Genomic DNA, 115,343 nt, shown 5'->3' with positions numbered 1-115,343 from the left:
TTGGGGTACCACAAGAACGTTCGGGAAATTAATCACGATGAATCGGCGAACGGCGTGAACCAACCTGAAAGCAAGGAGGCCGCCTCTGTTCAGAGACGGCCTCCCGACGCGCGTCAGTCAGCGCAGCATTAGAATCTCAGCAGATCAGGCACCCCTTACGGCAGGCCCTTCCACATGAGTTCCCAACCCTTGCTCACGACACCAGCCTCATACGTCTTCTCGTAGTAGTACTGCGTGTCGTCGCCGTTCCAGAACGTCGCATCCCCGTGGCAATCGATACACACAGAGTCGAGGTTCTCGACGAGTGCGCCGTCCTCGATCGGAGTCGAAGCGCCAAGATACGCGGGAGCGCCGCTGTACGGACGCGGAGCGTTAGCGTTTTGCCACGTGTTACCCGTACCGCTGCTAAGAACGCTGTACGTTCCCTCGCGATAGTCCGTGGCGTACGGGCTCTGCCAGTTCCAAGCGTCCACGACTCCGTAGTTGTACGCCTCAAACCAGCCTGGCACGCTCCGGGTCTCACCCACCGAGACCGGCGTGCCATCGTAGTCGACGCCGTAGAGCTCGTCTTTGAGCAGGTTCGCGCCGAGCGTACGGTGCGGGAAGCTGAAACCACCGTCGATGCACTGGCCGTTGACGTTCGCAACAGCGCTGGTGTGCACGTACTGCTGCGGCTGGTACGGGTTTCCGGCGCCCTGCACGTTGCCGTGAATGGTGTACGGATTGCTCGACAAGTTGGTGCGGTCGCTGTAGTACCACGCAAGCGAGCCGTCAGCTTTCGTGCCATGGCACTGGTTGCAGCTGTTGGCGCCGGTGTGGCAGTTGCGGCAGTGCGGACCCTCGTTGTCAGCGGCGCCGTCCGGTGTTCCTTCTGAACCACCCGGGTTCAGGGGCATCGAACGCGCTCAATGACGAGTGTTCGCGTCGTGGCTGTACGCCTCTACGTAGCCGCCAGCGTCAGACAGATACACGAGCGCCTTTTGGGTCGACGAGCCCGCCGAGCCGGCGTGACAAGCCTGACAGAAGTCGGAAGCCGAGCCGAAGCCACGGCCGCCGCCGTCTCCCATGTCCGACCACATGTACGCCTGGTTGCGGTCGATGTCTTGATCCGGACCAAGGTTGACGTCAGCCGGGCCGATGGGATTGTCCTTGTCGGCGGAGTGCTTGTTCACGCCATCGGCGTGGATGTCTATCCACGCGCCGTCGGCAGCACCGGAGTTGATCTGCGCCTGGGTCCAGTGACCTTCGAGATAGATCTTGTCCGGATCCCGATACCACGACGCAGAACCTGTGCGATCCGCGCGCGCATCGGCGTAGACGGTTCCGTCCGACTTCCGGAACAGGAACTGGATGACCGTCTTGGGGATCTCATCGCCAACGGAAAGCTGGAGCACGGCACCGCGATACGGCTGGATCGATGTCGCTACGTCGCGAGTACGCTCCCAGCTAAAGACCGTGATGGCGCGATCGGCGCGCTTCACGTTTGGATTGTTGAGCAGCAGCCAGCGATTATCCACGAAGATCGGGCGGGCGAACGCCGCGCCGCTCGTGCCGCGGGACACGATGTTGCTCGCCCACGGAGATGGTCCCCAAATAGACGTCGGCGGTGAAGCCGAGCTCTTGTTGAGGTCGTAGAAACCGGCAAGCGGACCCGTGTCTATGAGCAGCGTGCTTTTGTAGGTCGCGTGGGCCGCGTTCACGGTTCCATCGATGTTCGTCCCGAAGACTCTCTGAGCCCCTGCGGAGCCCGTGTAGACCTCGGTCACAACGCCGTTGTAGAGCGGACCAGCGACCCCCGCGATGGGGGTGCCGCCACGGTCGATCCACACATCCATGGCAGCGCCCGGATTGGCGAGCACCTCGATTGTGCGAGCCGAGTTGCCGTGGGGAGAGTGACAGCTGAAACACGCCAGGCCAGCGGCGTCTTCAAACGCGGGCTGGATGTCGACTGGAGCCTTTCCGCTGTAACCAAGCGTGTGGCCAACGTTAGCGTAATTCGTCTCTGAGGCTACGACGCCATCCGCGTCGTAGTCGTTGTCCATCTGGATGTTGATGGACGATCCGCCGCCGCCCGCGTGACAGAACGTACAAGCGTTCTCGCGGTCGTTGGCGCGAAGCAGCATGTAGCTACCGAGCGCGTAGTGGGTCGAGTGGCAGTCCTGACACTTGTTCGTTGTCGTCGTATAACCCCCATGAGGACCTTTGGAATACGGTGTCTGGATCTGATCCGTGCCGGCGACGGGATTGCGCACGTAAACGCCGGAATCGCGACCATACGTCGCGGTACCCTCCTGCGACGTGTAGTTCCAACCGCCATCGTTGTAGCCCTCGGCGAGCGCCGGAGAAGCCGCGATGGCAAGCACAGCGGCCGTGAGCACGGCTAACATGAGTGCTCTCTTCACAGTACGTACCTCCCTTACCTCCCTGAAATAGATCGTGCAAATGTTCGTCATATCGTTCACACCTCCTCTCCTGACGAGAATCCACCGCTCAGGACATGTGTCGTCCCACTATCGCGGTGCATGGAACGCGTACAGCATACGCTCATCTATGACCGTACTCAACGCGATTTCGATATTCGTTTCACTAATCGGTCAACGGACGTTGCCTGAAATCAAGCTGATCGCTTTTCCTTATGCCAGACGGCGCGGCGCGGCAGACGACGCGCGTGTACGGCAGGCGGTAAGAAGGCCCCGGGACGACGGTCCCGGGGCCTTCCGTACTGTAGCTATTCAGCTCAGCGCGCATCGCGCGGCAGCCTACGTCTTGGCCGCCGGCTCCTCGCCCGCGACCACGTACTCGCCTTTGACCTCGTCGTAGTCGAGGACCTTCGCGCCCGCCTCGGTGAAGCGCTCGAGCTGTTTGGCCTCACCGCAGAAGATGCGCACGCGTGGGAAGAGCGCGCGCCTCATGCCGCGCGTGCGCGACACCTCGAGGAGCTCGCGCTCCTCAGGCGCGAGCGGATCCGGGACGTCCGCGCCTCCGCTGGGAGTATCGTCCCGCTTCGGCGGCTCAACTACCACGAGGTAGTCACCCAAACGCACCTCTCCTTCGGTGACGTCCGCGTACTCCTCGGCGACCAGGGGAAGCACGTGAATCTTGCGGAACACCCCCGCGATGAGCCGGATATCGCCCTCCTCGACCGCCCTGGCAAGCGCCTCGCGCGTCGCGAAGACCCGCTTGCGGCCCAGCAGACCAAGAAGCGGCAGAAGCAAGAGGAGCGGGAGCCACTTCAGCCACGGGTAGATACTGAACGGCCCGCGGTCATCGGGGGCAAGAAGGCGGATGATCTGCACGCGGTCGTTGTATGTGTCGGTGACAGCGTAGTAGTCGTCGTACATGTGCGTGATACCGGTGGGCAGGTTAAACATCCCCTCGCCACCGCCGCGGCGCTCCCCGCCAAAGTCAGTGAGCGTCTCGCCAGTCGCGGGATTGAGCATCTCGATCCGATGGCCAAACCCGTCGATCACCACTACCTGCCGGTCGCCCGCTGAAAGCGCAATGCCGGAAGGCGCTACGTAGGTGACCTGAGGATCGTCCTGGAAGCGCGGCGGTTCACCGCGCACCCAATCCACCGCCGCGGTGAACTGTCCTTCCATCCGCACGCGCTGTATGCGGGTGTTGTTGGTGTCGGCCACAAATACCGAACCGTCCTCGGCCACCGCCACGTTGCGCGGGTAGTCGAACTGGCCAGGCAGTTTGCCCCGTGTGCCGACCGAACCATCAACGTATAGTTGACCTTCACTGTCAAAGCGGAGAATCTCCCCCTCGGCGGTCACATAGACGTCCCCGTTCGCGGCGACGGTCACCGAGATCGGGCGCAAGATAGGAACCTCCCAGAGGTACTCCCCGGACTCGTTGAAGCAAATCAGCCGGAGACGGCCCCGGTCCACCACGTAGACGTGGCCCGCCAGGCGGTCTACGGCCACACCCAGAGGCACGAGGAACTGACCCGCCTGCGTGCCGCGCTCTCCCCAGTGACGAACGTAGTCACCGCTCCGGTCGAACTCGACCACAGCGGCCGAGTCGCGCAGGGTGACGAAGAACCCCCCGTTGTCATCGGCCCCTACGCCCACGGGGAGACGGATGTTGCGCTCACCAAACGCGTAGATCGAACGGATGGGGATGAGTCCGTCCTCAGCTGTGTGCTCTTGCTCGCCTTGCTCGGTCGCTCCGCCTTGCAGGTACAGATAGAAGACAGCGAGGCCCAGAATGAGGAGCAAGATAACCCCGAGTACTATCGCCAGACGCTTGTTCGAGCTCATGTGACGGGTGCTCCTTTCAAGCGCGCGTGCGCTACGGCTGCTGATTCTCGAAAAGTCCGTCGATCAACTCGTCGACAGGCACCGTCATTTCTTCGCTCGGACCGACCGGCGCGTGCGGGTTCGACCCGTCAGAGGGTGCGACCGTGACGCCGAGCGATTCAAGGGCCTTCACGATGCGCGGGTCGTCCGGCAGGTATCGCAGCGCCTCATTGTACTGATCGATCGCCTCGTCTTTCCGATCAGCCTCGACCAGCATGTCGCCGTAGAGGATCTTCATGTCAGCCGCGTAGTAGTCGATACGTATGGCGATCTCAACCTGCGCAATCGCCTCGTCGAGCCGTCCTTGCGCGCGCAGGACCTGCGCGAGGATGAAGTAAGGGTGACCCGATCTGGTCCCAGCGATTTCGATCTCCTTGTTCGCCGCTGCCTCCGCCTCCTCGAAGCGTTCCTCTAGCATGAGAAGTTGCGCGTAGCGGACGTTGATTCCCGGCGTGGCGCTCGCCACCTCAGACGCGCGCGCGGCCCGGTCCATCGCATCCCGCTTGCGGCCCATCTCGTACTCGACCTCGGCAAGCGTCATGAGTACCCCGGGATTGTCCGGGTTGTCTCTTAGCGCCTCCACCAGCATCCGGTGGTCGCGCTCGAGATCGTTCTGCGGTGTTTGATTGAACAGGTCACCGCCGAGAAGCAAGACGCCCACCACGACGATTAGCACGGCCACGACGCCGAGAAGACCGTACGTCACTTTGCTCGGACCGCCTGATACGCGACGGACCTTTGGCGCTGCAGGTGCCAACGTTCCCACCTCTTCCACGTGCTCAGACGGCCAGTGCATGACGGAGTGCTGATCATCGCGCCGGATGTGATACCCCGCCGCGTATCCTACCAATCCCAGGTACCGCCTACAACAGCAACGGCAAACCTTCGTGAAATCTCCAACAATTCAGAACCTAAAACGGGTACACGTCGTGGCACCTCCCGCAAGACCGCCCGTCATCGTGGCACATGCACGCGCCAGGGCCGTTCTGACGTGCGATGGGACCATGACTCGGAAACCACTCGCTGTACGTGCCGTGGATGTTGACATCCTGGTCGTGACACGCGCACGCCTGATCTTGAGCCGACTCGGCAAGTTCATGGCAACGCGTGCACAGCGACGGCTGCCGGTATGACATCCCCGCGTGTACTCTCAGGAACTCCGGTCGCGGATGCGGCATCTCGAGCCCGTGACACTCAACGCACGCGGCCTGGGTCACGTCCGAGTGGCACCCGCTGCACGTGACCGCCATCGGCGTCTCCATCGTTCCCGCTGGCGCCGAGGCGATGTCGAAGGGCCTGCCCTCATGGCACGTGTCGCACTCCGAGGTGACCTTCACATCGTCGTGACACGTTAGGCACAGCGACATCCGGTTGCGTTGTAGTCGCGGCTCGGAGGTCTCATCAGCGGAGTAGTGACCGACATTGCCATGACACTCGATGCACGACATCCGCGCCTCAATCACGTCGGCGTGGCGCATCCGGACGGACGCGCCAACGACGCTGTCAACTATCGAACGATGACACGCCAGGCACGAGCCCTCGTAGACTCGGCCCTCGCGTTGGGCGGAGCTCAAGATCCGGACGGCCCCTCCCGCCGAGGCGGCCATGGCGCCGAGCGGACCGCGCGCGGCGTGGCACCCGTAACACGACGTGCGATTGTGAGCGCTCGCGTTCCAGCTGTCCACGGCGCCCCGAACGGCATGACACACACCGCACGCGCTGCCGGCCTGTGGCGCCATCGGCGCGAGCGATACCACGAAGAGGCCGAAAACGAGAGCGACGAACGCGGTCGCCGGCACGCGCCACCGCCGCACCTTGCGCACGCGAACGCCAAGCCGTCGGCGCTCCCGCTGATCGAGGTACGCTTCCCACATGGCGTAGAGCACAAGGATGATGAATACGCCGACGAGTACCACGAGAACCGCCAGCAGCATCGCTTCTCTCGGATAAGCCCGAGGATCCTCGATTATCCGGGGAATCTGCTGCTGAAAGACGAGCAAGCCGCTGCGTACGCGGAGAATGATGTCGGCGATGAGTTGGTCAATCACTGGGGATCACCCGCCCCGAAGTGATAGTCGACACCGGGCGTCTGGTTGTGCTCGGCGCTGTAGTGACACTGCGCGCACGATGCTTCGACGTGACATCGGTAGCACACGTCCTCGAGCCCCTCGGCAAGACCCCCGTGCGCTGGGAGGAAACCGTCGCCGTGCGGCATCTCGACCCCGTGACAATCGGTGCACCACTGGGGATCGTGACACGCCGAGCACCGCTCGCGAACCGGCTCGGTCAGGCCGTCGCCGTGGACGCGCTGCCACCCCTGCTGGTGCGGGAGAGGGATCCCGTGGCATTTCGCGCAGTCGGCGGGGACATGGCACGTAGTGCACCCGGACATGTCGCCCATGCCGTGCGCGCGCTGCCAACCGGCGCCGTGGGACGCCGTGAACACCGTCGCTCTCTCGTCTTCCGGGCGCTGCCGGGTGAGGCCGGGAGGATGGCACACGTAGCACGCGTCAACGTTGGTCCCGGAGACTCGATGACACCCGGTGCAATCTTCCATGAGCGGTCCGGCGTACCAACGGCGCTCGGCGTCGACTCGGTGACCTGTCCCCGCGTGGCATCTCGCGCACCGCTCCTCGGCGAAGTCCGCGTGGCGCACACGTACGTACGTCGTCACTGTCGACGTCAGAGCGAACGAGTGACACTCGCGGCACGCTCTCTCAGGCGCAAAGCCAGGCCTCGCCTCGCGAAACGGCGAGACGGAAAGCCACCTGATCGAACGCAAACCGTCCGCCACTATACCAGCCGCGCCCGGAGACGCGTGGCACTCGGCGCACCTGAGTCCTTGGTGAGCGGAATCCCGGTTGGCGGCGACATGCCCCCTGTGGCAAAGTCCGCACCCGACGTCCCGCCGGACCGCGGAGCCTCCCGCTACCACCACTACACTCAAGACGAGGCAGCCAACAACAAGAATGGGAAGCGCAGTGCGCCACGCGTCACGCCGGACTCGTGAGCGTGCTCTCCGGCTGACCCGGGGCGGTATGAGTGCCATCGGCCTTCCCTAGCGACGGACCGTCGAGCGTCGACGCCCCGAATGGTGCGCCGTCTCGCGGCTCGATGCGAAGTTCGTGAACAGTGTAACGAGTTCGCTCCAACCGAATACCTCACCCGGATGGAGTTTCCACGGAGATTGCGTCATCGATGTGGAGTTTGTGAAAACGATATCAACCTCACAAATGCCTGTGGTAGTATTTCGCCGTCCAGTCGCGGCCGGCTTGACTCATCGGGGCAACCAGGGTCGTCCTCATACCTGTGCCGGTATACAATGGTATCACCCGCGCGAACCTGAATGGAGACACCATGCAAAACCCCCATGTCGCTCTTGGTACCGCGACCCGCCTGTTTCTCGCCCTGACCCTTCTTGTGGCCGTGCCTCTCGGCGGCGTGACCGGATGCGCGAAGGAACCAGCTCTGCGCAGCTACGGGGAGCCGACCGGGCTGTTCCACATCAAGGTACGGGAAGACTGGCAGGTCAACGTCCAACCGAGCTTCATGAGCGTCTACGCGGGCAGCGAGTTTCCTACTGAAGACGTCTTCGACGCACTCTCCGTGCTTATCTTCGTCGTCGTCCCGACCGAGGGAGAGCCGGCGGACGCGCTCACCACGCTGATCAGCAACCGGGCGAAAGAGCGCGAGTGGCAGGAATACGAGACCGGTGACGTGCAGGACACGCGGCTCGGCAACCGCATCGCTCACAAGCGCCATGTGACCGGCATCGACGCCCGAGGCAACCATTTCGCGGCGGACTACGTGATCGCACGCACCAACGATCGCGAGGTGCTCGTCGTCGCCGTCGCCCCGGCGGAGACGTGGGAAAGCGACCGGGTGGCCGCCGCCACGTTGCTTGAGGAGGAGTGGTACTGGCACATCCCTGACCCTGCGGCCACGATAGACGCATCCGCCGAGGAGACCACAACACCTCCCAGCGATACCAACGGCGGGCCTGAGGGCGGCTCAGAAGGCTCTGGGGATTCGGGAGGGTAGACTTCTTTCGCGGCGAATCCTTCTCGGCGAACAGGAACGCGTGCTCCATCGGCTACACTGACGCGATGGATGCGAAGACGCGCACGAGCCGACCCCGCCAGCGCACCGGGTTCCCGTACCGCGTGAAGGAGATCGAGAACGTCTGGATCCCGCTCTCCGATGGGACGCGTCTTGCGGCGCGCGTCTGGCGCCCGGTTGACGGCACGGCTGGCCCCGTCCCTGCCGTGCTCGAGTACCTGCCGTACCGCAAAGACGACTGCACCGCTCTCGACGACGCCATGCGCCACCCGTACTTCGCCGCACACGGGTACGCCTCGGTCCGGGTCGACCTCCGCGGAACGGGATCCTCTGATGGACTGCTCGCCGGCGAGTATCTCGCCCAGGAACACGATGACGCGCTCGAAGTGATCGAATGGCTCGCCGAGCAACCCTGGTGCGACGGCTCAGTAGGCATGATCGGCTACTCGTGGGGCGGATTCAACGCACTCCAGGTCGCCGCCCGCCGCCCACCGCGGCTCAGAGCTATCATCACGCACGCCTCAACCGACGACCGCTACCGCGACGACTGCCACTACATGGGTGGCTGCCTGCTCGCTTCCGACATGCTCAAGTGGGCCGCCTCGATGCTCACCTACCCGATCCAGCCGCCCGACCCGCGTTTCGCGGGACCCCGGTGGCGCGAGATGTGGATGCACCGGCTCGTAAACGCCCCCCATCTCGCCCGCGACTGGATCTCGCACCAGCGGCGTGACGCGTTTTGGAAGCACGGCTCCGTCGCCGAGGAGTACGGCGCGATCGAGTGCCCGGTCATGGTCGTAGGCGGGTGGGCCGACGCGTACACCAACGCCGTGCCGCGCCTGCTCGAACACCTCGACGTCCCGCGGCTCGGGCTCATCGGCCCGTGGGGTCACATGTTTCCCTACGAGGGCGTCCCTGGCCCGGCGATCGGATTCTTGCACGAAGCGGTGCGGTGGTGGGATCACTGGCTCAAAGGCATCGATAACGACGTGATGGACGAGCCGCTTCTGCGCGCTTGGATAGAAGAGTGGGTGGCGCCCGCGACGTTTCACGCCACCCGTCCCGGACGTTGGGTAGCCGAGGAACGCTGGCCTCCGGCGCTGGTAAGCACCTCCGCCTACCGTCTCACCTCCCGCGGGACGCTATCCGCCGGCGAGAGCGCGCACAAAACTCCCGGCGAGCCCGCCTGGCCTGAGCTCTTGCTTCCCAGCAATCAGGAGTGCGGACAAGCCGCGGGCGTGTGGTGCGCGAACGGCGGTCCGGACGAAATCGCCGGTGACCAGCGTCCAGACGACGAGCGTTCGCTCACCTTCACTACACAGCCGCTCGACGCGCCGCTCGATGTGCTCGGACACCCGGTCGTACGCGTGCGCGTGCGTGTGGACCAGCCGCTGGCGCTCATCGCGGTGCGGCTCGAAGATGTGGCGCCCGATGGGTCGTCACTCCTCGTGAGCTGGGGCATGCTGAATCTCACGCACCGCGAAGGTCACGAGTCACCGGTCGCGTGCGTGCCAAACGCCCAGATGGACGTACGCATCGAGTCGCGAGTGTGCGGCTACCGCTTTTCCGCAGGCCACCGCATCCGGCTCGCTCTGTCCCCCACGTACTGGCCGCACGCGTGGCCGTCGCCGGAACCACTCGAGATGCGGGTGGCCGTAGACGGACCGAGCTCTCTGGAGCTTCCCGTACGCGACAGCAAAGCGGACGCCGGACGCGCCGAACCAGCCTTCGAGCCGCCAGAAGTCGCCGCAGCGCAAAGCCCGCACGCAAACACGGGTACCGAGCCGCCGGTCCCGGGACGCACGCGGACCGTCACTGTCGAAGATGGCACGCACACGATCACCGACAGGGAGCGGCGCGCGCGGACCATCCCCGCAACGGGCGCTCGCTATACCGAGTCAAGCAGTGACGTCTACGTAATCACCGAGGGCAAACCTCTCTCGGCGACCGTGCGCTGCGCCCGCGAGACGCGCAGCGAGTCAACGGATCTGACCTGGAGCGTGCGAGTGATAAGCGAGATGACGTGCGACGCCAGGTACTTCCACGTGACCGAGACGTACGCGGCGAACGAGAACGAACGTCTCGTGTACGAGCGCCGACGCGCATACCGCATACCGCGCGACTTCGTGTGAGAAACGGCGGCGCCGCCCCTACAGAGTCTGATCGACGAGCAACGCAAGAAGGATCGGCGGCACCGCTCCGTACGCGATCACGGCGTCGTTGAAGCTCCCGATCCCAGATAGGATCGGCACGCCGAGACCTCCCGCACCAACCACCGCTCCTAAGGTGGCGGCGCTCACCATGATGACAAGCATCGATTTGATCCCGGTCATGATGACGGGAAGCGCGATCGGCGCCTCGATGAGCCGGAGCCGCTCAGCGCGCGTCATCCCCATTCCGCGCCCCGCTTCGACAGCGGATGCTGGCACTCCCTCAATCCCCGCGACGACGTTCACCATCACCGGCAAAACGCTGTAGATGACAAGCGCGAGCAGAACCGTCCGGGACCCGTAACCGATCGACGGTACAGCTATCGCCATGATCGCGACCGACGGGATCGACTGGCCGAATGTCGCGATTCGCATCACTATGTCCCGGAAAGGACGGCCGAGCGGGCTGAGCACGAACAACCCAGCCGCCACCCCAATCCCTATGGCGATCGTCCCGCCCGCCGCGACGATGGTGAGGTGATCAAGGAGAAAATGCCACATCGGCGAGCGATCGTAGGTCACCGTGACAGCTTGAGGAAAGAAGAAACGCAACACCGCTTCGACCCCCGGTGTTGAAAACGTCCAGAACATGAGCGCGGCGAGCAGCGCCGCTGGAATCCACGGATTGCGCCTGATTCCCGGCTCGTACGCGGTCATCGCGCTCGTCTCACTCCTCTCACGACTTCAGAGAACGTGAGCGAGCCGAGCATCCGTTGCCCGTCGACGACAACAACCTTGTCGCAAGCCCCGGTCACCATGACCGCGAGCGCGTCGCGCAGGCTTGTCTCCGGCGCGACCCGTGGCAGCGGAAGGGTCCCGGCGCCGTGGTCCTCCTCGGCCAGTGAACCGTACGTGAGATCACCGACTCTGTGGCGCGCGAGTATCCGTAACCCAAACTCCTCGCCAAAGAAGTCGCGAACGAACTCGCTGGCTGGCGCACGCCACAGCTCCTCTGGTGACCCTGACTGTACGATACGGCCGTCACGCATGAGTGCGATCGTGTCGCCCAGCAAGACCGCCTCCTCGATGTCGTGGGTGACAAACACGACGGTCTTGCCGAGGGTGCGGTGGAGCTCGGCGAACTCGCGCTGGAGGCGCTCGCGGTTGATCGGGTCGAGTGCGCCAAACGGCTCGTCCATGAGAAGCACCGGGGGGTCGGCCGCAAGGGCGCGCGCCACCCCCACCCGCTGCGCTTCGCCGCCGGAAAGCTCGTGGGGCCACTTCCCCGAAAAGACCGCGGGATCGAGCCCGACGAGAGCGAGCAGCTCGACTACGCGGGCGGAGATGCGCCCCGCGTCCCAGCCAAGCAGCCGCGGGACGGTCGCGATGTTGCGCGCAACGGTCATGTGCGGGAAGAGGCCTACGCTCTGGATGGCGTACCCGATGCCGCGCCGCAACTCCTCAGGCGAACTCGCGGTGATCGGAGCACCGTCGATGAGGACCTCGCCACCATCGGGCTCAACCATGCGGTTGATGGTGCGCAAAAGCGTGGTCTTGCCGCAGCCCGACGGACCGAGCAAGACCGTGAGCTCGCCTTCAGGGACCACGAACGAGACACTGTCGACCGCGGTGTTGGCACCGTAGCGTTTGGTGACGTCGCAAAGCTCGATCACTGCGATGTCACCGGAGTCCCAGGCCTGCTCGCGACCTTTTCGAGGGTGCGCAACCCCGTGTCGAAAGCGAGCGCGAGCGCGACGATCGGCACTACTCCAACGAGCACGAGATCCATGCTTGTCTGCTCAAGCCCAAAGAACATGATCGCGCCAAGACCCCCTCCGCCAACAAACGCCGCGACGATCGCGCCCGCTGTGCTCTGCACGAGCGCGACGCGCACTCCGGCGAGCACCACCGGGAACGCCAGCGGGAGCTCCACCTCCGCAAGCAAGCGCCACCGTCCCATGCCCATCCCTCTCGCCGAGTCGAGGACCGATGAGTCAAGTCGGCGTATCGCCACCGTCGTGTTGCGCGTCACCGGATACAAAGCGTACACGAGCAGCACCACAAGCACGGGCGCCCATCCTATGCCCGACACACCCAGTGCGCCGAGAAATGAGATCCTGTCGCCCACTACCCCTAGGAGCGGCATCATCAGACCCACAAACGCGAGTGCCGGGAAGACCTGGCCAACATTGAGCGCACCCATCACGAGCGTCTCGGCACGGCGGTTCTTCGCCGAAAGGACCCCCAAGGGAACGCCGACGGCCACCGCCCCAATCGTTGCGCCAAGCGCGTACGCGAGATGACGGCGTATCTCGCGGGAGAATGTGTCGCGCCACATCGACCACTCACGCACGATGCCAATCTCATCGAGGACCCCGGTGACGGCGAGAGCCGTGAGAGCCGCAAGCGGCGCGAGCCAGACAAGCGCGCGCAACCAGCGATTCCGTGAATCCGCGGCGGCAGCGTAGAGCACGAGAAACGCTCCGAAAAGCCCCACGTAGTAGCTCGCGCCAAACGACGTCCGGGCGACACGCTCCGACGTCTCGGCAAACGCGGCGGCAGCCTCTCCGGCCAACGCGAAGGTCGCGGCGAGCGCGATGGTCGCGATAAGCCCGCGCGCGGGGCCTCCCCCCAACGCGGCGAGAGCGCCGGGCCGCAGAGCCAATACGCCGGAAGCAATCCAGAGCGCGACGAGCAGCCATCCGGTCGCACCGAACGCTTCGAGAGCCGTCACCGACGCTCCGTCAAGGATCCGGTTGGGCCGAAACCACAGGTACGGCCCAGCGATAAGCGAAGCCGTCGCGAGCGTCGATCCGGTGAGCGCAAGAACGACCGTGCTCCGCCGCGGACCGCCAACCGTTGCCGCGTGGATCCTGGCCAACGCTCGGGTGGCGGCCGCCCTTGAGCCGGTGCTACTCGACAAACCCATTGGCTTGCAGATAATCCCTGGCGACACTCACCGGATCCTGCTCACCCAGCGCGACTTTCGCGTTGAGTTCCTGCAGCTTCTGCTGGTTCAAGCTAAGGAACACCGGTTTGAGGATGTCTGCGATCTGTGGATACGCGTCGATGATCTCGCCACGGAACACGGGTGTAGGCTCGTAGACCGGTGGGACGTCTTTGGTGTCGGTGAGCACGACCAGGCCGAGATCGGCAAGTTGGCCATCGGTGCCATACGTGAGCGAGAAGTTCACACCGTCCGTGCCGCGGGCGAGCGCCGCGAGCATCTCGGCGGTGTTGCCGGTCGCCAACGTGACGAGCTGATCGTCAGTGAGCGTAAAGCCGTATGCCTCCTCAAAGCCTTTGAGGCCGAGCGGGTTGTCGACCCAGGTCTGAGACGCGATGAGCTTGACCGGCTTGCCAGCATTCACGTACGCCGCAAAATCCTCCATGGTCACGACCGACTCGGCGTCAGAAAGCACCGCCGTAGTCGCGATGAACTCGCTGTTGTTGGCCGGCGCGGGGGTCAGCCACGCGATGTCGTTGACCTCGCGGTCCAGCTCGACAATCGCCGCGTACGCTTCGGCGGCGTTCTTCCACCGAGGAAGCCCTTCCTCGCCCTCGTGGTAGTACTGGCCGTTGCCCGTGTAATCTATGGTTGCGTCGATCTCGCCCTCAAGAAGCGCCGCGCGCACCACGTCCGGCGTCCCGAGTTTGGTTCTGTCCTCGGTCGGAATTCCGTTGGCTTCGAGCATCTGGATCACCATCGAGCCGAGGATCGTCCCTTCCGAGTCAAGCATCGAGCCGACGCGAACGACTGGACCGCTCGGCTGGGTCGCCTCGCCGCCATCGCCGTTTCCGCAACCCGAGAGCACGAGCGCTGGAGCTAGCACCGTGAGCAGCCCCACCGCCACTAGTAGCGACCTGTTCATACCGAGAGCCCCTTTCGTCGTCGCCGCCATGGCGCCTACGCGCGGATCGATCCTCAAGCTGCTGGCGACCGCACAAATAACCGAAACACTAATAATTATGTTATCGATTTCTTATGCGTCATGCAAGCGGAGGCGGGCCGACTGCGGCGCGCGTCGAATACCATAATAACGGCGCGCTCCAACGACGCACTCGTCACCAGCGAGCGCTAGACGCCCACTGCCGATGGAATCCGGCAGCCATGGGCAAGTGACTTGATGTCGCAAGGCATGCGAATGTGACGCACATTCATGCGCTCCGGACGGTCAAGTTTGACCTTCGGAGTGAGCAGGAGCACCCCCGTGACGTCCGCCTCGTTGAGCATCTCCAGCACGGGGTCGATCCACCCTGGGGAGCAGGCCACGAGCGCGACGCGCACCTCAAGAGACACGTCCAGCCTCGGTATCTCGGTCACGTGACGGACCTCGATACCCCCCACAACCGTCCCAACGTCTTCGGGAAGCTCGGAGTAGTAGGCCACTGGCCTCACACCATACGCATCGGCTGGGAACACGACCTGCAGAGCCTGGAGCATCTGCGCGGTCCCAACACGGATGATCGGGTACTCATCGCACAAACCAAGGAACTGCTGCAACGCCTCGAAGAGCACAAACAGCTGGTAGCCTGCGCCAGGCCTCCCGACCCCCCCTACGTAGGACAGGTCACGCCGTACGGTCTCTTCGCGAATGTCAAGCTCCTTAGCGAGTTCACGCGAAGTCACCCGGACATCGGCACTTCCTCGGCGGATGAGCTCTCCGAGATAGCAGTGGTAGAGCGACAGCCTGTAGACGGTCGCTTCGGGAATGCGGTTCAAATCGGGCACGTTGTGACTCCTCACCCTGGACGGTCATGCGATAGACATGTGTGAGTACCAACACGGGGGACGCGGTAAAACGCCCTCGTGGATTAGAGTACCCATTCACAAAGCATACCTAATCGCGTTCAGGATGCGCAAGGTTGCTTGACGAACCCTTCCCTATAGCGGGTCGGGAACTCCCTGACGTACGTGACACACGGCGCAGAATGTGGGTGCGTGGCACTCGAAGCACGCATTAGCGCCACTTTCTCGAACCGGTTCCGTGTGCTGAGAGAGCCAAGAACGTGACGGGTCGTTGCCTTCATGGTGGCAGTCGTTGCAGAAATTGGTGCCCGGGGCCGTAGCATGGCACGTCTGACAGACGTCGGGCCGCTCCTTGCCGTCCTCCGTATGGTTCTCGGCGAAATCAGCTGGGTGCGGCATGGCGATCCCGTGGCAGTCGATACAGAAGCGCTGCTCATCATGGCAAGTCGAGCAGTATCCCACCTCGGCGACAGGCACAAGATCCAACCCGCCTTCTTTTGGCTCGACTGTCGGCGTGCCCTCGGCGGCCTTCGTCGCTTCGAGCGCCTGCCTGCGGGCGAGATCCTCGTTGGCAAGACGGGCGTGCCCGCTCGAGTCGCCGAACGGCGTGTAGAACCCTTCTTCCTTGTGGTTCGCGGGCATCAGATCGAAATCGGGCGTGTGGCACGCTTCGCACGCCCCAGGCGCAGCGATGCCGCTCGGTGACTCCCCGGTAATCGTGTGGCACCGGAAGCACGCCGTCATCTCCATGAAATCGTCGTGCTTGCGATTGGGCTCACCGGTATTGGGATCAGTCAGAGTGAGTTCGAAATCCTCGCGATGCGCGACCCGGTTGTGGCAGACCGTGCAGTGGATGTCTTTTTCTGAGTGGATTGCGTGGTCGATGATGATGCCCGGACTCGGCGTCACGGGCCTCTTCTCGAGGTCGTGACATTGTGTGCACTGCTTCTCGGGGAAGTACTTCGCCGACAGCGCCACGTGAGAGTCTGGATTGAGCGGCAGTGAGTATTTGTTCGTTGCGGTCAGATAGAGCTCTCCGAGTGCCTCAGCCTTGTGGAGCACAAAGTAGACCGGGTCGGCGTCCACCTTCATGTGGCACGCCATGCACTGAAGGTTTGAATGAGCCGAGCGCTCGAACGAGATGATCGTATCGGCTTGGACCTTATGGCACCCCTCGGCGCAAAACCAGTTTGTCGACGTCACGCCGAGTGCAACGATCACGAACGCGGCAAGTCCGATAACTATCGAACCGGTCCAGATGATGTAGCGGGGACGGAGGGCTGGGTCGGTGAATCCGTTCACGATCCGAATCCTGCGCATAGTGCCGCTCTGCCGCCTTTCGCCTTCCTCCGCACGACTTCGGCACACCACCGTGGTCGCATTGGCGTTGCCTAACGAAGCTTAGTATATCTCAACTCGCGAAGGGGAGTTGTCCCCCGCTTCACGGCAAGTGACAGTTCAAACAGAGCCCGTCGGTGTAGGTTGAGTTCTGACCCGGCGGCACTATGAGAAGCCGTTGCGCGTTGCTCTCGTGTGGGAAGACGTGGAAACGCGGGTTGTCTGTCACAGCGGAGCCATCGGCGGCGGTGACGGTGAAGGGCTGTGTGGCGTCCCTTATGTCCTCGTGGCACTGTTGGCACAGCGGGAACGGCGAGATCCGCCACTCGGCGGTTCTGGTGTGCTCCCCGCTGCCTCGCAAATCGGGCATCTGGTAGCCGAGATTCGACCCGCCAAGGCGCGTTTGGCCCGGCTCGCCGAGAACCGTCTCGCTCGCGCCGTGCGAGGTGAGTACCGGCAGATAGTTGTAGTAGAAGTGATCGTTTTGCTGGACCGGATGGTTCATCGCCCCCCCGGATCCTCCGAGATGTCCCTGATGACACGTCGCGCACCAACCGGTCCCGTAGACGGTAGCGGTCGTCTCGGCTCCGGTGGGCCGGTTGCGCAGCAAACGGTTTGTCGGCTGCGACGTGGTCTCGAGCAACGTAGCGGTCGCTACACTGGAACGGTACCTGTCACCAATGAATGGCTGGATGGTCCGCGACGTCGTACCGTGAGGCGAATGACAATCGGTGCAAGTCAGAGTCCCGTTCACACCCGAGAACACCACCGCGCGAGGTGTGCCGTCGAGATTGCCTCCCGGGATCGTCCGGGTGGCGTCCGCGCCCACACGGTGACCAGAGGACGGATCAACCCCCGTGCGTGCCTTGATCACGCCGTAGACCCCACGCCCGCCGGTACCGTCATGGCACGATTCGCACACTTCCTTGACGGTGTCTGCGGGAAGGAGCACGAAACTGCTGGGCGCCTGGTGGACCGAGTGGCACACTCGGCACTTCTGTGTGGTCGACGTGTACGCGCCGTGCGGGCCAGATCTATCGTGCGGGGCGCCGGTGCCCGAGTCGTCGGGAGCGAACCCGTGGCAGTCGACACAGGCGCGGCCAGACGGCGGGTCGAGCTCATCGTAGGCAAAAGCAGGTATCACCGCGAGGGACAGAGCGGATAGACACGCCAAGGCGAAAATGATCAGCGGGCGAATCACTGGGCGGTACATCTCCCATCATGCTATGCGCTCGGTACCCCCAACAACCCATACTACCAGGCCAGACGGTGGTCCGACAAACGGAGACGGCGTGTACCGGGTGTGGAGCGAGCGTGAACCTATGCACTTGTCTTCACTGGTGATACACGCAACCTGCGTGCCATCTTCGTAAGGACTCCTACCTGGCAAGACGAAGAACCTGGATGCGGTTGTTCTCCTTGTCAGCGACCACGAGCAGGTCACCTGAGGAGCTGATGCCGTTAGGCAGATTGAGCTCACCTGGCTGGACGCCCCGCTGACCATGCCGACCGAGAATCCTGCCGTCTGGCGCGAGCAGCACGATGTCGTACTCAAACGAATCCACGACCGCGATGGTACCGTCGTCTAGCACGGTCACGCCTCGTGGAAGACCGAACACCGCATCAGGGTCTTCCACAGACGCGCCCAGGGCCGTGACACGGCGCTTGTCGCCCGTCACCCACTCCAACTCGCCATCAGAGGTAAACATCTGGATCCGGGAGTTGTTTGAGTCGGCCACCACCACCATTCCGTCTTCGGTGACGTCGATACCGTTGGGCCGGTCGAACTCGCCCGGTCCGACACCGGGTCTGCCAAACTGCCGGACAAACTCACCTTCAGTGGTAAACACGACCACCTGGTAGGAGTCTGTGGCGTAGACATGTCCGTCGTGGACCGCGAGTGAGGTCACGGCGATCCCCGTTCCATCCTGTCCCGACGCCCCCGCTCCAACTCTTGTCGCGGGATCGGGAAAACGCCGGATGAACTCACCTTCGGCGTCGAAGACCTGGATCTGATCGTTGCGAAAATCGGCGATATAGACGGTCCCGTCATCATCGATATCAATGCCGAGGGGAAAGTTCAGCAGACCCTCCTCCCATGTGGCCTCGAACCCGGGTGAGGGTTTGGTTATCCCAAACCCGCCGAACTCAAAGAGAAATCTTCCTTGTCGCGAGAAGACGGCGATCCTGTTGTTGTCGGAGTCGACTACGTAGATGCGATCGTTGATACCGAACGCAACGTCAAGCGGACGGTTGAACGCCGGCGCTTCGCCTCGTCCCGGCCCCTCGATCAACAGGATGGGCTCGATGCCCCCTACGGGCGCTCCACCTTCCGTGACGAGCGCTCGCGGATTCAGCAGCAGCGCGAGGACGACGAGGAGCACCACGAGGGCGATCCCAAGCAGCAAAGAAAGCCACGCGAGCGGCTGAAGTCTCAAGGGGGTCCTGGCAATCCCGCCGCCAGCTTGCTCAAGCTCAACCGACTCGTCACGCTTCTCATCGATCACGGTCCCACCCCTAGCCGTGCAAGGCCCTCAAGCGCGAGCGAGGCATCAGGCACGTACGCAAGTGCTCTGCGGTAGTACCTCTCGGCCATCGCGGTGTCACCCATTCCCTCGTAGGCGAGCGCCATCAGGCACGCCGTGTCAGCAGCGCCCAAGGCGTGCTCCGACGCTGGACCGACGACCTCGATCACCTCGCTGTGACGCCCAGCTTCCAGATAGTGCGTACCCAGAGTGTAGGCCGCGCCGACGTGTCGCGGGTCGATCGCGAGAGCAGCCCGCAATGATTTCTCCGCGTCATCTACCCGCCCCAGATCGAGCAGTGCGGTCCCCCGTCCATACAGCGCTTCGATGTTGTCTGGGTCAGAGGCAAGTACCGCCTCGTACACTTCGAGGGCATCCCGGTACCGCTCGGCTTGTTGATGGCTCACCGCCTCCACGAACGGCGACGCGCTATGGGTTCCCGCGACCGCCCCGGAACGCGCGCCCGTTGCCAGTCCGGGGGCTTGGGCGCGAACCAACTGCACGGCGACGAGCACCCCCGTGGTCACGACCGCGACCGACAGGGTCGCGGTGCACACGATAAGCCACTGGGAAGCCCGGCCCTTTCCGCCAGACGGCGCTTTCATCCCATCGCTTCCGACGGATTGAGGTGGAAGGCGAGTATCTGCAGTTCAGCTGCCATGTCTGCCTGACGTACGGTAACATCGTCGGGCACGATCAGCCGTACGGGCGCGAAGTTCATGATCGCCCTGACACCAGCCGCCACGACGCGATCCGCGACCGCCCGGGCCGCTGGGCCGGGTACGGTGAGAACCGCGATCTCGACTTGCTCGCGCTCGATCACCGACTCGAGCCGGTCGACGTGCTCGATGGTGAGCCCGTCAGCCGACCCGCCTACCTTGGCCGGATCCGCATCGAAGACCGCCACAACCTTCATGCCACGCTCATCGAACCCGTGATATCCCTGAAGCGCACTGCCGAGACGCCCGTAGCCCACGATCGCTACCCTCCGCTGCTCCGCGATGCCGAGCCTCCGCGACAGATGGGTGATGAGCGATTCGACGTCGTATCCCACGCCTCTCGTCCCAAACTCTCCGAGATACGACAGGTCCTTCCTCACCTGCGCCGCGTTGGTACCCGCCATCTCGGCGATCTGGACCGAGTTGACCACGGGCATCCGCATCGCTTGCGCCTGGATGAGGCAGCGCAAGTAGACCGGCAGGCGCTGCACGGTGGTTGGCGGTACGGTGGCGGTAGCGCTAGCCATGTCGTTCTCCTTCATGCGGCGCGATGCCGCCTAATCCCCCGTCACCGTCTCCACTCTGGCGATCATCTCGTCGATCCCAGGATAAGCGGGGTCGATCGCCTTGACCTTCTGGTAGTACTCAAGCGCGCCGGCCGCGTCACCGCGTTGGGCGAGGATCTCGGCAAGCAGCATGTGCGTGTCGGCGAAGCGCGAGTCCATCTCAACCGCCGCCCGCATCTGCCTCTCGGCCTCCTCAATATCACCGGCGTCGAGGAGCGCTATGGCGTATTGCAGGCGTATCGCGGGCCCGAACTCACTGACGGCGATACCCCTGCGCCCGATCGCGAGCGCTTTCTCATTGTACTCGGCTGATAGTACGCCCACGCCATTGTTGTAGAGATTCGCCAGAAAAACGTAGTTGTCGTACTCGTACTCGACAAACTCGATTGTCTCTAGAAACTCGGCCTCCGCGAGATTGAACACGCGCTGTGCCTCAGCCCGCATCATGGTCGCGTCCTGGCCCTGGTTTTCGGCCAACCTGATTTGCGACGCGAGGTAAGAGAACGCTTCCGCGTGCACGAGCCCGAGCTCTGCTCGGTAGATGTCATTGAACGGGTTGCGCCTGATCGCCGTCTCGGCGCTGGCCACACGCTCCTCGTATGTGGCGCCGATTTTGGTCTGGAGGTGAGCGTTGTCGGCCATCAGGTAGACGAGATTGCCCCACGAGGCAACCGCGGCCACGGCAAAGATGACGAGCGCGGCCGGGACGCCCCATGACGGCGGCCTGATCTCGACAGTACGTGCGAGAGGGGCCATGAGCGCGGCCATCGCGATCCACAGCAGGAACGTCACACCGGTGACCGAGAGCCCAAAGAAGAGTTTGACGACGTAGCCGGCGGAAGCGGCCCACATCCCCGCAAGAATGAGACGTGAAACGTCCTTGTCTGACTCGGCGCGCTTGAAGGCGTTGCGCGCCGAAAGAACCGCGACGGACGCGAACAGCCCATAGAGCAGCAACATTCCGGGTATGCCTACCGAAGATGAGAGCTGGAGAAAGTAGTTGTGGACGTTGTCGGCAACCGAGAGGTAACCGGCGGCCTCGGTGTACTCGATAGGTTTGTAGCCCGGAAAGACGAGACGGAACGTGTCCGGACCAAATCCGAAGATCGGCCGATCGAGAGTCGCGCGCCACGCGGCGTCCCATATCTGAAAGCGCGTAAGAGCGCTCCCCTGATCGAACTCGAGGATCGACCCGAGCCTCGCGGCGACGTTCATGACCGGGTCCGGCGATTGGAGGCTGCGGACGACTAATACGCTCACCGCAGCTACAATGGCGCCCGCAAACGACCAGTCCACCCGCGTCATACGGCTCGCCCCGCGCATGCGCCACACCGCGACCCCGAGCGCGATGAGCGCCACCGCTCCGCCAATCCACGCTCCGCGAGTGAACGCGGTGATCCAACACACCGAGCCGATCAAGAATCCCGACCAGTACACGATGCGCCATCGGAAATCAGACTCCGAAAGAGCCAGGGCGAGCGAGACCGCGAGAGTGATCACGACGAACCCGCCGAGAAGGTCGGGGTTGCCAAACGTTGAAAAGGAGCGATACGCCTCGAACGGCAACGTTCCCCACCTGAGCGGGTCAAGCCCCAGATACTGCATGACTCCGTAGCCATTGACGATGATGCCCGAAAAAAAGAGCGTGCGTGCGATCGAGCGAACCCGCGAGAGGCGGTCCAGGAACTGCACCGCCAAAAAGTAGATCATCGCGTACGTGACGAGCGAGAGCAGACCCTCGTAGCGGCGGTACTTGCCAAAGATGGCGGTAGGCGGGTGAATCGAGAAAATCGATGACAGAGCGTACCAGCCGAGCACGGCTAAGATGAGGTAGTCGACTTTGGTGCGCCGGACCGTGCCCCCGTTCACGAGCACGTGCCACGCCCATGCCGCGAATGCCACGAGCGTGATGCCGCGTTGCACGAAGACCTTGACGATGTCGAACTGGTCGGCCGTGAACGGCATCATCACACCCGGAACCCACGTCCAGTTGGACATAGCCACCGGAACGGAGAACACGAGCGCGTGGAGGCAGACCCAGGCCACACGCTGAGCGCTCGTCATCGCCGCCCAGCCCGACGCGGTGGACGTCGCCTGTCCGGAGGGGGTGCCCTTCTTCTTCTTGCGTGATGCGGCCACTGCACGTTCTCCTTCGTCGGGATGGTCTGGGGGGCGCCCTTCCTACCGTGCGCCCTTCCCGGTGAGGACGACCCGGATGGTCTCCGCGATGATCTGCAGGTCCATGATCAGGTTCTGATGATACATATAGATGAGATCGTACTTCAGCTTGCGCTCGGGAGTAGTCGCATAATCTCCAGAAACCTGCGCCAGCCCGGTCACGCCCGGCTGAATCTTAAACCGCTCGCGGTAGCCGGGAATCTCGGCGATGTGCCGCTCGACAAAGTACTGGCGCTCAGGACGCGGGCCAACAAAGCTCATTTCTCCTTTGAGGATGTTCACGAGCTGGGGGAGCTCGTCGATCCGGTAGGTACGCAAGAACCGGCCGAACGGGGTGATCCGCGCATCACCGGTCGAGGCGAGCACCGGTCCGGAGGCTGACTCGGCGTCGCGAATCATTGTGCGAAACTTGTAGAGCCTAAATGGACGCCCCTGCGCGCCAACCCGCTCTTGGACGTAGAGGACCGGCCACCCCATGGAAATCGTGATGGCGATCGCTATCACGATCAGCGGTGGCGAGAGCGCGACAAGCAACGCGAACGCGAAAACGGCGTCTACCACACGCTTGAACGCGCCGTACCAGCGGGGACGCCCGGTCCGGGTAATCTCCATGAGCGGAATGTCCGCGACGACTCCATCGAGCGTGCCGATGAACACCTCGTAGAGCTCGGGCACGACGTCGACTCGCACGTCTATCTCATCGACTATGACGAGCCGCTCGATCACGTCTCGCAGCTCGACCGGCGAGACGATGATGATTCTGTGGACACCGTGGGCAGCCGCCACGGCGCCCGCTTCGCTCGGCCCGCCGAGAAGCGGCAGCCCGTCGATCTCGGCGAGTCCACTGGACTCCGTGCGCTTATCCGGGGTGTCCGGCGCGTCGCTTCCCTCTTCTGCGCCCGCGGACAGAAAGCCGACGACGCGAACGCCCCAGCGGCTTCGTTTGGCGAGCTCTCGCGCAAGTTCGCGGGCGACCTTGCCCGTCCCGACCACGAGCACGCGCTGCTCGGGCCAGCGAATCTGAGTGACGGCCATAAACGCCAGCCGCCATCCAACGAGCAACACGATGTCGAACAACCAGCCAAGCGCGATAGCGAACCGGCTGAACGAGAAGAAGCGCGGACCAGCGAGGAAGGCGATCGCCGCGGTGAGGATCGCGCCGAGGGTGACCGCCATGAACACGGACCTGAAGATGCTCCAGGCACCTTCTGTGCGCTCGGGCTCGTAGAGGCCGTAGATGTAGCAGGCACCCAGGTAGACAAGGGTAATCACGGGAGCAAGGCCGAGATATGCATTGAAGTTGAACGCGGGTGGGATACCGCCAAAACGCACGAAGAACGCTGCGGCTATCCCCACGTTCACGAATAGTGCGTCGAACACGAGAGCGAGCGCGATGAACGAGCGACGGCTCACGCGCGGGCCTCGATCGCCTCGGCGTACACTGCGAGCGTTTCTGCGGCCATACGCTCGACGGTGAAGTCACTCCTCGCCCGCTTCAGGGCCTGCGCGCCGTAGCGCTCCCGCAGCGCTCGATCGTCAACGAGCGTGCGCAGCGCGCGTGCGAGCGCCTCGACATCACCCGGCGCAACGGTGAGTCCTGTGACGCCGTCCTGGTTCACGAAGGGAACCCCTGTGGTCAGCGTTGTCGATACAACGGGAGTGCCCGCCGCGTGAGCCTCGAGTTGCACAAGCCCAAACGCCTCGGAGCGCGCGACGCTCGGCAGGCAAAAGAGGTCCGCTGCGTGGTACCAGGCGACGAGCTCATCGAGCGGCTGGGAGTGCAGGAACGTCACCCTGTCGAGCATCCCTGACTTCGCCGCAATCTCACGCAGCTCGCTTTCGAGCGGACCGGTGCCGATGATGACGAGATCCGCATTGACGTCACGCATCGCCTTGAGGAGCACGTCAGCGCCCTTGTAGTAGATGAGGCGCCCGACGAACAACACGATAGGCCGCGTGTGGCCCTGGCGAAGCGTCTCGGCCCTGGCGGTGCGTTGCGGGGTCGCGGCGAAGGCGTCGACATCGATGCCAAACGGCACGACCCGGCATTTCGCGGCCCTCGGAGCGAGGAACGCCGAGTGCTCCACCATGTCAGGCGAGCTCGCTATGATGAGGTCGACGCGGTCGAGAAAGCGCTCGAGCAGCGGCCGATAGATCGCAAGGCCCGCCTTCTGGCGCACGATGTCGCTGTGGTACGTGACGACCGCCGGAATCCGCGCGGTGGCGCTCGCAACGCTTCCCTGCACCGGCCCGCCCCCGCCGGCGGCGAGCCATGAGACCTCTCCCCACGGGTACGGAAAGTGCAGGTGGAAGATGTCGGGGCGCTTCTCGGGCGGGAGCGCCGACTCGCGCTGGATGGCAGCTCGCATGCCAGCGGCGACCGGTGTCGAAGCTGCGTGCGCCAATCTCGGCAGACGAACTACCTCCACCCCGTTGAGCACTTCGGTGACGCGCTTCGCCCCCTCGTTGGCGACGATCACGCGGACCTGCGCGGTTGACCGCGATGCGAGCGCCTCCGCGAGGTCACGCATGTGAAACTCGATCCCGCCCAGGTGCGGCGGGTAATACTTGTTGAGCATCGTCACACGCATCGGGCGGCTATGCCCCCTCGCCTGTCGCGATAGCCTTGCCAGCCGCGAGCAGATCGTCGACCACGCCCGCCGAGGAGGCCTCCGCGTAAACGCGGACGAGCGGCTCGGTGCCCGAAGGGCGCAGCAGCAGCCACGCGTCGTCCGGCAGGAGGAGCTTGAGGCCGTCGGTGCGCACCGTCTCAAGGACTTGCAACCCGGCAATCTCGGCGGGCGCGACGTGCGGAAGCCGCTCGCGAAACGAAATCATTACCTCGGGATCGAGCGCGAGATCGACGCGCTGGTACTCCATTGGCCCGGTAAGCTCGAACAGGTCGTGGACGAGCTCACCGAGACCCTTTCCGTGCTGGGCCATCATCTCAGTGAGCATGAGCGCGATGAGCAGCCCATCACGCTCGCGCACGTGACTGGGGATTCCGATGCCGCCGGACTCCTCCCCGCCAACGAGCACGTCGCCTGCGAGCATCTCCTCATAGATCCACTTGAAGCCTACCGGCGTGGTGGTCACGGGTAAGCCAAGACGCTGGCCGAGGCGGTCCACGAGCACCGAGGTGGAAAGCGTCTTGACGATCCGGCCCGTCTGACCGCGGTCCTGCGCAAGGTGGCGGGCGACGAGACAGATGATGCGGTGCGGGTTAACAAAGCGGCCGGCGGCGTCTGCGGCACCGATGCGGTCAGCGTCCCCGTCGGTCACGAAACCGGCGTCTCGCTGGCCCACGACCACGGCGTCGCGCATCCCGTCTATGTGCGGGGGGATGGGCTCGGGATGCAAGCCGCCAAACCCGGGGTTAGGCTCCATGTGAATCTCGTTAACGTCGACGCCAGCATCTCGCAGCACATCCGCGAGGTAGTGCTGGCCGGCGCCGTAGAGCGAATCGACAACCACCCGGAGTCCGGCGCCGCGAATAAGATCGGTGTCGACCGCGGCAAGCAGGGCTTCTAGGTACGGCGTCATGAGATCGGCTGTGAGCGGCACACCGCGCGTCGCTGGCGCCTCAGGCCTCAGCGCCGCCTCGACGCGATCGGTGAGCGCCACTGGCGAGGCGCCGCCGTCGTGCATCCTGATCTTGAACCCGGAGTACTTGGCCGGATTGTGACTTGCGGTCACCATGACGCCGCCTATCGCACGCTGGTCGTGTGCGACCGACCAACACAGCGCCGGCGTGGGCATGTAGCGGTCTGATACGACCGCCTCAAGACCGTGGGACGCTATGACCTCCGCCGCAGCGTGGGCGAACGCCTTGCCCTCAAAGCGGGTGTCGTACCCTACGAGGATGCGGCCCCCGCCGTGGTCGTGCGAGAAGACCCTGCCGGTTGCGTCCGCAACGCGCCGCAGGTTCTCGTAGGTGAAGTCCTCCGCGATGACCGCCCGCCATCCGTCGGTGCCAAACGTGATGTCGTGGTTCATGCTCACGGTAGGCCGCCTCCTCGCCTCAGGGTCTACGCGATGGACGTGTGTGCGTGCACGCGACATCTCATTGTGACGCATAGGGGCTGTCGCGACCATCGCTTCCGTGTATCCGGTGTGGCGGGAGCGATATACTGGCATGACCGCCTCGGCGACATGGTGAACTCGACGATTAGGATCCTGGATGACAAGCACGCCGATCCCCGACCTGCATACAATCGTGCTCGCCGGCGGCTCAGGAACCCGGTTCTGGCCGCTTTCGCGCGAGCTCGCTCCTAAGCAGCTCATATCGACGTTTGGCGGGTCAAGCCTCCTCTGCCAGACGATAGAGCGCATGGCCGATGAGTGCGGACCTGACCGCATCCATGTGCTCACCAGCCCACGCCTGCTCTCCGAAGTGCGAGACCATCTCGTCTCTCAGCAGTCATTGAAACACCTCGACATCGACATCGTCGCCGAGCCCGCCTCGCGCAACACCGCTCCGGCGATCGCACTAGCCGCCGCGATGGTCGAGCATCACGACCCGGGAGCGCTCATTGCGGTGCTGCCCTCAGATCACCTCCTCGAGCACGCTCCGATCTGGCGCGAGACCATCGACGCGGCGGTCACTCTGGCGCGCGGCGGGTACCTGACCACGATCGGCCTCACACCGGCCTCACCTGAGACGGGGTACGGATACATTCGCACCGGTGAGCCCCTCATGGCGGACGACACCGAGGGTGCGAGCGCACGAACCGCCGAGGCGGTGACCGCACCGCCTCTCGGATACCGGGTTGCCCTCTTCGCCGAGAAGCCCGATCGCGCGACCGCCCAGCAGTACGTGTCGCACGGCGGGTACCTCTGGAACGCGGGCATGCTGGTAGCACGCGCAGCAGACGTGCTTGCGGCACTCCGGAGCGCTGGAGCTGCGGGTGCCACCCCGGACTCCGCCGATGGGGTGCGGATAGCTGAAACCGCCGAGTGGCTCGTAGCCGAGCGGCGGCCGTCCGAGTGGCATACGGACCCGGAATCCATCGCGCGCTTCGCCTCACTGCCAAGCGTACAGTTTGACCGGGCCGTGCTTGAAGTCTCCAACCGGGTCGCCGTCGTGCCCTCGGCGATGAGATGGAGCGATGTGGGATCTCTCCTCGCGCTCGACTGGCTCGGCGAGGCCGACGAGCGCGGCAACTTCTTGCTCGGCCAGGCGGTCGACGTGGACAGCAGGGGCGTGACAACGTACGCGCCCGAACGGCTGGTGGCCACCCTCGGACTCGAAAACGTGATCGTCGTCGACACTCTGGACGCCACCCTCGTGGCAGCTAAGGACCGAGCTCAAGACGTGCGACTCGTTGTCGAGGCGCTCACTGCGGCAGGCGCGCCCGAGGTGGTCGAGCACCGAAGCAACGTCCGTCCGTGGGGGCGCTGGACGGTGCTGTTGCGGGCTGCGGGCTACCAGATCAAGGAGGTCCAGGTCGATCCAGGGCGACGCCTGTCCCTCCAGCGCCACACTCACCGCAGTGAGCACTGGGTGGTGGTCGCCGGCCGGGCGATCGTAGAGATCGAAGGGAGTGCGACCGAGCTCGGCGCCAACGAGTCAGCGTACGTCCCCGCAGGCGCGACACACCGCCTGACCAACGCCGCAAGCGAGACACTGAGGGTGATCGAGATAGCGGTAGGCGGGTACCTCGGCGAGGACGACATCGAGCGGTTCGAGGACGACTGGGGCCGCTAGGAGCGGCGCTCATCGCTCCATGAACTCGCGATACACGCTCAGGTGCCGCTTAACCGCGCTGGCCGAGGAGTACTCATCGAGCGCCCTCTGGCGGGCGCGCTCTCCCATCGAGCGTGCGCGATCGGGATCAGCGAGCAGCTCAGCGACCGCTCGCGCGATTGCGTCAGCATCGCCCGGCGGCACGAGCACGATTTCCTCGGCGGGGATGAAAAGGCCCTCGATGCCGGGGGTCATCGTGCTTACGATCGGCTTGCCGAGCACCGCCGCCTCGAGCAGCGCGGTGGGAGCTCCGCCGCCGACGCTCGGGAACACGCAGACGTCGAGGGCGTAGAGCACGGACGGCAGACTCTCCACCTCGCCCAGCACGCTCACGTTGCCAACGCCCGCCGCCTGCTTTCGCACCGCCTCAAGCTCCGGGCCCCGCCCCGCGATCACGACGCGCACGTCGACGCCTGACGCCGCGAGAACCGCCGCGGCATCCACGAGGTGCGCGGCTCCCCGAACCGACTCGAGGCGGCTTGCAAACCCTGCGAGTCTAGCGCCGTCTCCGGACTGTGAGAGCGCCAGAGCACCGAAGTCAGGCACGGGCCGCTCGGCTTCGCTCATGACGTGCGGCACCGTGACACTTGGCGGGTCGTAGCGCACGCGCGGAAGTGGGGCGCCAAGCGCGACCAGCTCGGCGATGAGCGTCTTGCAGTCGACGAGGATGACGTCGGGACGGTGAAGCGTGTGGGCGTCGAAGAAGCGGCGCAGCGGTCCTCCACGTGGCCACGCGCCGCACGCGATCGAGTTGATCACAGCGGTTGACAGGTCGCGGGCGGCCCAGCGAAGGACCAGATCGGCGCGCTGGCCTGTCGAGTGCGCACAGACCGGCTGGTAGCGCCTCAGGTACTTGCGAAGCCTCGATGCCGCGCGCAGATAGTTGCCCGCCTCGAGGCGATACGGCGCCACCGTCGCGCCGAGCGCCGCGGCCTGCTCGGCGAGCGGACTTCTGGGCCCGCACACAACGAGGACGGTCGCCCCAAGACGAATGAGCTCACCGATAACAGCGAGCATGCGCCGCTCGATCCTGCCGAGAGACGCGCGAGAACGGCTCGACATGAAGACGAACGTGGAATCATCCCAGGCGCGTGGCACCGGGGCTCCTCTCTAGCGGACAGACGACGCGATCACCGGCGCGACGCCTCGGCCCTAGTGTAGCGCGTGAGCGGGCTGGCGGCGGCGGTATTCGCGACGCGAGTCCGGAAAGAAGGTCAGCGTCTATCCCGCGAGCGTATCGAAGAGCGTACGGTACTCCGCGAGCATCCGCTCGAGCGTGAAGCGCTCCTCCACGCGCGCACGCCCAGCTTCACCCATCGCACGAGCGCGCGCAGGATCGCGAAGCAGGGAGGCGACCGCCTCGGCAAGGGCGTCAGGATCTGCGGGCGGGACGAGCAGCCCAGTCTCGCCGTCGGCTACCACGTCGGGTAGACCGCCCACACGCGTGGCGACGACCGGCTTCGCGAGCGCCATCGCTTCAAGCGTGACCGTGGGCATCCCCTCCGAGAGCGACGGCAGCACCACAACATCACACGCGGCGAGAACGGGCGCAGCGGGTGACACGTGGCCGAGAAAGACGAGCCGCTCTCCAAGCGCGTACGCGGCCGCGATCTCACGCAAACGACCTTCCTCGGGGCCGGAGCCGACCACAACGAAACACACGTCCGGCTCGCGCTGCACGAGACGTGCTGCCATCTGGATGAAGTACTCGGCGCCTTTAACAAGCGACAAGCGGCCCACGTAGCCAACAAGCGGGACTCTGGCGCTCAGCTGCCGCGCCATCACCGGAGGGAGCGCGATCGCCTGAGCGTCGGCGCGCACGGCCGCGGGATCCACGGCGTTACAGATCGTATGCACTCGTCGGCCATCAACACCGCGCGCCAGCAACGCGCGGCTCACCTCCGACGAGATCGCGACAAACGCGTCCACACGGTCAAGGGCGCACCGCTCGACGCGTCTTCGCGCCGCCAGCGCGATCGCACCCGCGCCCTCATACCGGGCCGCATCCGGCTCGGTATGAGCGATATTGACGACCGCTACACCCGGGACAGCCCGCATGGCGAGACGAACGAGCACGTTGGTGAGGAAGCCAGTGCCGATAACGATGTCAGCGCCTGACGATACGGCGATACCGCGGATTCGAGCAGGCACGCTTGGAAGGTACGTATAGCTGAACTCGAACTCATCGACATGTGCGCCAGCGTCGCGCGCGGTTCTGGCAAGCTCGCTTTGTTGCGCCGCGATGACCCGCACGTGCCATGCGTCGCGCAACAGGGCGCGCACAAGCTGCATCAGATGTATCTCCCCGCCGCCAAGCGTGGGGCCAGGAAAGTTGTTTACGAACAAGACGGTTCGCGCGAGTCCAGACTGCTTCATGCGTCACCTCGCGAAACAGTGTACGCCAAGACTTTAGACGTGAGTCACCCAAGCTCAAACGCAACGCAGCTCAGGTATACTTGCACCGCACTTGACCCGCCCCCGTTCACGAGGAACAGCCTGTGCTCGCCAAAGCTTTGCACGCCGCGAACGAGTTCCTACGCGTCAACGCCATCCGGCGGATGCTCGCCATCGTCGATGTGAGGGCGAGCGAGATCGCGGGGCTGGTCGCGTTCGCGGCGATTTTCGCCGTCTTCGAGGGCGTGGGTATCTCGCTCCTCCTCCCGATCCTGCAGTACGCCGAGGGCGGGCAAACAGCGATCATTGAGGGTGCGGGCGCTATCTGGGACGCGCTTCGTCGGCTCATGGAGTTCGCGGGCCTGCCGGTCACCCTCCCGGTCCTGCTCCTCATGGCGTTTGTGCCTATCCTTATGCGGCAGGTCATCTTCTACCTGAACGCCTGGTACTCCGCAATCGTCGCCGGCAGGATCGGGGTACGGATGCGGATGGCCACACTTGACGCAGTGCTCGACGCGGACCCCGAGTTCTTCACGCGCCAGTCAGCCGGACATCTCGTGGGGATCGTCGTCGCACAGACCGGCCTAGCCGGTGCCGCGGTTCTCGCCATCATCCGGCAGCTGACAGTCACATTCCTCATGCTGCTCTACGTCGCCATCCTGCTCGCACTCTCGGTCCCGCTCACGATGGTCACGCTCGCTTTCGCCGTCGTCGTCTCGCTCGTCGTGAAGACCTACGTGCGCAAGATCCGTGACTTTGCCATCGAGTCGGCAGGCGTGACCCAGGAGATGATCGGGAAAGTGGTCGAGCGGCTCGGGATGATGCGCCTCGTAAAGCTCCGCCATCAGAAGCGCGCCGAGTCCGAGCGGATCGGCGCGTTCTCCGAGACGATGCGCGCGATAAGCGTCAAACAGGCGCGCCTTGGGGCGATGATCGAGGTAACCGCCGACCCGCTGCTCATGATGTCGGCGTTCGTCACACTCTACATCGGCATCGACGTGCTTGGCATGACGCTCGCACAGCTCGGCCTCGTGCTCTTTGTGCTCAGTCGCCTGAACGGCAAGATCAAGGAGTTCAACGCGGGCAGACAGGCTATCTCGCAGAACATGGCGGGGCTGTTGCTCGTCCAAGAGACCATCGCGGACGCCGAGAAGTCCAACACGATACGCGGCGGCGAGATCCCGTTCGAGGGGGTCACCCGCGAGATCGCGCTTTCTAACGTGTCCTTCGCCTACCCGGAGACGCGCGCGGCGGACGGCTCGGTGGAGTCCGCCGGCAAAGAGGTGCTCAGCGGCGTTTCTGTCACGATCCCCGTCGGCTCGTTCACAGCGATCGTGGGGCGCTCGGGCGCCGGCAAGTCAACGCTTGTCGAACTGCTGCCGCGCCTGCGTGACGTCGGAGGCGGCAGCGTCACCATCGACGGGACCGACGTGAGGCGCTTCCAGGTCGGCTCGCTTCGCCGGGGCATCGGGTACCTCACGCAAGATGCGATGCTCTTCAACGAGTCTGTCAGGGAGAACCTCACCTACGGGCTCGGATTCGAGCCCACCGAGGAGCAGCTGCGCGTCGCGCTCGAGCAGGCGTACGCGACGTTCGTCTACGACCTGCCGCATGGCCTGGAGACGAGACTCGGCGACCGCGGCGTGCGGTTCTCCGGGGGTGAGCGCCAGCGCATCGCGCTCGCTCGCGTGCTGCTCGAGGAATGCTCGGTGCTGATCCTTGACGAGCCAACGAGCGCGCTCGATTCCGAGTCCGAGGCCTACATCCAAAAGGCGCTCGCCGGGCTGCACGGCACGAAGACGATCATCGTCATCGCGCACCGGTTGGCGACGGTCATCAAGGCTGACCAGCTGCTTGTGATCGAGGACGGGCGCATCGTCGAGCGCGGCACGCACGAGGAGTTGGCGGCCAAGGGTGAGACGTACCAGCGGCTGTTCGAGACACAGCTGTTGGCGTAGGGGGTCACTCTTCGCGTGCGACCGTGCGACCGGCCACAATCCACTCCACCACTCATCCTGATACCATCATTGAGCGCGGAGCAGAATGCTTCGACGGCTGGAGCGCTCCAAGCCAGTGCGGAACCCGGAGCTGAGACCTCTATCAACCCCGGCGCGCTTCCCCAGTCCGAAACGATGGCAGAAGCAAGGATGGCGTCGATGCGCGTAAGCGTTTCCATGGTCACCTATAATCACGAACGTCATATCGCCCAGGCGATCGAGAGCGTTCTCGCACAAGAACACGATGGATTCGAGATCGAGCTCATCATTGGCGAGGACTGCTCGACGGACCTCACGGCAGTGATCGTGAATGACTATGCAAACAGGTACCCCGGCAAAATCCGTGTGGTTTCCGGACCGGAGAACGTCGGCGCACAGCGCAATGTGGCGAGAGTGTTTGCCGCTTGCACAGGGGACTACATAGCCCTGCTCGACGGTGACGACTACTGGATCAGCCCGAAGAAGGTTCAGATCCAGGTCGAGTTCCTCGAGGCCAACCCCGACTGTGCCCTGTGTTTCCACAACGTTGAAGTGGTCGATGAGGCCGGCACGGTAATTGAGATACCCGATATGTCCAAGATGCCCGCACGCACCCATCTTGAGAATCTCTTGATCGGCAACTTCATCAGCTCGTGCTCGGTTCTCTACCGAGGGGGCCTCATCAAGAGCCTTCCGGACTGGTGGAACGACGTAGAGATGGCAGACTTCCCGCTCAACGTCATGCATGCTCGGCTTGGATGGATCGGCTACATCGACGAGGTCATGGCGGCCTACCGCAGGCACGCTGGCGGTGAGTTCTCCAGGCAGTCCGCGACCCGGCAGGTGCGTGCGTTCATGAGGGTCCTTCGCGAACTCGACCCCTACCTTGGCGGGCAGTACCACACTGTCATCAGGAGATCTCAGCGTCGGCTGCGAATCAGCCTGTTCGCGACATGGCTGTTCGTGCTCATGCCGCCCCTGCGGCCGTTGTTGGCTCAGTTGCGGACCATCGTGCGCAAACTCTATCGCCCCGCGGTGTAGGGGAGAACGGGATATGCGATGAGCACGCTCCTTGTCTTCACCGAGAACTACTGGCCGGGCGTTGCGGGGGCAAGCTACCTGGTCGACCTTGCGAACGGCGCGAGCACGGGATTCGAGCGTGTCGTACTCGCGTACAACCCTGAGGCGCTCAACGACGTCGACATTCGCAAGCTCACCATGCCGGTGGAGACCGCGCACGTCAGAGTACTCACGAGTGCGAGGGTCTGGGCGCTGCTTCACAGGCGGTCCCGCCTTCTCACGATCGTCCTGGTCCGGCTGACACAGCTACTCGACCCGCTAGTAATGGCGTACAACGCCCTGCTGTGCCGTCGGCTGCTCAGGCAAGTCCGCCCCTCTGCGGTACTGAGCTTCAACGGAGGCTACCCCGCTGCACGCTCGACACTCTCGATGACCATCGCGGCGAATCGACAGCACGTTCCGAACGCCTTCGCGGTCGTAAGCATGCCGGCTGCCAGACGACCGGCGTTGCGTTGGTATGAAGCGTGGCTCGACCGACGCGTTGGCGCTGCGGCAGACGTAATCATCGTCAATGCCGCAGCGATTGGGAGGGCCCTCAGCACGGTACGCGGACTGCCTGGGGCGAAGATGCGGGTCGTGCACAACGCCTTGGCTGACGCGAATGCACGGGTCAAACACACCGCCGGGGACTCACTCACGATTGGCTGCGTCGCCAGGATGGACTCCGGCAAGGGGATTCTGGACTTGGTCCACGCGTTCGGATCGATCGCCGAAGGCCATCCCGACGTGCGCCTCGTGCTCATCGGCGATGGACCCGAACTGCCACGCCTGCGCAGCGAGGTGCGCGATCGAGGCCTCGCGGATCGCATATCGCTCCCCGGCTACTACGATGGCGAAGTCGCCGAGGTTCTGTCCACCTTCCAGATCTACGCATACCCCTCCCTGTGGGAGGGCCTCCCGTACGCGATCCTCGAGGCGATGAGGGCGGGCTGCGCCATAGTCTCCACCGACGTCGGCGGCGTGTCTGAGGCCATCATCGACGGGCAGACCGGCCTACTGGTCCCGCCCGGTTCTCCAATAGCACTGGCTGCAGCCCTGGAGAAGCTGATCACGGATTCCGACATGCGACTGCAGCTCGCTTCGGCCGCACGAGAACGGTTCGAGACCGAGTTCTCGCTTGACGTAATGCACGCACGGACAGCTCAGGTGTTCGCGGATTGCGGACTTACCTAGGCACGGCTCAGTGTGCCGGGGTCACGAAGGAGTTCGAGAAAGGAGCCGCGCTGTGGGTGAGTTAAGGGTCTGTTTCTACTCTGGCGACATGGAGACGATTCTCGACCAGACCCTGTCGCCCAGATATGGTGGCGCCGAGTGGCGGACTTACATCACCGCGCGGGCGATGGCGGCCGATCCTTGTTGTTCGGTTTGCCTAGCGGTCGACAAGATCCCTAGTCGCCGAACCAGCGCGCACGAGATTGACTTGCACCTCATACCGAAGCCTCTTGTGCGCGACAGTTTGTTGCTCACGTGGGTAGCGATCGTCCTGAGAGGGATGAAGGCGATTGGCATGCCTCCAGAGGAGCGGGCGTCCTACCTCGAAGGTATTCGCAGTTTGCCACCCATCAACACGTATGGAGTGCTGGAGAAGGTAGCCCCGCGGGTCTACGACTGGCTGGTCAAGGCCCGCTGGAGCAGGCTGCTTAGAAAGACCGGCAGCGACTGGCATGTGGTGTGGTGGAACTGCTCACCAACCTACCAGGCAGTACGAGCTGCTCGACTGCTCGGGAAACACAGTGCGATATGGCTTTCCAGCGACATCGACATTGATTGGGACCTGCCAGGCAGGGACCCCCAGTCGACGCAGTTGTACCGCTGGGCCCTTCGACATGCAGACTTGGTGTTGGCGCAGTCAGAGCATCAGAGAAGAGTTCTCGCTTCAGAGGGGGTCGAGTCTCACCTGCTGCCAACAGGCATCGAGATCGGGCATGACACGGGACACGAGGTGCGAGACAACGTCTTGTGGGTCGCAAGCTGTCAGCGGGTGAAGCAGCCTGAGCTGTTCCTGGAGCTTGCCCGCAGGCTTCCGCTCATTCCGTTCACAATGATCATGACGCGAAGGTCCTGGTCTGCTGACCAGTTCGATGAGTTGGCGACTGCGGGTGAGCTCATCCCGAATCTGGAGATCATCGACGGTGTCGCAGACTTGCGGCCATACTACGATCGCGCAGCTGCACTCGTGAACATGTCAACACATGAGGGGTTCCCTAACACCTTCCTCGAGGCAGCAGTCTCCAGCACCCCCGTCATAGCCCTGAACGTCGACCCTGACGGGATGCTGTCCGGCGGTGCAGGGATCACGTGTGGTGGTGATTTCGAGTTGGTCGTGAGATCGGTCGCGGAGTTATACGGAAATGCCGAGGCTCGAAGTGTCTTGGGGGCAACCGCGCGAGCTTACGTCGCCGAGCACCACGATATCGTAAAGGTAGCAGCCAAGCTCAAGGCCTTGATGCAAGCGTAGCGTCGATGAAGACGTCGCGGACTGCGCGGTGCATAAAATCGAGAGTGAACTCCGCTTCGAACTTGACGCGGGCCGCGTTGCCCAGCCGCTGCCTCAGAGCGGGGTCTGCCGCCAACGTCGAGAGAGCACGAGCCAGGGCCTCCACTGACTCCTTCGGCACGAGGATTCCCGTGGAGCCGTCGATGATCGCCTCCGAGATGCCGCCCACATCGGTGGCCACAATGGGTCGATCGAGCCGCATCGCCTCGAGAATCGAGTAGGGCAGGCCCTCCCAGAGTGATGGGAATGCGTAGATATCGAACGAAACTACCATCTCGTTGACGTCGCCAGGGTAGTAACCCGTCATCGTCACGCAGTCCTCGAGTCCGAGATCTCTCACGAGCGACTCGAGGTCGGGTCGGCCGTAGCCGTCCCCCACGATCACGAGTTCCGCTTCGGGATGCTCGCGCGCCAGAACGGCGAACGCCCTAACCAGGTAGGGCATTCCTTTGAGAGAGTCTATTCGGGAAACACAGCCGACTCTGAGGGCAGCCCTAGGCAGAGCCGGGGCCGGAACCCCGATCTCCTCCAGGGCATTGTGAACGACCCTGATCTTCTCGGTCGGTAGTCCGCGCACCGAGGTGAGAGCAGCTCCAATCGCCTGGGCATTCACGATGATGACGTCCGCGGATTCAGCTACGCGCTCATCCATCCGCACCTCCCAGGTGCCCAACTTGCGTTCCGGGCGCGGGAAAGGCGTGCTGACAACGCAGAGCGCGACCGGCACCTCTTCCAACCGCGCAGCGACCACCATCGAGAGGACTGACCTGCCCGCCGGATACCCTCCGTTGAACGCGAGAACCGCACGGGGGCGGATTGTGCGAATCGCTCGCCTGCACACCCAGGTGTTGTAGGCGAAGGCAAGCTCATCGAGTGGCGAAAGGAGACGCTGGATGCTGCCGCCTAACCGGCGTAGCAGCGGCATACGACCGACGGTCACCCCCGCTCTTACCACTGTCCATACCGCGATGCCGATCATCCTGTTCGGGCATACAACACGAGCGGCCGTATCAGGAGCAAATGCGTTCGTATCAGGGTTCGATACGAAGACGACCTCGTCGTACAGCTCAGCCACGCCGTTGCACAGGTCAACGATGAAGCTCGCGCCTCCCGCTGCGACATTGTAGTTCTCTGTGTAGACTAGCAACCTATCCAAAGTGGTCCCTATCTCGGGTGCGCCGAATAGTGAGTACGCGCGTCATTTCCCGCCTAGGAGTCGGCGCGGACCCCGCTTGACCGCCACCATCACGGCGAGCAGCCTCGGGCTGACATACCGCACCAGAAGGATCGATAAATCCTTCAGCCCATGATCGCCTCGCAGCGCGAGATTTCTCCGTATCCAGCGCATATGCGGCCTCGCGTTCAACCGCTCGGCGCTATTAAGGGCGTGCGTGGCCGCGGTGAATCTGAGGGAGAACTCGTACTCCCCGTGTCTGAGCACGTTCCGCTCTATGATGTCGTGATAGCGGTTGTTCAGCGCGTCATCGAGTCGATGCAAGACTGCGACGAATTCCAGGAGGTTGGTAACGCCAGACTCACTCCTCCACATACCGCCTGCGTGAAAACGGGATGCCGCCATCACCTCGTCGATGTAGCCAACCCAACCATACTGAGCGTGAAGTACGTGCAGCGGAAAGTCCCCGAGCCTGTGCTCGTTCCACCAATCGGGGAGCTCGACGAGACCCCACCGATACATCACAGTCGGCGTGAGTATGTGCGTGCTCGTGATGGATCGAGACAACAACTCCTCAATGCCCGAGCGCTCGGGCGCGCAACCGTGCGCGGGCAGGGCAGCGAAGGGAGTCCCGTCACTGTGCACCATCAAACAGCCGTGGCAGCTCAGCGCGCAATCGGGGTTCGCGTCCATGAAGTCGACCTGTGTCTGCAGCTTGTGCTCCGAGGTCCAGAAGTCGTCGCCGTCGAGCAGGGCAACATACTGTCCTGTGCACTGCGCAAGCGCATCTGCCAGATTCCGTTGAGCGCCCATGTTCGAATCGTGCAAGCGGAGCTTGATGCGCTCCGGGTACCGGCGCTGGTACTCCTTCAGGATCTCCCAGGTCCCATCAGTGGAGGCGTCGTCACCGATGATGTACTCGAAGTCGAAGTCGCACTCCTGCATGAGCACGCTCTCGACCGCCTCGGCGATGTACGCTTCCTGGTTGTAGGCGATGGTCACAACGCTGACCTTAACCAAGGGCCCAGAGTCGGGTGGGCCGAGCCGTTTCACCGACGCCTCACCCACGAGCCGCGTTGACCGCGTCGCCGATCAGGCGGCAGACAGCTTGAATGTCGCGCTCATCAACAGCAGTCCCGGTAGGGAGCGACAGTGTTCTGCTCGCCAGGCGCTCAGTCTCGGGGAGCTGCGCACGCAGAGGCTCGGATGCGTAGGGCTTCATGAGGTGGCAACCTGGGTAGAAGTAGCGGCGCGCCAGGACGTTGTCGGCTGTCAGTTGCGCCTGCAGCTCATCGCGGGACAGCCCTGACCAAGTCTCATCGATCTCGATCACTACATACTGGCAGTTGCACCGATCACTCTCGGAGTACTCGATCAGCTCGATTCCCGGGATCCCATCAAGGCCCGCCGCGTACGCCCGATAGTTGCGCGCATTCGTATCCGTGAAGCTCGCCATCGACTCCAGGTTCGTGAGACCCATCGCCGCACTCACCTCGCTCATCTTGCCATTGGTGCCCACGGAGACAACGTTGTCCGGGCCGTCGAAGCCAAAGTTCCTCATCAAGCGGCAACGATTCGCCACCTCATCGTCGTTCGTGGTGATGGCGCCCCCCTCGAAAGTGTTGAAGAACTTGGTCGCATGGAAGCTGAAGCACTCTGCGACACCAAAGTTGCCAATCATGCGTCCGCCATGTGTGCAACCAAGCGCGTGTGCGGCATCGAACACGAGGACGAGGCCATTGCGCCGTGCAATGGCCTCGAGCGCCTCAACATCGCACGGCCGCCCCCAGACATGCACACCGAGAATTCCCGTAGTCTCGTCAGTGATGAGGTGCTCAACAAGAGATGGATCGATGTTGTGGGTTCTAGGGTCGACGTCACAGAAGACCGGCGTCGCCCCCACCCATTGCATCGCGTGAGCAGTGGCGACGAACGTGAAGGCGGGCATGATGACCTCGCCGACGAGGCCGCATGCCTTGGCCATGATCTCGAGACCTACCGTGCCGTTGCAGACCGCAATGAAGTGACGCACGCCAAGAAACTCGGCCATCCATTCCTCGAACTCCTGCAGGCAAGGTCCGTCGTTTGACAGCCAGCGCCGATCGAACATGTCCTCAACGCGCGCGAGGAAAGCCGCCTTGTCACCGATGTTCGGTCGACCCACATGCAGCGGCGTGCCAAAGGCGGGTCGCTTGCTCATAGCGACTTCACCACGCGAGCGGGCACGCCCACAGCAAGACTGCGCTCGGGCACGTCTTTCGTCACGACCGAACCAGCTCCACAGATCGACCAACCGCCAACGGTCACGTTGGGCAGCACTACCGCTGAGGTACCGCAGAACACCCCGGCGCCGACAGATGAGCCACCGCCCATCTGCGTGCATGGCGCAAGGTGGCTGTATGCTCCTACGTGGCAGTCATGCGCGACACAGCATCCAACGTTCAAAAGTGCGCCAGCACCCACCTCGGCGTCGGCATTGAGAACCACATTCTGCATCACCAGGACCCCGTCCCCGATGCGCGCCGAAGGACTCACGCACGCTGAGGGGTGAATGAGCGTGGGAAGCTCGAATCGACCAGCCAACTGCTCGAAGAAGCGCTGGCGGGCGGACGTGTTCCCAATCGCGATAAGGGCGGCATCGCACTGCGCGTCATCGAGGTCGTTGATGATCGTGACCCCCTCCAAGGGGTGCAGGATTACCGCTTCCTTCTCGGTGAAGTACGCCGTCACCTCGTGACCGAGGGCCACCACCAGGTCCGTCATTTCCTTCGCCAGACCACCAACCCCGATCACCAGGAACCGCATAGCCATCGGCCCTCCCACATCACTACCGCGGATACTCGTAGAACCCTGCCCCGGTCTTGCGCCCAAGTCGGCCCTCGGCAACAAGCGCCCTCAGAAGAGGCCGCGGTGCATAGGTCTCATCACCAGTACGTTCAACGATGTTGTCCATGATCTTGACCACGACATCCGCCCCTATGAGATCGATAAGCGCCAAGGGACCCATCGGGTGGTTCAGCCCGAGTCGGATCGCCTCGTCAATCGACTCTGCCGAGGCTACCTCCTCTTCCAACTCGCGGACAGCCTCATTAAGCAGAGGCATGAGCGCGCGATTGACGGCGAACGCCGGCTTCGCAGCAACTCGGACAGGGGTCTTGCCCAAAGATCGCGCAAAAACGTCGAGGTACTCGCTTGTCTCGTGCGATGTCTTGTCGCCCACCGCTGTCTCAACAAGCCGCATCCGTGTGGGCGGATTGAAGAAGTGCAGCACGCCGAAATCACCAGGCCGCCGGAGCGAATCTGCCAGCTCATCGATGGGGAGACCAGATGTGTTTGTTGCGAGGATCGCGCCGGATCGCATGTGCGCCTCGGCAGCCGCCAGCGCGGCGCGTTTGGCCGACAACTCCTCGACGACCGCCTCGATCACGATGTCGCAGCTCTGAAGCGACGAGTAGTCTGCCGAGACCTCGAGCCTGAGGCTCGCTTCCTGAATCTGCTCCACGTCCATCACGCGACTGAGCCGATCGAGGAGTCTCTCACGCGCTCGTGCGAGCCGCTCGGCGGATCGGCCACACCACACCACGCGATGCCCTCGCGCTAATAGCAGTTCCGCGAGGCCGCGACCCATCGTGCCGGTGCCAAGAATACCCACGACCGCCAGCTCAGCGGCCTCCTCCGCACCGAACGACAGCGTGTCACCGACACTCGCTGCATGGTCGAGTTTCACGATCGCCTGCGAACCATCCTCGGCAGACACAAGAGCACACCAGTAGGGAACGTCCTCGTGCCCGACGCTGCCTGCAGAAACCTCGGTGATGGCCGTGATCTGCGCATGGTCGGGCTCGCGCAGACTGAGCTTCACGCGGCACCACGTGCACTGACTGATCTCGTACGCAAAATCGCGTTCACACTGAGAGCAAACCCAATGCTTCATGAGGCACCTCCCAGCAGGTGCACCGAACACGTCCCGCCAACACCGCCAACGTTATGCGCCAGTCCGATTCTCGCATCGCGAACCTGCCGGTTCTCGGCCTCGCCCCGCAGCTGCGTGACGATCTCGTAGATCTGCCCCACGCCCGTGGCCCCGATGGCATGACCGCCGGCTTTGAGCCCCCCGCTGGGGTTGACGGGGATGCGGCCGTTGATCTGGGTCGCCCCAGCACGCAGCAGCGCGGCAGCTCCACCGGGCGGCGCAAGGCCGAGATCCTCCATAGCAACCAGTTCGGCTATGGTGAAACAGTCGTGCACCTCCGCGAGACTGACGTCGTCGGGTCCGATACCCGCCTCGGAATATGCGCGCCTCGCCGCGTCTTTGGCCGCCGCGAAGCTCGTGAGGGTCCGGCGCTGCGCCAGCGAGATCACATCGCTCGATACCGCAGACGCCAACACCCGCACACTGCGAGAACTGCGGCGGCGCGAACTCACTATGGCCGCCGCCGCGCCATCCGAGACGGGGCAGCAGTCAAATAGACGGAGCGGGGACGCAACAGTCGCGCCCGCGTCGATGTCGACCTGCACGACCTGCTTGTGATGAAAGTGTGCCTTCGGGTTGAGGTTCGCGTTTTCGTGATTCTTGAGGCTCACGAGTTCAAGATCGCGCGTGGTGGTGGTGTATGCGGCCATATGTGCCTGAGCGACGAGCGCATAGTTTGCAGGGAAGTTCAGGCCTGCGACCTGATCGAGCACAGCGTCACCAGCCATGCCGATGTTGCGCGTGAGTTCCAAGCCAACTACGCCGCTCATGCGCTCGATGCCCACCACAAGAACGGTCTCATACCGATGCAGAGATAGGACTGCCTGGTGGAGTGCAACGCCACCGGACGCACATGCGGCCTCAGTGCGCCAACTTGGGATGTTCAGTCCGGGGAAGAGGCCCGCGATCACCGAGTTCAGGTGAAGTTGTTGTTCGTTGGGACCAGCCAGGAAGTTTCCGACGATGATCGCATCCAGATCGTCTGGGGCGATGTCGGCATCATCGAGCGCGTCGAGTATCGCCTCCTGGGCAAGCTGCGTCATGGTCTTGGATGTGGGCCCGAAACGCGTCTTCCCGACCCCTACGACGAACACGTCGTTCAGCATACCTGCCTTCTTTCGAGCGCGGCCACACGAGCTTGCGCGTCAGAGACTTCCGAGGTACCGGTAGTATTCCGATGACGTTCCCGCCATCGCCTGCCGCAATGCCGTCTTATCTATCAGGCCCATCCGATAAGCGATCTCCTCGAGGCACGCGATCTTCTGGCCTTGTCTCTTCTCGATAGTTTGCACGAACAGGGCGGCATCCATGAGTGAATCCGGTGTACCCGTGTCGAGCCATGCCATACCCCGGCTCATCAGACGAACACTCAATGCGCCCTCCGCCAGATAGAGGTTGTTGAGCGTTGTGATCTCGACCTCGCCGCGCGCCGATGGCTCGACACGCTTGGCAAGGTCACACACCCGGTTGTCATAGAAGTAGAGCCCGGTGACTGCGTAGTTCGAGCGCGGATTTGCAGGCTTCTCTTCCAAAGAGAGCACGGTGCCCGCATCGTCGAACTCCACGACACCGTAGCGTTGCGGATCCCGAACCTGATAACCGAAGACGACCGCTCCGCCCTGGCTTGCGTCATCGCGTGCGCCGCGGAGGATGTCCACCAGCCCGCCACCGTAGAAGATATTGTCGCCCAACACGAGACACGCAGGACTACCGCCGAGGAACTCCTCTCCGATCAGGAATGCTTGCGCCAGGCCGCCGGGTGTGGGCTGCACGGCGTAGGAGATCTCGACTCCCCACTGATTCCCGTTACCAAGCACGCGCTCGAATGACGGTTTGTCGGCGGGCGTCGTGATCACAAGGATCTCTCGCATCCCAGCCAGTAGCAGCACCGAGAGCGGATAATAGATCATCGGCTTGTCATACACGGGCAGCAGCTGTTTGGACGCGGCGAAAGTTATCGGGTGTAGGCGTGTGCCCGCTCCACCGGCAAGGACGATTCCCTTCACTGGCTCTCCTTGTTCCCGTGTAGTGTGCCAAGGCCCAAACGGTCGAGGCGATAGTCGCCGCTCAGGATATCCTGCCACCATACCTGGTGCTCAACGTACCAGTGTACTGTGGAGCGCAAAGCCGTATCGGGATCCTGGGTCGGAGTCCACCCAAGCTCTCGGCGTATGCGCGAGCCATCAATGGCGTAGCGTTTGTCATGCCCTGGGCGGTCGGTCACAAACTCGATCTGTTCGGCGTAGGACCCTCCGCTCTCACGCGGCATCAACTCGTCCAGATGACCGCACACGCGACGCACGAGATCGATGTTCTTCATCTCGTTCGCACCGCCGATGTTGTAGGTACGACCGGGCTCGCCGGCATCAAGTATCCGCAGGAGTGCACGCGCGTGGTCGCTGACGTGCAACCAGTCCCTCACGTTGTCTCCGACGCCGTACACGGGGATTGGCTCGCCCGCGAGCGCCTTCAGGATGACAACTGGAATGAGCTTCTCGGGGAACTGATACGGCCCGTAGTTGTTGGAGCAGTTGGTGACGATCACCGGAAGGCCGTAGGTGTCATGCCACGCCCGAGCAAGATGATCAGCCGCGGCCTTGCTCGCCGCATAAGGCGAGTGGGGATCGTACTTGGTCTCCTCACAAAACGGCGGATCGTCTGGCCCCAAACTGCCGTACACCTCATCGGTCGACACGTGGATGAACCGGAAGGCTCCAGCTCGCTCGGACTCGAGTGACCGCCAGTACACAGTCGCGGCATCCAGCATCGTGAACGTACCCGCTATGTTCGTCCTGACGAACTCCGCGGGCCCGTCGATGGAGCGATCCACGTGCGACTCGGCTGCGAGATGCAGCACGGCGGCAGGCTGGACGCGCTCGAAAACCTCGCGCATGGTCGCCGCATCGCAGATGTCGGCAACCACGAGTTTGTAATCTGGACGGTCCTCGAGGTTCTGAAGAGAACCGCGGTTGCCCGCGTATGTCAGAAGGTCGACGTTGGTCACCGAGTGCCCACCTTCGAGCACCGCGAGTCGAACGAGATTGGTGCCTATGAAGCCGCATCCGCCGGTGATCAGGAGGTTCATGAAGGGGACCCACCGTGCCTCATCGCTGGTGGTCAGAACTGCGCCATCATAGCATGGGGCTACCGGACTACACGTCACGAAATCCGCTGACCTGGTCGCGAAGCCAGGGCTGGGATTGTGAAGCCCGCAGTACCTCCACCCTGAATCCGAGCTGCCTCAACAGGCGAATCACTTCATCCTTGGTTCGGTAGTAGTCTCCGTCGCCCCAATCGGCCCGGAAATCGTGGCACGACACACATATCCGTCGTATGCGGTCTGCACTCTCGACCATTCCCTTCAGCGCAAGCGTCTCGGCACCTTCTATGTTCATCTTGAGGTAGTCGACCGACCTAAGCTGGGTCTGGGTAATCAGCTGATCAATCGTCACGCTCGGCACAGAGATGCTCCCCTTGCCAGTCATGATGCTAGCAGTGATATCAAGATCCGGGTCTTCGATCGTGACCCTTCCTGAGACTTCAGACACGGCTACATTCACGGCCTGGACGTTCGACCATCCATTGAGTTCGCAGAGGAGCCGCAGGCGCGCGAACGTCCCCGGGTGCGCTTCGACGGCGATTACCTTGCCGGTGGGACCCACACTTCGTGCCCAGTGAACGACCTCGGTACCAGTGCCCGCTCCGATGTCCACTACCACATCCCCAGGACCTGGGGCGTACGTGAACTCCCAGTTCTCACGTGCCAGTTCGATGAGCTGTTCGGTGGTCGCGACCGGTCGACCTCCCTCGTCGGCGAGGATGTACTGCCCGTCGTTCTGATGGATCCAACAGCCTTCCCGAAACAAGACCCTCGTGACCCCTAACGACTGCAAGTAGCCAGAACGCCTCCACAACACCGCGAGCATCGTCCTGAAGCCTTTGCGATCCATCGCTCGCGACAGGTCGTCCTCAGGTGTCGCACCCGGAGCCAGGAACACCGAGACAGCCATCAGCGTGTAACGCAGCCAACGCAACCCCCTGCGATTCAGCGCACCCTTGAGCTTCGTCCGCAGGTCCCTCATCGACTCGCCCGCTCCACCGACGTGCGCAGAGATGCTCTGGGCCCCCACCCGAGCGCGCGAAGCTTGGTGGCCGAGCCGATCGAGACAGTACCCGTTGCATCCGGCATGGTCGGCTCGATCGCAGCGCGAGAGCCCCACACATCGAGGATGGTCCGCACGAGTTCGGCGATGCTGACGCCGGTGCCGGTGCACACGTTGTAGACCTCGCCCGGCGCTCCCCGCTCGGCGAGTACTAGAAGTGCGTCGACCGCGTCGCCCACGTAGATGTAGTCGCGAACCGAGACGATTTCGCGCAGCCGGACCACAGGAGTATCCGGGTCCTCGCGCAACTGGGAGACCACGTCGCTCACCACCGAACCGGCCGGCTCACCGTCCCCGAGCACGTTGAACGGGCGGGCAACGCACGCGCGCACTCCGTCGGCAGTTGCAAACGCTCGCACCGTCTCCTCGGCCAGCACCTTGCTCCAGGCGTAGTGCGTGACGGGGTTAAGCGGCTCGTCTTCCGCTGCGGGGGTTGCGGGTGCAGGGCCGTAGACAGCCGCCGTACTCGGGACGACGACACCCGCGTGCGGGACCACCGCCTTCACCGCGTCGAGCAGCTGCCAGACAAGCCGCACGTTGGCATCGTAGAGATCGCTCATGCTCATCTGCGCCCTCGGCGTGGCACCGGCGCAGTGAACGATCCGTCCGGGTGCCGCCTCGGCAAGCACGCCAGCGATCGCGGCGGTGCCAGCCCAGTCTAACTCGCAGTACTCCACACCTTCGATCGGAGCAACCAACTCGCCCGGACGCACGAGGCCGAGTACGGGCGCTCCTCCGGCGAGCGCCGCACGACACACCGCGCTTCCCAAAAAGCCAGCCGCACCGGTGACGAGCACTCCGGACACGCTAGCCCCCCGTCGGCAGGAAGAGTTCACGCTTGGCCTCGAACTCCTCCTGCGCACGGTCAAAGTCATCGTGACGACCGATGTCGAGCCAGTACCCGTCGAACGGCACGGCCCGCACGCGCGCCTCGGCGGCGAGCAGCCGCAAGATGAGGTCGGGGAAGTCGAGCCGTTCGCCCTCGGCGATGTGACCGAGGGCCGGCGGCGAGAACGCGTAGACACCCATGCTCACGCGGTACTCGTGTTCGGGTTTCTCGATATAGCCGGTGATATCCCCGGCCTCATTGGTCTGCACGATGCCGAAGTCGATGCGCGTGGAGCGCTTCTTGGTCGCTACCGAAGCAACCGCGCCCGAAGTGATGTGTTCCTCGAGGAACGTCCGGTAGTCGAGCGTGGTGAGCACATCGCCGTTCATAACGAGGAACGGCTCGTCCAGCCCGTCGATGGACGCAAGCGGGCCGGCGGTGCCGAGCGGCTGCTCCTCGCGCGAGTAATCCACCGCGATGCCGAACTTCGAGCCGTCGCCAAAGAACGCCTCCATCAACTCGGCAAGATGCCCGACAGCCAGTGTCGCGCGGTCGAACCTACGCGCGGCAAGCTGACGTAGCACGATTTCGAGGATCGGCGTGTCACCGAGCGGCATGAGCGGCTTGGGAAACACGGTGGTGTAGGGAGCCAGACGCGTGCCCTTGCCGCCGGCGAGTATGACTGCACGCGAGCCCATGTGCCCTCCGTTAGATTGTGTAGCCGAGTTTGTAGCCCTGACGATTGCGGTCGTCGGCGAACCACTCCACGGTGCGCTCCAGACCTTCGCGTAGCGAGTACCGAGGCGACCAGCTCGTGAGCTCGCGGGCTAGCGAGTTGTCCGAGAGCAGCCGCTCGACCTCGCTCTTGTCGGGCCGCAAACGCTCGTCTGTTGAGACAATCGGCACCGTGCGACCGGTGATCTCCATGAGCATCGCGGCCAGATCGCCGATCGTGATCTCATCGCCCACGCCGAGGTTCACGTCCCTGCCCACCGCCGCGTCGCACTCGGCAAGCGCTATGAAGCCCGCCGCCGAATCGGCTACGTAAGTAAGGTCGCGGGTGGGATTCAGCGACCCCAGGTGCAGTTCTTCGACGCCCCCCATGAGCTGCGTGATGATGGTGGGGATCACTGCGCGGGCGGACTGCCTCGGCCCGTAGGTGTTGAACGGGCGCACGATCGTCACCGGCAGGCCGAAGCTGCGGTAGAACGACTCCGCCATCGCATCCGCACCGATCTTCGACGCCGAGTACGGCGACTGGCCCTGGCGCGGATGCTTCTCATCGATGGGCACGTAGAGCGCAGTGCCGTAGACCTCACTCGTGCTCGTTACCACGATGCGCTCGAGCTCGAGATCGCGTCCCGCCTGCAACACATTCAGCGTGCCCTTGACGTTGGTATCCACGTAGCTGTCGGGCGAGTGATACGAGAAAGGAATGCCGATGAGCGCCGCAAGGTGCATCACCACATCAGTGTCTTTAAGCGCGGTACGGACCCCATTAGAGTCACGCACGTCGCCCATGAAGACTTCGACCTCGGACATGACCTCCGGTGCCACGGTGTCGAGCCAACCCCAGGAGTTGAACGAGTTGTAGTAGCAGAATGCGGTGACGCGCGAACCGTGCGCCACGAGTTCCTCGACCAGATGGCTTCCGATGAAGCCATCTGCGCCGGTCACGACGACTTTTTTGCCCGCAAGATTCACTTGGTCCTCCGGAACACAGACGCAAACAGGGAAATGCTGGAGAGACCGAACAGAGTCACGATACCAGATTATCCCCGAACCACTTCGTAGGCCATCTTGCCCGGTACAACCTGCCAGATGCGCACGAATACACAATGCCGTAGGAGCCGGACTTGCCGGCTCCTACGGAGTATTGCTTGAGCAATTGGGGCTCTAGTTGGGCCGGATGATGTCGAAGCAGTCAATGTCGACGATGGTGTCGCCACTCTTGACGTTCTTGGTACCAGTCGCGATCAGCGTCAAGGTATGCTGACCGTCGGCCAGTCCGGTCGCCTCAAAGATGGTCCATTGTGTTGCGAGGAGAGACGAGTACATGTCGACAGTGGTCTGATAGGCGCCGTTGATGTAGACATCGACCATGCCCCTGTTCGAAGCATTTGTTCCGACTACCCGGACTTGGACGCCCGTCCCGGAGAATGTGAGCGTGGCTGATGCGCCTGCCTGGCGCGTGTGCGTCATCGAGCCACCCGAGTGTCGCGAATCGTGCCAGAGATGCCAGGTTCCGGTATAGACAATAGCTGGATCGGTTTCCTCAATGCGTGTCGTCAGAAGTTGACCCGTCGCCACAACCGGCACAACCGAATACTCGTTGCTCCACGCTCCCAGATTGCCGGACCCATCGAAAGCTCGCACTCGGAACGTGTAAGACGTTCCGTTGCTGAGGCCGACCTTCCAATACGCGGTCGAGGCGTTGTCCGCAAGTTTCTCGTATGAGCCCCCCGAGCCCTCCCTCATCCAGACCTCATAGCCCATCACGCCGATGTTATCCGTGGCGGGAAGCCACGCAAGACTTGCGTAGCCGTCGCCGCCCACAATGAACAGGCCCCGTGTCGCCGATGGCGCCACATGTTCCCTGGGTACCCCGGAGCCGGTGCAGCTACTGCCGGACTCGTTAGGCTCCGCATCGATCGCGGTCACGTAGTAGTAGTACGTGACCGTAGGCGACAGGCCGCTATCGGTGTAGCTGAGACCTGCCTGCTGCCTGACCATTGTGAAGGGACCCTCGGGAGTCACGGCACGGTAGACACGGTATCCGACAACGTCCCCACTCGTGCTCGCTGTCCACGACAAGATGAGTGCGGTCCCATCATCGTTCGGACGGTCTGAGATCACGAGGCTCGTGGGATCACTGGGCCGCACATTGTCCACGGTCCTGGCCGAAGCAGCGGGGCTTTGGGCGGACTCGTTACCAGCCGTATCGAGCGCGGTCACTCTGTAGTGATACGTGGTCTGCTTCGCGAGACCGGTGTTTGTGTGCGTTGTTGATTCCTTGCCAAGCGTCGCTACGAGGGCAAATGGACCGGTCGCTGATGCCGACCGGTAGACTCGGTAGCCCGCCAGATCAAGCTCTGTATTCGCTGTCCACGATACGATCAGCGCATCACCCTCATCGCCCGGCCGGTCGAGCACGGAAAGGCCAGTGGGAACCGCCGGAGGCACATCGTCACGCGGCGAACCGGAAGCAGTGACCGACCGTGCGGACTCGTTGCCCGAGAAGTCGACCGCTGACAGCTGGTAGTAGTACACCCGATGAGCAAGCAGTCCTGGGTCTGTATAGCTCGTGACCCTATCGAACTCTGTCACAAGCATGAAGGGTCCGTTGATCGAATCCGAGCGATACAGGCGGTATCCTGCAAGATCGGCCTCAGAGTTTGCGTTCCATGTGATGGCAACCGCTCCCGACTCGTCATTGTGTTTATCCGTGACAACAAGACCGGATGGAACAACTGGAGCGATCACATCGGGTCCGGTCGTGATATCGAAGCGGTCGATGTCGATTATCGTCATCGATGACGCTGGGTTCTTTTCGCCAGTCCAAACCAGCCTGATTGTATGGGTGCCATCACGTAAGTTCTGGCTCTCAAACACTGGAACCGTGAAGTCCAGCGTAGCGCTGTAGAGGTCGACCCTGGTGACGAACGCTCCGTTCAAGAAGACATCCATCATGCCACGGTTCCACACCTCAGTACTGTACGCTTTCACAGACACGCCTGTACCACTGAATGTCAGTGACGCAGAGCCATTCGCGTTCAGTGCGCGGATGGATCCTGCAGAGTAGCGGGGATCGAAGAAGGCTGCCCACGGTCCGGAGTACTGGATGCGCGGATCCGTATCCTCGATTCGCACCGTCTCTAGCGGTGCAGGTGTCCTAATGGGAGTAGCCCCGACGTCAGCCGTGAAACCGCTGACGTTTCCGACGTCATCTAACGCCCGGATCTTGAAGTAGTACGTGATGCCGTTGTCTAGACCAAGAGGCGTGTAGGCCAGCGAGTCGACCTCGGCGGCCATCCTCCACTCGCCAACCACTGTGCGCTTGATCCAGATTTCGTAACCGGTAACCCCGAATGTGTCATATGAAGCATCCCACGTCAGCGTCACCTGCGCGTTGCCGGGCAACGCCTTTAAGCTCCCTGGCACCGTTGGCGCGATAACGTCCAAGTTGATATATGCGACGGCGTTTACGGGCGCGCTCGGCGCGCTCTCGTTGCCTGCGGCGTCGTAGGCGGTCACCGTGTAGGTGTAGGTGACGCCGTTTGTGAGTCCTGAGTCGGTGAAGGTGGTGGCGCCTGCGCCCGCGGCATCGGCAACAAGCACTCCGTCACGGTAAATGCGGTAGCCTGCGGTGTCATCGGTGTTAGCCGTCCAGGCGAGATCGATCGCACCGCCCACGTCGTCAGGGGTGTCCGCAGCCGAAAGCCCAACGGGCGCGGCGGGGGGCACGGTGTCTGCCGGAGTTCCTGTAACCTGCGCGCTCGGCGCGCTCTCGTTGCCTGCGGCGTCGTAGGCGGTCACCGTGTAGGTGTAGGCGACACCGTTCGTGAGCCCTGAGTCGGTAAAGGTGGTGGCGCCTGCGCCCGCGGCATCGGCAACGAGCACCCCGCCACGGTAAATGCGGTAGCCTGCGGTGTCGGGCGAAACACTCCCGCTCCACGTAAGGACGATCGCGCCTCCCTCGGCGAGCGGGGCCACGTGCAGGAATTCAGGCGCTTCGGGCGCGAGATTGTCGGCGGAGACGGCGTTTGCGGACGCACTCGGCGCGCTCTCGTTGCCTGCGGCGTCGTAGGCGGTCACCGTGTAGGTGTAGGCGGCACCATTTGTGAGTCCTGAGTCGGTAAAGGTGGTGGCGCCTGCGCCCGCGGCATCGGCAACGAGCACCCCGTCACGGTAAATGCGGTAGCCTGCGGTGTCATCGGTGTTAGCCGTCCAGGCGAGGTCGATAGCCCCGCCCTCGTCGTCGGGAGTGTCCGCAGCCGAAAGCCCAACGGGAACGGCGGGGGGCACGGTGTCTGACGGTACGCCGTTCACGGTATTGCTGGGCTGGGAGACGCGGCCCTCAGGGCCGTATGCAACCACGTGATACGCGTATGAGGTTCCGTTGATCAGGCCCGTGTCGATATGCCACACGCGTCCCAAATCGTTGATCTCTGTCACAAGTCCGCCGTCGCGGTAGACAGCGAATCCAATGGTCTGCCCGACGTCGCTTGGACGCCACGTCAGCTCAAGCGCGCCACCCTCGACGGGAACGCCGATGGGCGAGAGCTCGGGTGCGCCAGGCATGAGCGCGTCGTGCGGCCTACCGGTCGCTTTATTGCTCGGCTCGCTCACGTTACCGGAGGTGTCATACGCCTCAACGTGGTACGCGTACTCGACTCCATTTTCGACGCCGAGGTCGTCATAATCCCGCACATCTGCGGCCAACTCAGCGATCGGCGCTCCGTCGCGATAGAGCCGCTGCCCGGCGACATCTGCCGAATCGCTCCCGCTCCAGCGGATAGTGAGCGCTGAGCCACCCTCAGGGGCAAGTACGCTCACATCCGTAGGCGCGGCGGGCGCGACGTCATCGACCGGGGCCGCGTACACTTTGTCGCTCAGCGCGGAGAAGTTGCCGGCGTCATCGTAGGCCCGTACGGTGAACATGTAGGTGACGCCATTGTCGAGCCCCTCGAAGGTGTGGCTGGTCGCGATACCCACGTCGGCGTTCGCGATGACGGTCCCCAGCGGATCGACCACGGTGACCACATAGCCGGCGAGGTCGCGTGCGACGCTCGCGAGCCAGGAGACCACGACCTGTCCGCTCTCGTCACCGGCGACGTCCTCGGCGAAGATGTAAGCGGGTGCAGTCGGCGCGAGATCATCGACTGGGACTGCGCTCACGGTGTTACTCGGCGGGCTCTCGAGACCAACAGCGTCGTACGCGATCACGTGGTAGTAGTACGTTGCTCCGTCGAAGAGCCCCGTGTCGACAAAGTTGTTGGACACGGCGTCGGCCACCTGCATGAACGGTCCGTCCGCGCTCATCCCGCGGTAGATGCGGTAGCCGAGCAGATCTGTCTCGGCGTTGGCGTTCCACGAAAGCGTGATGGACCCGTTGTCGTCGTCGGGTGTGTCTGCGGCGACAAGACCGGTGGGAGCAGCGGGCGGAAACTCGGTAGGCTGCGTCACGAGGATCGTATGGTACGCCGTGCCCACATTACCGTTGGCGTCGCGCACGTCCAGGCGCACGACCCACTCGCCTGGCACGAAAAAAGTGTACTGACACGTGGGCAGGAGCGAAGTGTGCTCGTACTCGCCATCAGCGGCAAAGTCCCACGAGTAGCTCTGAATGAAGCCCTCGTTGTCGCGGCTCAGCGAGCCGTCGAAGAACACGAGATCTCCCACAGTGGCCTCAACCGGGCCGACAATGACCGCCGTGGGTGGGAACGCGTCGTAGCGCACCTTCACGAAGGTGCGGTCGGTGGCGGTGTGGCCGGAGTTGTCGGTCACCCGGAGGTGTACCTTTCGGTTACCAGGCTTGGTCGGCGTGTGAACGACAGTGGGTTCGATGGTGGTGACGTCGTACACACCGTCCCCATCGAGATCCCACTCGTACTTCGCGATGGTGCCGTCGGGATCATGTGAGAGCCGCGCGTCGAGGGTGATGGGCACGTGAATCCACGTCTCATACCCTGTACCGGCAACCGCGATCGGTCGATTAGCGCCGTCATGTGTTTTGCCATCGATGAAAAAGACGACGTTTGACCATGGACCATTGGTCCTGCCGTCCGGAGCGACCGCTCGGACCCGGTAGAAGTAGGTGGTGCCCGGCCTGAGGCCACCGAAGCGGTAGCGGCTGGTAGCCGCATCGAGTCGCACCGAACCGGTGAGTCTGTTGGGCCGGAATAGATTGTCGAGCGCGCACTGCACCTCGTATTGAGCGGCCCCGCTCTGAGTCGACCACGCGAGTTGGCTCAACGTCTCATGACCCGCTACAGGCTCGACCCTGAGCACCGGACTCGTGAGGCCGGAGTTCGCGGGTGCACCGCCGGCGTTGTTCGCAAGTGCCGGCATCGGCGCGACGAGAACCGTTGTCGCGAGCGCGAGTGTGACAGCGAGCACGAGCGAACGGCCGCGCACTCGACAGTGAACGCGAGTACGAATGGCGAATACTTGTATACCCCGGACGAGTGCGTACAACATGGTGAACGCTCCCCCCTTGAGACAACGGTCGCCGGCCATCGCTGCCCCCAGGCAACGGCCAAGCCCCTACATGGCTCTTGCGTGTCTGGGTGGGTTGCGCCACTGACTCATCCCGGCCGAGGCGCCCATCTTACAGGCCGAGAATCACCGTCCCCCAACGGCTGTGATACTCGGTACTGAATAGTGAAGACTTTAGCAAGCCCAACCGAAAATCGTATGTACGGTCACCATTGTGCGACGAAAGGCGGTTCAATTGGATGAACGGCTGTGCGCAACACGGCCTCCCACGCCACACAGCAATCAACCGCGCGCACCCGCATGCCCCGCCTCGGAGAGCACGGCAGCGATCTTCTCGGCGGCGTTGCCATCGCCGTAGAAGGCGGGGCGCTCGGATGCGGCGGTGTCCCGAGCCGCCACGCCAGCGGCAACAGCCTCGGCGACCCCGGCGGCGATTCGCGCCGGATCCGTACCCGCGAGCCGGTTCCACCCCGCACTCACGGTCTCGACCCACTCGGTTTCTTCGCGGAGCGTCACACACGGCACACCAAGGAAATATGCCTCCTTTTGCATACCGCCGGAGTCCGTGAGAAGCGCGGCAGCGCCACGCAGCAGTGCGTTGGCGTCGAGATACGACAGCGGCTCCAAGATGCGAAGCGAAGAGCCCGCTCTCGTTGGCTCGGCCAGCACATCACTCGCACTTGCTTCTAGCGCGCGCCGCGTGCGCGGATGCACGGGCCACAGCACCGGCCGGTCGAGCGCGGCAAGCGCGGCAACGACCGCCGCCAACATGACAGGGTCATCGGTTGTCGCGGCGCGATGTACCGTCGCAAGGTAGTATTCACCGGGCGCGACACCATACGACGCCACGACCTTCTCGGCGTCTACGCGCTCGGCGAAGTGGCGCGCAGTGTCGAGCATGACGTCACCCACCTGATGCACACCGTGCACGATCCCCTCGGCGGCGAGATTTGCAACGGCGGTGTCGGTGGGACAGAAGAGCCACGCCGAGACGTGGTCGGTGAGCACCCGGTTGATCTCTTCGGGCATCGTACGGTTAAACGAGCGCAGTCCCGCCTCGACATGCGCCACTGGGATGCAAAGTTTGGCGGCGGCGAGAGCGGCGGCGAGCGTCGTGTTGGTGTCGCCGTACACGAGTACCGCCTCAGGGGCCAACTCGATGAGCAGATCCTCAAGCAGCCCGAGCATCCGCCCCGTCATCTGGCCATGGCCTCCCCCGCCCACCTCCAGGTTGTGGTCGGGAGCCGGAATTCCGAGCTCATCGAAGAAGACCTGTGACATCCCGTGGTCGTAGTGCTGGCCGGAGTGCACGAGGATCTCGTCGTGTCCCGCCCCGCGCAGCGCGCGGCACACCGGTGCGGCCTTAATGAACTGCGGACGAGCGCCCACAACAGAGACGATACGCACCGTGCGAGACCTCCACTTTGGCCGGAAAAAGGGCGATACTGCGGGATCGTGACCGTGCGCGCCAAGTGTAACAGGCCCTTCGCTCGGCCAACCTATGCGCTAGAATCTGAAAGGCGACGGGACACGCCCGCCGCCCGTCCGCACACACCGCCCGGAGGAGCACCGCATGGAGTCCCGGCCTGTTCGCGTAGGAGTCGTAGGCTACGGCTATTGGGGCCCCAACCTGGTACGCAACCTCGACCGGCTCCCGGACGCTGAGCTTTGCGCGGTGTGCGACGCCTCCCCCGCCCACCGCTCGCGCCTGCGCGACGCGCACCCCGGCGTGCTTGGTGTCGCTGACCTCGACGAGATGCTCGCGACCTGTGGCCTTGAGGCGGTCGTCATCGCGACGCCAGCGCCAACGCACGCCTCGGTCGCAACACGCGTGCTCGAAGCCGGTCTCCACTGCTACGTTGAAAAACCCCTCACTCTCTCCTCGGCGGACGCCGAGGCGCTCGTCGAGCTTGCCGCGGCAAGAGACCGGGTGCTCATGGCGGGCCATCTGATGATCTACCACGGAGCCATTGAGTGGATCCGCGACTACCTCGCATCCGGTGATCTCGGCGACGTGCTCTACGTCTACTCCCAGCGCCTGAACCTGGGCAAGGTGCGCGCCGACGAGAACTCGTTTTGGTCGCTCGCGCCCCACGACATCAGCGTCGTGCTCGACCTGCTCGGCGAGGCGCCCTCAAGCGTGTCGGCGTCAGGAGCGGCGTACCTGCGCGACGGAATCGAAGACGTGGTATTTGCGACATTGCGTTTTCCGAGCGGCAAGATGGCCAACATCCACGTAAGCTGGCTTGACCCGCACAAGGTTCGCCGACTCACGGTCGTAGGCACCAAAAAGATGCTCGTCTTCGACGACATGGAGGCCACCGAGAAGATCTGGATCTACGACAAGGGTGTCGCCCCCACCGGCGCGCTCGCGTACGGCGAGGATCTGACGCTGCGCTTTGGCGACATCATCGCGCCGTACGTGAAGATGTCCGAACCGCTCGCCGCCGAGATGACGCACTTCCTCGAATGCTGCCGGACCGGTTCCCGGCCGAGAAGCGACGGCGCGAGCGGCCTTGAGGTAGTACGCGTACTGGAAGCGGCCGACACCTCGATTGCCGGCGGCGGTATGCCCGTAACGATCGAACGCACCTCCTCCTGATGACCCGAACGGAGACTCCCGATGTCTGACCCGCGCACATATCAACCAGCTGACGCCTGCTCCCCCAGTGTCGCCATCGGTCCTACCTCTCGCGTCTCGGCGGATGTGCGCTTTGGCAGATGGGTGGTGGTCGAGTCCGGTGTGACGATCGAGTGCGGGTCGGTGATAGGCAACCACGTGACCATCTGCGAGGGGGCGCACATCGGCCAAGAGTGCGTCATCGCTGACTTCGCTATCGTAGGCAAGCGGCCCGCGCTCGCCGCAGGCTCGACGGCCAAGGGCGGGGAGCTCCCAGGGGTGGTGCTCGGTGCCGGGTGCCGCATCGGTTCGCACACGGTGCTTATGGCCGGCTCCACGTTTGGCGACGGATGTGTGGTGGGTGACAACGCCGGAGTACGCGAGCGGTGCGTGATCGGCGATCAGGTGGTCGTGGGACGCGGTGTCACCGTCGAGAACGACACGACGATAGGCGCGCGCACGCGCATCCAGTCCGGCGCGTACATCACCGCGTACGTGACGATCGAGGAAGACGTCTTCATCGCACCAATGGTTGTCACCACTAACGACAATTTTATGGGCCGGACCGAGCGACGCCTCGAGCTCATGCGCGGGTGCACGATACGGCGCGGAGCGCGTGTTGGCGGCGGGGCGCACATCCTGCCAGGCGTCGAGCTCGGCGAGGACGCCTTCGTGGCCACCGGCGCCGTGGTCACGCGCGACGTGCCCGCACGCACTGTCGTGATGGGTGTCCCAGCTCGCGCTATCCGCGAAGTGCCTCACGACGAGCTACTCGAAAACCAGTGACGGCGATGACAAGGAGTTCTTAACGTGGCCATTCCACTGCTTGACCTGCGCGCGCAGTACCTCGAACTCAAGCCAGAGCTCGACGCCGCGATCAGCGAGGTCATGTCGACTGCGGGATTCATCGGCGGACCGCACGTGATCGGGATCGAAGCCGAGATCGCCGAGTACTGTGGCACCTCGCACGCCGTTGCATGCGGCAACGGAACCGATGCGCTCTTCCTCATCATGCACGCACTCGACATTCGGGCTGGCGACGAGGTCATCACAACACCGTTCACCTTCATCGCGACAGCCGAGGCGATCGCCCACGTGGGCGCTGTGCCGGTGTTTGTCGACATCGAACCGGACACCTACAACATCGACGTCACGCGCATTGAGGCCGCGATCACCGAGCGCACCCGGGCGATCATGCCCGTGCACATCTTCGGACAGTGCGCGGACATGGATCCGCTGCGCGATATCGCCGCGGCGCACGGACTCCGAGTCGTGGAAGACGCGTGTCAGGCGATAGGAGCCACCTATCGCGACGCGCGCGCCGGATCACTCGGCGACGTGGCGGCATTTTCGTTCTTCCCGAGCAAGAACCTCGGATGCGCAGGGGACGGCGGAATCATCACGACCGATGACGGTGAGATCGCCGCGGCGTGCCGCAAGATGGCAAATCACGGCACCACGGTGAAGTACTTCCATGACGCGGTTGGCGTGAACTCGCGACTCGACGCGCTGCAGGCCGCGATCCTGCGCATCAAACTGCCGCACCTGGACAGATGGAACGCCGAGCGCCGCACCGCGGCGGCTATCTACGACGAGCTACTCGCCGGATTGCCACTCACACTGTCGGCCGTGCGCGACTTTGGTGAGAGCGTGTACCACCTCTACATCGTGGCCTCCCCCGAGCGGGACCGGCTCATTGCCGCGCTCACCCAAGCTGGCATTGGCGGCGCGGCGTACTACCCTCGCGCGCTCCATCACCAAGAGGCGTTCGCATACCTCGGGTACGCCGAGGGCTCGCTACCAGTAGCAGAACGAGTTTCCGAGCAGACCTTCGCGATTCCGTGCTTCCCGGGAATCACGCGCGAGCAACAGAGCGCCGTGGCAAACGTGCTGCGGGAGGCGCTGGGAGGCTGATGCGCTACCTTATCACCGGAGGCTCAGGCTTCCTCGGCATCAATCTGATTCGCTACCTGCTCGAACGCGATCACACCATCCGATCGCTTGACCTTATCGAGTTCAACTACGATGACTGCGCCGACCGCGTTGATGCGATTTCCGGCGATATCCGTGATCCGGATGTCGTGCGGCGGGCGATGCGCGGCGTCGACATAGTCGTCCACGCCGCAGCCGCCCTTCCCCTCTACTCGCCTCAAGACATCTTCTCAACCGACGTCGACGGCACCAAAATCCTGCTCGAAGCGGCGCATTCGGAAGGCGTCGACCGCTTTGTGATGATCTCCTCGACCGCCGTCTACGGCATCCCCGACCACCACCCGCTGCTCGAAAACGACCCGCTCGTGGGCGTGGGCCCCTACGGGGAAGCCAAGATCGCCGCGGAGGAGGTCTGCCTAGAGTTCCGCGAGCGCGGCATGTGCGTGCCGATCATCCGTCCCAAGAGCTTCATCGGCCCGGAGCGCCTCGGCGTGTTCGCACTCCTCTACGACTGGGCCCATACCGGCCACGGCTTCCCTATGATCGGCAACGGCAACAACCGCTACCAACTTCTCGACGTCGAGGATCTGTGCAGCGCCATCTACCTGTGCTGCACTCTCGACCGCGATGTTGTCAACGACACCTTCAACATCGGGGCCGAGGAGTTCGCCACGATGCGCGAAGACTACCAGGCCGTCCTCGACCACGCCGGGCACGGCAAGAAGATCCGCGGCTTTCCTGCCGCGCCGATGATCTGGACCCTGCGTCTGCTCGAGGCGCTCAACCTCTCGCCACTCTACAAGTGGGTCTACGAAACCGCCTCGAAAGACTCGTTCGTCTCGATCGACAAGGCCAAGCATGTACTCGGCTGGCAGCCACGCTACTCGAACAAGGACGCGCTCGTGCGCAACTACGAGTGGTACGTCGCGCACCTCAACGAGTTTAAGGGCGCAAGCGGAGTCTCGCACCGGGTGCCGTGGAAGCAAGGTGTCCTCGGCCTGGCGAAGCGGTTCTTCTAGCGCAGGTCCGTCGGTTGCCGGTCGTTCGCTGTCAGGTCAGGTAGATGACGACTGACGCCGTGGCGAGCCACGCCAGGATGGTGATGATGAGCGGGACATCGGTAAGCAGTATCTCTTCCGGACTGCCTCCGAGATTGTGCTTGTACATGAGGAACACGTAGCGAAGCACCCCATACACCACGAACGGAATCGTGAGCATGAGGTAGTCGTGCTCGGCGGCGGTAGGCGAGAAGAACGTGTAGAGGGAGTACGCGATGATCGTTGCCGAGGTCGCCGTCGCGACAAGCACATCGAGAAGGTGCGGCGAGTAGTCGTCGAGTACGGCGCGGTGACTGCCCACGGTGTCCTCGGCCATGAGCAGCTCGTGACGACGCTTGCCAAAGCCGAGAAACAGCGCGAGAAGTGCCGCGCACATGTAGAGCCAGGGAGAAGCGGCGACGCTTACCGCCGCCGCACCAGCTGCGGCACGGATGATGAATCCGGCCGAGATGGACATCACGTCGAGGATGACCTGGTGCTTGAGGCCGAACGTGTAGGCGTTTTGCAGGGCCAGGTATCCGAGCGTCATCACGCCAACCGGCCGCGCCAGCGCGAACGCGACCGCGACGGCAAGCACCGCGATCACTATCGCCGAGGCGACCGCCACGGTGGCCGGAAGCTCTCCGGACGCCACAGGGCGGGTACGCTTGACATCGTGAAGGCTGTCCGCGTGCGCGTCACGCACGTCGTTGAGGAGATAGGCAGCGCCGGATGCCAGACAGAAAACGCCAAACGCGACCACGCTCGCGAGAATCGCGCCGACATCCTGGATGTGCCCCGAAAAGATCAGGGGCGCGAACACGATGAGGTTCTTGGTCCATTGACGGGGACGCATCGTTTGGACAATAGCCCCTACCAGATCGATCTCACCTCCTACCCGCACTTACAGATTTCACTCACTCGCTCGCGCAGAAGATCGGCGAGTTCCTCGCGCTCCAACGCAAGCGCCACATTGGCCTCGAGCCACGAGAGCACGTTGCCAGTGTCGTACCCGCGCGACTCCATCTTGACCGCGAACACTTCCTGTTCGCGTAAGAGTTCCCTGATCGCGTCGGTAAGCTGGATCTCGCCGCCCCGCCCCGGCTTGGTTCCCGGCAGTAGCTCCATCAAGCGTGGCGTGAGCAGGTATCGGCCAAAGATCGCAAGGTTGCTCGGCGCCTCGTTGGCGGGCGGCTTCTCGACAAGGTCGGTGAGCTTGTAGACGCCGGGCTCCACCTCGGTTCCCGCGATGACGCCATAGCGCGAGACAAGCTCCGGCGCGACCTCCTCGACCGCGATGACCGAGCCCCCGTAGCGCGCGTGGACCTTGCTCAACTGCGGCAGACAGCTGTTGTCAGGCACAATCACGTCGCCGAGCATGACAAAGAACGGTTCGTCCGCCGTGAACGGAGCGCCGCAGCCAACGGCGTGTCCAAGACCCTTTGGCTTCTTCTGGCGCACGTAGAAGACCTCAGCGAGATCGGAGATCAGCCGTACCTGACGGAGTTTCGTGGTATCCCCACTCGACTCCAACAACTCCTCAAGCTCGATGGACCGGTCGAAGTGATCTTCGATGGCGCGCTTGCCCCGGCCGGTGACGAGAAGGATCTCGCCGGCCCCGGCGGCGACCGCCTCTTCGACCACGTACTGGATGACCGGCTTGTCGACTACCGGAAGCATCTCTTTGGGTTGCGACTTGGTCACCGGCAGGAAGCGCGTCCCAAGACCCGCCGCCGGGATGATGGCCTTCATCACACAGACTCCGTTTCCATATCGAGTTGCAGGGCGGCGCGCTAGATCTCGGCAAGCACTTCGGTTGCGGCCGCGACGAATGCGTCGAGCTCTTCATCGGTATGCGCGAGCGAGGCGAATGTCGCCTCGAACTGACTCGGCGCGAGCCAGAAGCCGCGGTCGAGCATGCCCCGGAAGTACGCGGCGTAGCGCTCAGTGTCGCTCGTAGACGCCGTTGCCCAGTTGGAGACTTCGAGGTGCGTGAAGAACATGCACGCCATCGACCCCACGCGGTTGCACGAGGTGTGGATCGCCGCGCTGCCCGACGCTCGGCAGAGTCCATCGGCGATACGCTTACCCTTGCGGTCGAGCTCCTCGTAGACGCCCGGAGCGGAGAGCGCCTCGATGGTGGCGAGTCCGGCGACCATCGCCACCGGGTTGCCGGAAAGCGTGCCCGCCTGGTATACCGGGCCGACTGGAGCGAGGTGCTCCATGATCTCGCGCCTGCCGCCAAAGGCGCCCACCGGGAACCCGCCGCCGATGATCTTGCCGAGGGTGGTGAGATCGGGCGTCACGCCGTAGAGCTCCTGCGCACCCCCAAGCGCCACCCGAAAGCCGGTGATCACCTCGTCGAAAATGAGTACCGTGCCGTGCGCGTCGCAGAGCGCACGCAGCCCTTCGAGGAAGCCGGCACGCGGCGGCACGACGCCCATGTTGCCAGCGATCGGCTCGACGATGATCGCCGCGACCTCGCCGGAGTTGGCTTCCAGCGCCTCACGTACCGCATCAAGGTCGTTGTAGGGCACCACCACCGTGTCTTTCGCCGCGCCCTCAGTCACACCCGGCGTGCCGGGGATGGAGAGTGTGAGCAGTCCAGAGCCTGCGGCCACGAGCAGTGAGTCTGAGTGACCGTGATAGTTGCCGTCGAACTTGATGAACTTCTCTCGCCCGGTATAACCGCGGGCGAGACGAATCGCGCTCATGGTCGCCTCGGTGCCCGAGGAGACCATGCGGACCTCCTCGATACTGGGCACGACGGCGGCGATCTTCTCGGCCAGGGCAACCTCGGCACAGGTGGGCGCCCCATAGCTCGTGCCAAGCTCCAACTGGTTGCGGACCGCGTCAAGGACCGTCTCGGGCGCGTGTCCGAGGATCATCGGTCCCCACGACGCCACGAAATCAACGTACTCGCGGCCCTCGATGTCCCAGATACGCGATCCCTTCGCCTTGGCGACGAAGCGCGGCTCGATGCCCACGCTCTTGTACGCGCGCACCGGCGAGTTGACGCCACCGGGGATCAACGCGCAGGCCGCCGCGAACATGTGATGGGAGTTGGTGATGTCACGCATGGGTAACGTCGCTCCTTAGGAGTGTGGAAACCTGTCGCGCCGCCGCGCTCACGCGGTGACGCACGTTTTCGTATTCTACACGGTCGGCGCGCATTCGCGGCGGCCTACTCCAACAACGTGCGCACAGTGGCGCGCACCCCGTCAGAGATAGCGCTCGTCCCGCCCAGGAACGTCGCTCGCCCTATCGCGGCCTTGTAGTTTCCGATGGCGGCGGCTGTAGGGGGACTCAACGTGGCGGGCGCGGTCAGCAACATCACGCTGCGACGCTCACCCTGCAAAACACCGCCAGCAAGCGCGTCGGGGAAGTTGTGGCCGTTGGTGAGCGCGACACCGTCCCACGTGAACGACTCGTTGGCGACGGCCCACTCGGCCACCTTCACGGCTGTGTCCCACCGGTCCCCGCCACCGAGGCGCTTAACGGTCCCCCCGGCTCCGAGCAGGTCACGCAAACCCGACTCGGTGACGGCGCTTACGGCTCCTGTCCCTCCGAGCACGAACGCACGATCGACGCCTGCCATCACACTTCGGGTCGTGGGCAGCAGGCCGTGCGCGGGATGCGCGAGCACGATCGGCCACGCGTTAGCGGCCGCGAGAGGTGCCGCCGAAAGCGCGTCGGGAAAGTTGGCGCCGGTCGCGACGAGGATCGTACCGTCCCAGCCTCCAGAGGCGTTCGCAGCGGCAATGACACGCGACGCGACCTCGTCAGCGGTCTCGTAGCGATCGTCGCCCGCCACTCGCTCAACGGCGCCGTTTGGACCGAGCACGGCGCGCAGCGATTCGGCCACCTCATCGCCCACGGCCGCGGTACCTCCCACGATCACCGCCTTCTTCGCGCCTAGCCGGGTGATCTCGGATGCGGTCGCCGCCGGAAGCGACGACGTGTTCACGAGCAAGACCGGTCCCCCGAGAGCGCCAGCGAGCGCGGTCCCGCCGAGGGCGTCGGGCCAGTTTAGCGCAGTCGCTATCACAACCGTTTCGGCGCCATCTGGGAACGCTGACAACGAAGCGGCGACCGCGGTGCCCACCCTGTCGTCGCCGGCGATCTCATCGAAAGCCGTGGTGATCGTGAAAGTGGCGCCTCTCCCAGGCTCGACGTTGCCAGCGTTATCCGTCGAGTAGTACTGGAGGATATGTGCGCCCTTCCCAGTCGCCTCGATGACGACCGGATCGGCGGGGCCGGCTATCTGCCATGGGCCCCCGTCGAGCTTCCAGTGCGTCGTGGCGATACCTGAATGCTGGTCGTTTCGAACCAGCAAGATACTCGCCCGTCCCTCGAAGGTCTTCCCGTTGGCCGATGTCGCCGTGCCCGGCGTCGTCCGGTCGATACGCACCGTGACACCGCGCTCAGCTTCCGTGCGGCCAAACGCGTCTTGCGAGTAGAAGTCGAGCCTCCACTCCGCACTCACAAAGAACACGCGCTGAACCGGTGGCGTGACTCCCATGAACGGGGTCGGGAGCGTGTCCGTGCGGTACCAGCGGCGGTACGTGGTGACCCCAGGCCAGGCATCGGGAACCGCAAGGGTGACCGTCGCTATCTGGTTGCTCCATCCATCAGGCACGCCCGACACGACCGTGACCGGCGGCCCTTCGCCAACGACAGCCGCCAGCGCCGAGCGCGCATCGGCCCGCGCTCCCATGACGCACAAGCCCGCAAGAGATGGGCGAGGTTCAGCCGAGTCAAGGATGGTGTCTTTAAGCCTGACGGCGTCCGCGGCCGGATCGACTGAGAGCAGGAGCGCGGCGATCCCCGCGACGTGCGGCGCCGCCATCGAGGTGCCGCTCATCGTCTTGTATGCATTAGTGTGATCGCGCTCCGAGAGAGACCCGCCCGTCTCGGCCGGTACCACAACCCTGACGTCATCGACATAGACTCCCTCGTAGCCCGAGGTGGAGTCGATCGACTCGTCGGCAGACAGATAGAACGACACGACAACGCCGCTCCTGCCCGCCGCCCACGGCGTGATGTCTATCCACCAATCCTGAAACACTCCGCCCGAAGAGCCGCTCTTCATGTCCACCAGGTGCCACGCCGAGCCGTTCCACACCCACGCGCTGAGCCAATCCCACTCATGCTCGATGTCGTAGCGCACCCGAGCGTTCAGGAAAACCGCGGGCGCCGTGGAGCAGTCCACGGGCGGAGAGTCGGCGAATGCGGCCTCGCTATTCCGGTATCCCAAGTGGGCGATGCTCGACGGCGCCGAAGTGTATGCCACCGTGCTGAGCGCCCACGGCGCATTCACAAACATCCCTGGTCCCGTGAAGCTCCAACCTGCCGCTGTGTCGAACCCGGTCGCATACAGCGTCTGAGCGATGTCCGGCGCCAGCGTGACGGGCGAGCCTGGCACCGTGCTCAGGATATCGACACCAGGCGCGAACACATCGACGGACGCCGCTCCATAGTTTGAGAAGCTTGCACGCGCGTCGTTGTGGTCCGATGCGCCAACCGAGATGATGTTGGGCAGGTCATACGACGCTGGGTAGAACGGTGCCGCGCCATCGTTATTCGTGCCGGCGTTGCCCGCCGCGAATACAAACAGTGCGTCGATGGCGGCTATCGCATCGTACTCGGCCCGGTCGAACGGGTAGCCGCCTCCCCACGAGTTCGAGATGACGGCCGCGCCGTTCGCGGCCGCGTAGTGAAACGCCTCTACCGCTGACGCCGTCGTACCCGCGCCAGATGAATCGAGCATCTTCACCGCCATGAGCGAGACGTCCCAATTCACTCCCGTCACGCCGAGCCCGTTCCCGCCAACCGCCCCAACCGTTCCCGCGCAGTGCGTGCCGTGGCCCCCGGGGTCGTCGTCGAAAGGATCGCCCGTAGCATTGATGGTGTTCACGCCGTGGACGTCGTCGACGTAGCCATTACGATCATCGTCCAGACCGTTACCGGCGATCTCCCCGGGATTCACCCACATGTTCCCGGCCAAATCCGGATGGTTGTAGTCGATCCCGGTATCGAGGACGGCGACGACAACGGCGCTCGACCCGGCCGTGATATCCCACGCACCGGCAGCGTCGATGTCCGCGCCTGCAGCACCCCCCGTCTGCCCGGTGTTACGCAACCCCCACAACTGGGAGAAACGCGGATCGTCCGGGTACGTTCCCGCCTTACGCTTCCGGTAGTTTGGCTGGGCGTACTCTACCGAAAGTTGCGTGCCGTACGCGACAACCGCCTTGGACACACTCATGCCCGGCGGAAGCCTCACGAGCTCCAAGTCACGCGCAGCCGCTAACGAACGGATCCGCGCGCCGCCCGCAACGGAGTGCGCCCGCCCACGAACCGCCGAGCTGACCCCCCTCCTGAAGCGGACGAGCACTTCTCCCTCAACATACTCGTCGGCTCTGACACCCTCGGACTCTCGTCCTTCCCGCGGATGCTGTCCCTTCGCTTCGGTGCCTGGCTCGCGCGACCCAGCGCGCGCATCAGCACCATACGCGCCAGCGGCGGGTGTGAGCGCTACGAGGAGAACAAGAACCAGTAGCCCTCTAGACGCCGCTGTCGCCGACCGCTCGAACGCACCCATCCAGACTCCCTACGCCTGTTCGCACTCCCCGGTCCAGCCGGGCGGTTCGTATACGCAGTACGGCTCAGCCGCAAGGTAGTCTCCCGTGAGCTCGAGCGCTCGCGCACGGCACCCGCCGCACACCGCCTTGTACTCGCACGCGCCACACTTGCCTTTGAGCAATGAGTAGTCACGAAGGTCGTTGAAGACCTTGCTTTCCGTCCATATCTCGGAAAACGGCTTCTCTTTCACGTTGCCCAGCTGCATATCGAAGTACCCGCACGGCTGGATGTCGCCCACGTGACTGATGAAGCAAAACGTGATACCGCCGAGGCACCCGCGCGTCATCGCGTCGAGGCCATACTCCTCGCGCGTGACCTTCTTGCCTTCGGCCTTCGCGAGCTGACGGATGATGCGGTAGTAGTGTGGGGAGTCGGTGGGCTTGAAGTGTAGCGGACTCGTCTTTTGCCGATGATACGCCCACGTGAGAACGCGCTCGTACTCATCGGGAGGAAGCTCTTGTTCGAGCAGCTCGGACCCGCGACCCGTCGGAACGAGCATGAAGATGTGGAACGCGTCGACATCGAGCGACTCCGCGAGGTCGTGGATCTCTTCGATCTTGTCGGCGTTGAGCTTGGTGACCGTCGTGTTGACCTGAACGCCCACCCCGTGACGTTTCGCGATCCTGATGCCCTCGACCGACTGGTCGAAGCACCCCGCCTGCCCGCGAAACGTGTCGTGCCCCTCGGCTGTGGGAAAATCGATCGAGACCGAGATGCGCGGGATGCGATGTGCTGCCATCTTGGCCGCGATCTCGTCGGTGATCATGGTGGCGTTGGTTCCGATGACGGGCATGGCGCCCATCTCGTGACAGTAGTCGACAATCTCCCAGATGTCGGGCCTCATGAGCGGTTCCCCGCCAGTGAGGATGATGATCGGGTTTGAGATCGTGACGATGTTGTCGATAACGCTCTTGATCTGCTCGAGCGAAAGCTCACCGGGGTAGTGGCCAAACTCGGCGGCGGCTCGGCAGTGAACACAGCTCAGGTTGCACGAGCGCGTGATCTCCCACGCGATGATTCGGGGTGCCTTGATGCCCGTCCGTTCGTGATACGCGATCGCCTGCGGGCCGCCTCCGGGCCGGAAGCCAACACTCCGCGCGCCGCCGTGACGCTGGCGTCCGCCAGGGTGGGAACCCGGATGGCCTCCAACTGGATCGACCGGCACGCCGCCGGGATGACCAGCCCCCATCGGAATGCCGATTCCCACGCCGCCGCATGGCGCCTCGGCGTCAGCGATCTCCTGCTCGGTAAGCGTGCCTTCGCCCGCAGACCCGAAGCCCTCTTCGAGATCGAGGTCTGGACGAGCATCCGCGTTCCCTACATTGTCGGCCATACTCGGCGGTTCCCTTCGATTGGACGCGACGCGCACACCACTTCGCAATAATAGGGCCAATCGGACCGGTCACGATCGTGCGGGCTCGACCCGGATCCTGAGGCCACGCTTAGGTCTCGGCAAGCCACCTCGCCGCGTCCTTCGCGTGGTACGTGAGTACCATATCCGCGCCGGCGCGCTTGAAGCCAAGCAGTGTCTCAAGCACCACGCGACGCTCATCGATCCAGCCGTTTCGCGCAGCGGCCTTCACCATCGCGTACTCGCCACTCACGTTGTAGGCGGCGGTCGGATAGCCAAACTCATCTTTCACTCGGCGAATGATGTCCATGTAGGCAAGCGCCGGCTTGACCATCACGATGTCCGCACCCTCGCCTATGTCGAGCGCAACTTCGCGAATCGCTTCGTCGGAGTTGGCGGGATCCATCTGGTAGGCGCGACGATCACCAAAGGTGGGAACCGAATCCGCCGCGTCACGGAACGGGCCGTAATATGCCGAGGCGTACTTGGCCGAGTAGCTCATGATGGGGATGTTCGCATAGCCCTCGGTGTCGAGCGCGGTACGGATAGCGGCCACCCGCCCGTCCATCATGTCGCTCGGGGCGACCATGTCAGCGCCTGCCTCGGCGTGACTGAGCGCCGTGCTCGCCAGCATCTCGAGGGTGACGTCGTTGATCACGCATCCATGTTCGTCGAGCGCGCCGCAGTGCCCGTGGCTGGTGTACTCGCACATGCAGACGTCGGTGATCACGTAGTACTCGGGATCGTGAGCCTTGATCGCGCGAATCGCCCGCTGAACGATGCCATCTGCGGCGTACGCTCCGCTGCCCGCCTCGTCTTTGGTCTCCGGCAGGCCGAATAGGATGACGGCCGGGATCCCGAGCCCTTTGAGCTCATCGATCTCCGCGGGGAGCTGGTCGATGGTGAGCTGGTAGACGCCTGGCATCGAAGTGACCTCGTCACGCAACCCAGTGCCAGGCTTGATGAACAGCGGGTAGATGAGGTCGCTGGGCTCAAGCGTGTTCTCGCGCACCATTGAGCGCAATGCCTCACGTGAGCGTAGCCGGCGGGGGCGGTATGCGGGAAACTCCATGGAGACTGCCTCCTCTGAGGTAGGTAGCCAGGTGGCCGGGTGCCAGGTTCCAGGTGCCCGGGTGGCCGCTATTCGACAAACTCGTCGACGGACACCGGAGCCGTTTCTGGTGCGGGTGACCGGGATGCTCCGGGAAGCTCCTTGCCCCCCGCAAAGTGCGCGCTCATGTGGCGTCGCAGCAGCAACACCGCGTAGAGTGCAGCGCCCGCGACGACAATCCAGTACAGCATCTGCACGATCGGCCCCGCGTAGAACACAAACTCCTGGAACCGCACCGCGAAATCCGACTGAGCCCCGATCATCGAAGTGTAGCCTCCTTCAGCTTCGCCCTCACATAACCCTGCGGACGCTGGCCGCGGGGTCTACCGTACGTACGCAACGGGGCGACCCGCACGATATCGCGCGAACCGCCCCGGCCAGACCGTAGTTGGTGGAGATGAGCGGGCTCGAACCGCCGACCTCTGCGTTGCGAACGCAGCGCTCTCCCAGCTGAGCTACATCCCCACGGATGACTCCGCGCCTCACGGCCTCCGGAGCAGGCACGAGTATCCCCGCGCGCACGCGCGTTGTCAACGTTCCGCCCCACCGTCGGACATGCCTGTATCGCCGCCGGTTCCCGCACACGCGCCTGCCGAGAAATACCGGCAGATCGCATCGACGAGTCCGGCGACCGTGTAAGGATCGGCCTCGATATCGACCTCGCTGCCAAGTTCACGTACGGCATCCGAAGTGACAGGACCGATTGACGCGAGCGCCGCCGCCGTAAGAACATCACGCGCCGCAGTGCCCTCGATCAACGTCAGGAAACCGCGGAATGTCGAGGGCGAGGTGAACGTCACGACGTCGATCCCTCCGTCGGCCATGCGCTCCAGGGTGGCGGGGTTCCCTTCGCCCGTGACGGTGCGGTACACCGGCACGACGTCGACGCGCGCACCCCGCTCTCGCAGTGTCTCAGGTAGCACTTCACGTGCCTCAAGAGCGCGCGGGATGAGCACACGCGAGTTCTTGCCCACGCCACGGTCGAAGAATCCCTCGATCAGCCCTTCCGCGCGAAAGTCGCCCGGAACGTAGTCGGCACGTATGCCGCGACCCCGCAGATGGTCGGCGGTCGCGCGTCCCACCGCCGCGACCCGGATGCCGGCGAGCGCTCGGGCGTCACGATCGTAGAGCGCAAGGCGCTCAAAGAACCGGTGGACCGCGTTTGCGGAGGTGAAGACCACCCAGTCGTAGACGGTCAGGTTGACGATAGCCTCGTCGGCAGGCGCCCAGTCTTCAGGGTCGAGCGTCTTGATCACCGGAAACTCGAGGACCTCGGCACCACGTTCCTCGAGCGCTGATGCGAGTTCACGAACCTGGTGACGTGCGCGAGTGACGACTACCGTTCGACCGGCAAGCGGCAAGCCCTCGCGCGCCGACGACGCTCCGCGTGTGGGTCGGCTGTCACTCACGCTAACCGCTCCTCAGGTCTTGAGCAGGCCATCAACATCGTCAGCTGCGCGAATCTCGGCGAGGATCGACCCGGCGCCGAGCTCCCGCAGACGTGCGACCATCGCGTGTCCGAGACCCACCGGATCGTCTACTGCACCACAGACACGTTCGCGGACGATTCTCGCGCCGTCGACCGAGCCGACGAGGCCGTCCATGACAAGTTCATCCCCTTCAAAGCGCGCGTATGCACCGATGGGCACCTGACACCCGCCCTCGAGCGTGCGCATCACCACGCGCTCGGCGGTGATACACGTGAAGGTCTCGGGGTGATTGAGAGCGTGACAGACTTCGGTCATGAATGAGTCGTCTTCACGGATCTCCACGGCGATAGCGCCCTGTCCCACCGCCGGAACCATCTGCTGCGGGGAGATGTAGTGGGAGATCCTATCCGCCCAGCCCATGCGCGTAATGCCTGCCGATGCGAGAATCACCGCGTGGACCTCGCCCTCTTCGGCTTTGCGCATGCGCGTGTCAAGGTTGCCGCGCACATCGACGATCTCAAGGTCGGGACGGAGCGCGACGGTCTGACTTCTGCGACGCAAACTCGACGTGCCGAGCCGCGCGCCGTGCGGCAGCGTCTCAAGATTATAGCCGCCCGGCCCGCTCACGATGACGTCACGCGGGTCAACACGCTCAGGTGTGGCGGCGATGACGCAGCCTTCGGGAAGCTCGGTGGGTACGTCTTTCATCGAGTGGACGCACAGATCGACGGTGCCCGCGAGTAGTTCCACCTCGAGTTCCTTGGTGAAAAGGCCCTTGCCGCCCACTTTCGCGAGCGGCACGTCAAGGATCTTGTCACCAGTCGTCTTGATGATCTTCAGCTCGACAGTGGCCCCCGTGGCTTCCTCGATGCGGCCCTTGATGTAGTTTGATTGCCACAAAGCGAGCTTGCTCCCCCGGGTTCCGATCACGAGGCGGTCGCGGCTAGCAGCCAATCGTATCTCCCATCTCCTTCTGCGCGGCCTTCTCAGCGGCACGCTCGGCGGCCTTCTCGGCCCTTCCGAGCAGTGTCCTGAAGATCCCGGTGTGCGGGTTGAGGCCCTCGGGGTTCGAGTCGAGTCCATACAGGAAACGTGCGGCCTCAACGTAGGTGTAGCCATCCTTCTTGGCGGCTATGTTCTTGAGCCGAGCGGTAGGTCCGTGCAGCATCTTGTTCACAATGGACGCGGTGAGCGCCTCGACAGTCTGGAGTTCGCGCTCCGAAAGGCCCCCAAGACGCTTGAACGCTTTGTCCATTTCGACGAGGCGGATCTGCTCGGCCTTGGCACGGATCGCGGCCACTGTGGGTACGACCTCCATGGACTCGAGCCACCGCTCAAACAACACCATCTCCTCGTCGATGATGTGTTCGGCCTTTCGCGCCTCACGCATCCGCTCCTCGAGGTTGGACTCTACGACACCGTTCAAGTCGTCGATGTCGTAGAGGAAGACGTCGGAAAGGTCGTTGACGTCGGGTGCGATATCACGCGGCACCGCAATGTCGATGAGAAAGAGCGGATTCCCACGGCGGCCACGCATCGCGCCAGCAACCTGATCTTTGGTGACGACGTAGTCCGTGGCGGCGGTCGAAGAGATCACAATATCCGCCTCGCGCATACATTCATAAAGCTCTTCGTAGCGGATGGGTACGCCACTGAACTTGCGCGCAAGCTCTTCAGCGCGCTCGTAGGTGCGGTTGGCCACAAAGACCTTCCTCACGCCGTTGCTCACGAGGTGCTTGGCGGTAAGCTCACTCATCTTGCCCGCGCCGAGAATCAGCACGGTGCGGCCATCCAGCGTGTCGAAAACCTGCCGTGCCAACTCAACGGCGGCGTAGCTGATCGAAACCGCGTTCTCCCCGATCTCGGTCTCAGTACGGACTCGTTTGCCCAACTCGAAGCTTTGGCGAAACAGTTTGTTGAAGATGCGCCCCGCCGCTTCGCTGGTGAACGCGTGCTCATAGGCCTCTTTGACCTGTCCGAGTATCTGCGCCTCACCGAGAACCATCGAGTCGAGCGAAGCCACCACCCTGAAGAGGTGGCGAATGACCGCCTCTCCCTCAGAGATGTAGAGGTAGCGCACGAGCTCGTGCCGATCGAGGTCGTGGTAGTCAGCGAGGAAATCGATGATGGCTCCGGCACCGTCCACACCAGCCGCGGTCACGGCGTAGATCTCAGTCCGGTTGCACGTCGAGAGAATGACCGCCTCGGCGATGTGCGCCGATCCGGTGATGCGAGCGAGGGCCTCTTCCTGCCGGTGCGCGGGAAAGGTGAGCTTTTCCCGGATCTCTACCGGGGCTGTCTTGTGGCTCAGACCGACAAGCGTCAAGTGCATGGCGTCAGGCTCGCCTCGCAAGTATGGACATGGATACGCCCTCGCCGGAGCGGTGCGTGTTGTTCAGGCAAGCAGGCCCGGCGAGGGCGGTGTCAACACACATGACACAGTAGTCACGCACCTTCTGCACGTCGCCTGAACACATATACTGTACCATCCCCGCCGTCCAAACAGCAATCTCGCTTCTCTTCGCGAGGAGCGGCGAAACGCCGCTCCATCAGCGCATGCGTCGCGCTTTCGCTATGTCGGCATCAACGATGTGGAAGAATACCTCCGGCAACAGTCCCTTGAAGCGAAAGTAGAAACGGCTGGTCGCGTCAGGGATGATATGGAAGCGCTTGCGTTCGATGCCACGGATCACCGCTGCCGCCACGCGTTCCGCTGCAATCGGCTTGATCGCAGCCGCGATGGCCTCGGTCTCTGTCGGCCGGAGCGTCTTCTCGTACACGAGCCCCGGTGTGTCCGTATCGGGCGGCAAGACCACGGAGACCGTGATGCCATGCGGCTTGAGCTCGAACCTGAGCGCCTCAGTGAAGCCGAGTGTCGCGTACTTCGCCGCCGCGTACCCCGTGTACCCGTAGATGCCGAGGAAACCCGCGACCGACGAGACATTGACGATGTGACCTGCGCTCGCAGCCATCATCCGCGGGACAGCCGCCTTGCACGCGTGCACCACGCTCCAAAATCCCGCGGTCATGTTCGCCTCGAAGTCCGCGAGCGACATCGCCGAGAACTCCCCGGGGATGATGACGCCTGCTGAGTTGATGAGGATGCGCGGAGTGAAGCCCTCCTCGGACAGGGTGTTGAACGCTTCTTGGGTGGCCTCCCACGACGACAGGTCGGCGCTGCGGGTGACGACCACCTGCGAAGAGTCCGCGCAGCGCTCGGCGACGCTCCCTCGCGCGATCTCGAGTCGGCCCGCGTCGCGCGCCACGAGTGCGATGTGCGCGCCGCGATCCGCGAGCGCCTTGGCGCACGCGAGACCGATCCCGCTCGAACCCCCCGTCACGATCACATGCGCGCCGCGAAACACCGTCCAACCCTCCCGGCCCTATGAGAAAACACTCGCCCGCTTCACAACAACGGCGAAGCGGCGGGCGGACACCATCAGCTTGTCACAACCCGAAGATGTGGAAACCAGCGGGAAGCGTCCGGGCGAGCACCGCGAGGACAATAACCACCACGAGACCCGCTAGAGCCAGCCAGGCAAGCGTACGCCCCGAAGCGCGGCGGCGGTAGTGCAGCATCAGGTAAGAACCGAAGATCGCCCACACCACTCCCGAAAGCATCACGCGCGGGTCGAACCACCAATACTCGAGGCCAAACTCGATCGCCCTAATGATGCCAAGCAAAATGCCTGCGGTGTATACAGGAAACGCGAGCATGATAGCCCGCCGCGCCAGGACTTGTGTTTGGGTGAGTGAGGGAAGGCGTCGTATCAGTGAGGTCGACTTGAGCCGCTTGAGTTGCCCCCCGACGACGAGATTAAGCGCGGAGGCCGCGGCCGCAACGGCAAACCCCGCGTTCGCGACCATGATGAGTGCGACGTGCATCGCGACTCGCCAGCTGTCAAGCTGCTCGACCGCATCCTTGCTAAGCGCGATCCCTTCGCCATCGCCCAGGGAGATCTGGGCCATCGCCATCGAGACGAAGGCGAGTGGAAGCAACACCGCTCCGTAGAGTTTGAGCTTCACGATGTGCTCGACGATGAAGTAGATGAGCACGAGCACCCATGCGGCTAGCGAGAGCGAGTTAAACGCGCCGACGATTGGGATCTGGTTGTTTGCTACTCCATGGAGCGCGATCGCGGCGGTATGCGCGATGAAGCCTGATCCCGTCGCGAAAGTGGCGTACCACGAGAAGAGCGCGCGCTTCGCGACGAAGTGGTACACGTACAACACCATCGCAACCAGGTAAAGCGACATCGCGAACCAAAAGCACACGAGAGCCGCTTGCTCCATCACGCACCTCCTCTCTCAACTCCGAGCCCCATGTCCGCGATATCCGGCTACCACGACGTTCCCAGAAGCGATCGGCTATCCGTCAGAGCGCCGCTCAAGCGACTCCTCCAGCACGGTGACCTCTTTCTCGAGGCGCATGAGGCGCATGAACACCATGCTTACGTAAGCAACGAGCGCCATCCATAGGATAGCGTACGCGCCGATGACGAACGGCGCGTCCGCGAGCACCAACCGGTACAACTCAAGATTCATCGGGTCCATCGTTACGCCCTCCTTCGCGGTAGCACTCTACTGTTCAAGCGAGTTCTTCAGAACTTCCACGCGCTCCTCGAGCCTGACTTCGTTCATCCGGATCGCGTAGATCGCATAGCCGAGCATCAACATCCCGGCCAGAGCGATGAGGAACGGGATGAGATTAGACGTCGCGAAGTCGGATTGGAACACACCAGCCGGATGGCTCGACGGGACGAGCCGTGTGATGAAGAACGATATCGGCGCGTTTACGAAGGCGATAATACCGAAAGCCGCCGCGTACACCGCTCGGCGCTCCTCGTCTTCTATTGAGTTTCGTAAGACAAAGTAGCCGATCATCATGAGCGTCATGATGAAGTACGTGGTCAGCCGAGGCTCCCACTCCCACCACACGCCCCACGCCGCTCTCGTCCACAATATGCCAGTGATCATGGTGAGCATGACAAAGATGATCGCGGCCTCCATGGCGATCAGCGCCTTGGTATCGTCGGCCTTGCGGCGCTTGGCGAGAAAACGGATCGAGTAAAACGCAGCCACGCCAAACACGAGGAACGACGCCTGGGCTACCGGCACATGAAAGTAGAATATCTTCTGGCTGAACCACGGCCGCTCGTATACGAAGCCTCTATCGTTGACCTCTCGAAGTGGAAAGGCGGTGTCGACCGGCTCATCAAGCGTGACCGTGCCAAACCGCTGCATCTCGGCGGTGGTAAACGCCATTACGAACGCAACGGTCGTCAGTAGCCCTCCTACCAGCAACAGCACGAGAGCGACTCTGAGTTGTCTCACCTTTCGCCTCCTCAGCGGCGGTGCGCGGACAGGTCCGGGCGCATCACGCGCCCAACACAAACTCGTAGAGCGCGAACGCAACCCCGATCATGATGGCATCGTATGCGACGATTAGCGCCATGCCGGCCCAGAACTGCTGGACGTGTCCGTCGCCTCCGAGCACCGCGGCGCTTGTGGCCGACACGCACGCGAGCAGCAATGGGTACATGAGCGGAACGAAGAGTACCGCAAGCACGAAGTCCTTGCCTTTAGTGTTTACCGACATAGTAGCGAGGAGCGTGCCCACGCCCGCGATCCCGATCGCTCCGCCAAACAGCGCCAAAGGTATCATCCACAGATCTCCCCCGTACGCGCTGTCTTGCAGGAACAAAAACGCGAACACCGGAATCGTCAGGAACTGGACGATAAGCAGGAATATAACGTTTCCGCTCGCCTTGGCGAAGAAGACAATTGGACGGTCAACCGGCGATAGCAGCAACGCTTCCAGGCATCCCTGGTCCTTTTCGTGGACGAGCGAACGGTTCAAACCGAGCATGCTCGTAAATACGAAGGCGAGCCACAACAACCCAGCGGCTATGTCACGTGGATCAAACGCGGTACCCGCCTGAGACAGGGCGACCTGATAGATGACCATCGTGAGCAACGCGTAGATACCCATGGAGGTCACCATCTCTTTGGTGCGCAACTCCATGACAATGTCTTTGCGAAGTATCGCGCGGTACTGCCGCCAAGAGAGCGCCGCGCCCGATGGCATAGTCCTCACAGACGTGCGCGCAGATATCACAGCTGGCTCGGCCACGTCACGCCACCCCCGTCCCCACAGTGGTACGGTACGTCATCGCAAAAACCTCGTCGTCGATCTCGCTCCTTGCCGCCGAGAGGACCAATGCGCCTCGCGCGAGGATGAGCGCGTGCGTGCACAGCTCGAGTCCCTTCGCAAGGTCGTGACTGATCATGACGAATGTGTGATCCGCACGAATCTGGGCGATGAGGGAATCGAATATCTCAACCGCATGCGGATCGAGGCCCGAGTACGGCTCGTCGAGGAACAGGACATCCGGCGCGTGCAGCAGCGAGCGCGCTATCGAGAGCCGCTGCAACATACCGCGCGAAAAGGTACGGACGAGATCGAGGCGGCGGTGATCGAGCTCGACGGCCACGAGCAGCTCGCGCACGCGGTCGGCCGGATCATCGATCCCGTACATGTCAGCGAAGAACCGCAAGTTCTCCTCGGCCGAGAGATCCGGGTAGAGGAGCGGGTTATGGCTGATGAGCCCAATGCGCTCGCGCAGCTGGACGGCGTCGGCAACCACGTCAAGCCCGCAGACCCGCGCCGAGCCGGCAGATGGCGCCGTAAGGGTAGTGAGCACCTTGACGAGCGTGGTCTTACCCGCGCCGTTGGGTCCGAAGATCGAGAGGAACGAGCCCGTAGGCAGATCGAACGACACTTTGTCGAGAGCCTTGCGCGCGCCAAAGGTCCGGGAGAGATCCCGGACCTCCACGGCGAGGGTTTCGACTGATGCGGCGGCGGTCATCAGCGCCGCCGTCAGGCAGCCTCAAGGCGGCGCTTCGGCCACATTGCGAGCACGGTGCCAACGCTCAGCAGCCCGAAGCCGAACCACACCCAGCTAATGAGCGGATTGATCTTCACATTCAACTGGATGTTGCCCGCTTCGTCGAAACCTTCGTACACAACGAAGATGTCACGCAGCGGCTCGACGATGACGCTGACGTGGAACCGCGTCTGTTCCTGCTGGGCGTAACGCCTCTGCCCCGGTGTGGCAACTCCGCGCGACTCACCATCGCGTGAGACCGCGAATGTGAGCTGGGTGCGAGTGTCTTCGTTGGCCAGCGTCTCGGTCGCGACACCCTGATACACAAAGTCGTACCCTCCGACCTCGAAACTTGCGCCAGGTTCATCGGGAATCGAGATCTTCATATCCTTCACGAACATAGAAGAGCCCACAAGGCCGATCAGAATGATTCCAACGCCGAGGTGAGCGAGGTAGCCACCTGATTGGGTGCGGGCCTTGGTTACGATCGCCCAGAGCGCCGCGCCAAAACTTTCGCCCTTCGCGGCGGCTCGCCTGCGGCCACCCTCGATGAAGAGCCACACCGCAACACTTACGGCGAGCGCGCCAACTATGAGGCCGATGATCGCCTCCCACGCCGCAAGCGATGTCAACGGATCGGCGTAAGGCTTGGTGAACAAGTAGTGCGGCCACATCACGGTCCACCACAGGTAGATGAGCGCGGCTGAGATCACCGCTGTCGAGACGAGCGGCCACTTGATCTTCTCAAAAAAGACGTTCGGGTCAGTCTTTCGCCACGCGAGCAGCGGACAGACCGCCATGATGAAACAGTACAGAATACCTACCGGACGGGCTATCGCGTCGTACGTAGCCGGTCCGTAGGTCTTACCGCCCAACGCGGGAGAAAGCGTGAGCGCCGCGATCACGACCGCCGCGACGAGCATGAGCACGTTGTTGAAGTAGTACGAGGACTCCTTCGAGGTGAGACTGTCGAACTCGTCCGCGCCCTTGAACGAATCTCCCCGGTAAAGAAGGCCCACCCCTACCGCTGCCAGTGACCCTACCATCATCGCAAGGAACCACCAGAACGACAGCTCGTCTTGCGTGAACGCGTGAACCGATTGCACGATGCCCGAACGGACAATGAAGGTGCCAAGAATAACCCCCACGAAGCTGATGACAGCAAGCGCCACCGCCCACTTCTTGAAACCGCCACGCCGCCGGTACACGGTGAAAGAGTGCAGGAGTGCGACACCCGTAAGCCACGGGATGAACGAGGCATTCTCGACCGGATCCCACGCCCAGTACCCGCCCCAGCCCAAGACCACGTAAGCCCACACCGCGCCAAGTCCATTGCCCAGCCCAAGAAACAGCCACGCGAACACCGTGATGCGATCGACAATCTCTACCCAGGCCTTAGATGGGTCGTTGACGATGAGCGCGCCGAACGCGAACGCGAACGGAACCGCCATTCCCGCGTAACCCACGAACAGTGTGGGTGGATGGAGTGTCATCGCCCAGTGCTGCAGCAGCGGATTCATGCCTCCGCTGATGAGAAGCTCGCCCCCGGGGCCGACCCAGTGCTCCGGAGAAAGCTTGAAGGGATTGTTCAGGGGGATGAAGAGCGCCGTGATGAAGAATATCTGCACGAAGTTGAGGACCGCAAGGGAGACGTTGGAGAGGTCATCCGTGAACGAACTGCGTTTGTACGCAATGTATGCCGCGAATATCGCGAGGAGCCATGCCCAGAAAAGCAGCGACCCTTCTCTGCCCGCCCACACCGCGGCGACCTTATAGACCCACTGGAGCGCCGAGACGTCAGTCGAGTGATGCTGCGCCACGTACTCGAGCGTGAAATCCTCCTGAAGAAACGCCGCCGTGAGAACCGAGATGGCGCCTGTGATACCGATCAGAATGCCATACGTCGCTAGATACCCGGTGTTTGTGAGCCCTTCGCCTTCCTTTGGACCCATTCTGCGGCCCAAGAATATCGCGCCGATGGATAGGAGTGCCGCCACAAGGGCGAGTCCCATGAACAGGCTGCCGAGATTGGCCATTCGCTCTACTCCACTTCCCTGTCGTCCCGCGAACCACTCGGCCCACGCAGACACTTCATCGGTGCCGTCAGTGACGCGCCGCGCCTACGGCGCAACGATTCTACCGTTTCTCGCGCCCGGGCGTCGGCCTACTCGGCCATCGCCACGCTGGTCGCCTTGAACAGGCCGGAGTCCGCATCGTACTCCCCGCCGAGAACGACTTGGGAGCCGTCTTCCATGCCGTCGGCGAGCGCGCCGTCAGGATAGGCGATGTCGATGGAAGGCGAGCCGCCCTCATCGGCGATAGAGAACCGCACCTGGCCGCCCGGGGGCTTAATCGTGCCCGCAACGACGAATCCGGTGAGCTGAACCGGTTTGCCGACAACCGAATCGCCGAGCGCGAACAACGATGCCACGCTAATCGCGTTGTCCGCAGATTCGTACCTCGAAGGACACTTGGTTTTCATGTCGGTTGACTCGAAGATGCCCTCTTCGTTCATGACTCCCGTCACGATCGCGGTCACTTCGTCACCGAAGGTCGAGGGGACAGCGCCGGTGTACACCACGCTGAGCACCGGTCCGTCCGTAGCCCCCTCGTTGCGGATATCGAACGTCATCGGACTCGACTTCCCGTCCCACGAGCCGGGTACGACGGTCCCCGTGACCTTTACGCGTTCGCCGACAGCCTCTGGCTTGTCCACGATATCACTCACCGTGCGCGAGTACGCCCCGTCAGTGGCACCCACGCTCATGAAGATAGCTCCGATTGAAATCACGAGGATGACGGTCACACCGATGAGACGATTCCTTGCGCGCTTGTTCACAAGATCAACTCCTTTTCGAGATGGAGCCTTATACCCCGGATTCCGTGCCGGGAGCCTCGCTCACGCGCAGTCACGAGGCCGGAGTTGGGGAGTGCCGCTCCGAACGCCTGCTAGATGCCTGAACACTTGAATAGTACCACCGGGACGTCTTGACCACAAACACACAAACGCGTCCCTGACCAACCTGCATGAACAGGAGCAAAGACAATGCCCATCGGCGTTATCATCCCTGAATGACTCCGTTAGAGCCCTGGAGCCACCGCGCATCGGGCCTGATTTCCGCCTCCGCGATAAGACGGAGGTACTCGTCTGTTGTGAGCTCTGCGGGTGCGCCCGCGTGCGCGACGAGCGCAGCCTCGATCACGTTTGTGCCAAAGGAGCGTCCGCCAAGCCGCGGAGTCGTGGTGACTAACAGTCCCACACCACGATCTCTCAGGAACTCAACATCGGAAGCGGTCGTAGTGTTGGTGACGACCCACTTGCCGGTCATATCAGTTGGCATGAACGCGCGAACGTACTGATAGTCGCCAGCGATGATGTCGAACTCATCGTAGAGATGAGCCCGTTTCACTGACGGTGGCCTGTCCTGCGCCGCTCCTGTGGGATAGAGCCACGAGAAGGGCAGCTGCGCCGCGATAGGGGCGACGACACGGATCGTTCGGTCGAGCGTCACCTTGTCGCGTATAAGCACGGGAAACCCCAGCGCGAAGAGCAAGTCGCCGTAGGCCATCGCGCACCCGGCCTCGTGAAAGCCCTCGGCCAATCCATAACGGTCAACCGCCGAGGTCACGAGCACCCGCTTTCCCGCAAGATCGAGTCCGAGCGTCTCGGTCATGTAGCGCACCGCCGCGTGCTCAAGCGGGCCCTTGATCGCCGCGCCGCACACGAGCGGCGTCTCGTGCACCCGCGCTGCGAGCTTGCGGGTGGCGCGGAAGTGGTAGTCGCGGCCAGCCGCCCGCAGGTAGCGATCTATGCCGCCAAGACTGAGGGCGTCTACTTGGCCGTCGAGGAGCTCGAGCCGGTCCGCCGCCCGCCGCGTGTCGCCATCGAAGCCCTCCCGCGTAAGCCGGAACCGCTCGCCAAGAAGCTCGATCTCGACCACGTGGTCGCGAACCGAAGAACCGAGGGACACGCTCACTACCTCTTTGACGGTGTCCACCTCCCGGCCCTCTCGGCCGCCTGCCTCAGCGCGGCGCTCACCCTGCCGCTGCGTGGACGTGGCGCGCGCGCCGATCCGATCCCCGTGAGCAGCTGCGTGATCTCACCGATGTCGACCGTGACATCCTCCCGAAGCGGTGACGGGCCGAGCGAGACCGCGATCACCTCGCGGCCCAAGATGCGCTCGACCAGCTCGATCCTCCAGTCGCTCGCAAGCAAGATGATCGTGTCGTAGTCCCGTAGCGCGGCGAGCGTCTCAAGCAACCGGTTGAAGACCTCCGCTCCGGAGAAACCCTCAATACTCTCGCGTTCCGCCTGATTGAACACGAGCGTGAAATCCACACCGTGCTCCTCGGCCACGCGTTTGACCTCTTCAGCGTTGGCCACGGGGAAACCGACCATCGCGATACGTGCGCCGCGCCGCACCTCGCCGAGTGACTCGATGAACGAGACAAACGACCTCTGGACGCCGTGCGTACGCGCGGTCTCCTCCTGCGTAGCGCCAGCCTCACGATCGGCGAGGATGTCGCCTATCGCGTCAAAGAGCTTCTGCTGACTTACGACCTTCTCGCCGATGCGAAAAAACCTCACGGCAAACCTCCCCGCCATATGCGAGCATAGATGGCACTGCGGAGACACGCCGCTGTGCACACCATTGTGTACGTGAGAGAGTATAACGCGGCGACTCCAGCCGTGTGGCCACCTCAGGTGTTGCGCCGGTACACCTCGACGAGCCCTTTGAGCGTGAGGTCGGGATCGACAGCGGTGATCGTCTCACAGATCGGCGCCATCTTGGCTGCGAGACCGCCTGTCGCCATCACCGGCGTCTGCGTACCAAGCTCCTCCCACACTCTTCGCACGAGCCCGTCGACCATAGCCGCCTCACCGAGAATGAGGCCGGCCTGCACGCTCGTGCGCGTGTTGGTGCCAATAACCTTGGGCGGAGCGTCAAGGTCCACCTTCGACAGACGTGCGGCCTTGGTGAATAGCGCTTCAGCGCTCGTCTCGACTCCCGGCGCGATCGCCCCGCCAAGATACGCCCCCGTGCCGTCGATGACATCGATGGTCGTGGCGGTACCAAAATCAACCACGACGACCGGGCCACCGAGGGCCAAGTATGCGGCGATGCCGTTGACTATGCGGTCCGCCCCGACCTCGTGCGGGTTGTCGTAGCGTATGGTCATCCCCGTCTTGAGCCCAGGTCCCACCACCATCGGAACGCGCCCACACGCTTCCTCGGCGACCTCCTGGTAGGCGGCGGTCAGTCGTGGCACCACTGACGAGATGATGACGTGGTCGATGTCGCCGAGCGCGTGTCCGCCGTCCGCGAGCAACGCGGCAAGCTTGATTCGCAACTCGTCAGCCGTGAGCGCCGGGTTACTCGACGTCCGCCAATGTTCGCCCAAGCCCGATTCATCGAACAAGCCGAGTACGGTATGGGTGTTTCCGATGTCGACCGCCAGTATCACCGCTGCTCCTGCCAAGGATGACGGAACGGTGACACGCAACCGGCGGTCACCTGCGTCAATGGTATCATCGGCGCAGGTGACCCGCGACATCGGGAGGCGCGTGATGACCAACGGACCGGCGCGAATCCTCGTGGTAGACGACGAGGATTCAATTGTTCAGTTCATCTCGTACAACCTCGCCAAGGAGGGCTACAAGATCGACACGGCCGCGGCGGGCGACGAGGCACTCGAACGCGCCACCGCGACCCGCTACGACCTCATCGTCCTCGATATCATGCTTCCCGGTCCAGACGGCTATGAAGTGGTACGTCGACTTCGCGTCAACAGCGACGTCCCGGTGCTTCTTCTCTCGGCCCGCGACACGGAACTGGACAAGGTGGTGGGCCTCGAGCTCGGAGCCGACGATTACCTCTCGAAACCCTTTGGAATCCGGGAGTTGCAGGCGCGTGTCAAAGCGTTGTTGCGCCGCGCTTCAGTAACTTCCGGACTTCCCGATGAGCTCCCGGGCGAACGCCTCGAGGCCTCTGGCGTCGTGCTCGACGAGTCGACGCACCAGGCGCACCACGGCGAAACCCTCATCGATCTGACACCCCGGGAGTTCGAGTTGCTCGCGACTCTCATGCGTTACTCCGGCAAGGTTCTCAGCCGGGAACAGCTACTGCGCCAAGCGTGGGGATGGGAGTACCTCGTCGAGACCAAGACGGTCGACACGCACATCAAGCGCTTGCGCGACAAACTCGCGGCCGCTGGAGTTGACCCCGCTGTCATCGAGACGGTGCGCGGTTACGGCTACCGCATCGGCGCGTAAGGCGGCCCGGCGGTGCTGTCCTCGATTCGCATCCGTCTCCTCGCTATCCTGCTTGCCGTCGCGATCGCTTCGGCGGCTGGACTGTCGTGGTACTTCCTCGCGCAGCTCGAATCGCTCGGGCTCGACGCGCTTGAGGACCGGCTCGCCGCCGAGGCCATCCTGGCGGCAGCGCTCCTTGGAGAGCTAGATCCCGGGGGTGCCGCCGGAGCGCCGGGATCCGAGGAAGCTCTACAGCAGGTTCTTGAGGAGGCCGACGGACGGCTGTTCTCCCGTATCCGTGTGCTTGACGGGGCGGGAATCGCACTCGCCGACTCCGCTGGACCTGACGGGGCGGGGCTCGACTACAGCGAACGGACCGAGGTCGGCGAGGCGCTGGCGGGCCGCTACGGCGCGGCTGCGCGCATCGACGAAGAGAACCGCTACGTGATATACGTGGCCTACCCGATACGCTCCGAAGGCCGGATCGTCGGGGCCGCGTACGCGTCGGCGCCAACGGTTACGGTGATGAACGCGCTTCGCGACTACCGCGACCGGCTCATCTGGGCGCTTGCGTCGTTCATCGTGGTCACTCTACTGATCGCTGAGTTCCTCTCACGATGGCTCTCGCGTCCGCTGCGGCATCTCGAAGCGAGTGCGCACGCGTTAGCCGACGGAGACCTCACGGTGCGGGTCGCACCCGGAGGCCCGCGGGAGACGCGCGCCGTAGGCGAGACGTTCAACACGATGGCCGATGCGGTCGAACACGTAGTGAGCGAGTTGCGCAACGAGGAGAAGCGGACGTCGCGCTTTGTCTCGGATGTGAGCCACGAACTGCGCACCCCGCTGACCGCCATCCGCGGCGCCGCCGAAACCTTGCTCGACGGTGAGGTCCCGCCCTACGAGGCGTCACGGTTTCTCACGACGATCGTGAGCGAGTCGGAGCGCCTCGCCCGTCTCGCCAGCGATCTTATGACACTCCAACGGATAGAGGGGGCAACCGGCGAACTGCCGCTCTCCTGCATCGATCTGGGCGACATCGCCCGCCGAGCCATCGAGGTCCTCGAACCCCTGCTCGCCGAGCGTGGCGTCAGTGTCGAGATCGCTGGGGCCGCGCCGATGGTACTGGGCGACAAGGACCGGCTTCAGCAGGTGCTCGCGAACCTCGTCGACAATGCTTCGCGCGTCGCCGGAGCAGGCACGAGCGTGCGAATCGAACTCGAGGAGAGGGACGGCCGTGCGGTGCTCTCAGTGCTCGACGAAGGTCCCGGGATAGCCGAAGGGGACCTAGACCGCCTGTTCGATCGTTTCTACCGCACCGAGCCGAGCCGTACGCGCGCAACCGGCGGCTCCGGCCTTGGGCTGGCGATCGTCAAGGCTATCGTCACAGCTCACGCAGGCGAAATCGAAGTAGCCAACCGGCCCGAAGGCGGAGCGCAATTCACGATCAGCCTCCCAGCACTCAAAGAGTGAGCGTCGTCCGCGTGCCCTGCGCTCAACACCGATCGAGCGTGAAGGTGGCGAGGTCAGGATCAGCGTCCGCGAGGAGAGTGCGTGTCTCGGGGTGACACGTGAACACGATTACCTGCCGCTCGCGAGCGAACTCGGCAACCGCAGCCGCCGCGCCCGCCTTGCGCTGCGGGTCGAAGTTGACAAATACGTCATCCATGAGCACGGGCAATCCAGCGCCGATCTCACCGAGAGTGCCGAGGAGCGCTATCCTGAGCGCCAGGTAGAGTTGTTCCGCAGTACCGGTCGAAAGGATCTCTATGTCCTTGGCTCTGCTTTGGGCATCGTAGAGAGTGACTCCCGTGGTCCCAAGCGGGATCGACAGTGAACGGTAGCGACCGCCGGTCATGGTCGCCAGAACGCCTCCCGCCGCCTGAACCACGGCGGGTTGACGCTCCCGGTCGTAGACACCCCGCGCTTCAGCGAGCATCGCAAGCGCGACTCTCACCACCGCGTAGCGCTCAGCGTTGGCGGCGATACGCTCACGCACGCCGGTCAGCTCTAGGCCGAGCGCTCCCGCCCGAGTCTCGGTTTCCGCAGCCTCGATCGCCCCGGCGATGCGCGCGCGGTCATGTTCGAGTTCCTCGAGACGCTTCCTCGCCTCCGTCGCGTCGCGCGCCGCTTCCTCGACGAACGCCACCGTCTCCAGGCGGCCGCTTTCGATCCCGATCTCAGCGAGCGCAGCGACGACACGCTCTGTCTCATCGCGCTCAGCGGTCTCAAGCGCGGCGATGCGAGGCGACACCTTCTCGACAACCTCCCCCGCCGCCGCCGCGACACGCTCCCGCTCTCTCGCATCGGCCAGCAGCTCGACAGTGCGTGCGACCACTTCGGGCGCTGTGACGAAAGACAGGTTTGCTGTATCGACATTGAGCGCAGCCGCGAGATCCCTCACGCGCGCGGTGAACGCGTCAAGCAACTCCTCCTCACCGGCAAGCTCGTGCCGCGAGCACTCTCGATCCGCCGCAAGGCGGTTGGCCTCGACTACAGCGTCGAACACGGCCGCGACCGCCGCAGGGGTCAAGACGTCTCCGAGGCCACGCTTCGCGCACCACGATCTCCACTCCTCGCGCGCGTCTTGAAGCGCGCTGGACTCTCGTTCTTCATCCGCAGCGGTACGGCGCGCCTCAACGTCGAGACGGTGCTCCTCGGCGGCGTGGGCTGCGATGACGGGGACATGCTCCGCAGTCCGCCGCCCATAAAGGACGAGCGCTGACCCCGCGAGCGCGACCAGCAACCCGAACCCGGCAAGCGGCCACACCGCACCCAGCCACCCGGCCACCACCCCCGCGCCACCGAGCGCAAGAAGCGCCCATGAGAGCCTGTGCACCGGCACGGGTGTCACGGTCCGCCCCGAACCGGCCCGCAACTCCGCGGCCCGAAACGCCTCCACCGCAGCGCGGGCCTTGTCCCGCGCGCGAACGGCTTCCTCGGCGCGAAGCTCGAGCCGGAGCAGCCGGTCACGCGCATGGTCGACCGCCGCGCGATCTTCAGCGCCCACGGGAACGAGCGCCGCGCGCTCCTCATCGAGTCCCGCTTCCGACAAACGATCGGCCACTCCCCTGGTGAGCGCGTCTATGCGGGATCGAGCGGCGGCCACACGAGGAAGGCGCTCGCGGTGGGCCACGACTTCAGCAGCTAAGGTTTCGATCACCGGTGCCGCCTCGATCACCCGCGTGTCCACGACGGCCTTTTCAACAGCGCCACGAGCAAGCGCAAGCTCCCTGCGTAGCTCGACTAGCGATGCCGATATCTCGCGGATGCGCTCCTCACTCGACTCAACCTGTCGCAAACACGCGGCAGACTCATCCCGGCGACGCTCCGCTTTCCGGACCCCCTCCCGCGCCTCGGCGGCGCGCGCATCGAGTGTCGCAAGCGACTCGCGTTGTGATTCGAGCTCGCCCGCGGACCTGCCGAGCTCCCTGATCTTCTCGTGCAGCTCCGCGGCTTCCAGTGCCGCCGCGTTGATTACCGGGATTCGGCCCCGGGGAGTGAAGAGCTGCTCCGCCTCGGCGGCAAGTTGTGCGCAGACATCTTGGGGACTCGCGGCGAGACCGGCTCCGGCCTGGTAGAGACGCGAAACGACACTATCGGAGGACGCGACAATGCCGGCCATGTCCGCAAGCCCGAACCCGAACACGACTCGGTACGCCTCGGCCGTCACCCCGCGGATGAGCTCCGCGTGCAACTCGGGACGCTCAGGACCACGCACCGTGCGCACCGTGACGGTACCCCCGCCAGGTCCTTCCACACGCTCGACAACCCACTCTCCGGCTTCATCAGCAAAGACTAATCTCCCGTGCCTTCCAGCACCTTCGACGCGATACGCGCGTTCCGTGGCCCTACGGTCAGGAAAGCCGTACAACACGTGGCGCACAAGCGCCGTTAGCGTGCTCTTGCCGGCCTCGTTTGGTCCGAGCACGACGTTGAGTCCCGGTCCGAGCGGACCCAGTCCCGTCCCGGCGACTCCTCCGTAGCGTTCCGCGTCGATACGTGCCAGCCACATCACTCGTTCACCTCTCGCACAACAACGCGGTCGAGACACAAATTGCGCGCGCGCTCAACGATGGATCGAGAATCGAAATCGAGGTCGATCCCATCGAGCCTCCGGTGCAGAGGGGCGAGCGCCTCCGCGAGCACCGCGTCGGCACGCGCTGGCTCCAAGTAGCCATCCGCCACGCGGATCAGTTCGGCGGCGAACCCCGCTCCCTCGCGCACCGCTTCGAGATCGATCGCGGGAGCGGTGAGGTCGCGCACTCGGTCGAGCCAGACCCACGGGCCGCGCTCAAGATGTGTGTCCCGGACCTGCTCGATGATGTCGTCAAGCACGCGTGGTTTGGTCAACAACGCGTGCACCGCGCTACGCCCCTCGAGGTCGATCCGCGCGATCGCCGGTCGGCCTCCCGCCCGCTCGCGCACTCCAGCGCACGCCGCATCGAGCCGGTCTATGACCTCATCGGCGGTCGCCACGTCACCGCACTCGACCGAAACACGCTCCCACACGACACGCGCTGTCTCGACGAACTCGATCTCGACCCCGCCGCCTTCGACGGTCACCACCGCGCACCCATGTCCGCCCGTCTCGCCGGGGTTGAGCCCTTGCGGGCTGCCCGGGTAGACGACGGGGGGATTCTCAGAAAGCCTCATCCGCTTGTGAATGTGGCCGAGCGCCCAGTAATCCATGCGCGCGGCTCGCAAGTCCTCAAGCGAACACGGCGCGTACGGCTCGAAACCGGGTTGGCCGCCTACGTTGGCGTGAAGCACGCCGATAGCGAAGGGGTCCGCCGAGTCACGCGAGAACCCCGCAGCGAGGTTGCGCGTCTCAGCCGAGCGAGCGTAGCTGCGCCCGTAGAGAACCGCAAGCGGGGCGTCGTCTGACGGAAAACACTCTCGGCTCACCTCGTCGGCCGAAAAGATGGTGACGTTGGAGGGCATTGCGATCGCCGGGCCGCCACCGGACAGCGGATCGTGGTTGCCGGCCGCTACGAAGATGTGGATGCGAGCCTCAGCGAGGCGCACAGCCGCGGCGCGAAACCGCGTCTGGGCGCGCACACTCCGCTCGGCCGTGTTGTAGAGGTCCCCCGCGATGATGAGGAACGCAGCGCCCCTTGCGACACAGACGTCGCATATCTCCTCAAACGCATCAAACGTGGACTCCACAAGAGCGTCCCGCACGCGCGCGTCGCTCGCGTCGACCCCGCCGAAGCGGGCGTCAAGATGCAGGTCGGCGGCGTGGACGAACGTGAGCGTAGGCGCCATCGTGTCCCCTCGGCAGGTCAGTCATTTCTCGGAGTCCATAGTAGACCGAGACACTGACATGCGGGAGGGTTAGTGTTTCGGCAACCGGCAATGCAACGCCTGCCGCTCGCTCGCCGCTTCAGCTCAGACGACCACTCTGGCTCGCCGAAGCGCGGCCGCGACCCCGATGGCCACGGCCCCCTTGATAGCGTCTGCCACGATGAATGGAAGCACCCCCGCCACGAACGCCGCAGCGGGATCCAGAGCCATAACCAACATGAGCTGCGTCCAGCCGAGCAGATAGATCGCGATCACGCCTACCGCGACCGCGACCGCCTCAGCGAAGCGCGACGTCACGGCTAGGGCGAGTCCGCTCCGCAAGAACGAGATCAGCACGGCGGCGACGAGGAAGCCCCACAAGTAGCCGCCGGTCGGACCGAACAGCACGTCGAGACCTCCCCGCGCGCCCGCGAAGACGGGCACCCCCGCGGCGCCTAAGAGGAGGTAGACCGCAAGCGCGATACCCGCCGCTCTCGGTCCGAGAACGAGGCCGGCAAGCACGACGATGAAGACCTGCAACGTGAGCGGAACACCTCCGCCGAGCGGAATCGCGACCCACGCGGACGCCGCGAGGAGCGCGGCAAGCAGCGCCGCAGTCACGAGCTCACGCGTGCGGCCGGGTATTGCGGCCGGTCCCGGCAAGGCGGCGGTCGCGCCGGTTCTTCCGGCTTCTGAAAGCGGTTCTGTACCTTGCTGCACCGTGCGGCCTCCGAATGTCTGTAAACCTGATAGTTCGCGCAAGTTTACTATACCGGACGCTCGGCGCAACCCCCCCGGATCCCGCTCCCAGCTCCCGCTCCCGTCGATCAGGTGTTGAAGCGCCCGGCATCGCCGAGTGTGACATCTCCGGCTGCGAGCGCCACGACAGCTCCAGACCCGCAGTCGACTCGGAGGCGTCCATCACCATCGATGCCTGAGGCGATACCGCGCGCGCGCTCGGCGCCGGACACATCACTCACCCGAACCTCCCGGCCACGCAACACGTCGAGCGGCTCGAACGCTGCCGCGACGGCATCCATCCCTCCCTCGATGAGCATCTGATACCCAGCGGCAATCCCGTCGAGCACGATCGCCGCACCTCGTGCGAGACCAAAGTCCGGCACTTCGTCGGCCAAGTACGCCGCACCCGGCAACGGCGCGGCTGGACGCTTCACGTTCAGGCCCACGCCGACCACCACCCACTCGGTGCGGTCCGTCTCGGCAGCCATCTCGAGCAAAATTCCTGCGAGCTTGCCCTGACCCAGCAGTACGTCGTTGGGCCACTTCACGGCAGGCGCGATCCCCTGCTCGCGGAGCGCTCCAGCGATTCCGGCGGCAACGGCGATCGACAACCCACCGAGCGCTGATGGAGCGAGCGGCGGACGGAGCACGGCCGACACGTACACGCCGCCTGCGGGCGACTCCCACCTCCTGCCGAGACGCCCCCTGCCTCCGGTCTGCCGATCAGCGAGCACCGCGGTACCGTGCGGTGCGCCCGAGCGCGCGAGCGTGGCGGCGTCGGTGTTCGTCGAGACGGTCTGCCCTCCGCCCTCAAGCCTCACCCACATCGCCGAGGAAAGGAGCCGCGCCACCTCAGCGGGTATAGGCGCGTCCGCCACGTTGACAAGCGCGTAGCCAGCGCCGGGCCGCGACACGATCTCGTATCCCGCCTCGCGCAGGGTTCTCACGTGCTTCGAGACCGCCATGCGACTCACGCCGAGCTCAGCCGCCAGCACGGTGCCAGAAACGCCCGTTCCTCCCGCTGCGCGCAGCGCCTCAAGCACATCGTCCCGCCGACTCACCGAACGTCGTCCGAGGCCGCATCCCGCATGTCTTCCTCGGCAGCCTCCGCCGCCCAGCGCTTGCGAGCCCGACGCCATGCGAACACCGCTCCGATCACGACAAGCGCCGCCAGCACAAAACCTGTGGTGGTGATCCGAGACGCGATCCGGAGAGCCTCGTTGAAGTTCTCGCCCACGAAGTAGCCGATCCCGACCATGAGCGAGGTGTAGAGTACCGCGCCGAGCACGGTGTATATCTCGAACCAGAGGATCTTCATCCGCGACGCGCCGGCGATCATCGGCACGAAGTTTTTGAATCCGGCGGTAAAGCGCGCGATGAGCACCGTCTTCGAGCCGTGCCGGTCGAAGTACGCCTCGGCTTCAGCGATGCGCTTCGCGGAGATGTGAAACCGGTGGCCGTAGCGCAAAAGCGCCTCACGGCCTCCCTTCCTGCCAATAAAGTAGCTGATGTTGCACCCTGTAACCGTGCCCGCGACCGAGGAGATCCACACGAGCGGCCACGACAGCGTGCCGTACGAGGGAGTGGACAGAAACGCCGCCGCCATCACGACAGTCTCACCTGGCGTGAACGACCCCACGACGAAGATGTTCTCGACGAGCGTGATGGCAAAGACGAGCCGGTACCCGGCGGTATCGAGGAATCCGAGAACCCAGTCGACGAGCGTGATGCCGGTTATCGGGGCCACGCTACACTCCTCCTTGCGGATCTTCATCAAGCCCGAGATCGAGCGGTCGCGCGAGCGCGAGCGCACTCGTCGATACCCGGTCGACACCGGTCGCCACCACCTGTGCGAACCGCCCGAGTGTAACGCCTCCCGATGCCTCGGTGAACACCCGCTTCCCGGTCAGTGAGGACTCGTGACGCACCGCCGCGACCGCGGCCGTCAGCGCCGGATCGTCCAAGTTGTCGAGTATTACGATGTCGGCCCCGGCCCTCGCCGCCTCAATCGCGTGCGAAACCGTGTCGGCTTCAACCGCAACTATCATGCCGGGGTTCGCACCGTGCGCGGCCTGTACCGCAGCCGGAACGCCGCCGGCGAGCCGGAGATGGTTGTCCTTGATGAGTAGCATGTCCCACAACCCCGCACGGTGCGGGGTGGCGCCGCCAATCTTTACCGCCCACTTGGAAAGGGTCCTGAGTCCCGGGAGCGTCTTGCGCGTGTCTAGCACAGTCACGCAACTCCCCGCTGCCTTCTGCCACCGAGCCGCTTCAGTCGCGATGCCGGAAAGCACCATGATCACATTGAGTGCGGTCCGCTCGCCCCCCAATACAACCGCGGCGGAACCCTCCACGCGCGCGACCGCCGTACCCGGCGTGACGTGCTCGCCGTCCTCGGCCAGTGCGATGACGGACGGGGCGCGCCGGCCAGACGCGGCGGCGAGCAACTCCCATACGCGTGCGGCGTACCCGATACCGCACACCACCCCTGCCTCACGGCACACCAGGCGGCCCGCGTATCGGACATCCGGCCCTACGAGCGCCGCCGTGGTCACGTCGCGCGCCAGGACGTCACTCACCCCGCCGCCGAGAAACACCTCCGGCACCACGCCAAAGTCCTCGGCAAGCGCTCGAGCGAGCAGATCGTCGGCAGGCGGCATCGCGGCGCGAGTCATCAGCCTCCTCCCGGCCCCGGCGGCGCCGCCCCGCCCGAAGCAGTCGGCTCGAAGCGCAACGCCTCACCGCGACGCCACACGAGATGGCCGAGCCACCGCTCATCGTCGCGAGCCGGATGATCGGTCCGGCCGTGAGCGCCGCGCGTCTCGGTCCGGGCAAGCGCCGCGTGCACGATGAGCGCTGCGACAGTGACCATGTTCTGTAGCTCGAGTTCCGCTGTCCGGCGGAGCGACACATCGAGAAGGCGGCTCAATCCCGCTATGATTTCGGCGGCCTCGGCAAGTCCGCCCGCCGAGCGATTCATCCCGGCGAACGCAGCCATCGTCTCCTGGATCGTGTCGCGCGCCACACCTAGCGCAAACGCGGCGGTCTTCTCGGCCTCTCCGGAAATGACGCGGCCGGGACGCAAAGTGCCCGGCTCATCTTCCGCCGAGAGCGCTCGCGCGATCCTTCTGGCGTAGACGACCCCTTCAAGCAGCGAGTTGGATGCGAGCCGGTTCGCGCCGTGGAGACCAGAGGCTGTGACCTCACCTGCCGCGAAAAGCCCAGGCACTGTAGTGCGCCCATCCTCGTCGACCCGGACGCCGCCCATGAGGTAGTGAGCGGCCGGCGCGACCGGGATGAGGTCGTGGGCAAGGTCATGGCCGGCACCCTCACATCGCTCCCAGATCGTCGGGAAGCGCTGCCGAAGCCGCTCCTCCCCGAGGTGCCGCGCATCAAGCCACACACCAGGACTTGCGCACCGAGCCATTACACGCTCAATCTCCCGGGTCACGACATCGCGAGGAGCGAGCTCGGCGAGCGGGTGGGCGGCGAGCATGAAGCGCCGTCCATCACCGTCGAGCAGGTAAGCGCCCTCGCCGCGGAGCGCCTCGGTGATCAGCGACCGCGGCCGCGCGTCGGAGTCGAGCGCGGTGGGATGGAACTGCACGAACTCCATGTCGGTGATTTCGGCGCCAGCGCGCCACGCGGCCGCGACCCCGTCCCCGGTTGCGATCGCCGGGTTGGTCGTCACGCGATACACCTGTCCGCACCCGCCCGTGGCGAGCACCACAGCGTCGGCCCACATCACCCGCGTGCGACCGGACACATCATCGAGCGCGAGCACTCCCACGCAACGGTCACCAGCCGTCAGGAGATCAACGAGAAAATGCTCCTCAAGCACCTCGACGTCCGATGCGTCAAGCACCGCCGCGATGAGCGCGCCCTGTATCGCGGCACCGGTGGCGTCTCCCGAGTGGAGCACCCTCGGCAGCGTGTGTCCGCCCTCTCGCGCGAGCGCCACTTCGCCGCCGTCTTCGGTGTCAAATCGCACACCATACGACTCAAGTCCGGCGAGCGCTTCAGCCGCCTCACGCACGACCATGCTCACGACGCCGGCGTCACAGATTCCCTGTCCCGCGACGAGCGTGTCGGCGACGTGCAGTTCGACAGAATCGGCCTCCCCTACCGCGCCAGCGATTCCTCCTTGCGCGTACCACGTGCCCGTCTCAGCGAGACGCGCCTTGGTAACAAGCCCTACTCGCAGATCCGGACTAAGCGAAAGCGCCGTCGTGAGTCCCGCGATACCCGAACCGACCACAAGCACGTCGTAGGTGTCTTGTGGCAGCTCATCGGTGTCGAAGGCAAGCAGGTAACGCCTGCCGAGAGATGCCGGAAGCACAGCAGCAGCCGCATGCACCGGGTGCCCGAAGAGACCGATGGGGCCCTCGCCCGTCCGGTCGTACGGCGCGTCATCCGTGTGCGCCTGTTCAGCCAAGCGCCACCATCCGATCGACCGCTCCTCTAGCCGCTGCCGCAGTGGCGGCGTCAACCTCGATTGCGGTATGCATACCCGCAAGTGAATCACGCACCTTGGATAGCGTGGTCACCTTCATGTTGGGACAGAGCATGCGAGGTGTAAGGTTCACGAACCGCTTAGCCGGTGCGGCCTTCGCAAGCGCATGCAGCAGTCCCTCCTCGGTCACGACCACGAACTCATCGGCGCTCGACGATTTCGCACGCCGGAGCATCTGGCTCGTGGAAAGCACGGCGTCGGCGAGCGCCGTCACCTCGGGACGGCACTCGGGATGCACGAGCACCTCGGCGTGCGGGTGCCGCTCTATCACTTCCTGTACCTGTTCGACGGTCACCTCATCGTGCGCCGGACACCAACCGTCCCACGCGATGATCTCGACACTGGGAAGCTGTGATCCGACCCACGCCGCGAGATTTCGGTCGGGCGCGAAAAGCACCCTCCGGGCACCGAGAGAGCGGACAACCTCTACGGCGTTCGCTGACGTGCAGCATATGTCTGAGAGGGCCTTGACCTCCGCCGTTGAGTTCACGTACGTGACGACTGGCACGCCGGGATACTCGTCTCGCCACGCGGCGAGCTGCTCACCGGTGAGCATGTCGGCCATCGGGCACCCCGCTCGCGGCTCGGGCATGAGCACGGTCTTGCCCGGAGAGAGGATCTTGGCGGTCTCGGCCATGAAGTGCACCCCCGCGAAGACTATCACGCTCGCGCCGGTCAACGCCGCCTGTCTCGACAGGCCGAGGGAGTCGCCAGTGAAATCAGCGGCGTCTTGAACTTCGGGACGCTGATAGTTGTGTGCGAGCACAATCGCGTCGCGCTCGGCGGCGAGGGCCCGGATCTCGGCGGTGAGTTCAGCGAAGTCAGCGATCACCTGCCGGTCCCCTTGCGTTGAGGCCCTTCGGGCGGCGCAACGAGCTCACCGTTGTCGATGAGGCGCACCGCGCCTGCACGGACAGCGATCAGTGCCCGGGCAGCAGCGGTGAGAGCGCTGGCGGGCTCGAGCGTATGCGGGTCGACCACGGCGGCGTAATCGACGGTGAGCAACGGTTCGGCGGCGAGCGCGTCCATCATGACGCCCTCGAGCGCGCGCGCATCGCACTCGCCCCACGCGAGCGCCTCGGCCGCCGCATCCAGCGCCGCGGGCACCGCGCGCGCGGCTCGGCGCGTCTCGGCATCGAGGAGCACATTGCGACTCGAAAGCGCGACACCGTCACGGTCCCGGACGACCGGGTGCGCCGCAATGGTCACCGCGAGGTCGAGATCGGCGATGACCGACCTGACGACCTGGAGTTGCTGATAATCCTTCTCGCCAAAAAACGCCACATCAGGCCGCACGATCGACAACAGCTTCGTCACCACCGTCGCAACACCGCGAAAGTGACCAGGGCGAACCTCGCCCTCCCATCGTGACGCAAGCGGACCCGGATCTACGGTCACCGCGGCGTCCGGCGCGTACATGTGCGCTGCTGATGGCGCGAACACGAGGTCGACCCCCTCGGCGGCGAGCGTCTCGAGATCGCGATAGAGATCGCGCGGGTAGCTGTCGAAGTCGTCGCCGGAGGTAAACTGCGTAGGGTTCACGAATACGGAGACCGCGACGTAGGCGGCGCGCGCCCGCGCCGCCCTCACAAGAGCGAGATGTCCGTCGTGAAGCGCGCCCATAGTGGGCACAAGGGCGATCGTCTTGCCATCGCACCGTGCGTCAGCGACAGCCTTGCGCGCTTCTGCCTTCGACGCAACCGACTCCACCGGCTACCCTCTCTCGATATCGTCGCCGACCGCTCTAAGCAATCCCCTGCGCGCCCGCTCGACCTCATCAGCGACGCCGGGAGCCATATGCGTCATCTGCTCGGCAGAAGGGAAGGTCCGGTCGCGCACTTGATCGGCGTACGCCGCAACCGCCTGGCGGATCATCGCCCCCACGTCGGCAAAACGTCGCGAGTGCCTGGGCACGAAGTCTCCACCCAAGCCGAGCAGGTCGTGGAAGACCTGGACCTGACCGTCACATCCGGCGCCCGCACCGATGCCGATCGTGGGTACGGCAAGCTCGCGCGAGACGAGGGCCGCGAGTTCAGCGGGTATGCACTCGAGTACGATGGCAAACGCCCCTGCTTCTTCGAGCGCCCGGCAATCCTCGATCAGGGCGAGCGCGCTCGCCGTCTCCTTAGCCTGAACGCGATATCCACCAAGCTGGTGCACGGATTGCGGCGTAAGCCCCGCATGACCCATGACAGGGATTCCGGCCTCGACTATACGCCGCACTGTCGGAGCGACCACGGTGCCGCCCTCCACCTTGACCGCCGCCGCTCCTCCCTCGGCCATAAGCCGTCCCGCGTTGCGTACCGCATCCTCCGGCGAGACCTGGAACGACATGAACGGCATGTCCGCGATAACAAGAGCGCGCTTCACTCCACGCACCACCGCCGCTGTGTGGCGAACCATGTCATCGAGAGTGACCGGCAACGTCGAGTCGTACCCGAGCACCGTCATCCCGAGTGAATCGCCAACGAGGACGGCGTCGACCCCGGTGCTGTCGACGAGACGAGCCGAGGGTGTGTCGTACGCGGTGACCATGACGACCGGGCGTCCGGCCGCCTTCATCGCACGCAGAGCGGTGATCGTAACCGCGCGCGCGGCATCGAACGGAACCGTAGCGCTCATGGTGTTCACATCCTTCCCGATCTGCCGTCCCGGCCCCGGCCTTCTCCGAGGTCCCAGCGGCCCCATGCGGGTGGGAGTGAGAGTATACCCTGCTCGCGCTCGTGCCGCACGCATCCAAACGCGCCTCGCGTTCGCTACACGTCGCCAATCTCCGGCGGAGCAGCCGCGGCCTCCGCCAGAACCAACCTGGCCTTGTCCCCGAGGGACGCAGGCACGAGCAGACGGAATCGAGGTTTGATGCCGTACGGGTTCGACCACCGCTCGGGCGGATACGGATCCCATGCGTACTCGATGCCTTCCGCATCGAGTACCGAGCGCTCGAACATGAGCGCGGCTCCAGCGGCAGGATACCCTTCTCCTCTGCCGGTCCCTCCCGCGGTGGCGACCTCGGTCCACGCGGGTTCGCCATCGCGCTGCACGTGCTCGATGTCGCGAGTTACCGCCTCAAACCCCGGCACAACGCCGAGCACGCCGGTCACGCGTCCGTGGCGCACCTCGTCAGCCCCCACTGGAGTCCCGTCAGGCAGCGCCGCAAACGGGTCAACCTCGAGCAGGGGCGCGATCACGAAGTCGCGTTCGAGCATCCGCGGGTGAGGAATGGTGAGCTCGGCGCTCACCCACTCCTCGTCTTCCATGAGCAGGATGTCAAGATCGAGAGCGCGCGGAGCGTTGGCCAGTCCACTCGTGCGTCCGCACTCACGCTCGATCTCTTTGAGCATGCCGAGCAAAACATCAGGCGCAAGGCCAGTCTCGATTACCGCAACGGCGTTGGCGAACGGAGGATGATCCGGATCCGGCCACGGCTCGGACTCGTAGACACGCGACACCGCGATAACCGTGGTGTCCACGAGCTCGTCGATCCGGACGAGTGCCGCTCCCATGACATTAAGACGCTCTCCGAGATTCGATCCCAAGCCAATATGTGCCCGCACCACGCCGATCACCTCCCGAGCGCCGAAACCACCGCCAAAGCCTGGACCGTCTCGGCAACATCATGCACGCGAACCACACTCGCCCCGCGCATCACCGCGTACACGGCCGCTCCTACACTCCCGCACGCCCTGCTCGCGGGATCCTCTTGTCCGAGTATGTTCCCGATGAAGCGCTTGCGGCTCGCCCCAATGAGTACGGGGTAACCTATGCTGGCGATCTCGGGCAACCGCCGCAGCAGCTCAAGGTTGTGGTCGTGCGTCTTGCCAAACCCGATCCCCGGGTCGATCACGATCCTGTCGCGCGCGACTCCCGCCGCCTCGAGCGCCGCAGTCCGCCCGGTCAAAAACGCTGCGACCTCGTCGACCACGTCGCCGTAGCGGGGGTCGTCCTGCATCGTCTGAGGTTCGCCGAGCATGTGCATGACGACCAGACCCGCGTCGCACCCCACCGCGACCTCGATCATCCTCGGGTGGCGAAATCCGGTGATGTCGTTGATGACCGACGCCCCCGCAGCCACCGCGGCGTGCGCGACCTCAGCGTTGCGGGTGTCTACCGAGACGGGTACGCGGCCCTTCTCGGCCAGACGTGCGATCACCGCCGCGACGCGCCTGATCTCATCGGCGGCACTTACCGGCGCAGCGCCCGGACGCGTAGATTCGCCGCCCACGTCGATGATTGCGGCACCTGCCGCGACCATGGCGTCAGCATGACGGAGCGCGCCCGGCGCGTCGGCGTAGAGACCGCCATCAGAAAACGAGTCAGGGGTGACGTTTAGTATCCCCATCACTCGCGGCTCGTCGAGATCGAGTGACCACGCTCCACACCTCCAGAGTCCGCGTTCCCACTGCACGGGCTACCGGCCCTTGATCAGCGACATCGCCTCCGAGCGCGTCGCGATGTTTCGCTCAAAGATCCCGCGCACGGCAGACGTCGTGGTGATCGCTCCGGGTTTCTTGACCCCCCGCATCGACATGCAGAGGTGCTCGGCCTCGATCACGACCATAACGCCGGACGGATCGAGGTGCTCGACGATCGTGTCCGCGATCTGGCTCGTCATCCGCTCCTGGACCTGCGGCCTGCGCGCGTACACGTCGACAACTCGCGCAAGTTTCGACAGCCCGCAAATTCGTCCGTGCTTTCCTGGGATGTAGGCGACGTGCGCCCGCCCGATGAACGGGATGAGGTGGTGCTCGCACATCGAGTAGAGCGGGATGTCGCAAACGAGCACCATCTCCTGATGCCCCTCGTTGAAAGTCACGCAGAAGTGCTCTGCGGCATCCTGATCGAGCCCCGCGAATATCTCCTCGTACATGTCGGCGACGCGCTCAGGCGTGCCGAGAAGCCCTTCTCGCGAGGGATCCTCGCCGATACCCTCGAGGATAAGTCGAACGCCTTCAACGATCTTCTGGGCGTCATGGGGCATGGGGCGGCTCCTCCTACAGGCGGCTGACACGATATTAGGCGAACGCCCCCACAAGAGAGAGGCCCCGTCCTTCCACTAGTATGCCCGAAACTGTGCGCCCCACGGGCATCGTCGTGGTGCCGCGAAACCCAGTTCATCCGCCGATGAGGCCTACCCGCCTAGGAGACCAAACGCGCGCCCGACGCTCACGATCGCGGGACCGGCCACCACGATCAGCGTCGCGGGAAGGATGCATAAGATGAGCGGGAAGACAATCTTGACCGGTGCTTTCTGCGCCATCTCCTCAGCGAACTGGCGGCGCTTGATCCGCATCTCACGCGATTGGCTCCGTAGCACGTTGCTCACGCTGACACCAAACACATCGGCCTGAATCATAGCGAGAATGAACGTGCGCAGCTCCGGCACATCGGTCCGCTCGCCGAGAGCGCGCAGCGCATCACGACGGGAGATGCCAGCCTGGATCTCTTGCAGCATCCGCCCGAACTCCTCGGAGAGCGCGCCTGGTCGGCTTGCGACGATCTTGGCGACAGCCGCGTCAAACGCCATCCCGGCCTCTACGCTGATCGTCAGCATGTCAAGCATGTCGGGAAGAGTACGCCGTATTTCGAGCCGCCTCGCGCTCATACGGCTTTGCAGCCAAATATCCGGCCCGAAAAATCCCGCCGCGCCCGCTACCGCCGCAGCGAGCGCCATGCGGCCGACGGGAGCCCCAACGATCCCTCCCGCAATCACCACGATAACTGCCGAGCCCGCCGCCCCGATCACCTTGAGCGCGAGCAACTGCTCGGCCTCAATCCGATAGGGGTTTCCCGCGATGACCAACCGCTGCCGGACGCGTACGAAGTAGTCCCTCGGTGCGAGCAGGCGCCCTGTGGCAGCGATAGATCGCGACGCCGGTTTGATGACCCGGTCAACGAAAGGCATAAGCAACGGCTCGGCATGTCCGGCCTGTCCAGATTCGTATGCGGTAAGCCCCTCGAGTTGGCGGCGCACCTGCCTCTCACTTGAGAAGAGCAGCGTGATAAGCGAGTATACAAACGCGGCGGCACTCGCCCCGGCCAAGCCCGGAATGAGCCACTCAGACATCATATCTCGACCTCCGCGACGCGCCGGAGCCAGAATCCGCCCACCACGAGGAGCACCGCCCCAGCGATCAGCAAGACCCATCCGGCAAACGTGTTGAACATCAGAGTCATGTACCCCGGGTTGACGACGAGCAGCAATCCCATCATGACGAACGGCAACACGAACAGGATGACCGCCGAGAGCCGACCCTCCGATGTGAGCGCTTTGATGTGCCGGCGCAGCTCAGCGCGCTCACGCATGGTCGACGCTACGAGGTCGAGAACCTCGGCAAGGTTGCCCCCCACCTCCCGCTGAATCGCTATCGCGGTCACCGTCCACCGGAAGTCGTCGCTGTCAAGCCGCTCGGCCATCGCATCGAGCGCGTCCTCGACGGCCTGGCCGAGCCGGATTCCAGCGAGCACACGACGGAACTCAGACGCGGCTGGATCGCCAATCTCCTGGGCGACTAGATCGATGGATTGCTGGATGCCCCACCCAGCACGAAGCGAGCTCGCCATCATTGAGAGGATCTCTGGCAGCTGGTCGTCGAACGCTCGCCGGCGGCGCGTGATCACGCTCTCTAGGAGCAGGACCGGGAGCGCCGTGGCAAAGCCGACGACGACGAGTGACAACACGAAGCTTCCCGCCAGCACCTGGGTGACAACGCCCGCGACGACCACCCCGACAAGATGCAGATACATGTACTCCACCGGGCGCAGCGGCAGTCCCGCCCGATCGAGCTTCTGATGGACGAGCTGCGTGAGGCCGCGGCGTCCGGCCACCACCGCGACGGCTTCGCGTACGATTCCGCCCAGCCCGGCCGAAGGGGTGTTGGTCGTGTCCTTGGCCCCGCTCAGCTGGTCGTAGAAGCGGAGGTCGTCAAGGCGAGACGTCCTGCCGACGACCATCCCGAGCACCGACCATGCCGTGAGCGCCGCCGCCGAGAAGGCAAGTAGCGTGATCAGCGATGCCAGGGCAACCGATGTGAGAGGCGACGCGGGCTCAATTCCCGTGCCCACACCCGCCGCACTCTGAAAATGCGGGTTGTTCACCACGAAGCTCGTGGTGCCCGCTCGCCCGTTCACCGTCGCCAACACCTGCAGATCGAGCTGCGTCGTGTTAGGCTGCGCGCTCCTAAACGTGAGACGGTACTGGGTCGTGAGCTCGCGCGCGACATCCGCGTAGAGCCGCTCGAGATCCCCGGAGTCCGCGACCTCAATCAGCCGCCCGCGGGACTGCTCCGCGATAGTCGCGAGCACTCCCATGTCGGTCTCCGGCGTCTCAAGTCCCACCGCGTAAACGGGCGCGCCGCTCGCGACAAGTCCTCCGACCGCCTCATCAAGCGTGTTGGCGCTTGCGGTGTCCCCGCCGTCGCTCAGGAGCAAGATGACCCTCTCGCGATCTTGCCGGGCCGAAAGGAGCCCCGCGCTCTTCACCACCCCGTCGTAGAGCGCCGTGTTGCCCCGGGCCTCCAGAGTGTCGATCGCGGCGTTGAGCGCCGCGCGGTCGTTCGTGAACGCCGAGCGCACCTCGGCCTCACTGTCGAAGGAAACGATCGCGATCTCGTCGCCCGCGCCTTTGGCTGCCACGAACGCACGGGCCGCTGTCTTGGCGTCGGCCATCGGCGTTCCTTGCATGCTGCCGCTAGTGTCGATGAGCAGTAACACGTCCATCGGCGCCCGCGCGGCCGCCAACGGCTCAACGCTGAGAATCTCTCGCTCGGCAGTGTTCTCCAGCACCGTGAATGCCGTCTCGCCTTCGCCTCCCGCAAGCATCTCAACGGGAAGCGTGATAGTGAGCGCAATCGTTGGGTACTCGGAAGAGTCGACGCTTTGCGCGACGAGCACGTGCTTAGCGACGGCCGACGCGAGTGCGATCGGAGCGACTGCGATGCCCACAGCAAGCGACATCCCTATCACGAGCGTGAACGCGCGTCTCCGGTGAGCCGTCCGCATCACATCATCGCCTCTCTGGAGGCTCGTGCTCGAACAGGTCGCCTGGTGTGTGCACGCCGAGATCTTCGAGACGCCGCGTGAAGCTCGGACGCAACCCTGTCCCTTTGAGCACGCCCCTGAACCGCCCGTCCTCGTCCACGCCCATCGAGTAGTCGAAGTAGAAGACGTCTTGCATGATGATCGTGTCGCCTTCCATGCCGCCGACCTCGGAGACCTGTACCACTTTGCGCGACCCGTCGCGCAGGCGGCTCAGGTGGACGATGAGGTCGATCGCCGAGGAGGTCTGCTCGCGGATCGCACGCACCGGCAGGTCGAGTCCGGACATGAGCACCATGGTCTCGAGCCGCGCGAGCGCGTCGCGCGGCGAGTTCGCGTGGATGGTCGAGAGCGAGCCCTCATGCCCGGTGTTCATCGCCTGCAGCATGTCGAGCGCCTCGGTGCCGCGCACCTCGCCGACGATGATGCGGTCAGGCCGCATGCGAAGCGAGTTCCGCACGAGGTCGCGAATCGCCACCTGCCCCTTGCCTTCGATGTTGGGCGGGCGCGATTCGAGCCGCAACACGTGCTCCTGGCCGAGCCTGAGCTCGGCGGCATCTTCGATTGTGATGACGCGCTCGTCGTTCGGGACGAAGAGCGAGACGACGTTTAGCAGCGTAGTCTTGCCTGTCCCGGTCCCGCCTGAGATCAGGATGTTCAGCTTGCCGCGGACGCACGCCTCAAGGAACATCGCCACGTTGGGGGTGAGCGTGCCAAAGTTGATGAGATCGTCCACCGTGAACGGGTCTCGCGAGAACTTGCGCACCGTGAGCATCGGACCGTTGATCGCGAGCGGGTGGATCACCGCGTTCACGCGCGAGCCGTCCGGCAGCCGCGCGTCGACCATCGGAGACGCCTCGTCGATTCGCCTCCCCACCTGCCCTACGATCTTGTCGATGATGCGCAGCAGGTGCGCCTCGTCGATGAACCGCCGGTCGGTCTGGAAGATCCGCCCCTTGCGCTCGAGGTAGATCGTGTTGGGGTTGTTCACCATCACCTCAGTGACCTCGGGATCTTCGAGCAGAGTCTGGATCGGCCCGTATCCGAGGACGTTGTCGAGCACGTCGAGTACGATCTCCCTGCGGTCGGCCGCAGAAAGCGGTGTCGTCTCCCTGTCGAGAAGCTCGTTGAGCTTCTGTTCGATCCTCATACGCAACAGAGTGTCGTCAGCGTCTGATGCGCCGATCTCGGTGCCCATCTCCTCGATCAGCAAGCGATGGAGATGGCGCTTTACCGAGTCCTTCGTGTTGTAAGCCGCGATCCGCGACGACGCGATGTCTTCAGCCGTGAAGCTGTGACTCGCCCCGCCCGTCCGCTCCTTAAGCGACATTGTTTCTCGCCTCCTTGTGCGCGACGATCAAGCGAGCCAGGTCGACGAGACTGCGGGCGACCGGCGACTTCGGGGCGTCGGTGACGACCGGCGTCCCCTTGTTTACCGAGCGCGGCACGAGCCGGTCGCTCGGTATCTTGCCGACAATGTCACCCTCGACCGCCCGTTCGACCTCCGAGAGCTCGAGCCACACCTTGCTATCAGCGCGGTTGAGCACGAGCTTCACGAGACCGTCCCCGTATCCGAGTTGCCGGAGCTTCTGCAGTGAGATGCGCGTGTTCTTGATACTCGCAACGTCCATCGTGGCCACAGCGAACACCTCGTCGCTCTTGTCGATGGCGGTGAGCACCGTGTCGTCGAACGCCGCCGGCGTGTCGATGACTACAACGTCAGCGTCCTCGCGAAGCAAACCGATAATGCGCGCCAACCGTGATGCGGTCACGGACTCAGCTTCTTCGGGGCGCAGCGGCGCGAGAAGCACGTCGAGACCGGATGGGTGACGGGTGAGGTAGCCTCGCATCATCGAAGCGTCAAGCCGGTCGAACGCCTGCACGGCATCGTAGATGGTGCGTTCGGGTCTCAGCCCAAGCATGATGCCCGTGTCCCCAAAGCGCAGATCGAGGTCGAGCAGGACCGTACGCTTTCCCAGGTTTCCCGCAAGCGCGACACCGAGGTTGCTCGCGATGACGGTCTTGCCCACGCCACCCTTCGTGCTAAACACGGTGGCGACGTGGCCCCGGCCATCCGGCAAGCCCTGCCCGCCGGTCGCCCAGCCGGACGCTTCCCGGCGCTTGAGCACGTCAGCGCCGGCGTCGAGCACCGCCGAGGCAACCTCGCCAAACGTCCCGTCCGCACCCACGACGTCGTTGAATCCCGAACGCATCGCCTGTCGCATGAGCTCGGTGGTGATCTTCGGTACGACAAGCACCGACGCCGTCGTCGGCTGGCGGGCGGCGAGTGGCGCGGCCGCCTCCATCACGCCGTCGAGCGGCAATGAGGGGCCAAACACCACCACAAGCGCGTCGGTCTCCGCGACCTGATCAGCGATCCTGCCGAGCGCGGGAACGACAAGTACACTCTGACCCGGCTCGCGGCAGAGCAGCTTCTCGAGCTTCGAGGAGAACTCCGGGTCCCGGTCGACGATGATGATCGCGCCCACGGTGCCCCCTAGTCCGCGAGGACGGACCGGAGGGTCTGGCCCCGTGTCGCCGGTATCTCAGTGGCCGCGGAGCCGATGAGCGCGAGCCAGACAGTGCCCTTCTCCTCCGCAAAAACGAGCCGCTCGACATCAGCGGGAGGAAGCGCGAGCGTGATGGTGGAGGGGGCCTGCGGCTCGCCGGCCTCCTCAGTCTGCCCCCCGAGCACACCTTGCTCTCTAGCCGCGGGCGGCTCGGCTCCGATCGCCCCGCCAACCGCGAGCACCCGGGCTCTCGGGATGAAGACGCGGCTTATCGCCTCGCCTTGGGGGCCGGGATCAAACGTCACGACCGCCATGACAAAGTCGCCAGGCTTCACAAGCCCTGCGACCCCCTTGACAGCGTCGTTGGGGATGGACACCGCAACGTGGTCCTCGGGGATGCCGTAGGCAAGACCCGCCTCGGCTGGGAACTTGAACCGCACCTGAGTGATCTGCTCACCCTTCGAGATGTTCTCCGCGAGAACCCTGCCTTCGATCGCCGCCACGGACGAGACGGCTTCGTCGGCCACGTAGCGCCGCGGAATGCTCTCCCGGACGATGAGACCGTCGGCGATCAGTTGGTCCGCGGCGGCGCCACGCTCCAGTGCCTCCTGCGCCACGAGCACCTCGATCGGCTCGTCCTCGGCGGCCACCCCGCGCTCGAGAGAGGCGAGGTAGCGCCCTGTCAACACCGCGGCGAGCAGGCCGAACACGATCGCGGTGACGAGTATCAGCAGCCGGGAGCGCATGGACATGTCCCTTCTATCGGTTCCTACATCTCGGTCTGGGGCGTCACCAGGCGAAACGTCTCCAGATACAGCCCTGAATCCGGAGGCGTGTCGTCATAGACGTCAGAGGGCAAAACGTACTCGACAAATCGGCCGATGATGTCCGCGCCGCCCTGTTGCGGCTCCAGGTAAAACGCCGCAAACGAGACCACCCTCAGGCGGCTTCGGCCCGCAATCGGCTCGATGCGCTCGGTCACCGGGACGTACACGAGACGCGACGAAGTGCGCGGCATGCCCTGCGCGACCCAGGTGTCGAAGTCGACCCCGGCGCGAAGCCTGTCCGTGATGCCCTGGCGGGTGGGACCTGCCATGTTACCTGGCTCGGTGTCGATGACTTGTCCGAGGCGAACGATGCCGTCGTAGCCGTTCTGCAGGTCGTCCCTGTAGGCGGAAGCTCCGCCGCCTTCGAACGTCACAGCGCTGAAATTGCCCACCTCGGGGTCGCTCTCGAGCTTCATGTGGTAGACCTCTCCGAACGCGTAATCGGTGAAGCCCACCGTGATGTTGGTCGAGCCAGCGGTACCCGGCGTGAAGAACCGGTTGGCCAGCTCCACCGAGCCGAGCGGATGCGTCGACCGGACCGAGTTCACGATCGCGGCGTCATCGAGCTCGGGCTGACCCTGTGCGCGGTTCCCGACCCACAGATCGATACCGAACTCGCCCCGAAGCTCGGTCGTGTCCGGAGCGGACAGCGTCACCGAGTACGTGCCGGTCCCCGTACGGGTGACACCGTCGAGGCGTATCGTCGTCTGACCGGTTCCTGCGACATTCACCGTGACGCTACCCGGTTCCACCGAGCCGGGATGGTTGCGCACGATCGCCGGACTCACGTTCACCGACCGGTACGGCCGTGTGGCTCCGATCGCGTGGACGATCGATACGTTCCGGAACTCCTGCTTGAAGTCCTGCTCGTTGTAAACGTCAAGATTCACCCGCCGCGACGTGTCCGCCCCAAGCGCGGGCACCGGCAGACTGCCCGACCAGAGTCCGTCCGTACCCTTCGTGAGCCAGACGCCTTGCCCCTGAGCGCCGTCAAGCCACGCATACACCCGTGTCGCGCGGAGTATCGGCAACCCGACTGGGATGAGCCCCCGCATCCCCGTCACATAAGCGATTCTCGCCTCGGCTGTCGCCTGGATGTTCGCCGGGCCGGGAGTGACGATCCGCCCGAAGAAGAGCGGAGACGGCTGTTCCACGGTCACGCGCACAAAATCCGCGCCCACTTCAGTGAGCGGCTCGCCGTCGACCATCGCAAGCTCACCCGCGGGTGCCGCCGCATTCCTGCTCGCGTACTCTTCCGCCATCGCGAGCACAGTCGGCACGCCGGCACCAGCCGCAAGTTCACGTACGCCCGCGAGAGCGGCGGCATCGGCGGCCGCCTGAAGCTGACGTTTGACCGTGTACAGGTAACCCATGTCGACGACGAGCGCGGCCATGCCAAGAAAGACGATCATGAGGATCGCCACGGTCACCGCGACCGCTCCGTGCTCGTCTCTAAGACGTGTCTTATGCGAGTTCATGGCACTCACTCGATTCTTTGAACCGCCGAGCTCTGCAGCTCGAACGTCGTAGCGCCCCCCACACCGAAGAGGTTTTGCATCAGCGGTGCGAACAGGGGGGTGGGATACCTGACGGTCACGCGGACTGGTTGCCCAGCGCTGCCCGCCGGATTCGACGGGCTCACCTGGATCTGGGGGTCAGAGAGTGGGGGATTCAGGCCCGGAGCGGCCTCTCGCACCTTGAATTTCGTGGTACCGGGTGTAACCACGCTCCCAGTCGGGTTGCCGAGCGCCGCCCAGCGCGCTCCCTCCCGCGCGGCGTGAGTGACCTCAAGCCACTGGAAGAACAGATGGCCGAACTGGATGATTCCGAACAGCAGGAGGACGAGCACAAACGCGACGATCGCAAACTCCACGGCGGCCGCGCCGCCGTCACGCGGAGCGCCCGGCTCGATTCGTGCGCGCATCATCTGTCTCCCCTCCCCGCATCGGTGCCGACGGGACTTGAGTGAGCATCTGACGCGACAAGGGACCCCGCGACGCAAGCGCAGGATCCCTGGTCGCGTTCGGAACTCACATCACTACTGCAGCTCGTCGAGGACGGTTTCGAACGCGACGAGTATCTCCTCGCCGATCAGGAACACGACAGCCACGATCACCGCCGCGATGGCCGCCACCATGATCCCGTACTCGACGGCGGTCGCTCCCTCGTCCCTGTCCATCCAGGTGCGAGCCTTGACATACAACTTCAACATCTCACACACCTCCCCCCTGGAACCGCCACGCGGCTCCGGAGTCCGCCGCGTCCCTCCGATTCGTAGCGAGAGGCTCTGGGACGCGGCGGCTGAGTCAGACCTCACCGTCATCATGCCCAGCCGCAGGAAGGGAGGTCATCGTCCGCCGGTATGCTTGCCCCGTCGTCGAGTACGAACGCGCCTCATACTGATGGATGAGCGCGACCCGCTGGATTTTAGGGTACGCGTGCTCCCGCCGGGCTCACTCCGCGCTCATGGACACGATGCCGAGGCGGACGGCCGCGAGCACCGCCTGGGTGCGGTCGGCCCTGTCGAGTTTGCGCAGGATGTGACTGACGTGCGTCTTGACGGTCGTCTCCCCGATCCACAGCGCTCGTCCGATCTCCTTGTTGCTCATCCCCCTCGCCATTAACGCCAAGACTTCGAGCTCGCGCTGTGAGAGCATCTCACGAATTGCCGCAGCCGCCGATTCGTCGACGGCGCTTCGCGGCGGCGTTCCGGAGATGACCCTTCCCGCGATCGACGAGTCAAGCACTACTTGGTCGTCAGCCACGGATCTGACGGCTTGCGCGACGTGCGATGGCGGAGAGTCCTTGAGCAGGTATCCAGACGCGCCTGCCCTCAAGACGCCAAACAGCTCGTCTTCGTCGTCAAAACTTGTAAGCACGAGCACGTGAACGCCTGGGCACAGATCCTTGACGGCCCTGCAGACCTCGACCCCTCCCGGTCCGGGCATGCGCAGATCGAGTAACAAGACGTCTGGGGCGGCGTCGCACACGCCATCGATCACCTCGTCGCCGGTCGCCGCCTCCCCGCACACCACTATGCCGGGCTCTCCCTCGAGCAGTCCCCTGAGCGCGTAGCGGACAAGCTCGTGGTCGTCAGCTATGAACACACGCAACTCGCCCACGGCGACCCTCACTTCACAACGGAATCTCGACCCTCACCTGTGTACCTTCCCCCGGGACGCTCCGGACTCGCACGGTCCCTCCCTCTGCGCGCACCCGGTACCCGATGCTGTATAGGCCAAGCGATCCGCGCCGGTGGGCGGCTGCGGCGCGCGCCTCCTTGAGATCAAAGCCGTTGCCATTGTCGGCAACGAGGAGGATGACCGAGTGAGCGTGGTAATCGAGTAGGGCTTCGAACGAGGACGCGCCCGAGTGCCGCACGACGTTGCTGATCGCCTCCTTCGCCACCCGGTAGAGACACGCTTCGGTGGCGCCGGAAACGAGACGCGAGTCACCCCGGACGACGAGACTTCCTGTGAGCGGACGCCCAGCCGTCGCCTCCTTGATCCACTGCTCGATGGAAGCGGCGAGGCCAAGCTCCGCAAGTTTCGCGGGACGCAGATCGTAGATGACGCGGCGCAGCTCCGCCATGCTGACCGTCAGCTCGTCCTGCAACTCCTCGAGTCGCGCCGCAACGACCTTGGGATCCCGCAGCACCTGCTTGCGACAAACCTCGAGGCCAAGAGAGATGGAAAACAGCGACTGCGATATCCCGTCGTGCATCTCTCGCGCGATTCGGTCGCGCTCTGAGGCAAGCAACACGTTGCGGTGCTCCTCGGACAAGCGAGCGTTCTCGACAGCAGCGGCAGCGAACGACGCGACGATGCGCAATGACTCGATTTGATGATCAACAAACGGCGAGTTCACGTCGTTGATCGCGCACAGCAGCCCGATCCCTTGTTCGCGAATCCTAAGCGGCAAGCACAGCAACCATCCGTTATGTTCGTGGATCGGCTCGAGACGGGGGTTGCCCTCGGCCAGCACGACCGGAGCAACCTGCCGGACACGCTCAATCCACCACTCCTCGGGATGGGTGTCTCGACGGCCCCGCACAGTGAGAGTTTCGTAGTCGAGCGATCCCTCACGCTCGGCAGCGAGCACGATCGCTGTCTTATCGGTACCCGAGAGTAGCTTCGCGCGATCGACCACCGTGTCGAGAATGTCTTCCACCGACAACCGCGAAGAAACCGCGGAGGCGACGTCGTTTAAGGCTTCGAGCAGCTGGTTATTGCGCACTCGCCGTTCCGGACAGAACGGCAGAGCCTCAATCAGGCCCCGAACGCGCGCCGCGAGAGGACGGACCGCGTTGGAGAGCGCGCCGCGCGTTCCGTCTTCGCCCATGCACTCCCCCCTTCGTGGCCAACTCCGAGTTCAGAACCTGCCCGTCACGCACCCGTCACCGCAGGCGGCGTGCGGGGAGCCTCCGAGGAATCCGCGTCCGTTTCACGCGCGGCAACGCGATCCTCAGCCTCACCTTCGTCGTCGCTCTTCGCGGTCGACTCGCCAGAGTCCCCAGCCTCTGCGGCCTCCTTCTCGCGCTCGAGAACTTCATCCCACCTGTTATCGAGCAGCGCTTCGAGCTCGTTCTTGTCGACGGTCTCCCGCTCGATGAGCACCTGCACCATAAGATCGAGCTGGTCGCGTCGCTCGGCCAATATTCGATGCGCGGTCGTGAACGATTCATCGATGAGGCGGCGAACCTCCTTATCGATCTCGTAAGCGACTTCCTGACTATAATCCGCGTTCGCCGAGAAATCCCGGCCGAGAAACACCTCGTGGTTCGCGTCGCCAAACGTCTGCGGTCCAAGCTTCTCGGACATGCCGTAGCGCATGACCATCTGCTTGGCGAGCTTGGTCGCGCGCTCGATGTCGTTGCTCGCGCCAGTGGTGATGTCACCGATCGCGATCTCTTCCGCCACGCGGCCACCAAGGAGCATCGCTATGTTGTCGAGCATCTGCTGACGCGACGTGAGGAAGCGATCCTCCTGCGGCAACGCGAGCGTGTACCCGAGGGCCTGGCCGCGGGCTATGATGCTGACCTTGTGGATCGGGTCGGTGCTCGGCAGAACGTGCCCCACAAGCGCGTGTCCAGCCTCGTGGTATGCGATGACCTTCTTCTCCTCGTCGGAGATGAGCCGACTCTTGCGCTCGGGGCCGGAGATCACGCGCTCGATCGCCTCGTCGAGTTCCTTCATGTCGATTTGCTTCTTTCCGTGGCGCGCGGCGAGTAGCGCAGCTTCGTTGACCAGGTTGGCGAGGTCCGCTCCGGTGAACCCTGGGGTGCGCCGCGCAAGCACCTCGAGATCGACATCGGCGGTAACAGGCTTGCCCCGGGCGTGGATCTTGAGTATCCCCTCGCGCCCCTTTCGATCGGGTCGGTCGACCACGATCTGGCGATCGAAACGGCCCGGTCGCAGAAGCGCCGGATCGAGGATGTCGGGGCGGTTGGTTGCCGCGATGAGGATGACATTGTCCTTGACGTCGAAGCCGTCCATCTCGACGAGAAGCTGGTTGAGCGTCTGCTCACGCTCGTCGTGACCTCCGCCAAGGCCCGCACCGCGCTGCCGACCCACCGCGTCGATCTCATCCATGAAGATGATGCTCGGCGAGGCCACTTTCGCCTGCTCGAACAGATCACGTACCCTGCTCGCACCCACGCCCACGAACATCTCGACGAAGTCGGAACCACTGATGCTGAAGAACGGTACCGAAGCCTCCCCCGCCACCGCGCGTGCCAGTAGAGTCTTGCCGGTACCTGGCGGACCAACCAGCAAAACACCCTTGGGGATCTTAGCGCCGAGCGCCTGGAACTTGCCGGGGCTGGCGAGGAACTCCTTGATCTCGTCAAGCTCCTCGATTGCCTCATCGGCGCCGGCGACATCTTTGAAAGTGATCCGCGGCTGATCACGCGTCATGCGCTTCGCCTTGGCTTTGCCAAACGACATGATTCTCGAGTTGCCACCCTGCATCTGGCTGAAGAAGTACAACATCACGAGAATGAGAATGCCGATGGGCAACAGTGAGGTGAGAATGCCCACCCACAGTGATGTGTTCTGCGGGTCGACGCTAAAGACCACCTGCTGCGTTTCGGGCGCCGTCGCGTTGTACTCGGAGATCCGCCGCTCGAGCTCCTGGTCGGAGAGGAACGTCGTGTCGTATTTCTTGACCTCCTCGGCCGCTTTCGCCGCGTCATCGACGTAGAACTCTCCCGAGATCGTGCGGTCTCGCGCCTTGACATCAACCGTCACGATCCTGCCGTCATCGAGCGCGGCTTGAAACGCGCTCGCCGAGAGCTTCTCGGGCGCGTCTGCCTCGCCGAGGGCTCCCGTCACGAACCACACGAGAAAGGCGAGCAGTACAAGGTAGAGCAGTACGGTTCTCAGGTTCCTGTTCAACAGTCCTCATTCTCCTCCGGTGCGCGCAGCCACAGGGCTACTCGCTGTAGATATCCGCTCTGAGCACGCCGATGTAGGGCAGGTTGCGATAGCGCTCCGCGTAGTCGAGGCCATATCCTACGACGAACTCGTCGGGCACCTCGAATCCAACGTACTTACAGGTGATAGGTACCCTCTGCTTACCGTGCTTGCTCAATAGCGCGACCACTTCGAGTGACGCCGGCTTACGGGACGCGAGGTTTCTCAGCAGATACTTGAGCGTGAGACCGGTATCAAGAATATCCTCGACGAGGATCACATGCCTGCCCTCGATAAGTTCCTCAAGATCCTTGATGATTCGAACGACGCCCGATGACTGGATGGAAGAGCCGTAACTCGAAACCGCCATGAAGTCGATCTCAACGGGCGAAGTGATACGCCGCGCCAAGTCCGCTATGAATAGCGTCGCTCCGCGCAACACCGCGATGAGCAGCACCGCCTCATCGCCGTAGTCGACACTGATCCGCTCACCCAGCTCGGCTACGCGCCGTTGAATCTGCTCTTCGGTGAGCACGATATGGTCGAGATCGGGGTGCATCAAATATCTCCCGTCGAATCACTCGCCGCACTCGGTTGTGGGCGGCCAAGCCCCACTGTGTACCCGCCGCTCCCACGTGAGCCGCACGGCTCGGCGTGTATGCGGACCCACCTTGCACTCTTCGCTCATCCTCACGCCAGCCACCCACACGATGCGATCGCCGTCACGGACAACCGGCACAAGCGACCGCTCGCGTCTGGGAACCTTCGCGTCGATCAGCATGTCGGAAAGCTTCCGGGTCCCCACCATACCGAGCGGACGCATCCGGTCGCCAGGCTGAGCGGCGCCTACCGCAAGCATCATAGCCTCGCCAACGTCGACGACTGCCTCATCGGGCCCCGAAACTTCCGCTGTAGAAGCGGCGGGCTCCGCATGCAACGTGCCCGCGAGACCAAGATCGACCGTGCCAGGTATGGGGAGCAAACAAGGTGCCACGGCCAGGGAACGATCCCCCTGTCGCGTGACAATCATTCTACCGTACTCGGAATACGCTCGCAGACCGTAGGGAAGATCGCGCGCGAAGGACTCGCTGTCCAGACCTGACACGATCGCCTCCACATGCTCTGAGTCGAGCCGCGACGCGTGCGGGAAGGCCTCCGCGACCACGTAACGCACCACTCTCCGTCTCATCGGCATCGGAAGCGTCCGCATCATCGCCCGATCGAGCGCGATCTCATCCGGAAATCCACTGTCCACCGAGAAATCCTTGACAAGCTCAGCAGCCATCGATGAGAGCATCTCGTCTTCCTCGGCAAGAATGGTCATCGAGCGCGCGAGCGTCGTCCGAAACGCCGGGGCTATACGCTCAAGGACCGGCAGCAACTCGTGACGGATGTGCGCACGCAAGCGGGTGGTGTCTGCGTTGGTCGGATCCTCGCGCCACGCAAACCCTTGTAAGGTGAGCCACTCGCGAACAAGAGGGCGCGGGCAATCGAGGAGTGGCCTTACGACACGGCCCCTGACGTGACGGATAGCGGCGAGACCCCCTGCCCCGGCACCGGTGAGCAAGCGCATACAGAGGGTCTCGATACGGTCGTCGAGCGTGTGCGCGACCGCGACTCGGACAGCCGCCGGGGGCGCGCCAGTGCGCGCAGCAAGGCTTTCGGCCTCCTTGCTCGCGACGCGATAGCGCACCTCGCGTCCCGCGTCCTCGATGTTGCCGCCGTGGCGGCGCGCGTATGCGGCGACGTCAACGCGTTCGATCCGGCACTCCACGCCGAGCCGGGCGCACTCGGTGTTCACGAACGCCTCGTCGCTTTTGGCATCGTCACCCCGCAACAAGTGATTGACGTGTACGGCAGTGAGATCGGGGCGATCTCCGAGATGACCCGCGGCAAGGAGGTGGAGCAGGGCTACCGAGTCGGCACCGCCCGACACCATCACCACGACCGGAAAGCCAGCCGGGAACATCGAGTGGCGCACGGCGGTCGCGTGCGCGATGTCTGTGAGCCTGTCCATGCCGGTAAGGGTACCTCTGACAAGCACCATCCGCACAGAGCGGATGGTGAACTCGCATGCCTACAGCCAACCGCGGTCGCCCGTAAGCCGGACCACCATCCCCGCGGTCTCGCCCGTCAGGCATGCGCAGTGCCGGAAGCGGTCCGCACCTTCCATCCCGCCAAATTGAGCGGTCAGACCAGCACAGCTCATCGATCCGAAACGCTCCAGAAACGCGGAACGCATCTGGGCAATAGCTTCTGCCGACGGCTCCCATGCGCCATCGATACGCGTACGGCCACCGAGCATTCCGATCGCCATGATGGCACCTGTCAGAGCGCCACACGTCGAGCCGTCGCCGGCGACACCGCCCCAAAAACCGCTTCCGAGCGACATGACCTCCGATGGGAGACGGTGACCTGCCGCCTCGTTCGCCACAGTGAGAACCACCTCGGCGCAGTACATACCGTCTTCGTAGAGCGCGCGGCCACGCTCCGCGGCGTGCTCCGCGGCGTGATTGGCTGTGCTGACGGGAGGCGGCGATCCACCATCGGGAGGCGCGACACAGCTTCCGGCGACCAACGCGTCACCCCCCACCGCTGTTCCTGACACAGACTCGCCCACAGCCACCTCACGACGACGAATGTATTCATTACACTTATAGTATACATCCGATGTGAGTGATAGCAAGCATGTCCTTCCCGCGGTCGCCTCGGCCGGTCAAACTACGCGATCGCACCCGGGAATCTGTGAACGCCGGAGGTGAACAGTTACTCTGGAACCATACGCGCACACTCGATCAGCCCGCGCCACCGTGAAGGAGCTGCATGACCGAGATGGTAACGGTATTCGGAGCCGACCTTATGATGAATCCGAGTACGATCAGCCGAGGAGTCCGCTGACATGACGCCCTTCACCCTCATCGACCCCGCGCTTGAGCCAATCGCGGACAAGGTGCTCGCCAGAGAGCGCCTGACCGCCGATGATGGCCTCGCGCTCTATGCCAGCCGCGACCTCATCGGTATCGGGCAGATGGCTGACTACATGAAACGGCGGATTAACGGGGACCGCGTCTATTTCATGGTCAATCGCCACGTGAACCCGACCAACATCTGTCGCAACCGGTGCAAGTTCTGCGCGTTCGCACGGTCCTCGGGCGAGGAGGGCGCCTACGAAATGACACTCGACTCAGTCGCGGAAGCCGCCTCGGCGGGCGCATCGGACGGCGCGTACGAGATGCACATCGTGAGCGGCCTCCACCCCGAGTGGAGCTACGAGTTCTACCTCGACATAGTGCGGCGAACAAGGGAAGCCGTGCCGGATCACGTCATCGTGCAGGCATTTACCGCGGTTGAGATCGAGCACATGGCGATTATCGGCGGGCGCTCGACCCGCGAAGTGCTCGCCGACCTCAAGGCGGCGGGACTCGACGCTTTGCCCGGTGGCGGCGCCGAGATATTCAGCGACCGGACTCGCGCGGCAGCGTGGGACAAGAAGACCGCAAGCGATGTATGGCTCCGTATCCACGGGGAGGCGCATGATCTCGGGATCGCCACCAACTGCACGATGCTCTACGGCCACATCGAGACACACGCCGAGCGCATCGAGCACCTCATCCGGTTACGCGAGCAACAAGACGCGACCGGCGGGTTTCTCGCATTCATACCGCTCGCGTTCCACCCCGCCAACACCGAGCTGGCCGATCTGCCGGGCACGACCGGCTTCGACGACCTCAAGACGCTCGCGATCTCCCGACTCATGCTCGACAACATCCCTCACATCAAGGCGTTCTGGATCATGGTGGGCCTCAAGGTCGCTCAGCTTGCGACGGCGTTTGGGGTCGACGACATCGACGGCACCGTGGTCGAGGAGAAGATCACCCACATGGCGGGCGCCACAACACCCGAGGCGCTCTCAAAAAACGACCTTGTCGCAATGATCGCTGAAACCGGCCATGTGCCTGTCGAGCGCGACACCCTGTACCGTGTCGTAAGGAAATACGCCGATGAGCTCGCCCCGCCGGCTTGGGATGCGGGCACAATCGGCGCCCCCCCGCGAGCCGGGGTGGCTCGCGGCACGTTTGCGAGCGGAGGATAGAGTGTCGCGTCCCCGACTGGGCCA

The 115,343-nt window shown here is 64.0% G+C and carries 98 protein-coding genes, 1 tRNA gene and 1 riboswitch (1 of these 100 cut by a window edge); of the genes, 15 read left to right on the top strand and 84 right to left on the bottom strand.

Going from position 1 to position 115,343, the window contains the following annotated elements; translation table 11 throughout:
• Positions 1-155 precede the first annotated feature (155 nt).
• From KGZ40_03575 to KGZ40_03550, 6 genes are all read right to left on the bottom strand, one after another.
• Complete coding sequence (locus KGZ40_03575; protein MBS3956598.1) at positions 156-896, bottom strand: hypothetical protein; 741 nt, start codon at positions 894-896, stop codon at positions 156-158.
• A 9-nt stretch (positions 897-905) separates the two neighbouring features.
• Positions 906-2,402 (bottom strand): hypothetical protein, encoded by a 1,497-nt coding sequence (locus KGZ40_03570; GenBank protein ID MBS3956597.1) that lies wholly within the window; start codon positions 2,400-2,402, stop codon positions 906-908.
• A 357-nt stretch (positions 2,403-2,759) separates the two neighbouring features.
• Positions 2,760-4,265 (bottom strand): NHL repeat-containing protein, encoded by a 1,506-nt coding sequence (locus KGZ40_03565; GenBank protein ID MBS3956596.1) that lies wholly within the window; start codon positions 4,263-4,265, stop codon positions 2,760-2,762.
• 31 nt (positions 4,266-4,296) lie between these two features.
• Complete coding sequence (locus KGZ40_03560) at positions 4,297-5,100, bottom strand: tetratricopeptide repeat protein (protein MBS3956595.1); 804 nt, start codon at positions 5,098-5,100, stop codon at positions 4,297-4,299.
• Positions 5,101-5,215: 115 nt separating this feature from the next.
• Positions 5,216-6,352 carry a hypothetical protein gene (locus KGZ40_03555; protein ID MBS3956594.1) on the bottom strand — a complete coding sequence of 379 codons (1,137 nt, stop codon included), beginning with the start codon at positions 6,350-6,352 and terminating at the stop codon, positions 5,216-5,218.
• A complete protein-coding gene (locus KGZ40_03550) occupies positions 6,349-7,353 on the bottom strand; it encodes a hypothetical protein (protein MBS3956593.1) in 1,005 nt (334 codons plus the stop codon). The genes KGZ40_03555 and KGZ40_03550 overlap by 4 nt, the downstream gene beginning before the upstream one ends.
• 308 nt (positions 7,354-7,661) lie before the next feature.
• Between KGZ40_03550 and KGZ40_03545 the strand changes: the two genes are divergently transcribed.
• Together KGZ40_03545 and KGZ40_03540 are read left to right on the top strand one after the other, a co-directional pair.
• Positions 7,662-8,345, top strand: coding sequence for a hypothetical protein (locus tag KGZ40_03545; protein ID MBS3956592.1), 684 nt, complete (start codon positions 7,662-7,664; stop codon positions 8,343-8,345).
• A 122-nt stretch (positions 8,346-8,467) separates the two neighbouring features.
• On the top strand, positions 8,468-10,495 hold the full coding sequence (locus tag KGZ40_03540; protein MBS3956591.1) for a CocE/NonD family hydrolase: 2,028 nt from the start codon (positions 8,468-8,470) through the stop codon (positions 10,493-10,495).
• Positions 10,496-10,513: 18 nt separating this feature from the next.
• On the opposite strand, the gene KGZ40_03535 is transcribed toward KGZ40_03540, so the two are convergent.
• The 14 genes from KGZ40_03535 to KGZ40_03470 all read right to left on the bottom strand — a co-directional run bounded on the left by KGZ40_03535 (position 10,514) and on the right by KGZ40_03470 (position 26,591).
• Positions 10,514-11,230, bottom strand: a complete 717-nt coding sequence (locus KGZ40_03535; protein MBS3956590.1) for an ABC transporter permease — start codon at positions 11,228-11,230, stop codon at positions 10,514-10,516.
• Entirely contained in the window at positions 11,227-12,186 is a 960-nt protein-coding gene (locus KGZ40_03530) for an ABC transporter ATP-binding protein (GenBank protein MBS3956589.1), read from the bottom strand. Before KGZ40_03530 ends, KGZ40_03535 begins: the two co-directional genes overlap by 4 nt.
• Positions 12,183-13,469, bottom strand: coding sequence for an ABC transporter permease (locus KGZ40_03525; GenBank protein ID MBS3956588.1), 1,287 nt, complete (start codon positions 13,467-13,469; stop codon positions 12,183-12,185). Before KGZ40_03525 ends, KGZ40_03530 begins: the two co-directional genes overlap by 4 nt.
• Positions 13,426-14,385 carry a hypothetical protein gene (locus KGZ40_03520; protein MBS3956587.1) on the bottom strand — a complete coding sequence of 320 codons (960 nt, stop codon included), beginning with the start codon at positions 14,383-14,385 and terminating at the stop codon, positions 13,426-13,428. The genes KGZ40_03525 and KGZ40_03520 overlap by 44 nt, the downstream gene beginning before the upstream one ends.
• A 206-nt stretch (positions 14,386-14,591) precedes the next feature.
• Entirely contained in the window at positions 14,592-15,245 is a 654-nt protein-coding gene (locus tag KGZ40_03515) for a hypothetical protein (GenBank protein MBS3956586.1), read from the bottom strand.
• Positions 15,246-15,398: 153 nt separating this feature from the next.
• On the bottom strand, positions 15,399-16,565 hold the full coding sequence (locus KGZ40_03510) for a NapC/NirT family cytochrome c (protein ID MBS3956585.1): 1,167 nt from the start codon (positions 16,563-16,565) through the stop codon (positions 15,399-15,401).
• Positions 16,566-16,704: 139 nt separating this feature from the next.
• Positions 16,705-17,802 (bottom strand): cytochrome c3 family protein, encoded by a 1,098-nt coding sequence (locus KGZ40_03505; protein MBS3956584.1) that lies wholly within the window; start codon positions 17,800-17,802, stop codon positions 16,705-16,707.
• A 178-nt stretch (positions 17,803-17,980) separates the two neighbouring features.
• A complete protein-coding gene (locus KGZ40_03500; protein ID MBS3956583.1) occupies positions 17,981-19,108 on the bottom strand; it encodes a 6-bladed beta-propeller in 1,128 nt (375 codons plus the stop codon).
• On the bottom strand, positions 19,105-19,731 hold the full coding sequence (locus KGZ40_03495) for a tetratricopeptide repeat protein (protein ID MBS3956582.1): 627 nt from the start codon (positions 19,729-19,731) through the stop codon (positions 19,105-19,107). The genes KGZ40_03500 and KGZ40_03495 overlap by 4 nt, the downstream gene beginning before the upstream one ends.
• Positions 19,728-20,372 carry a redox-sensing transcriptional repressor Rex gene (locus tag KGZ40_03490; protein MBS3956581.1) on the bottom strand — a complete coding sequence of 215 codons (645 nt, stop codon included), beginning with the start codon at positions 20,370-20,372 and terminating at the stop codon, positions 19,728-19,730. The genes KGZ40_03495 and KGZ40_03490 overlap by 4 nt, the downstream gene beginning before the upstream one ends.
• A 30-nt stretch (positions 20,373-20,402) precedes the next feature.
• The gene (locus KGZ40_03485) at positions 20,403-22,550 is read right to left on the bottom strand and encodes an O-antigen ligase family protein (GenBank protein MBS3956580.1); all 2,148 of its coding nucleotides are present in this window, start codon (positions 22,548-22,550) and stop codon (positions 20,403-20,405) included.
• 42 nt (positions 22,551-22,592) lie between these two features.
• Positions 22,593-24,002 carry a sugar transferase gene (locus KGZ40_03480; protein MBS3956579.1) on the bottom strand — a complete coding sequence of 470 codons (1,410 nt, stop codon included), beginning with the start codon at positions 24,000-24,002 and terminating at the stop codon, positions 22,593-22,595.
• Positions 23,999-25,180: a glycosyltransferase gene (locus KGZ40_03475; protein MBS3956578.1), complete on the bottom strand. Its 1,182-nt coding sequence runs from the start codon at positions 25,178-25,180 to the stop codon at positions 23,999-24,001. The genes KGZ40_03480 and KGZ40_03475 overlap by 4 nt, the downstream gene beginning before the upstream one ends.
• 7 nt (positions 25,181-25,187) lie before the next feature.
• Positions 25,188-26,591, bottom strand: coding sequence for a phosphoglucomutase/phosphomannomutase family protein (locus tag KGZ40_03470; protein MBS3956577.1), 1,404 nt, complete (start codon positions 26,589-26,591; stop codon positions 25,188-25,190).
• A gap of 178 nt (positions 26,592-26,769) precedes the next feature.
• On the opposite strand from KGZ40_03470, the gene KGZ40_03465 reads away from it, so the two are divergent.
• A complete protein-coding gene (locus KGZ40_03465; GenBank protein MBS3956576.1) occupies positions 26,770-28,296 on the top strand; it encodes a mannose-1-phosphate guanylyltransferase/mannose-6-phosphate isomerase in 1,527 nt (508 codons plus the stop codon).
• Positions 28,297-28,305: 9 nt separating this feature from the next.
• Here the strand turns inward: KGZ40_03465 and KGZ40_03460 are convergent, their stop codons facing one another.
• Both KGZ40_03460 and KGZ40_03455 read right to left on the bottom strand, forming a co-directional pair.
• Positions 28,306-29,433: a glycosyltransferase family 4 protein gene (locus KGZ40_03460; GenBank protein ID MBS3956575.1), complete on the bottom strand. Its 1,128-nt coding sequence runs from the start codon at positions 29,431-29,433 to the stop codon at positions 28,306-28,308.
• Between the two features lie 123 nt (positions 29,434-29,556).
• Entirely contained in the window at positions 29,557-30,711 is a 1,155-nt protein-coding gene (locus KGZ40_03455; protein ID MBS3956574.1) for a glycosyltransferase family 4 protein, read from the bottom strand.
• A 122-nt stretch (positions 30,712-30,833) separates the two neighbouring features.
• On the opposite strand from KGZ40_03455, the gene KGZ40_03450 reads away from it, so the two are divergent.
• The 4 genes from KGZ40_03450 to KGZ40_03435 all read left to right on the top strand — a co-directional run bounded on the left by KGZ40_03450 (position 30,834) and on the right by KGZ40_03435 (position 36,243).
• On the top strand, positions 30,834-32,687 hold the full coding sequence (locus tag KGZ40_03450; GenBank protein ID MBS3956573.1) for an ABC transporter ATP-binding protein: 1,854 nt from the start codon (positions 30,834-30,836) through the stop codon (positions 32,685-32,687).
• A gap of 189 nt (positions 32,688-32,876) precedes the next feature.
• Positions 32,877-33,746 carry a glycosyltransferase gene (locus tag KGZ40_03445; protein MBS3956572.1) on the top strand — a complete coding sequence of 290 codons (870 nt, stop codon included), beginning with the start codon at positions 32,877-32,879 and terminating at the stop codon, positions 33,744-33,746.
• Between the two features lie 18 nt (positions 33,747-33,764).
• Positions 33,765-34,958, top strand: coding sequence for a glycosyltransferase (locus KGZ40_03440; protein MBS3956571.1), 1,194 nt, complete (start codon positions 33,765-33,767; stop codon positions 34,956-34,958).
• 52 nt (positions 34,959-35,010) lie between these two features.
• On the top strand, positions 35,011-36,243 hold the full coding sequence (locus KGZ40_03435; protein MBS3956570.1) for a glycosyltransferase family 4 protein: 1,233 nt from the start codon (positions 35,011-35,013) through the stop codon (positions 36,241-36,243).
• On the opposite strand, the gene KGZ40_03430 is transcribed toward KGZ40_03435, so the two are convergent.
• The 14 genes from KGZ40_03430 to wecB form a co-directional block, all read right to left on the bottom strand.
• The gene (locus KGZ40_03430; GenBank protein ID MBS3956569.1) at positions 36,221-37,438 is read right to left on the bottom strand and encodes a glycosyltransferase; all 1,218 of its coding nucleotides are present in this window, start codon (positions 37,436-37,438) and stop codon (positions 36,221-36,223) included. The genes KGZ40_03435 and KGZ40_03430 overlap by 23 nt on opposite strands.
• 42 nt (positions 37,439-37,480) lie before the next feature.
• Positions 37,481-38,509: a glycosyltransferase family 2 protein gene (locus KGZ40_03425; GenBank protein MBS3956568.1), complete on the bottom strand. Its 1,029-nt coding sequence runs from the start codon at positions 38,507-38,509 to the stop codon at positions 37,481-37,483.
• Between the two features lie 7 nt (positions 38,510-38,516).
• A complete protein-coding gene (locus KGZ40_03420; protein MBS3956567.1) occupies positions 38,517-39,656 on the bottom strand; it encodes an aminotransferase class I/II-fold pyridoxal phosphate-dependent enzyme in 1,140 nt (379 codons plus the stop codon).
• Positions 39,653-40,267, bottom strand: a complete 615-nt coding sequence (locus KGZ40_03415) for a NeuD/PglB/VioB family sugar acetyltransferase (GenBank protein MBS3956566.1) — start codon at positions 40,265-40,267, stop codon at positions 39,653-39,655. Before KGZ40_03415 ends, KGZ40_03420 begins: the two co-directional genes overlap by 4 nt.
• Positions 40,268-40,283: 16 nt before the next feature.
• Positions 40,284-41,318 carry a 3-hydroxyacyl-CoA dehydrogenase family protein gene (locus KGZ40_03410; GenBank protein ID MBS3956565.1) on the bottom strand — a complete coding sequence of 345 codons (1,035 nt, stop codon included), beginning with the start codon at positions 41,316-41,318 and terminating at the stop codon, positions 40,284-40,286.
• A 68-nt stretch (positions 41,319-41,386) separates the two neighbouring features.
• Positions 41,387-42,535, bottom strand: a complete 1,149-nt coding sequence (locus tag KGZ40_03405; protein ID MBS3956564.1) for a 3-ketoacyl-CoA thiolase — start codon at positions 42,533-42,535, stop codon at positions 41,387-41,389.
• A gap of 39 nt (positions 42,536-42,574) precedes the next feature.
• Positions 42,575-43,435, bottom strand: coding sequence for a glucose-1-phosphate thymidylyltransferase RfbA (gene rfbA, locus KGZ40_03400; GenBank protein ID MBS3956563.1), 861 nt, complete (start codon positions 43,433-43,435; stop codon positions 42,575-42,577).
• Positions 43,432-44,514 carry a dTDP-glucose 4,6-dehydratase gene (gene rfbB, locus KGZ40_03395; protein MBS3956562.1) on the bottom strand — a complete coding sequence of 361 codons (1,083 nt, stop codon included), beginning with the start codon at positions 44,512-44,514 and terminating at the stop codon, positions 43,432-43,434. The genes rfbA and rfbB overlap by 4 nt, the downstream gene beginning before the upstream one ends.
• 67 nt (positions 44,515-44,581) lie before the next feature.
• Entirely contained in the window at positions 44,582-45,511 is a 930-nt protein-coding gene (locus KGZ40_03390) for an FkbM family methyltransferase (GenBank protein ID MBS3956561.1), read from the bottom strand.
• Positions 45,508-46,398, bottom strand: a complete 891-nt coding sequence (locus KGZ40_03385) for an NAD-dependent epimerase/dehydratase family protein (protein MBS3956560.1) — start codon at positions 46,396-46,398, stop codon at positions 45,508-45,510. Before KGZ40_03385 ends, KGZ40_03390 begins: the two co-directional genes overlap by 4 nt.
• A 1-nt stretch (position 46,399) precedes the next feature.
• Positions 46,400-47,119, bottom strand: coding sequence for an NTP transferase domain-containing protein (locus tag KGZ40_03380; protein MBS3956559.1), 720 nt, complete (start codon positions 47,117-47,119; stop codon positions 46,400-46,402).
• 10 nt (positions 47,120-47,129) lie between these two features.
• Entirely contained in the window at positions 47,130-48,125 is a 996-nt protein-coding gene (locus KGZ40_03375) for an NAD-dependent 4,6-dehydratase LegB (GenBank protein MBS3956558.1), read from the bottom strand.
• A 192-nt stretch (positions 48,126-48,317) separates the two neighbouring features.
• The gene (locus tag KGZ40_03370) at positions 48,318-53,621 is read right to left on the bottom strand and encodes a PKD domain-containing protein (GenBank protein MBS3956557.1); all 5,304 of its coding nucleotides are present in this window, start codon (positions 53,619-53,621) and stop codon (positions 48,318-48,320) included.
• Positions 53,622-53,702: 81 nt separating this feature from the next.
• A riboswitch (cyclic di-GMP riboswitch) is annotated at positions 53,703-53,785 on the bottom strand.
• Positions 53,786-53,921: 136 nt separating this feature from the next.
• Positions 53,922-55,046, bottom strand: a complete 1,125-nt coding sequence (gene wecB / locus KGZ40_03365; GenBank protein ID MBS3956556.1) for a UDP-N-acetylglucosamine 2-epimerase (non-hydrolyzing) — start codon at positions 55,044-55,046, stop codon at positions 53,922-53,924.
• Positions 55,047-55,212: 166 nt separating this feature from the next.
• On the opposite strand from wecB, the gene KGZ40_03360 reads away from it, so the two are divergent.
• From KGZ40_03360 to KGZ40_03345, 4 genes are read left to right on the top strand one after another with little or no spacing between them, the layout of a single operon-like run.
• On the top strand, positions 55,213-56,241 hold the full coding sequence (locus KGZ40_03360) for a Gfo/Idh/MocA family oxidoreductase (GenBank protein ID MBS3956555.1): 1,029 nt from the start codon (positions 55,213-55,215) through the stop codon (positions 56,239-56,241).
• 21 nt (positions 56,242-56,262) lie between these two features.
• On the top strand, positions 56,263-57,045 hold the full coding sequence (locus tag KGZ40_03355; protein ID MBS3956554.1) for a transferase: 783 nt from the start codon (positions 56,263-56,265) through the stop codon (positions 57,043-57,045).
• Positions 57,046-57,069: 24 nt separating this feature from the next.
• A complete protein-coding gene (locus KGZ40_03350) occupies positions 57,070-58,173 on the top strand; it encodes a DegT/DnrJ/EryC1/StrS family aminotransferase (protein ID MBS3956553.1) in 1,104 nt (367 codons plus the stop codon).
• On the top strand, positions 58,173-59,210 hold the full coding sequence (locus tag KGZ40_03345; protein MBS3956552.1) for an NAD-dependent epimerase/dehydratase family protein: 1,038 nt from the start codon (positions 58,173-58,175) through the stop codon (positions 59,208-59,210). The genes KGZ40_03350 and KGZ40_03345 overlap by 1 nt, the downstream gene beginning before the upstream one ends.
• A 31-nt stretch (positions 59,211-59,241) precedes the next feature.
• On the opposite strand, the gene KGZ40_03340 is transcribed toward KGZ40_03345, so the two are convergent.
• The 21 genes from KGZ40_03340 to KGZ40_03240 form a co-directional block, all read right to left on the bottom strand.
• Positions 59,242-60,132, bottom strand: coding sequence for a decaprenyl-phosphate phosphoribosyltransferase (locus tag KGZ40_03340; protein ID MBS3956551.1), 891 nt, complete (start codon positions 60,130-60,132; stop codon positions 59,242-59,244).
• Positions 60,123-60,980 carry a UTP--glucose-1-phosphate uridylyltransferase GalU gene (gene galU, locus KGZ40_03335; GenBank protein MBS3956550.1) on the bottom strand — a complete coding sequence of 286 codons (858 nt, stop codon included), beginning with the start codon at positions 60,978-60,980 and terminating at the stop codon, positions 60,123-60,125. Before galU ends, KGZ40_03340 begins: the two co-directional genes overlap by 10 nt.
• A 41-nt stretch (positions 60,981-61,021) precedes the next feature.
• Positions 61,022-62,308 carry a glutamate-1-semialdehyde 2,1-aminomutase gene (hemL, locus tag KGZ40_03330; protein ID MBS3956549.1) on the bottom strand — a complete coding sequence of 429 codons (1,287 nt, stop codon included), beginning with the start codon at positions 62,306-62,308 and terminating at the stop codon, positions 61,022-61,024.
• Positions 62,309-62,412: 104 nt separating this feature from the next.
• Positions 62,413-65,832, bottom strand: coding sequence for a S8 family serine peptidase (locus tag KGZ40_03325; GenBank protein ID MBS3956548.1), 3,420 nt, complete (start codon positions 65,830-65,832; stop codon positions 62,413-62,415).
• Positions 65,833-65,841: 9 nt separating this feature from the next.
• Positions 65,842-67,206: a radical SAM protein gene (locus tag KGZ40_03320; GenBank protein MBS3956547.1), complete on the bottom strand. Its 1,365-nt coding sequence runs from the start codon at positions 67,204-67,206 to the stop codon at positions 65,842-65,844.
• A gap of 109 nt (positions 67,207-67,315) precedes the next feature.
• On the bottom strand, positions 67,316-68,296 hold the full coding sequence (hemB, locus tag KGZ40_03315) for a porphobilinogen synthase (GenBank protein ID MBS3956546.1): 981 nt from the start codon (positions 68,294-68,296) through the stop codon (positions 67,316-67,318).
• Positions 68,297-68,364: 68 nt separating this feature from the next.
• Positions 68,365-68,598: a hypothetical protein gene (locus KGZ40_03310; GenBank protein ID MBS3956545.1), complete on the bottom strand. Its 234-nt coding sequence runs from the start codon at positions 68,596-68,598 to the stop codon at positions 68,365-68,367.
• Between the two features lie 126 nt (positions 68,599-68,724).
• Positions 68,725-68,800 (bottom strand) — tRNA-Ala (locus KGZ40_03305).
• Positions 68,801-68,865: 65 nt separating this feature from the next.
• The gene (locus KGZ40_03300) at positions 68,866-69,744 is read right to left on the bottom strand and encodes a uroporphyrinogen-III synthase (protein MBS3956544.1); all 879 of its coding nucleotides are present in this window, start codon (positions 69,742-69,744) and stop codon (positions 68,866-68,868) included.
• A 12-nt stretch (positions 69,745-69,756) separates the two neighbouring features.
• Positions 69,757-70,848, bottom strand: a complete 1,092-nt coding sequence (hemC, locus tag KGZ40_03295) for a hydroxymethylbilane synthase (GenBank protein MBS3956543.1) — start codon at positions 70,846-70,848, stop codon at positions 69,757-69,759.
• Positions 70,849-72,314: 1,466 nt separating this feature from the next.
• Positions 72,315-73,130 (bottom strand): SDR family oxidoreductase, encoded by an 816-nt coding sequence (locus KGZ40_03290; GenBank protein ID MBS3956542.1) that lies wholly within the window; start codon positions 73,128-73,130, stop codon positions 72,315-72,317.
• A gap of 82 nt (positions 73,131-73,212) precedes the next feature.
• Positions 73,213-74,058: a cytochrome c biogenesis protein CcsA gene (ccsA, locus tag KGZ40_03285; protein ID MBS3956541.1), complete on the bottom strand. Its 846-nt coding sequence runs from the start codon at positions 74,056-74,058 to the stop codon at positions 73,213-73,215.
• A gap of 75 nt (positions 74,059-74,133) precedes the next feature.
• Positions 74,134-74,319 carry a CcmD family protein gene (locus KGZ40_03280; GenBank protein MBS3956540.1) on the bottom strand — a complete coding sequence of 62 codons (186 nt, stop codon included), beginning with the start codon at positions 74,317-74,319 and terminating at the stop codon, positions 74,134-74,136.
• A 27-nt stretch (positions 74,320-74,346) separates the two neighbouring features.
• Positions 74,347-75,099, bottom strand: coding sequence for a cytochrome c biogenesis protein CcsA (gene ccsA / locus KGZ40_03275; protein MBS3956539.1), 753 nt, complete (start codon positions 75,097-75,099; stop codon positions 74,347-74,349).
• Between the two features lie 43 nt (positions 75,100-75,142).
• Entirely contained in the window at positions 75,143-75,898 is a 756-nt protein-coding gene (locus tag KGZ40_03270; protein ID MBS3956538.1) for a heme exporter protein CcmB, read from the bottom strand.
• 1 nt (position 75,899) lies between these two features.
• On the bottom strand, positions 75,900-76,634 hold the full coding sequence (locus KGZ40_03265; protein ID MBS3956537.1) for an ABC transporter ATP-binding protein: 735 nt from the start codon (positions 76,632-76,634) through the stop codon (positions 75,900-75,902).
• A gap of 11 nt (positions 76,635-76,645) precedes the next feature.
• The gene (locus KGZ40_03260; GenBank protein MBS3956536.1) at positions 76,646-78,688 is read right to left on the bottom strand and encodes a heme lyase CcmF/NrfE family subunit; all 2,043 of its coding nucleotides are present in this window, start codon (positions 78,686-78,688) and stop codon (positions 76,646-76,648) included.
• Between the two features lie 128 nt (positions 78,689-78,816).
• On the bottom strand, positions 78,817-79,491 hold the full coding sequence (locus KGZ40_03255; protein ID MBS3956535.1) for a cytochrome c maturation protein CcmE: 675 nt from the start codon (positions 79,489-79,491) through the stop codon (positions 78,817-78,819).
• 223 nt (positions 79,492-79,714) lie between these two features.
• The gene (locus KGZ40_03250) at positions 79,715-80,650 is read right to left on the bottom strand and encodes a quinate 5-dehydrogenase (GenBank protein MBS3956534.1); all 936 of its coding nucleotides are present in this window, start codon (positions 80,648-80,650) and stop codon (positions 79,715-79,717) included.
• Positions 80,629-81,240, bottom strand: a complete 612-nt coding sequence (locus KGZ40_03245; GenBank protein ID MBS3956533.1) for a transcriptional regulator — start codon at positions 81,238-81,240, stop codon at positions 80,629-80,631. The genes KGZ40_03250 and KGZ40_03245 overlap by 22 nt, the downstream gene beginning before the upstream one ends.
• A 113-nt stretch (positions 81,241-81,353) precedes the next feature.
• Positions 81,354-82,118, bottom strand: coding sequence for a type III pantothenate kinase (locus tag KGZ40_03240; protein MBS3956532.1), 765 nt, complete (start codon positions 82,116-82,118; stop codon positions 81,354-81,356).
• A gap of 103 nt (positions 82,119-82,221) precedes the next feature.
• On the opposite strand from KGZ40_03240, the gene KGZ40_03235 reads away from it, so the two are divergent.
• A complete protein-coding gene (locus tag KGZ40_03235; GenBank protein ID MBS3956531.1) occupies positions 82,222-82,926 on the top strand; it encodes a response regulator transcription factor in 705 nt (234 codons plus the stop codon).
• Positions 82,927-82,938: 12 nt separating this feature from the next.
• Entirely contained in the window at positions 82,939-84,375 is a 1,437-nt protein-coding gene (locus KGZ40_03230; protein ID MBS3956530.1) for a HAMP domain-containing protein, read from the top strand.
• Between the two features lie 22 nt (positions 84,376-84,397).
• Here KGZ40_03230 and KGZ40_03225 read toward each other — a convergent pair whose 3' ends face one another.
• From KGZ40_03225 to KGZ40_03095, 27 genes are all read right to left on the bottom strand, one after another.
• Positions 84,398-86,917, bottom strand: coding sequence for an AAA family ATPase (locus tag KGZ40_03225; protein ID MBS3956529.1), 2,520 nt, complete (start codon positions 86,915-86,917; stop codon positions 84,398-84,400).
• On the bottom strand, positions 86,917-88,170 hold the full coding sequence (locus tag KGZ40_03220) for a DNA repair exonuclease (GenBank protein MBS3956528.1): 1,254 nt from the start codon (positions 88,168-88,170) through the stop codon (positions 86,917-86,919). The genes KGZ40_03225 and KGZ40_03220 overlap by 1 nt, the downstream gene beginning before the upstream one ends.
• 123 nt (positions 88,171-88,293) lie before the next feature.
• Positions 88,294-88,908, bottom strand: coding sequence for a biotin transporter BioY (locus KGZ40_03215; GenBank protein MBS3956527.1), 615 nt, complete (start codon positions 88,906-88,908; stop codon positions 88,294-88,296).
• Positions 88,909-89,015: 107 nt separating this feature from the next.
• On the bottom strand, positions 89,016-89,990 hold the full coding sequence (locus KGZ40_03210) for a biotin--[acetyl-CoA-carboxylase] ligase (protein ID MBS3956526.1): 975 nt from the start codon (positions 89,988-89,990) through the stop codon (positions 89,016-89,018).
• Entirely contained in the window at positions 89,987-90,676 is a 690-nt protein-coding gene (locus KGZ40_03205; GenBank protein ID MBS3956525.1) for a DedA family protein, read from the bottom strand. The genes KGZ40_03210 and KGZ40_03205 overlap by 4 nt, the downstream gene beginning before the upstream one ends.
• A 1-nt stretch (position 90,677) precedes the next feature.
• Positions 90,678-91,604, bottom strand: coding sequence for a carboxylating nicotinate-nucleotide diphosphorylase (gene nadC, locus KGZ40_03200; GenBank protein MBS3956524.1), 927 nt, complete (start codon positions 91,602-91,604; stop codon positions 90,678-90,680).
• Positions 91,604-93,364 (bottom strand): L-aspartate oxidase, encoded by a 1,761-nt coding sequence (gene nadB / locus KGZ40_03195; GenBank protein MBS3956523.1) that lies wholly within the window; start codon positions 93,362-93,364, stop codon positions 91,604-91,606. The genes nadC and nadB overlap by 1 nt, the downstream gene beginning before the upstream one ends.
• Positions 93,357-94,274 carry a quinolinate synthase NadA gene (gene nadA / locus KGZ40_03190; protein MBS3956522.1) on the bottom strand — a complete coding sequence of 306 codons (918 nt, stop codon included), beginning with the start codon at positions 94,272-94,274 and terminating at the stop codon, positions 93,357-93,359. The genes nadB and nadA overlap by 8 nt, the downstream gene beginning before the upstream one ends.
• Positions 94,271-95,152 (bottom strand): pantoate--beta-alanine ligase, encoded by an 882-nt coding sequence (gene panC, locus KGZ40_03185; GenBank protein ID MBS3956521.1) that lies wholly within the window; start codon positions 95,150-95,152, stop codon positions 94,271-94,273. The genes nadA and panC overlap by 4 nt, the downstream gene beginning before the upstream one ends.
• A gap of 3 nt (positions 95,153-95,155) precedes the next feature.
• Positions 95,156-96,064, bottom strand: a complete 909-nt coding sequence (panB, locus tag KGZ40_03180; protein ID MBS3956520.1) for a 3-methyl-2-oxobutanoate hydroxymethyltransferase — start codon at positions 96,062-96,064, stop codon at positions 95,156-95,158.
• A gap of 134 nt (positions 96,065-96,198) precedes the next feature.
• Positions 96,199-96,996, bottom strand: coding sequence for a 2-amino-4-hydroxy-6-hydroxymethyldihydropteridine diphosphokinase (folK, locus tag KGZ40_03175; protein ID MBS3956519.1), 798 nt, complete (start codon positions 96,994-96,996; stop codon positions 96,199-96,201).
• An 8-nt stretch (positions 96,997-97,004) separates the two neighbouring features.
• Entirely contained in the window at positions 97,005-97,847 is an 843-nt protein-coding gene (gene folP, locus KGZ40_03170) for a dihydropteroate synthase (GenBank protein ID MBS3956518.1), read from the bottom strand.
• Between the two features lie 3 nt (positions 97,848-97,850).
• Positions 97,851-98,420: a GTP cyclohydrolase I FolE gene (gene folE / locus KGZ40_03165; protein MBS3956517.1), complete on the bottom strand. Its 570-nt coding sequence runs from the start codon at positions 98,418-98,420 to the stop codon at positions 97,851-97,853.
• 150 nt (positions 98,421-98,570) lie between these two features.
• On the bottom strand, positions 98,571-99,506 hold the full coding sequence (locus tag KGZ40_03160) for a type II secretion system F family protein (protein MBS3956516.1): 936 nt from the start codon (positions 99,504-99,506) through the stop codon (positions 98,571-98,573).
• Positions 99,506-101,440 carry a type II secretion system F family protein gene (locus KGZ40_03155; protein MBS3956515.1) on the bottom strand — a complete coding sequence of 645 codons (1,935 nt, stop codon included), beginning with the start codon at positions 101,438-101,440 and terminating at the stop codon, positions 99,506-99,508. Before KGZ40_03155 ends, KGZ40_03160 begins: the two co-directional genes overlap by 1 nt.
• Before the next feature lie 4 nt (positions 101,441-101,444).
• Positions 101,445-102,806 (bottom strand): CpaF family protein, encoded by a 1,362-nt coding sequence (locus tag KGZ40_03150; GenBank protein MBS3956514.1) that lies wholly within the window; start codon positions 102,804-102,806, stop codon positions 101,445-101,447.
• Positions 102,796-103,965 carry a P-loop NTPase gene (locus tag KGZ40_03145; GenBank protein MBS3956513.1) on the bottom strand — a complete coding sequence of 390 codons (1,170 nt, stop codon included), beginning with the start codon at positions 103,963-103,965 and terminating at the stop codon, positions 102,796-102,798. The genes KGZ40_03150 and KGZ40_03145 overlap by 11 nt, the downstream gene beginning before the upstream one ends.
• An 8-nt stretch (positions 103,966-103,973) precedes the next feature.
• A complete protein-coding gene (cpaB, locus tag KGZ40_03140) occupies positions 103,974-104,738 on the bottom strand; it encodes a Flp pilus assembly protein CpaB (protein MBS3956512.1) in 765 nt (254 codons plus the stop codon).
• 17 nt (positions 104,739-104,755) lie between these two features.
• Positions 104,756-106,291: a hypothetical protein gene (locus KGZ40_03135; protein MBS3956511.1), complete on the bottom strand. Its 1,536-nt coding sequence runs from the start codon at positions 106,289-106,291 to the stop codon at positions 104,756-104,758.
• Between the two features lie 5 nt (positions 106,292-106,296).
• Positions 106,297-106,740, bottom strand: a complete 444-nt coding sequence (locus KGZ40_03130; protein ID MBS3956510.1) for a pilus assembly protein — start codon at positions 106,738-106,740, stop codon at positions 106,297-106,299.
• A gap of 111 nt (positions 106,741-106,851) precedes the next feature.
• The gene (locus tag KGZ40_03125) at positions 106,852-107,025 is read right to left on the bottom strand and encodes a Flp family type IVb pilin (protein ID MBS3956509.1); all 174 of its coding nucleotides are present in this window, start codon (positions 107,023-107,025) and stop codon (positions 106,852-106,854) included.
• A 241-nt stretch (positions 107,026-107,266) separates the two neighbouring features.
• Positions 107,267-107,935 (bottom strand): response regulator transcription factor, encoded by a 669-nt coding sequence (locus KGZ40_03120; GenBank protein MBS3956508.1) that lies wholly within the window; start codon positions 107,933-107,935, stop codon positions 107,267-107,269.
• Positions 107,936-107,948: 13 nt separating this feature from the next.
• A complete protein-coding gene (locus tag KGZ40_03115; protein ID MBS3956507.1) occupies positions 107,949-109,154 on the bottom strand; it encodes a GAF domain-containing sensor histidine kinase in 1,206 nt (401 codons plus the stop codon).
• A gap of 44 nt (positions 109,155-109,198) precedes the next feature.
• Positions 109,199-111,208, bottom strand: a complete 2,010-nt coding sequence (gene ftsH, locus KGZ40_03110; protein ID MBS3956506.1) for an ATP-dependent zinc metalloprotease FtsH — start codon at positions 111,206-111,208, stop codon at positions 109,199-109,201.
• A 37-nt stretch (positions 111,209-111,245) separates the two neighbouring features.
• Positions 111,246-111,785, bottom strand: a complete 540-nt coding sequence (gene hpt, locus KGZ40_03105; GenBank protein MBS3956505.1) for a hypoxanthine phosphoribosyltransferase — start codon at positions 111,783-111,785, stop codon at positions 111,246-111,248.
• Between the two features lie 18 nt (positions 111,786-111,803).
• The gene (gene tilS / locus KGZ40_03100; protein ID MBS3956504.1) at positions 111,804-113,243 is read right to left on the bottom strand and encodes a tRNA lysidine(34) synthetase TilS; all 1,440 of its coding nucleotides are present in this window, start codon (positions 113,241-113,243) and stop codon (positions 111,804-111,806) included.
• A gap of 60 nt (positions 113,244-113,303) precedes the next feature.
• On the bottom strand, positions 113,304-113,846 hold the full coding sequence (locus tag KGZ40_03095) for a C_GCAxxG_C_C family protein (protein MBS3956503.1): 543 nt from the start codon (positions 113,844-113,846) through the stop codon (positions 113,304-113,306).
• 279 nt (positions 113,847-114,125) lie between these two features.
• On the opposite strand from KGZ40_03095, the gene mqnE reads away from it, so the two are divergent.
• Together mqnE and KGZ40_03085 are read left to right on the top strand one after the other, a co-directional pair.
• A complete protein-coding gene (gene mqnE, locus KGZ40_03090) occupies positions 114,126-115,319 on the top strand; it encodes an aminofutalosine synthase MqnE (protein MBS3956502.1) in 1,194 nt (397 codons plus the stop codon).
• Position 115,320: 1 nt separating this feature from the next.
• On the top strand, positions 115,321-115,343 hold the 5' portion of the coding sequence (locus KGZ40_03085) for a menaquinone biosynthesis protein (protein ID MBS3956501.1). 817 nt of this gene lie beyond the right edge of the window; the window shows 23 of its 840 coding nt (coding positions 1-23); its start codon is at positions 115,321-115,323; its stop codon lies off the right edge, out of view.

Source organism: Clostridiales bacterium (assembly GCA_018333995.1).
Classification (GTDB): domain Bacteria; phylum Actinomycetota; class Coriobacteriia; order Anaerosomatales; family SLCP01; genus JAGXSG01.
The sequence above is the reverse complement of the archived record's forward strand: the minus strand, read 5'-3'. Positions and strand labels throughout refer to the sequence as shown.

Excerpts from the sequence above, each read along its gene's own strand:
- KGZ40_03575 (MBS3956598.1), bottom strand. The coding sequence starts at position 896 with ATGCCCCTGAACCCGGGTGGTTCAGAAGGAACACCGGACGGCGCCGCT.
- KGZ40_03565 (MBS3956596.1), bottom strand. The coding sequence starts at position 4,265 with ATGAGCTCGAACAAGCGTCTGGCGATAGTACTCGGGGTTATCTTGCTC.
- KGZ40_03560 (MBS3956595.1), bottom strand. The coding sequence starts at position 5,100 with ATGCACTGGCCGTCTGAGCACGTGGAAGAGGTGGGAACGTTGGCACCT.
- KGZ40_03550 (MBS3956593.1), bottom strand. The coding sequence starts at position 7,353 with ATGGCACTCATACCGCCCCGGGTCAGCCGGAGAGCACGCTCACGAGTC.
- KGZ40_03545 (MBS3956592.1), top strand. The coding sequence starts at position 7,662 with ATGCAAAACCCCCATGTCGCTCTTGGTACCGCGACCCGCCTGTTTCTC.
- KGZ40_03535 (MBS3956590.1), bottom strand. The coding sequence starts at position 11,230 with ATGACCGCGTACGAGCCGGGAATCAGGCGCAATCCGTGGATTCCAGCG.
- KGZ40_03520 (MBS3956587.1), bottom strand. The coding sequence starts at position 14,385 with ATGAACAGGTCGCTACTAGTGGCGGTGGGGCTGCTCACGGTGCTAGCT.
- KGZ40_03495 (MBS3956582.1), bottom strand. The coding sequence starts at position 19,731 with ATGAAAGCGCCGTCTGGCGGAAAGGGCCGGGCTTCCCAGTGGCTTATC.
- KGZ40_03490 (MBS3956581.1), bottom strand. The coding sequence starts at position 20,372 with ATGGCTAGCGCTACCGCCACCGTACCGCCAACCACCGTGCAGCGCCTG.
- KGZ40_03475 (MBS3956578.1), bottom strand. The coding sequence starts at position 25,180 with ATGCGTGTGACGATGCTCAACAAGTATTACCCGCCGCACCTGGGCGGG.
- KGZ40_03465 (MBS3956576.1), top strand. The coding sequence starts at position 26,770 with ATGACAAGCACGCCGATCCCCGACCTGCATACAATCGTGCTCGCCGGC.
- KGZ40_03455 (MBS3956574.1), bottom strand. The coding sequence starts at position 30,711 with ATGAAGCAGTCTGGACTCGCGCGAACCGTCTTGTTCGTAAACAACTTT.
- KGZ40_03445 (MBS3956572.1), top strand. The coding sequence starts at position 32,877 with ATGGCGTCGATGCGCGTAAGCGTTTCCATGGTCACCTATAATCACGAA.
- KGZ40_03440 (MBS3956571.1), top strand. The coding sequence starts at position 33,765 with ATGAGCACGCTCCTTGTCTTCACCGAGAACTACTGGCCGGGCGTTGCG.
- KGZ40_03420 (MBS3956567.1), bottom strand. The coding sequence starts at position 39,656 with ATGAGCAAGCGACCCGCCTTTGGCACGCCGCTGCATGTGGGTCGACCG.
- KGZ40_03415 (MBS3956566.1), bottom strand. The coding sequence starts at position 40,267 with ATGGCTATGCGGTTCCTGGTGATCGGGGTTGGTGGTCTGGCGAAGGAA.
- KGZ40_03405 (MBS3956564.1), bottom strand. The coding sequence starts at position 42,535 with ATGCTGAACGACGTGTTCGTCGTAGGGGTCGGGAAGACGCGTTTCGGG.
- rfbB (MBS3956562.1), bottom strand. The coding sequence starts at position 44,514 with ATGAACCTCCTGATCACCGGCGGATGCGGCTTCATAGGCACCAATCTC.
- KGZ40_03390 (MBS3956561.1), bottom strand. The coding sequence starts at position 45,511 with ATGAGGGACCTGCGGACGAAGCTCAAGGGTGCGCTGAATCGCAGGGGG.
- KGZ40_03380 (MBS3956559.1), bottom strand. The coding sequence starts at position 47,119 with ATGGGCTCGCGTGCAGTCATACTCGCCGGCGGCAAGGGCACGCGTCTG.
- KGZ40_03370 (MBS3956557.1), bottom strand. The coding sequence starts at position 53,621 with ATGTTGTACGCACTCGTCCGGGGTATACAAGTATTCGCCATTCGTACT.
- KGZ40_03360 (MBS3956555.1), top strand. The coding sequence starts at position 55,213 with ATGGAGTCCCGGCCTGTTCGCGTAGGAGTCGTAGGCTACGGCTATTGG.
- KGZ40_03355 (MBS3956554.1), top strand. The coding sequence starts at position 56,263 with ATGTCTGACCCGCGCACATATCAACCAGCTGACGCCTGCTCCCCCAGT.
- KGZ40_03345 (MBS3956552.1), top strand. The coding sequence starts at position 58,173 with ATGCGCTACCTTATCACCGGAGGCTCAGGCTTCCTCGGCATCAATCTG.
- galU (MBS3956550.1), bottom strand. The coding sequence starts at position 60,980 with ATGAAGGCCATCATCCCGGCGGCGGGTCTTGGGACGCGCTTCCTGCCG.
- hemL (MBS3956549.1), bottom strand. The coding sequence starts at position 62,308 with ATGCGTGACATCACCAACTCCCATCACATGTTCGCGGCGGCCTGCGCG.
- KGZ40_03325 (MBS3956548.1), bottom strand. The coding sequence starts at position 65,832 with ATGGGTGCGTTCGAGCGGTCGGCGACAGCGGCGTCTAGAGGGCTACTG.
- KGZ40_03320 (MBS3956547.1), bottom strand. The coding sequence starts at position 67,206 with ATGGCCGACAATGTAGGGAACGCGGATGCTCGTCCAGACCTCGATCTC.
- hemB (MBS3956546.1), bottom strand. The coding sequence starts at position 68,296 with ATGGAGTTTCCCGCATACCGCCCCCGCCGGCTACGCTCACGTGAGGCA.
- KGZ40_03310 (MBS3956545.1), bottom strand. The coding sequence starts at position 68,598 with ATGATCGGGGCTCAGTCGGATTTCGCGGTGCGGTTCCAGGAGTTTGTG.
- hemC (MBS3956543.1), bottom strand. The coding sequence starts at position 70,848 with ATGGACTCGACTCGAACCCCGAGGGCCTCAACCCGCACACCGGGATCT.
- ccsA (MBS3956541.1), bottom strand. The coding sequence starts at position 74,058 with ATGGAGCAAGCGGCTCTCGTGTGCTTTTGGTTCGCGATGTCGCTTTAC.
- KGZ40_03280 (MBS3956540.1), bottom strand. The coding sequence starts at position 74,319 with ATGGACCCGATGAATCTTGAGTTGTACCGGTTGGTGCTCGCGGACGCG.
- KGZ40_03265 (MBS3956537.1), bottom strand. The coding sequence starts at position 76,634 with ATGACCGCCGCCGCATCAGTCGAAACCCTCGCCGTGGAGGTCCGGGAT.
- KGZ40_03260 (MBS3956536.1), bottom strand. The coding sequence starts at position 78,688 with ATGGCCAATCTCGGCAGCCTGTTCATGGGACTCGCCCTTGTGGCGGCA.
- KGZ40_03235 (MBS3956531.1), top strand. The coding sequence starts at position 82,222 with ATGACCAACGGACCGGCGCGAATCCTCGTGGTAGACGACGAGGATTCA.
- KGZ40_03225 (MBS3956529.1), bottom strand. The coding sequence starts at position 86,917 with ATGTGGCTGGCACGTATCGACGCGGAACGCTACGGAGGAGTCGCCGGG.
- KGZ40_03220 (MBS3956528.1), bottom strand. The coding sequence starts at position 88,170 with ATGGCGCCTACGCTCACGTTCGTCCACGCCGCCGACCTGCATCTTGAC.
- nadC (MBS3956524.1), bottom strand. The coding sequence starts at position 91,604 with ATGACTCGCGCCGCGATGCCGCCTGCCGACGATCTGCTCGCTCGAGCG.
- panB (MBS3956520.1), bottom strand. The coding sequence starts at position 96,064 with ATGAGCGCTACGGTTCCGTTCGATGCCGCGCGCGCGGTTACGATCACC.
- folE (MBS3956517.1), bottom strand. The coding sequence starts at position 98,420 with ATGCCCCATGACGCCCAGAAGATCGTTGAAGGCGTTCGACTTATCCTC.
- KGZ40_03160 (MBS3956516.1), bottom strand. The coding sequence starts at position 99,506 with ATGTCTGAGTGGCTCATTCCGGGCTTGGCCGGGGCGAGTGCCGCCGCG.
- KGZ40_03155 (MBS3956515.1), bottom strand. The coding sequence starts at position 101,440 with ATGCGGACGGCTCACCGGAGACGCGCGTTCACGCTCGTGATAGGGATG.
- KGZ40_03150 (MBS3956514.1), bottom strand. The coding sequence starts at position 102,806 with ATGTCGCTTAAGGAGCGGACGGGCGGGGCGAGTCACAGCTTCACGGCT.
- cpaB (MBS3956512.1), bottom strand. The coding sequence starts at position 104,738 with ATGTCCATGCGCTCCCGGCTGCTGATACTCGTCACCGCGATCGTGTTC.
- KGZ40_03135 (MBS3956511.1), bottom strand. The coding sequence starts at position 106,291 with ATGAACTCGCATAAGACACGTCTTAGAGACGAGCACGGAGCGGTCGCG.
- KGZ40_03130 (MBS3956510.1), bottom strand. The coding sequence starts at position 106,740 with ATGATGCGCGCACGAATCGAGCCGGGCGCTCCGCGTGACGGCGGCGCG.
- KGZ40_03125 (MBS3956509.1), bottom strand. The coding sequence starts at position 107,025 with ATGTTGAAGTTGTATGTCAAGGCTCGCACCTGGATGGACAGGGACGAG.
- KGZ40_03115 (MBS3956507.1), bottom strand. The coding sequence starts at position 109,154 with ATGGGCGAAGACGGAACGCGCGGCGCGCTCTCCAACGCGGTCCGTCCT.
- hpt (MBS3956505.1), bottom strand. The coding sequence starts at position 111,785 with ATGCACCCCGATCTCGACCATATCGTGCTCACCGAAGAGCAGATTCAA.
- tilS (MBS3956504.1), bottom strand. The coding sequence starts at position 113,243 with ATGGACAGGCTCACAGACATCGCGCACGCGACCGCCGTGCGCCACTCG.
- mqnE (MBS3956502.1), top strand. The coding sequence starts at position 114,126 with ATGACGCCCTTCACCCTCATCGACCCCGCGCTTGAGCCAATCGCGGAC.